We start from the raw sequence: 115,343 nt of genomic DNA on the forward strand, positions 1-115,343 counted from the left end.
TACATTTGCCGAAATGCGCGCAGTAGATGCCTGGAAACCAAACTGGAAACGCTGGGATTCTTTCGGAGTCTCTCGCAGTTCTGCCTTTGGTGTTGACGGACTGAAGAGCACTCGCCCAATTGAATTCCCTGTGCTCAGTCCGCAAGATGCTAACGGCATGTTTGATGTTTTGACCTATGAAAAAGGCGCATCTGTCTTGAGAATGCTTGAGCAGTATTTGGGCGCTGAAGTATTCCAAAAAGGCGTCAGCCTCTATTTGAACAAGCACCAATTCGACAATGCTGAAACAACAGATCTCTGGGACGGCATTGAAGAATCCTGCAAGCAGCCTGTAAGACAAATAATGGATTCCTGGATATTCCAACAGGGATTTCCTGTAATCACTGCTTCAGTTGATGAGTCGGGCACAAAGCTCAAGCTCAGCCAAGAGCGCTTCTTCTACCTGAAAGAAGCCGGCAACAAGCAGTTGTTCCATGTGCCTATTATGTTGAGAGCACAAACAGACAAAGGTGCATTCAACAAGAAATTCATTCTGTCCGAGAAGGAAACAGAAATTGAATTGCCCGGCAAAATTGAATGGGTTGTGATAAATGAAGGCGGTCACGGCTTCTATCGTGTTGCTTATTCGGATCAATTGATGAGCGCGCTGACAAGCAACCTAAAAGCTGATTCGCCAATTCGCCTGGCACCAATTGAACGCTTCAATTTAGTCAATGACACATGGGCTTTGACTGTGGCTGGACATATTTCAGTTAAGCAATACTTGAAGATGGTGAACATGTTCAAGGACGAAAATGATAAGAATGTCTGGGCCGTCATCATTGGCTCGCTTGGATATTTGAACCGAACAATTGCTGATGCCGATAGAGCAAAACTCGAGGCATTCAGTCGTCAATTACTGTCGACCATTGTCGGCAAACTTGGTTTCCAACCGAAATCAGGGGAAGATGAATTGACTAAGCAATTGCGCGGAATGGCCATTGGCGCTGCCGGGACTCTCGGTAACGACAAAGACATTCAAAAGCAAGCGCTTGAATGGTACGGCAAATATCAAAAAGACAAACAAGCCGTTGATCCAAACGTAGTGCCTGCGCTTGTTTCCATTCTTGCTTTTGCCGGTGACGAAAAGCGTTACGAAGAATTCTTCAATGAATTCAAGAACGCAAAAACACCACAAGATGAACAGCGCTACTTGTTTGCTCTTGTTACTTTCCAGAACAAGGACTTGCTTGTTAAGACTCTGCAAAAGACTCTCGGCAATGACATCAAGTCGCAAAACGCACCATACTTGGTGCAGTCAGCACTCGGTAATGTTGTCGGTCGCGGCGCAGCTTGGGATTTCGTCAAGTCCAACTGGAAAGACATCCTCAAGCGCTTCCCGGACAATGCAATTCCACGCATGGTCGAAGGAATAACCAGCCTTGTCTCTCATGAATGGGCCAAGGACACCCGCAAATTCTTCATTGATAATCCGGTGAAGCAGGGCGGCAAATCCATCGACCAGCACCTGGAAAAGCAAGATATTGCTGTTGCATTTAAAGACAGAGCCGACAAGTCCATAGCGGCTGATTTGTCTTAAACCACAGACAAGAAACTTAACTGAGGAAATGAACCAATATACCCAGGCAAAAGCCTGGGTATATTGCTGACGGCTACTCCATTCAATTAATCTCCTGTTCAAGGAAAGTAACAATGAACAAGATCCAGCGCAGATCTGTCACTTGGTTGGTGTTTGTTGCATTGGTCTGCGAGATAGCTGCACCTGCTAATAGCCAATCGTCGGCTAACACCGAAACGAAATTGTTGGGTCTTTGGCACAATGGAGACGGGTTCGAAATGGAATTCCGTCACGCCGGGCCAAATATTGTCGGGGTTCTAGTCAAAATACCCAGCGGCTTTACCGGGCGTCAAACGGTCGGCGCCAACCTCTTTTCCGGAGGAGTCGTTTCAGGACAACAGATTAAGGGACTCTGGCAACATTTCCCTTCACGTGAATACGGAAAATTGGCTACGTTACACGTACCTGCCACTATTTCATTCAAAGACGCAAAGACTCTCAACCTAGCTACATTTCGTGCTTACGTGGGCGCTCAGACACATGCGATAACAGGAGAACATAGAAATGTCCGGTGGCTACCGGATAGGGATCCCGTCACCTACAACTGGTTTCGGCTAGGTCCATCATCTGTTGGAGACGAATCGCTCGTTACCGCTGACGATTTCAAAAATCACGTACTCAGCGAAAAAAACGGCAAGAAGTCAGTCTTTGATCGCATCGACAAGGACGGCAATGGTTGTTTGAGTCAGTCCGAAGTTGCAGCTGCCGTCTCCAATCCGGAATTCAAAGGCAAAGATGCTGAAGCTGTGACGCTCATATACAACCATCCCGATATTTCCACCCTCTCACCAGCAAATGATGGCGTTAGGTGCACAGGAATTTCCAAAGATGACATTTCCTTGATCACAAAAAACGATGCTAACAAGAAAATGGTAATGGACAACCTGGAAACCATTCGGAAGTTTCAAGACAAATCAAAAGGAAATCTCTTTGGTCCGGGTGATTCGGTAAACGCCAATGGCGTCAAACAAGGTGAAGTTGGCGATTGTAATTTTCTCTCTCCTCTTTCTTCATGGGCCGACACTCCGGAGGGCAAGAAATCCATTCGCGAAATGATTAAGCCAGCAGGCAAAGACAAAGACGGCAACGATCAATACACAGTAACATTTCACGATCCTAAAAATCCCAGCAAAACATTTGATGTTACCGTCACCAAGCCATCGGAAAGCGAACTAATCAATTACGCCAAGGGCACGGAAAATGGCACATGGGCAGCAACAATTGAAAAGGCCTACGGTAAATATAGAGCAGATCATGATGAAAACGGCAATGTAATTAGCAGAACCATTGGCAGTGGCGAACCTATACAACTAGGAGCAGGCGGACACACAAGTGCCAAAAATGCCATCACCATACTCACAGGAAAGAAAGCTGAGAACATCGATATCAATTCCTTTGGACAATCACTAAGTGACCTCGATAAGGATCTAACAAAAGCATTTACCGGCAACAAACCAGTGATGACTGCCGCTATAGAAGGGCCCGGCGAAGGAGCGATGAAGAAACCCTGGTATGCAAAATGGCTCATGCAGCCAGCCGGTGGTCTCGATGGCGATAAATCCGCCACATCCGGACTAACAGCCGGTCACGAATACAGTGTGCTTGGTTACGATCCAAAATCACAACAAGTAACCATTCGTAATCCTTACGGCTCCAACGACGCCAAGGATCCGAATATGGTTAGCAAAAACGGCACATTCAAAATGTCTCTAACTGACTTCCAAAAGAACTTTAGCCACTATACCCTGGCTAAATAGTGATCCTAAGTATGAAGCGTCGCTTAGGTATTTCTTACGATTTGCTTGGCATAGCTTCATAGTCAGCCGGTAGCGCTTAGAATTGACTCCTAGGCTCAATAGCTGAGGAGATGAATGTGCTAAAGGCAGGTATTGTTGGACTTCCCAACGTAGGTAAATCAACGCTTTTCAATGCTTTGACGGCGTCGTATCAGGCGGAGAGCGCCAATTACCCATTTTGCACAATTGAACCAAACTCCGGGATAGTAAAGGTTCCAGATAAGCGTCTTTGGGAGCTGGAGAAGCTAGTTAAGCCGCAAAATGTCTTGCCGGCAGCTTTTGAATTTGTCGACATTGCCGGTCTTGTACGTGGCGCCAGCAAGGGCGAAGGTCTAGGCAATCAGTTTTTGGCGCACATTCGCGAAGTAGATGCCATTGTTCACGTAGTACGCTGCTTTGATGACGACAACATTACACACGTTGATGGTCCAGTTGATCCAATTCGTGACGTGGAGACAATTCACATTGAATTGGCCATGGCTGATGCCGGTTCCATTGATAAGCGCGTCGATCGTTTGCAAAAGCAAGTTAAGCAGGGCGATAAACGCGCGCAATTAGAAGTGCAAATGTTCAACAAGATTCGTCCATGTTTGGACAATGTTGAACCAATTGATTTGAAAATGTTCAATGACGAAGAACTCAAAGTTTTGCCGCAATTGCAAATGCTATCAAGCAAGCCAATGCTCTATGCAGCCAACGTCAAAGAAGAAGAGCTAGCAAATCCAGATGGCAACAGACACGTGCAAGCATTACGCGAGTTAGCCAAAAAAGAAAATCGCCCTGTCGTTATTATCTCCGCTCAGATTGAAGCAGAACTTGCCGCACTTACTCCTGAAGAGCGAGAAGGCTATTTGCAAAGTCTTGGTGTAAAAGATTCCGGTGTAAACAACTTGATTCGTGCAGCATTTGATCTTTTGGGACTGAAAACATATTTCACTGCCGGTGAAAAAGAAGTACGCGCCTGGCCTTTTCCTAGTGGCTTCACATCACCGCAGTGCGCAGGGATTATTCATACCGATTTCGAAAAAGGATTCATCCGCGCTGAAGTAATTGGTTATGACGATTACATTACATCCGGCTCTGAAAAGGGCGCCAAGGATAAGGGACTAATGCGCTTAGAAGGTAAGGAATACCTGATGAAAGACGGCGATATAGTCCACTTCCGATTTAACGTCTAAAGCCAAAATACAAGCCACTTGTTTCAGACTAGCTAAACATAAGGGTCTTGTCGTCTCCATATTCCAGAAAGACTGCATATAGACAGCATTTTCTACCTTATTTCAGGGCAGCTAAATATGCTGTCAAAATCTTTCCATATTTCACTTAGGTTAAATATGGGCTGGGTTCTTATTTTAATAATGAGCCGTATGTTAAAATAAGAGTAATTACAATTAAAGGTACAGAGGGAATGAGCGGAGAACGCGCTGGCAGACTGATAAAACAACCTACCGGTTACAGTGCATTCGTCCCTGCACCCTTGCCGCCAACTCCACCCATTGCGCTTACCGGCAGACTGATGCAAATGCTATCGGCAGCCGATATGGCGCTCGGCAGACTTGATGGAGCTGGAGCCATACTTCCCAATCCAGATCTCTTTGTGGCAATGTATGTTCGCCAAGAAGCTGTTTACAGTTCCCAAATCGAGGGAACTCAAAGCAGCTTAGAGGACATTCTCAAATTTGAAAGTGGTACCCAAAAGGAGCAGCCAAAAGACATTGAAGAAGTGGTCAATTATGTTAGGGCTATGAATTATGGATTGCAGAGGCTGCAGGAATTCCCACTTTCGCTCCGTTTAATTCGTGAGATTCACGAACGCCTCATGCAAGGTGTCCGTGGTGGCAATAAACAGCCTGGAGAATTTCGCACAAGTCAAAATTGGATTGGCAGCAGAGGTGCAACTCTAGCAAATGCCAGCTATGTTCCGCCGCCAGCGCATGAAATGAAAGTGGCACTCGCCAATTTAGAGGAGTTCATTCACTCAAATTCAGATCTGCCACCACTTATTCATTGCGGAGTCGTGCATGCACAATTTGAAACAATACATCCATTCCTGGATGGAAATGGAAGGGTCGGAAGACTACTCATAACATTCTTGCTTTGCCAGAAAGAAATTCTGCATCTACCCTTGCTATATCTCAGCCATTTTTTCAAACGCCATCGGGAACTATATTACGAGAAACTGATGAATGTGCGCCTAAATGGTGATTGGGAAGGATGGCTGGAATTCTTTCTGGAAGGAGTAAGTGAAGTTAGCAAAGAAGCCGCAGCAACGGCAAAACAAATCTTAGAGCTGCAGGAAGAACACCGAAGAAAAATTCGTAGTGAAATAAGTGGTGCCACTAATGGGATGGTGCTACTCGATTTCCTTTTCAAAAATCCAATAATTACAGTACGGATGGCCGAACAACATCTAAATTGTGCATACGTCACTGCAGGAAAGATTATCGAAAAATTCGTCGAGTTAGGTTTACTTAGGGAAACCACTGGCACACGGCGCAACCGAATCTTCCGGTACGAACCCTATCTCCAAATATTTGCAGAAGACTAAAAAAACGGGCGCAATGTGCGCCCGTTTTTTTGAAAATCTACCCCCAGGGGAATTCGAATCCCCGTTACCTCCGTGAAAGGGAGGTGTCCTAGGCCTCTAGACGATGAGGGCATCGAGAGTTAAGGTCAGAAATACTAACAAACAGGCTCTGAGTATGTCAATTGAGCTCATGGCAACAAGGGCAACCTGTAGTAAAATCAAAGCCTTCACACAAGCCCAAATAGGTACATGCAGCGCATGAGCCAGCTCTACAGGTCGTTCAATAATTACTTAAAAGAAATCTTTGGTACCCGCGTTTACCGGGTGCCGTTGGATGCCGGCTTCACTTGCCCAAACAGAGATGGGGTCCGAGCCTTCGGCGGGTGCACGTTTTGCGACGATCGCGGGTCGGGAGCTCCGACCATTAAGACTGACTTAGCTATGAAAGAACAATTGCTAAGCGGCATAGAAAGAATAAGACGTCGTTACAAAGCTGAGAAGTTTCTCGCCTATTTCCAGGCATTTTCCAACACTTACGCGCCTGAGGCAGTGTTGCAGAACCTTTACGAAAATTCCCTGGACCACCCGGATGTGGTCGGTCTGATGATTGGCACACGCCCGGATTGCGTCGCCGACAATGTGCTCGATATGATCGCCGATTTTGCCAAACAAACAACTGTCTGGCTGGAATTAGGACTGCAGTCGGCTAATAACAAGACTCTGGAAAACATCAATCGCGGTCACAGCGCAGAAGAATTTTTTGATGCTGTAAAACGCGCCAAAGCACGCGGTCTCAACGTGGCAACACACTTGATCTTCGGACTGCCTGGTGACGATGAAGAAGAAATGATGTCGACAGTGAAGCAAGTCGCAGTGTGTGGAGTCGATGCGATAAAGATTCACCAACTTGTAGTCTACAAAGGCACACCAATGGAAGCAGATTTAAAAGCTGGACGCTTGCCGTTGCTTGATGAAGATGTTTACGCCAGATTAGTAGCCAACTCGTTAGAGATGTTGCCACCGGAAATGATCGTCATGCGCCTTGTTGCAGAGGGCAGCCAGGACGAAGTGTTGGCACCGACATGGTCTTTCAACAAACATCAGACAATGGAAAAAATTGAAGCAATACTTACTGAGCGCGGTACGCGTCAGGGAAGTAAATTCAATGACCTAATTCTCGCGCACTAATAACGCCGAACCAATTACGCCTGCGTAATCGCCCAATTCCGCTTTGACTATTTCTATTTTCTTAGCCGGATGACGCAAAGCATGAGCTTTTGCTTTCTTCGCCGCCAATTGGAAATACAGATCGCAAGCTTCTATCAAACCGCCGCCCATTATGATGCGTTGTGGATTATAAAAGTTAATTACCGATGCAAGTCCTAAGCCCATAAATTCCGCGGCTTGCTTGATGCAAGCAATAGTCAAATCATCGCCTTCGGCAACCGCTTCTGCAATTGCTTTAGAACGCAAAATCCCTTTGTTCATATTGATTTTGTCGCGCACTGTGGAGTCCGCTCCGCGCGAAAGTTCAGCCACGATTGTTTTTGCTACAGCCGTGCGTGAAGCATACGCTTCCAAACAACCCAAAGCACCACAACCACAAAGGCGACCATACGGTTCAAATACCATATGACCAATTTCACCGGCTGTCCCTGTGTGCCCCCGGTAAAGCTTGCCATCGTTGACTATGCCGGAGCCAATTCCTGTTCCGACGAAAATGCAGACAAAGCTATCACTTTTGCGACCGGCACCAAATTTCAATTCACCCATGGTGGCAGCTTCAACATCATTGCCGATCACGCAATCTACATTGTATTGATTGCTCAACGGCTGGCAAATTGGCAAATCGGTCACGCCAATGTTGGCGGCATTTACCAAGACGCCTTTTTGTCTGTTTACCTGACCGGCTGCACCGACGCCAATCCCCTGCACTTGTTTGGCTTCCAACCTGGCTTCAACTAGAGCCAAATCAATTGCCGAGGTAATTCTTTTAATTACTTCGCCATTTTCAGCGCCGCCTGTTCTAGCCTTACTGGCTGAAACAAGCCTGCCGGTGTCCAGATTGACCACCCCGGCCAAAATTTTGGTACCACCGAAATCCACTCCAACGGCAAAACGCTCAGGCATATATACTCCCCGGGGAACGGCCATCATTGTACTAGCCGGACAGGTAAAACCAAAGATCCTCTTGTCAACCCTTAAGTTACTATAATCAGAGGATCTTTTATCGGCAATTAGATCTAAAATGACATCCGCTCTAAAGGAGGGCTGCATGTTCTTTGCCTCCTATTTTATGAATTCGCCCCTATCCGGTATCCAACTCGATCTCGGATTGGAGTTTTTGCCTAATCTCTTACTAGCTGTCATTTTGGGCGCCGCTTTGGGCTACGAGCGCAGACGCCGCCAAAAGGTTGCCGGCCTTCGTACCTTGATGGTAATAAGCTTGGCTTCATGCGTGCTGACGCTTTGCGGCGTCAAGGCCTCTGTCGGAGTCACTCATGCCGACCCAACTCGCGTGGCAGGACAAATTCTTTCCGGCATTGGATTTCTTGGAGCGGGCGTAATTCTACGCCAGGGCTTCATCACTTCAGGCGTAACAACTGCCGCCACTATTTTGTTAGTTACTGGCGTTGGCATGGCCTGCGGTTTCGGACAATATTCTTTGGCAATATCTGTAACGCTCGTTGATCTTTTGGCTCTGCTTATCACAACCAAATACATCAAGGGTTCCGGACAGCGCAGTGAATTGAGCAACGACAATTCGCCAATTAAGTTCTCCTGCCGACCCGAAGAATTTGCTGGGATTAGAGCATTGCTTGGTGACGATTACAAACTTATTTCAGTGATGCGCAAAGACGATTTGTTGAAAGTGACAGTCGGCACATCTCTTTCGCCAGAGCAAAGAGAAAAGGTGCTCGATCGTATTGTCAGCACACCAGAATTGCTTGCCCTAGAAACAACTATTCGAGACTAAGGTACAGCGATACCGTTGTAGTCAGTATTTTCAATTACGCGTCCGCTGGCAACAACGGGCAATTCGTTGTTGGACACTTGCTGGGCGGCAGCCGTCCATTTTTGTGTCGGGTCTTTGAATAAAGGCGAGCGGAAGTCTGTTAAATCCGATGTCGGCGAATAGGTATAGCCTGTGTAGCCGCCACTAAGTCTTGGTGCTTCGGAGAACATAACAGCCAATGAACTTGCTACATGTCTCTGGCTGGATGTGGCATTTCTAGTTACGGTAGCGCCATTTACGACCATTGTCGTTGAACCACCGCCATCAAGATTCATTGCTTCGACAGCACCCATCTGTTGCAAGAATTTAGCAACATCCCAAAGTGTATGTGGCCCTTCCACAGTCAACAACAAAAGATGATTGTCGTTGGTGACACCAACTGCGGTGCGCGCACGAATACTAGCGCCCGTCCAATTTCCACGGAAACGCTCGTCAGCAACATCCAAATATATTTGTCCGTTCTTTATTAAGGTTGGTCCGCCGCTAACTGCATAGACTACATCTTGCCAATCATTAGGAGTTGTCTTCCAAGAAATGTGTACATAATCGCCAAATTTCAATTTCGCGATATCGCCTGATTTGGTGTCAGTCAAAACATAACCACCCAAAGGAATGGTCAGCGAGCGCACGCCTTTACCGACAACTTCGCCGCGATTGTTGACGGCAACAAGACAACCGTCATAGGCCATCTGCACATAATTGCCCCAACGGCGAGTATAAACAATAAGATGAGCGCCTTTACGTCTTGGTTGATTTATGTTGTTCACCCATGCGCTCGGCACATTGGGATTGGATGACACCATGCGACCAAACAAATCAACTCTGTCGATACGTACATATCCGGCAGAATTGATTCCCAGCGAAACTCGATTATAAATTGGTCCGGCCACCCATTCGCCATCTACTATTAATGTGCCTAACGGTGTGCCGTCCTTTTTAAAATAATTTGCGTTGACCGCAGCAAGTGCTCGCGCGCGACGAGCATGGTGCTCGACACCTGCTAATTGATTGAACGAATCACCGGCCAAAACAGGACGCACCTTAACAGGAGCATGCGCCGTGTCCACATCAACCAGGTTGATGTTCAACGCACCACTATAAGATTTGTACAAAACACCCGGGGCTAACTCGCGAGTCGATAGCCTACCAATAAATGCTTGCGGCTGAATTGCCTGAACAGGAGCTGGTGCTTTTGCCTTCGCTACCTTATGTAATTTCTTTCGATAGATAGGATGCTTGTGAGCCGACACACCGCGTCCGGATCGCACAACCATGCGAGCCTTAAATGAGGAGTTCGGAATTGGAGTCATAACTGGTCCAATTGCCTGGGCTTGCGATACAACTCCCAGACCTGCCACTGAACCAACAAGCATCACGAGCGATAAACTCAAACAAGAAAAAAATACCCGCGGTGCCACCCTCATTTACAGTCTCCTAGCTAATTAAAATCCCGCCTGTCCGCCATATACCCAAATATTAGCGGCGGATAACAAATATGCAAGGGAAATCTTTTGGATACACTGCGAGAGATCCGGTTTCCAAGAGCTTTTCGGCAGTTTTTTGGTTTTACACCGGGGAATAACCAACTTATGTCAAAGGTTACTTTGGGCATGATTGGGCTTGGAACGGTCGGGCAAGGAGTTGTTCGGCTGCTTTGTGGCAACAAGAATTTGGTCTTGAAGAAAGTGGCTGTGGCCAATCTCGCAAAAGCCAGGCAAGTCGAGTTGCCTGGTTCGTGCGAACTAACAAGTGATGTTTCAGCGCTTTTGAACGACCCGGAAATTGAAATTCTTATCGAGGTGATGGGTGGTGAAACACCAGCTTTGGACTTCATGCTGCAAGCCATTGAAAAACGCAAACACATTATCACCGCTAACAAAGAAGTCTTAGCCAAACACGGTCCGACACTCTTTGAAAAAGCTCGCGCTAAAGGAGTGGACATTTTTTTTGAAGCAGCAGTTGCCGGCGGCTTGCCTTTGATTTCCACTATTCATAAGGGACTTGAAGCCAACGAAATATCTTCCGTTGTCGGAATAATGAACGGCACGACCAATTACATTCTGTCGCAGATGACAGAAAAAGGAATTGATTTTGATGTTGCTTTGGCCGATGCTCAGAAGCAAGGTTTTGCCGAGGCAGATCCAACTGCCGACGTCGACGGACACGATGTGTCCTATAAACTTTCAATTTTATCAGCATTAGCATATGGCCGCTTTGCAAAGCCATCTGAGATCTACAAAGAAAGCATTCGCAAAATCAATTTCGACGACATTAAAATTGCCGGCGATCTAGGTTATGCAATCAAACTAATCGGCATCACCAAAGAAATAGACGGACAGTTGAATGTGCTCGTCGCGCCGATGCTTGTTCCGGCAAGTCATGTTTTGGCAGCAGTCTCCTCAGCGAATAACGGCATTCTCGTTAACGGTTCAGCCGTCGGTGAAATCGTCATGGTTGGACCGGGTGCCGGACAAATGCCCACTGCTTCAGCAATTGTCGGAGACACAATAAATTTAGCCAATGCTCTTCAGTTGCCCGATTTCTCTAGCTATTTCCAACCGGAGATTGAAACGGATTGGGCTGCAGTAAAAGAAGCTTCAACCTGGCGATCGCCCTATTACTTGCGTTTGATTGTTGCTGACACACCAGGTGTCATCGGCCATCTCGGCACTATTTTCGGCGAGCACAACATAAGCATTCGCAGCTTGATTCAAAAGGACACCAAGAAAAACGAAGCATCAGTCGTTGTAATCACGCACGAAGCAAGCAAAGCCGACATGGACAAAGCCATCAAGAAATTGCAAGCGTCCGCATTTCTCAAAGAAGCAGCAGCAATCCTGCATATTTTCCAACCAGAGACTAATCATGCACAATAGCGCAGCACTAATTGACACATATCGCGATTACCTGCCGATGTCGGATACAACTCCGATAATAACTCTCGGCGAAGGCAACACGCCGCTTGTAAAAGCTGTAAATCTGCCACAACAATTGGGATTTCCCAATCTCAATCTCCACTTCAAACTTGAGGGACTTAACCCTACAGGCAGCTTCAAAGATCGCGGCATGACTCTGGCTATTTCAAAAGCAGTGGAAGAGGGTTGCCGTGGAGTGATTTGTGCTTCGACTGGAAACACAAGCGCTTCAGCAGCAGCTTTCGCTACCAAAGCAGGAATACCTTGCTTTGTTTTGCTGCCGGCAGGACATGTTGCCTTAGGCAAATTAGCGCAAGCAATTCTTTACGGAGCGAAACTCATATCAATTGACGGCAATTTTGATCAAGCGCTCAATCTTGTTCGCGAAGTAGCAGACGACTGCCACCTCACTATCGTCAATTCAATCAATAAGTACAGACTGGAAGGACAAAAGACAGCAGCCTTTGAAGTAATCGAGCAATTAGGCAAACCTCCTGATTATCTATTTATTCCAGTCGGCAATGCCGGCAATATTTCCGCATACTGGCGCGGTTTTAAACTCTGGAAGAATATGGGCAAAATTTCCTCGGCACCGCGAATGTGCGGCTTTGAAGCAGCAGGAGCGGCAGCCATTGTTTTAAAACGTTCAATTGCCGAGCCGGAAACAAAAGCTACGGCCATTCGCATAGGCAATCCAGCAAGCTGGAAAGAAGCGGAGAAAGCTGCAATTGAATCTGATGGCTGGATCGATTCTGTAACAGATGACGAGATTATGGATGCTTATAAGCTAATTGCTCGCTCAGAAGGTATTTTCTGCGAACCATCAAGTGCTGCCGGACTGGCAGGACTTATCAAACACCTCAAAGCCGGTGCCGTAATGACTAATGCGACTGTTGTTTCGGTACTGACCGGCAATGGCTTGAAAGATCCAAATGCAGCAATGAGCGCTATCAAAATTGATCTCAATCCAATTGAGGCGACCATGGAAAAAGTGAAACAAGCCATAGGCATATGAAGACAAAAGTGACAGTCAAAGTACCTGCCTCCACGGCCAATCTTGGTCCGGGCTTTGATTCACTTGCGCTTGCGCTTAGTCTGTACACGACAGTGTCAATTGAAATTCGAAATGACGCAACACAATCACATCCGATGCTGAAGCTCGTTGGACCAATTGCTCAGCAATTGCCTACAGGCTCGGACAATCTAGTCACTAAAGTTGTAAAACAAATGTGGCCGGTGGATGCCGAATTGCTCAATCGAGCCTTTATTACGATATCTTCGGAGATTCCACTTGCGCGTGGACTAGGATCAAGCGCAGCGGCAACAATCGCAGCAGCTTGGGCAGCTGCATCTTTTACCGACAAAAGACCTGTTCCACATATGATCTTAAAAGCAGCTTTGGAATACGAAGCACATCCGGACAACTTAGCAGCAAGCCTCATGGGAGGCTTTGTCGTCTCATCTACAGACGACGGCAATTGCCGCTATGAAAAACTTGCCTGGCCGGACAAATGGAAAATAATCAGTATCATTCCTCAACAATCTCTTTCAACAAACGAAGCTCGCGCAGTTTTACCAAAAGAAGTGAGCCTGCAAGATGCTGTCTTCAATTTGCAAAAGACAGCAATTTTAGTTGCCGCTGTTGCGCGCACTGATGATTTAGGATTGAAGCATGCCCTCACTGATAGACTGCATGAGCCTTACAGACAAGGACTAATTCCGCTTCTTGCCGAGACAAAGACTGCGCTCGGTGAACTACCCTACCTCGGTTGCGTGATTAGTGGCGCCGGTCCATCAGTTACAGTAATCGTGCATGCAAACGATTTTGAACCCGTGTTGGACACTCTCAAAAAATGGGCGGCAACCAACAAGGCTGTGTCAAAAGTGATGCCTTTGGCAGTCTGTCCAAAGGGGGTGCAAGCCACCTTTGAGTAATACGAATATCACTGTATTGAAATTCGGCGGCTCCTCTGTGAAAAGCATTGGGCGAATTCAACACGTTGGCGAAATAGTTCAGGAAAGATGCAAATCCGGCAAAGTACTGGTTGTCGTTTCAGCCATGGGTGACACGACTGATTACTTGATTAAACTGGCAAAGCAAGCAACAGAAAATCCCGATGCTCGCGAAATGGATCAGCTACTGGCAGTCGGTGAACAAATTTCAATTACTCTTCTGACAATGAGCCTGCACAGCTTGGGCATCAAGGCACGCTCCTTGACCGCTGCTCAGGTGGGAATTTTCACCGAGACTGTCCACAACAAGGCACGAATTGTTGATGTTAAGTCAGAAAGTCTTATGAACGCTTTGAAGACCAATGATGTTCTAGTTGTAGCCGGCTTCCAGGGAATCACCGAAACAGGTGACGTGACGACACTAGGTAGAGGCGGATCAGATACAACTGCCGTCGCATTGGCTGCGGCCGTGAATGCCGTTTGCTGCGACATTTACACAGATGTAGATGGCATTTACACAGCTGATCCAAATGTAATTACAGGTGCACGCCTGCTAAATCAAATCTCACACGAAGAAGTTTTGGAAATGTCCCGGATGGGTGCTCAGGTTATTCACCCTCGCGCAGTCGAGTTAGCTCGCCGGTATAAGGTCCCCCTGCGCGTGCGCAACACCTTTAAGCCGGACCATGGTGGTACATTAATTGATGGAGGAGACAATATGGAAATCTACCGCACGGTAAGCGGTGTGGCTATCGATAAAGACCAAGCCAGCGTAGCCATCCTTAATGTCCCAGATAAGCCGGGAATCGCCGGCACAATAATGCAAACACTGGCAGCACAAAACATCGTTATCGACATGATTATGCAAGCCTTTCATCCCACAATGGGCAAGAACAGCATCACATTTACCGTGCATCAAAATGACCTTGATCAAACAATCGCAGCGCTGAACCAAATTAAGTCAGACCTAGGCGCCAGTGAAGTCTTATCCGACCCCGACATCGCCAAAGTTAGCCTTATCGGCGCTGGACTGGCAGGACAACCCGGAGTTGCAGCCAGAGTCTTCAATACACTTGGGAAAAACAGCATAAATATAAAAATGATAGCTACAAGCGAGATGAAACTAACTTGCGTCGTAAGTCAAGCAGACACAGAAAAGGCAGCCCAGCTAATACATGATGCTTTTGAATTGAAACGAGCAGTGCAACATGAGCAAGCGTAATACAGACCCAATAGAATCTGAAAAAATATATCAAGCAATGCACGAGCTTGAGGCATTAACACGCAACTACATAGATGGCGTCCTCAAATCTCGCGATGCCGCTGCTGCTCATGCTCGTTTTTTGATGGCAATCTTAGATTCAATCGGCGATGGCTTGATTGTCGTGGACGCCAGCAAAAACATACTCTTGGCCAATCAAGCGGCAATTGCCATAGCCGGCTGGGAAATAGCCAATCTTTCCATGTCGGAATTACGCAGCCGCTACAAGCGCTTCAAGGAAGATGGACAGACACCACTTTTAGAGGATGAAGAACCCCTTTTTATAGCTCTTAATGAAGGCAGAGCTGTCGAGTCAATTGGTTTTGTTACCAGTCCACACTTACCGCCGGAAGGAATTTGGATACGAACAATTGCCTCACCTGTCAAAAATGAAAATGGTGAAGTTATTGGCGGCGTCACACTATTTCAGGACATAACAAAATCGGTAAAACTAAAAAAGCAAAGAGATGCGCTAGCAACGCTTATCACACACGATTTAAAAAACCATCTTATTGCCGAATCCGGCGTCTTGGAAGTTCTAGCAGACGAATTGTCCGATGAGGTCGATCCGGAAATCAAAGATATGCTGACAGAGCAAGTCGCCGGCAATTTCAAATATCTTGAACTTGCTTCAACACTTGTGGAATTATGTCGAACAGAAATGCTATCGACAAAAGATCACATGAGTTTAGTAGCTATACCTGACTTGCTAAATTCTGCAATTGATTTAAACAAGCAACATTTGACTAATACCGGCGTAGAAGTAATTCTAAATATGGAACCCAATTTGCCTTTCGTCAGAGGCATTTTCCCTGCATTGCAACAAGTTTTTCACAATCTCGTACAAAACGCCATTTTCGTAAGTGATGAAGGCGAAACAGTAACCATCAATGCTAAGAGAAAAGACGGCTTCATTGAAATTGAAATAGCAGATATGGGCCCAGGAATTCCAGAAGAGAAAATGAAAACTCTTTTCGATCCATCAACAGCTGCAACACATGTGCGCACCAGCAGCTCAACAGGAGTTGGACTACATCTTTGCCGACTATTACTTGATCTGCACGGCGGCAAACTAACTTGCGCCAGCGAAGTCGATCACGGCACCAGCTTCTTTGTTGACTTGCCGATCTAATTAGTTCTTTATCGTTAGATAACGTTCTTTATAGGTCTCAACAGCCTGTGCGCGTTCTGATTCCGGCATGAGCGGGAAGCCCAACTCAATACGTTGTTCTAAATAGAGTCTAGCAATTTTTTCTGACAGACGACGTATGCGCAAAATGTTTGCCATGCGCTCATCACGTCCTAAAACACCGCGGGCATCAAGCAGATTGAAAGTGTGTGAGCACTTAAGCACTTGCTCGTAAGCAGGCATAACAAGTTTCTTTTCAATGAGGCGTCTCGCTTCTTCTTCGTGCTTGGCAAAAAGCGTCGAGAGCATTTCCGGATTGCTTTCTTCAAAATTGAAAGTAGATTGCTCAACTTCGTTGCGGTGGTAGATTTCACCGTAAGTTACTTTATCATTCCACTTCAGTTCATAAACGCTTTCGACATTTTGCAAGTAGGTGCAAATGCGCTCAAGACCGTAAGTAATTTCAGCAGCAACCGGTTTTACTTCCAGACCGCCTGCTTGTTGGAAATAAGTGAATTGCGTTATTTCCATACCGTCTAGCCAAACTTCCCAACCTACGCCCCAGGCACCAAGTGTCGGTGACTCCCAATTGTCTTCAACAAAACGTACGTCATGTTTAAGCGGATCAATGCCTAGGACTTTGAGACTTTCCAGATACTTCTCTTGGACGTCATCTGGAGATGGCTTCAAGATGACCTGATACTGGAAATAATGTTGCATGCGGTTAGGATTTTCGCCGTAGCGCCCGTCTGTCGGTCTGCGGCAAGGGTCTGTAACGGCCATATTCCAAGGTTCAGGGCCCAGGACGCGCAGGAAGGTGCCGGGGCTCATTGTCGACGCCCCCTTTTCCAGGTCATAAGCCTGCATTATTACGCAACCCTGCTTGTCCCAGAACTCGTTAAGTTTGTGAATTACTTGCTGAAATGTAAGCGCCATCGCCCGTTCCCGTCTTTTAACAATCCGAGCCAACAGTCTAACACGACCTTAGATTGTAGCTATTTCATCTTTGTCTTATTTTGAGATTAATGACTATATAAACGGGCATAACCGCAATAGGGGTAGAGGCAGTTGCCATGGCGGCTATGACGGCTTTCTATCCAGGAGTGGCATGGTCACAGTGGAAACCTTACCTAAAAATCTCGATGCCAAACTGGCAGAGCTTGTGGCGAGCATCAATAGGGTTCTTGTCGGGCAGTCGCGTTCCATTCACCTTGCCGTCACAGCATTTCTAGCAGGGGGACACGTCCTTTTGGAGGACGTCCCGGGGGTTGGAAAGACCCTTTTGGCAAAGACTTTAGCCCGGTCTGTGGCAGCCAACTTTACCCGCGTACAGTGTACGCCAGACCTATTACCTTCGGACATTTCCGGCGTGAGCATCTATAGCCAGAAGGAAGGCACATTTAATTTCGTGCCTGGACCAATTTTTACGAACATTCTGCTGGCAGATGAAATCAACCGCGCCACTCCACGCACACAGTCAAGCTTGCTGGAAGCGATGGAAGAAAGGCAAGTGACGATAGACGGAGAAACGCGAGAATTACCTGAGTTGTTTTTCGTGATTGCCACGCAAAACCCGATTGAATATCACGGCACATTCCCGTTGCCTGAAGCGCAGATCGATAGATTCATGCTTTGCCTGTCGTTGGGATATCCTAAGCCCGATGAAGAAGTAACAATGCTTGAGAAGACATTGCAACCGGATGCTTTCTCAGCAACACCGGTATTAACACAAGAAGAAGTATTACAAGCCAGACGGTTAGTCAACAAAGTGTTTGTTGACGAGTCAATTCAACGCTATATCGTCGATCTTGTTAATGCCACCAGACACAATTCACACATCGTCCTTGGCGTAAGTCCTCGCGGCAGCCAATTGATGATGCGTGCGGCACAGGCAACGGCGCTGCTTAGCGGGCGCAACTTCGTCAAACCGGACGACGTCAAACTCTTAGCCCCATCAGTGTTAGGTCACCGCATCATTCCTCGGCAAAAAGACAACAAGGTTAGCCATGCTGAAATCATTGATCAAATCATTGAACAGGTTGCGGTCCCTATCTAGTCAGCCTTCAACCAAACCCGGCGATCGTTTAAGCTATCGTACTTCCGCACGTTTCTTCGTAATGATTATTCTGGCTTCCGCTCTGTTTTTCATAGCAGGAAACGTAGGTTGCGGCTGGATTTACCTGATGAGCGCATCAGTGCTTGCCTCAGTAATTCTCTCGTGCATATTGCCTTTGCTGATACTGACAGTTATATCTGTACACCAAACAGCCGGCAACAAAGCAACTGCCGGCCAAAATCTAGTAGTTACCATTCACCTAGGACTACATTCGGCAATTGCGCGGCGCATGCCTGTACAATGGTTGCGAGTTAAGTACTTATTTCCTGGTGGCAAGCTGATCAACAAGCCGCTCTTTATCGAGTCTTTGCTTAACAACGCCAACATTCCCTGGGTCATTCGAGATTTGAAACGGGGCGTGTTCAATTTGGGCACCGTGGAAATTGAGACTAGTTTCCCACTGGGATTTGTCTGGTTTAAACGTCTGGTGACACCGGCAAGCATACAAACCATTACTGTTTATCCACGCGTCGTGCCAATCGAGGGATTTTTCCTTTACAGATTGCCTCACTCGGCCGCCGGCGCTGCCGGCTCCTCACGTTCTAACAGATCAACAAGGGCATCAACTTTCACTCGCGGCATAAGAGAATATGTTCGCGGAGACAGCCCAAGACATGTTCACTGGCGCTCAAGCGCCAAACTCGGCCAATTGATGGTGCGCGAATACGAAACCGAAGGACTGCCAATATTCGATGTAGCAATCGACTTACAAGCACCGTGGCAATCAGAAGAGCAATTCGAGCTGGCAGTCACTGCCTGCGCGTCACTTTTGACGCTAGGAATGCAGTTAGGCACATCGCCACAACTAACGATACTACCCGAGCGTGCATACGAAGAATTGAATCTTCCGGCATTACCTGCAGGATTGAGCACACAAATGGAGGTTTTGGCACGGATAACGTCGATGAAACCAGCTACTCGTTCACAAGGACGTCATCCATTTGAAAGAACGGCCTTTGACAGCGAACGTACGCTAGTCTTAGTTAGTCCATCAGGCTTCGAAGAACAGCCACGCAACAATTTATATCTCATTGAAGTCGGTTCTATAACAACAGAAAACGGTCCTCACAAACCGGACCTCAGCACAACAATTTCAACTACAGTACTGCACCGCGCCAGTCGATCTTTGATATTCAACGCGGACGATCTCTCCAACCTATAGAGACAACATGAGCCAGCCACGATCACCAATTGAAGACTCCCTTAGTTTCAGAACTATTACTGCAGCTATGGCTATGGTTGGTATTTTGGCGGCCAGCCAATTGGCCAATACGCCACCGGGTCTGACCCTTTTTGGCATAGCAGGCACAATCATTGGCAGTTTTGTCAGCTATACAAGACGACACAAGCGCAACACCTGGATAAAGTGGGCAATTATTTTGGGCATTCTCATTGTCTTTGCCTCATTCATAGAAGAGATTCTCTATCGAATCAAACTAAACGTAGCCGATGCCAGAGAACCTCTGACAAACATGCTCATCGCCCTACAGGCACTGCACTGCTTCGACTTGCCAACAAGGCGAAGCTTGAATGTTTCGGCTCTTGTCGGACTGACACTGGTAACATCGGCTGCCACCTTAAGTCGAGATCTCACATTCGCCTTGTATGTGGTGGCATTTATGGCCTTCGGCACCTATATGTTTTATCTCGACTGCCTGTCCCGTTCGACAGAACACGCCATTCAAAGTCAATCGGTGAGTATGCTCGGCAAAGATACACTCTTTGGATTGTCGCTGCCAAACAAATACTCCAAAATCGCTATGCTCTCCACCATTCCGCTTTTGAGCATAGGGCTTTTCCTATGTATTCCTAAATTCAACCTCGGACTGATGCACAACATTCGATTGTCGTTGCCTTTTACACTCCGCTTACCAAGCGCAGACAGAATCTACAATCCACTGCTTACACACCATCGCCGAGCCGATGGCAGTCTCGAAGTAAATCCGCTTGCCTACTATGGCTTTTCACAGCAGCTCGATCTGAATTATCGCGGACTCCTCTCTGATCAGGTCGTCGTGCGCGTAGGCAGCCGTGCGGGACATTACTGGAGAGGAATGGCGTTTGACAGGTACGATGGTCACCGTTGGACCATGAGCAGACCAAATGCCACCATTACCAGAGTCGCGGGCGAAAGCTCGGCAATTGTGCTCTCGTCTCTGCCTTTCTTGTCTTTTCCGTCACGAACTCGTTCACAAGACACAGGACAAGTTTTCTATCTCGAATCAGATCAACCTAATCTAATTCTGGCTGCAGCCGTACCATATCAACTGTATTTCCCATCCGGCAACATAGCGGTTGACGAATACGGTTCATTGCGCAGTCCGTCGGTGATGGAACATGACACAATGTACACGGTATTTTCACTGGTGCCCAATTTCAACATAAGCCAATTGCGAAAAATGAGCGAGCTCAACGAAGAAGCCGCTCAGCGCATCAACAAAAGGTACTCAAACTATTTAAGACTGCCTGTCAATCTGCCGGACAAAGTCAGAGCACTAGCAGCAGAAGTAGTGGGCGAGTCAGGCAACAGCTTCGTCAAAGCGGAACGCATTAACTATTTCCTCCAGCGAACCTACAAATACAATCTGAAAATACCACCAACCGACGAGCAGAAAGACGTGGTCACCGACTTTTTATTCGACCAGAAAGAAGGTTACTGTGAACACTTTGCCTCCGCATTTGTTGTCCTTTGTCGCACTCAAGGAATTCCGGCCAGACTGGTAACGGGCTTTACACCAGGTGAGTACAATCCATTTACCGGACTATGGGAAGTGAAAATGTTGGATGCCCATGCTTGGGCGGAAGTCTTTATTCCTACTGTCGGCTGGATGCCCTTTGATCCTACACCAGGCGGTCCGTTGCCAGGCTTGCCGGAGGTAAAAAGCTCATCGCCAGGCAACTATTTATTGGATCAACTCGCATCGTTCACACAAAAGTTGATTGATTTACCACAGGTAAAAGCACTCCTCAACTCGATAGGTACGGCGTTATCGAAACTACTGGTACCAGTAGCAATTGCTTTCGGTCCTATCATTCACTGGTTGGCGAAGACTCTGTGGCCGGTTGCTTCGGCACTTTCGGTTGCCCTTATGGCTTCGCTTTTCTACCAAATGTATAAGCGTGGTCAGACGAACAAGCAGCTCAAGTCGGCAGCCAAATCTTCAGACTACCGTCTTGCCACTCGCGATTACCTGCAAGTATTGGGCGATCTGGAGAAATTAAAAGTTCGCCGCTCACCTTCCGACACAGCCGACGAACTATCAGATAAAGTTCGTGCGGCGCAACCTTTTGTTGCCGCTGAAGATCTACCGAAATTAATAGATGACTTTGCAAATGACTACTCAGAAAGCCGTTTCGGGACGCCTGATAACATGAAGGATTTAGCACCTCTGGCAGGCGAGATTCATCAACAAGTCGTGCAAAACCTAGCCCAACGGCGGTTCCTGGCATTATCAGCCAAAGGGAAAACGCCCTCAAAGCCAACAAATATGTCCAAAAATGATTAATACCTGCCATTTTCAGGTAAATAGAAAGCATGAGTACTCTCAGCTTCTAAACCAGGGACAAGGTTATGGTTCAACAGATAAGAACACAGCAACAGGAATTCGTTCCACCCTATCCAAATACTATTGAGGATACAGGGCTCAAACAAGGCTTTTTGGAAGAACTGCTGCTCAAGGACATTTACCTGGTCAACTACGCACTCGGGCGCGAAATTGCTGCCCGTACGATGTTGCCTTTCAAGCTCATCGAGGAGCTTTTGGAGTCACTCAAGAAGCAAATGCTCATTGAAGTACGCACCGCCGGTGGTTTGGCTGACTATGAATACACACCCACCGAAAAGGGACGCGACAGAGCACGTACTGCTTTTGACTACAACTCCTATGTTGGTGCTTGCCCTGTACCATGGAGCACCTACATCGAGTCAGTTAAAGCGCAAACAATTAGAAGAGAAGCGGTTACACCACGTGACTTGGAAGTAGCTTTCTCCGATATCATGATCAGCCGCAAGACAATTAACGCCATCGGTCCGGCCATCAACGCCGGTCGTGGTATGTTCCTCTTCGGTGAAGCCGGCAATGGAAAAACATCAATTGCTGAACGTATTGTACGCAGCTTTAAAGGTCACATCTTCATTCCACACGCTGTGGAAATTGATGGACAAATCATTCGTGTTTATGATGATCACAGCCACCAGGAAGTCTCACCGGGCAACTACCCGGCAGACTACGATCACCGCTGGGTAAGAATTCAACGTCCATGCGTAGTCGTCGGTGGTGAACTTACAATCGACATGCTTGAGTTACAGTACGACTACACAACCAAACTCTACGAAGCGCCAATTCAGCTCAAGTCCAATTGCGGCTTGCTCCTAATAGACGACTTTGGTCGACAGAGAATTGACCACAAATCACTACTCAACCGTTGGATTGTACCTCTGGAAAAACGCGTCGACTACTTGACCATGCACACAGGCAAGAAATTGGAAATTCCATTCGAGCAGTTGATTGTATTTTCAACAAACTTGAATCCGTCGGATCTCGTTGACGAGGCATTTCTAAGACGTATTCCGTACAAGATTCACATTACGAACCCTACAGAAGACGAATTCAAATGGATCTTCTTGCAGTACTGCCAGAAGACCGGCGTGCCATACAATGAAGAAGCCGTCAACTACTTAATCGAGACACAGTACAGAAGCGGCAAGCGCCAGATGCGCTGCTGTCACCCACGCGACGTGATCGACCAGGTAATCAACCTCTGCTCCTTCCTGCAAGCACCACCACGTCTTTCACGTGAATACCTAGACCACGCCTGCGCCGTCTACTTCGCGGCGATGGGCAAATAGCCAGCTTACAACGACAACGCAGAAAGAAGACTTGCCGCCGGCAGCGCGCCTGCACGTAGCACTCTAGGCTCTGTCCCGCTTACATCGATAATGGTCGATTCCGTGCCAGCCGGAGGCTCGCCGCAATCCGGCATCAGGTAATCTACCTTATCCGAAAGCGAAGCAATTACCTCAGCCATTACCTTCGGAGTGGGTGCACCCGACAAGTTGGCGCTTGTGCTGGCAACAGCGCCATTGGGCAGCAATGCCAACAACGCGCGCAAGGCGCCATGCTCAGGTACTCGCACGCCAACAGTAGTCCCGCCACTCATAATTTCCTTAGGCACGCCAACAGTAGTCCCGCCACTCATAATTTCCTTAGGCACGCGCGCAGACGCCTTTGCTACGATAGTCAGTGCCCCCGGCCAAAACTTCTCGCCAAGTGTCTGTACAACTTCTTGCGCTCCGTCAATAAACGGCAGTATCGACTTCGTATCACTAGCAAGAATAATCAGCGGCTTCGAGCGGTCGCGACCTTTCAATTCATAGATACGCTCAATACCATTGAGTCTGTCCAAGCGACAGACAAGTCCGTAAGTCGTATCCGTCGGAACGACAATAACGCCATTGTCTCGCGACAGACATTCAACTGCCATTGCTTCTTCAATTTCGTATTTGGATGGACCCATTTAAAGCCTCAAAAACCAAACTCTCGCCAGCGCGTTTGGCTATTTTAACGCAACTTGGCAGCTTTCTTGCCATTGCCAACTCTGCCTTTTTGCTAATGCCACGATCTAAAACGAGCCAAACCGTCTTGCAACGCTCAAGGCACCTACCAAATTGCTCATTTGCCAAAAGTCCATTTACAAGATAACTAAATCGCGCACCCTTGAGACAAACTATTAGCGAGTCAATTCCCTCATCTGTGAACTTTGCCTCTCCAACGTTATGTTCATCGATTCTTACAACAGTTGTTTTGCCCTGCGGAATAAATATCGATTCGCCTTTATCCGCGCAAAAAATTCGACAACCATGATAGAGCAGAAATCTTTTCAAGGACGGCAACTCTGTGTCTCCCAGCACATGCGCATTATGATCAGGCTCAAGTACAGCCACTGCATTTTTGAAAAGCACAATTACTACGCTGGAAGAAGCCGGGTGCCAGCCAAGCAGACCGATTGCCAGAATTACCATACACGTAGATTGTATACGCCAACGACCGATTTTAAGAGTGCAAAGAAAAAGCCCAAAAGCGAAATAGTAAAAGATGAGGCACGAAATGCTTGGCGCTCCCAAGACGAGCTTGGCTTGTTCAAACGACGCCATGTACTTGACACAAATCAGAATGGCCGTCAACGGAAACCAAATAATTTTGTCCATAATCCAAATAACACCACCAAGCCAACCTACTAGTTGATTGACTAAAACAAGCAACGACGAGGCAAATCCGCATAGCGTGACTAAATGCACCAGCGGAGCCACAAGGAGATTTGCCGGCAAGAAGAACAATCCCAAGCACCAAAAATAATACAGCTGCAAGGGCAGCACACCCATCTGAGCAATGATAATTACCGAGACAGCTTCAGCAATACCAAAATAATTTCTCGTCTGAAATAATGCACGTCGCAACGGCTCAACACCGCAAATAATTGCCGTCGTTGCAATATACGATAGTTGAAAACCCACGTCGGCAATACACATCGGATCAAGAACTATCGCAGCCACAATTGCCACCGACAAAGCAATCGGCATAGACGCCTGGCGACAGCATGAGCGATACAAAAGCAAAACACACAACATAAGCGCCGAACGCAAAACTGACGGTGACGGTCCAGCCATGACCACAAAAGACAGCATAGTAGCAAAGCAAGCAATATTTCCGAGCCATGTCGAATTTACCGCCAGTCGCACAAGAAACAACGTACAGCCTGTGACAATTGTCAGATTGAATCCGGAAGCAGCCAACACATGCGAAAGACCAACATCACGAAATTGTCTGGTCAATTCATTAGGCAAATTGACTGCCCGATCGCCAATGACCATTGAAGTAAGCAGCGCGCCTTCCGTATCGCCCAGATATTTACGATGAGTGGCAACCAAATTCTTGCGCGAATTCTCGACGGACTCTTTCAACTGATCCCACCAACTATGCTCAGAATTAACCACGCGCAAATCGTTAGCAAGCCAGCCACTTTGCTGAGCACCGTACTTACGCAAATATGTCGTTCGATTAAAATCCCAAGGCTGGCAAGATTGCGGCCTGTCCAAAAGCACCTTTGCTTCAATACTGTCGCCGACATGCAAATTGAATTTACCGGAAAAACGTATCAAATATCGCCCAGTCGAACTGCTAACCACAATCTGCGAACAATTGGCTGACTCTGCAGGCGGCTCTTCTACAACTCCTCGAACGAATACGCAACTACTGTCCACGTGAGGCTTTACTTGTCGCACATTTGCATACGACCAAAACAGCAGAGGAATTGATCCAAGAATAATCGCCGCCTTCCAACTGCGACACAAAAGCCCCAGGGCAGCACCTGTCAAGATAGCAATCGCCACAAAGAAAAATGGCGCTGCCAAACTAGAAAGTGCGGCTCCGGCGACCGCCAGAAGCGCCATGAGCACGACTAGTTGCCTATAGACTAATTGTCTAACGTCAGGCATAAAAACCCCCCACTATAAATACGTAAAAGTGGGAAATTAGTTCAATTCAGAAGTTGTCAGTGTCAGCTACCAACTATTGCTGGTCAGGTGTGCCCTGGTGAATTACCGGCACAGGTTCCTGTGGAGCAAGCTGTGGATGGGGCTGACTCGGATTTACACCTGGACGGTTATACATTTTGAAATTGGTGGACGATAAGCCTTGCGCTAGATCTCTCATTTCAGCAACAGACGGACGTCTACCGTTGGCTGAGATGAACTGCCGTACTCGCGCGTCCATTTCCGCTCTAGGGTCAAGCATTGTTTGGCTTGCTTGCGGTTGACTGTATTGTGGTTGAGCTTGTTGAACCGGCGCAGCAGCTGTCGGCTGCTGAGCTGGAGCTTGACTGGAAGTATTTGGATCAACTGCATCAAGTTTCAATTGTCCAGTTTTCACCAAATAGTCAAATTGATCAACTAAAGAGTCATATATGCCATCTATTTCTGCAGCAGTCGGAACTCTGCCTGTAGTTTTGAATTTGGCAATCTCTTCTTGAATGTGTGAACGAGCATAAGCATCTCTGCGGTTTGCGTAGTCAATTTCTGCTTGCTGCATCTGATTGTTCTGGTCGCCTAGTTGCGAAGCTTGTTGATCAGCAGCCTGTTGTTCGCGCTGAGTCTCAGCAGCAGCAGCCTGGTCTCTTTGTCTATCGGCATCTGTTTGTTGCGGTGGATTTTCGTACTCGCGCAACTCATCGGCTATTGGATTGCGTCCATTTCTAATGGCTGCACGGTTGGCGGCATCGCTTGTGTAATCCGGACCAATGTCGTAAAGTTTGCCGTCGAGAAAATCTTGCAAATGGTGTCCCATTACGGCTGTTTCGGGTAGTCCTGCTTGTTTGACTTTCTGATACAAAGCGTATGCTCTATCAGCTATGCGCTTCAAGTCGGCTTGAGCAGGATCATCGGCAGTCATCTTAGTTCTAGCCCAAGTCAAAGCGGCCATCGTTTCGCCAAAGTAGACTTCAATTGGTTTCATTTCCGAAGTTAGAAATGCTACTTGTTTTGCACTTTCACCTGTAGCGCTTGAATTGAACTTCAATTTGCTCTCGATATGGAGTTCGGCATATGCCAGATCCATCAGGGCTAGATCACGACACAGCTTTGCTTGCAATCTTGGTGTTAGCTCATGTTTAAGCTTTGGATATTTGGCTCTTTCTTTAACATCAGCTCTTAGTTCGTTTACCGCGTCAACGTGACCGGTCCAAAGACGATTTTTAACGTCATCAATGACTTGATCCAACTTTTCGTGCGGTCCAAACACTTCGCTCATAGCGTGATCAACACGATCACCCAAAGCGGTGAGCATTTTCACTTCTTCAGCCGCATTTATCGGCTTGCCATCAGGTTCACCTTCTGGAATTTGTCCATCATGCTTTTGGGCATAGTCGATGCACTGATCAATTTCACGTCTAGCATTTATGAATTTTCGTAGCGCTTCGCCACCCAAATCCACTTGTGTATCTTGTCCGACTGAATCGCCAAGCAACTTCTCGACGCCTATAGCTCCCCATTTCAAGGATCTTTCGCCTGCTGCAAAGTTTACTGCAGCATGAGCGACCGTACCTGAATAACCAGGTTTGCAATGTTGGGAGTCACCATAGACATTTGCCAGAAGTGAAAGTTCGGGCGCTGTTGATACGTTGTTAACTCTAAGCTTAGTGCGACCGACAAATTGGTCATGAAGATTGCCTGGAATCTCCCAAGGATGTTGCAAATCCCAAGGATTCTTCAATACATCTGTTCTGCCGAAGTTACCAAATTCTTTCAACTGGCTGACGGCTTCTTCCATCGCTTCTGTGCTTCTTGTTTTTTGCAAAGCATCAAGAGACACAAGCGACTTGTCGAATTGATTGGCAGGAGTTGGATGCGGGCTCCATTCATTCGCCTTGCGAGCTGCGAACCATGCAGCGATGCCAACGCCACCACCCACCAATAGATTTCTATTGCTTAAAAGATAGGCACCACCACCCGCCAGAGCCACAGCAGCGGAATCCAATCCCCCTTGCTGACACCAGGTAGCATAAGTTGGATTTCTATCCTCAGTCTTAAAGGCTTTATCCATACCATTACCGACAAGCGAAGCTAAACCACCCAAAGCCATAGGTAGACCAATACCGATCGCGGTATCTTTCGAGAGCAGTTTCCCTGATCCAAGTACTAGTCGTTGAATCGGTTTGCTTTTTGCTGCAACGGTGTAAGTTAATGGAACAAGCACACCATCCGTAAACCATTTAAACTCGCCGCCGTGCTTGGACCAAAAACCATCCCCGAAATCGTTGAATCCAAACTGCATAGCGCCTGTTGCTGCGGCACCATAGCCGAAGCCCATAACCATGCGAGCAAGTGTTTCAGGAACATTTTTTCCACGACTGCAAAGCAATACGGCGGTGGCAAAGCCAAGTCCACCCATCCAGTCATTGCCGACTACGTTGGGTGCCCAATCGGTGTATTCTCTGATGCGCTTTTCCTGTTGGATAGCGTTAAATCTGTTTTCTGCTCTTTTACGTTCAATATCATCAGGCGTTGGACCTGCCGGAGCATTACCTCTACGTGCACGTTCTTCAGCAGCACGCGCATTGTCTTCCATGGTCTGGCTTTGATCCGTAGCCATCGGAGCAGGCAACTGCCAGTGTGGGCGTCCATGCACTTTGCGAACGCGACCAGTGCTATCTACTTCTTCCCAAACACGACCTTTGGTATCGGGTACTAATGGATTTTGTTCGCCTTCCATAAACTTCATGGGTGGCTTTGTATAAGGTTGTTGATTCTGTATACCAGAGCGTCCGTAAAGACTGTCTACTTCGGATTGTGCAGGAGTGCCTTGAGCTTGATGAACATCATCGGCTGATCCGGGCCAACGTAATTCGCCAGGGCGCTTGTTGCCTCTGCTCTCGTTGCCTTGGAGTTCCCCTTCACCCATTTGCTGACCTCTCGGAACCACGGTTTACTGGTGTTAGGCAAGTTTAAAGGTGTGCGGACGCCCGGTAAATTCGTGAATTCCCCCAGTAAGGGGGAGAATTCCCATGGATCAGATTAAATCAAAGCGGGCGCATGCAATGCGCTCCTACAATGACAAACGAAAAAGAGATTTTACTTCTTATTCAAGAAATAGAGGCTGTGGGCGGCGATGGACTGACCGTTGTACTTCGCGCCTGGTTTTTCGTTGTAGGCGACCTTACAAGGAGCCGTACGCGTAAAGACCATTTGACCAATAGGCATGCCGGCATGCAGACGCACTGGTCTATTGCCTACGTTGACTATTTCCAAAGTAATTGTTGCCGGTGGATGGCTAAAGCCGGCGTCGATAAATCCGGCGGTGACGTGCACCATAACACCGAGCCTGGCAAGACTGGATTTGCCTGTAATTTGTCCAACAACGTCACGCGGCAAAGTGAAGCGCTCGAGTGTTGCGCCAAGCACAAAGCCTTGTGGTTTCAAAACAATACTTTCTTGAGCAACGTGAACGAGGCCTTCACTGACTGTTTTTGAATCGAAAGGATCAATAACCGTCTCTGATTCGTCATAGAAAGAAAAACGATCGGCTAAGCGAACGTCATAGGAGTTCGGCTGGACAAGATTGTCTTCGTACGGCTCAATTACAAGACGTCCTTCAGCAACTTCTCGTCTTATCTCAAAATCAACAAGTATAGACATGTTGTACTCCCCTTGATGAAACCAGTACTAGCGGAACAAAGGATTGCGACAGAGCAATCCGCTGTGGAGCGTCGGTTGCTGGCTAGCGGCGAAGGCGCTGGCTCGGCAGTGCCGGAGCATAGATATTATACATCGCACTCTTCGCCAGGGGCGCAAAAACGCTTGTTTCCATGGGGAAGACTGGAGCCTAAGCCAAGGTTCAAAACCTGCGCCGGACGGCTCTGGTCGCGGTATACCGTAACTCCCTTAAGTCCGAGATCCCAAGACTTTAGATATGCCTCACGCACATTATCATTTGTTGCATGATGAGCGAAGTTTATAGTCTTTGAAACTCCACTATCGGTGTATTTCTGAAAGGCCGCCTGCATTTTCAAATGCCAGGAATAATCGATGTCGTGCGAACAAACAAAAAGACGTTTCACATCGTCGGGCACTCCTTGCACATTTTCCAGCGTGCCGGTTGCGGCGATTTGACGCATCAAATCTTCGCTATAGAATCCACGCTTGCGCGCGATTGCTTCAAACAATTCATTCACTTCAATAAGTTCTTCACCACCGAGAACACGGCGAATAAAACAGACAGCAAATAGAGGTTCTATACCGGATGATGTTCCGGCAATTATGGAAATGGTACCAGTCGGCGCAATTGCCGTGACTGTAGCATTACGCATCGGTACATTCATCTTGTGCCATTTGCTGTGCGCCCAGTTAGGGAAATTTCCGCGTTCGACAGCTAGCCTGCCGGAAGCTTCATGAGCGTGACGTTGGATGAAAGACATCAACTCCTCAGCCTTGCGAATGGCCGTTTCTGAGTCGTAAACGATATTCATTTTAATTAGCGCTTCCGCCAATCCCATTACACCGACGCCGATACGACGATTGCCTTTTGCCGCCTTTTCTATGAAAGGCATTGGATAGTGATTGGCTTCAATTACGTCGTCGAGGAAACGAACAGCAATTTGCACCATATGCGCAAGTTCTGTCCAATTGAAGTCACTGCCATTCTCATCGACAAATTCGCTGACATTGATAGAACCAAGATTACAGGCATCGCCCGGCCCAAGTGGTTGTTCACCGCAAGGATTAGTTGCTTCAATGTCTTCCGTGCCAGGCAGCACTTGCCCATTTTCATCAAGCGCTTGAAATAGCGGATCCAGCGCGTTTATGCGATCTATGAAAACAATTCCCGGCTCGCCCGTGGCGTGAGCATTTTCCACTATCAGGTCGAACAGATGCTTTGCCTTCACAGTGCGTACAACTTCGCCTGTACCGGGATGCACCAGATCAAAATCACCATCACTACTTACCGCTTGCATAAACTCGTCAGTTACAGCAACTGAAATGTTGAAATTGTTTAGTCTGCTTGTCTCTCTTTTACAGGTAATGAATTGCTCAATGTCTGGATGATCAATGCGTAAAATACCCATATTGGCACCACGCCTGGTACCACCCTGACGAATAGCTTCGGTGGCGGCATCGTACACGGTCATAAAACTAACCGGTCCGGAAGCAACACCAACCGAACTTGAAACTGGATCATTTAAAGGACGCAAGCGACTGAAGGCAAATCCGGTGCCGCCGCCTGTTTTGTGAATGAGGGCAGCGTTTTTACAGGTGTCGAAAATGCCTTCCAATGAATCCGGCACAGGCAAGACAAAACAGGCTGATAATTGTCCGCACTTTTTACCGGCGTTCATCAACGTCGGCGAATTAGGCAGAAATTTATGTTCGTTCATAACCCGGAAAAACTCCTCTTCCAGGTCGGCAATTTCCACTGCATCCATGCCAAAACGGCTTTCTATCGAGGACAGAGCCTTCGCCACGCGACGGAAAAGCCCCTCGGCAGTTTCCACAACTTTACCTAATTCATCGGTCAGCAAATAGCGCTTCTCCAAGACCCTGAGAGCGTTCTTGGATAGTTCTTTTGTAGATGTGCGGCGGTCGTCCATCATTAAAAACCCTTCGTTTATATCTCAGCATAGCAAAATCCTGGGCATTATTAGGCTAGGATGGTTATAAGGGACTTAATGGAATAAGCAATGCGCAATGGTCTCTACATAGTTGATTTTCACACTCATATAGTCAGCCAAGCCGACTTCGAGTCCTATTTTGCCGAAGACTGCCAGCACCACTTCATTAAGCAACATGGTCCTTTCGTGGAGCGGCTTTTGCGCTTAAGCGATCCGCACTTCAGTGACTTCATGCGACACGTCTCTTTCAATTTTCGTCATGAGCTAGCTAGATCTGTCTACAATTTTTGTGGACATCTAGGATTGGTTGAAGCGATTCGCATTTTCAAAACCCACGACTTCAACTATCTGCTCAAAAGCATGGATGCACAAGGTATTGATCACGCAATTATTTCATCGCTGGAGCCTTTAACCGTAACGGAAAACTTGATCAAACTTGTTGCCAATCACAAAGATAGATTCTCCATTTTTGCCTCCGTACATCGCAACCAGGAAGATCCTGCCGGATACTTCCAACAACTGCTTGAATCCGGTGCGGTGCGTGGACTTAAGTTGCATCCACTGGTTGGAGGTTATAACTGCGGCGAACTCCTGGACAAGACTAGAGATGTCCTGAAAGTTGCTTCAGCACATAACTTGCCCGTGTTCATCCACACCGGCCACATTCCAACTGGCGCGCTTGCCGGACTAAACGGATGCAACGACGCCAAAGCAGTCGAACCTCTTCTAGCAGAATTTCCTGAGATCAATTTCGTGCTAGCTCACATCGGCTGGGAGTCTTGGCGGACCATGCTTAAGTTGGCGCGCAAGTACCCCAAAGTCTACGTAGAGACGTCCTGGCAGCCGTCTACCATCATCCGGCGAGCTGTGGACACACTTGGATCGCATCGAGTGATATTCGGCTCTGATTTTCCACTGTTCAAACAAGGACTGGCGCTCAAGCAAGTCGAGCAAGCGCTAACTCCCTACGAGTTAGCCGCAGTCGCCTCAGCAAACGCCGCGCGACTTTTGAATCTACCAGCGAAGAAGCTGAGTCCTGCCGCTTAGATGCTCAAGTTGAGATTGGAGCTGTGTCCCGGGAAGGCTTTCGCTGTCGGGTTGATGTATGTGCAGGCGAAGTTGATGCCGGTGGCAGCTTCAGCAGCGCCTGTGGCAATTAGTTTCAACTTGGCAGTGTGCGCACAAATGTCACCAGCAGCATAGACGCCGGCAATGTTTGTTTCCATCTTCTCGTTGACAATGATGGCGTTGCCTTCCATGATCATGCCCCAGCTCTTCAGGAAGTCCAGGTTGATAACGAAGCCTATGTTGACGATGATGGCATCGCAATCAATTGTCTCTTCTTTGCCTGTGCGGTTGTCGAACAACACGGCTTTTTCGAGAGTCTGTTTGCCATTGCAAACTATTTGCTTCATTTCATGGAAAGTTCTTACTTCCACTTTGTTGCGGTACATTTCTTCTACGGATGTTTGCACTGCACGGAATTGATCACGTCTGTGAATCAAGGTCACCTTGTTGGCCAATTGAGAAAATTCATTGGCCCAGTCAACGGCAGAGTCTCCACCACCGATGATCAAAACATTTTTGCCACGGAACTTTTCTTTGTTCTTAACGGCGTAATAAACCGAGTTACCTTCCAAGCTGTGGTCGTAATCGATATCCAGCTTCTTCGGTACGCAAGCGCCAGCACCTAGAGCGAGCAAAACTGTCTTGGTGTAATGTTCCTGACCGTTGTCTGTTTTTAGCTTGAGAATATTGCCGTCAATGCGCTCAAAGCCAATGACTTTCTCGCCCAATGCTATTGATGGTTTGAAGAGTCCTGCTTGAACGGCAAGGTTCTTGGCTAAGTCTTTGGCCAAAATCTTCGGGTGTCCAGCTACGTCGTACACGTACTTCTCAGGATAGAGAGCAGTTAGCTGTCCGCCTAATTCGGAAAGGACATCAATAGTTTTGGTCTTCAGACCTCTGAGTCCTGCATAAAACGTGGCGAATAGACCTGTCGGTCCGCCACCAATAATCGTTACGTCGAAAACATCCATTTGCTGAACCACGAGACTCCCTATTACTCAATCGGCTATTTTAATACACTTGCAGCCCTCATGTCTGGCTTTTCAAGTGTTTACCCGCAATTGTAAATGCACGCAGGTACCGATTTCTTGTCGATCCTACTATTGGATAACGCCCAAAAGAGAAACTTCTTTTATCAATGTAATAACTTAATATTTACGCTCCGGTTCCGGTTCGAGGACACATTTAGTGTCCTCTCATTGCCTCCACCTTCGCTTGCCCCGACGAGACATTTAGTCTCGTCTCCTTGGCATATCCATCTGCGCTTCGATCCGAGGACACATTTAGTGTCCTCTCCTTGACCGGCTCCTCGCCGCTCTTGCTCAGCTTCTACAACTATAGTCGCGAAGCTCTCAAATCAATTTCTAGCGGTTGACAATAGTCTTGAGTCTTGTGCCGTCCGGCGATTGTACGTGGACGTTATAAGAGCGTACTTCTTGGTAGTTCTGGTAGGTCGGATTGATGGCGTAAGGCACTGGTACGGCTTGAGCCATAACGGGAGCTTGGCTCAAAGGTCTAGCTTCAATAGCTCCCGGCAGCGCACTTATCATCGTATTGTCCTGGATTGGCGCAGGCGTCACAGCAGAAGCACCGGCTGGTGAATATTGGGCGTAGTTCTGGCGTTGCGGCATCGGCATGGCGTTGCGCATACCGGCTAAAAGTACCTGATCAGCCTGAGTGCCTTGGGTTTTGACCACCTTGTCGTTGGTATTGTGGCTGAGGAAGTAAACGACCCCTAACCAAAGGACCATACCACCAAAGAGAGTAGCAAAGAGCATTGATGGTGTAACAGGCAAGCCTGTAAAAAATTGTCCCCACTTGGAGCCGACCATAGTGTCAGTTGTCTGCACATGGGCCGGGTTAGTCGAGCCGGCATGATTATGGTGGCTGTGGTTTTCGCCGCCCTCGTGCTGGTGGCTGTCATTGCCGAGGAAATGGTTGAGAACGCCCATTATCCCTTGACCACCCTGCCCGGTGCCACCTTGATGAGCGCCGTAATGGCCGCTTAAATGGTGAGCTCCGGCGTCGTGATGGCTACCGCCAAGATCATAATGATCGCCAATGTCATGAAAATCGCTCATGCAGAATCCCCGAAGGCAACTGACAACTGTTCGGTAGATTCTACTACCGGAACCTCATAAGTAAATCGTAAAACCCGCACAGAGTGGGGATTACCACATTTTTTTAATAGTTGTTCTCAAGAACTTGGCGAAATCTATTCGATTTCAACGCCTTCCAGGTAGGCGACTTTAGCGCGCAAATCTTCAACGAGCTTAGGCAACGTAAAGACAACCGGCAGCTTTTCTTCGATGGCTGTTATGTGCCTTGTTAGTTCAATGGATTTTTCCATCAAACGAATGAGAATTTGCTGAGTGGCGATCAATTGACGTTGATTGTCGATCAATTGATTGGTAATTTTTGCGGTTTCAACTCTTTGGTCAACACTCAATCCAACTAAGTCGGTCAATTGACCGGTGAGTTTTTCCAAAACTGCTTCCATGACGTGAACACCATCAACGGTGGCATCAACGATCCGGGATGCGCTGGAAGGCTGTCCCTGATCGAAAAACTGATCCATACCCTCCAAATCCAACCCAGCTTCCGGCTCTTCGGCCGGCTTCCGCATACGTTCGGGCATTACAAAATCCCTCTTTAGTAAGAGTCGTGCATCGCTTCTATTTAAAACGACGGGCCCCCATCCGTGGTGGCACCGATACAAATTATAACGAATGAGATCAAATAAACAATATGTTTTTTCGACAATTCAAAAAAATAGTGCTACCAAACATCATGATCATCTTCTTTGGCGAGGATATAAGTAACTACTCCCAAGATGACTGAAAATGATCCGGCAGCCAAAGTTGCCATCGAAACGATCTTGTTAATCGCCCAGTGCTCGTTCATTTGCTGTCCCAAAACGAATGAAGCGATCAAAAGAAAAACGCCAAGGGCAAAAAACATAATCGGCATAAATTCTTTCATTAGCCGATCTCCTTATTCTCAAAAACAATTTTGCCGCGCTTGATTGTTGATGCCACCGGATTTGATGCAAGGTTATACGGGACTTCAGAAATTGAATTCAGATCAAAAATTACTAAATCAGCCTGATAGCCTTCTCTAATTTGACCTACTTTATCGCCCAAACCGATCGCCTGCGCTGCGTTTGCGGTCATTGCAGTCAATGCTTCTTCGGACGTCATTTTCAATTTAAGACAAGCAAGACCCCATATAAAAGGCAGCGAGTAGATATGACACGATCCTGGATTGAAATCCGAGCCCAAAGCAACTGCAACGCCTGAATCGATCATCCGGCGAGCTCTTGCGTGATCATTCAAGTTCAAAAAGAATGAGGTGCCCGGCAAAAGTACAGCCACTGTATTTGATTTTGCAAGTAAATCAATTTCCGCATCACTTACATTCAATAAATGATCTGCGCTTTGCGCTTTTAAATTAACTGCCAACGTGGTGGCACCCAAATTAGCGAATTCATCGGAATGAACTTTCGGCGTTAACCCATGTCTCACACCAGCTTCGAGAATTTTCTTGGTTTCATCGAGAGTGAAATATCCTTCGTCACAGAAGACATCATTAAAGACGGTGGCTCTACCATTGGCGGAGCTTCGCGATACCCGTTCTGATACCAAAGGCAACATGCGTTCAGTGATATCTTCGATATATTTTTCGCGGTTTTGATCAGCTGGAAAAGCATGAGCGGCCATGAAAGTCGGCACCAACTCAACCGGCTGAATCTCATTGAGCTTCAGAATTGCCTCGAACATTCTCAATTCGGAATCAACGGACAAACCATAGCCAGTTTTGACTTCACATGACGTCGTGCCGGATTCGACCATGCGCTTTAATCGCTCTTTGCCCAAAGATACCAATTCATCTACTGATGCATTTCTAGTGGCCCGCATACTGGCCACTATGCCACCACCAGCTTCGGCAATCTCCTTATATGTCTTGCCCTGACAACGAAGTCCAAATTCATCGGCCCTGTTGCCGGCAAAGATCAAATGCGTGTGCGGATCAACTAACCCTGGTGTAACCAGTCTGCCTTCAGCGTCAATTTTTTTTGTTGAGTCGGTGATACTGCATTTTGCCAGTACTTCCTTTTCAGATCCGCAAGCGACGATTTTGCCATCGGCAATTGCCACCGCTGCATTTTTTACGCGGTTAATCTTGCCCATCGCACTTCCATGTGCCGGCACGTTTTCCAAGTGAGGTGTTGCCAGCTCACCAATGGAATGAATAAGTAAATCGACAGCCAAGTTAGTTCCTTATATATAAGTACGCAGCCAACACGTGGTCAGGGCGAATTATAGATACTTGGCTTCCGTCGCGCTTATGCCGTCTTGGATATTGGTCTTATTTGCTGACGACCTTGTGAAAATTTAGCCTCCAAGAAATTACAGCGCTTGCAAGTTTGACGCGCGCAATCATAATGCTCAGGCTCTTTCATTTCAGAAAGTGTTTTCAAAAGATCCGGCCAGTGAAGACGGAAAGTCGACTCTTCCATTGGAATAGTTACCGTCTGTCTTTCCGGACTACCAATTTGCACAAAAGTCATTGAGACTTTGTCGAACGGCCAACGACAACGCAGCTTTTCAGCAAGGTACTGCTTCACCAACATTGATGATGACGGCCAAGCCGGATCAAATGGCTTCAGTGGTTTTAAATGGAAGTCAACAAGCTCAAGACGTCTTTGACTTGGATAGTAGAGAATCAAATCAAAAGTATCTTCCAGATAAACACGCAAACTGCCAATGCGTGCTCTTACCTTTAAATTGATACCAACGATTTGTGCGCCGGCAGGCTTATATCCATTTAGAAGATATTGAGACAAAGTCTTGTGAGTATAGAGAAACGCTTTGGCTGCTCTGTCGTTGCTCATCTCATCTGCTGGCCAATGTTGTCCCATGAACTTCAACAATTGATGCATATTGGCAACCTTGCCGCGATTTATTTCAGCAATTGCCCGCAAGAGAAAACTCTTGACAGTTTTGTCGCCACTTGCCACTTTACGACCAGTAATGAGGCTCTCATACGCCATCCAGTAAGCCTTTCGGCATACTTTGAACGTTTCGATCATGGCAGGTGTAAACAAGGTTCTTTCCATTGGAACCCCCTTTCGAGTTGACTACCTTACTTTTGTATGTCATACCAATATATAGGTGTCCTTAAACCAGCGTCAACTTAAATGTGGCGGATCCGGGATAATTAATCGAAAGGCAAAAAGAGATGAGCGTACCGCAACCCCAATTCGGACAACTCAACCCTGTACTTACCGTTTCGGAATTTACAGGTTTAATTAAAGACGTCCTGGAAGAGACCTTCGACGCCGTAGCCATCGTTGGCGAAATAAGCAACGCCAAACTCTACCCATCCGGCCACTGGTACTTCTCTTTAAAGGATAAGGACGCAACTATTTCCTGCGTCTGTTTTAGAAATGCCGCTCAATATTTGAAATTTGAATTAGAAGATGGCTTGCAAGTTGTCGCCAAAGGCAAGATTTCTGTCTATCCACCACGCGGCAACTATCAAATAGTAGTCACCGGACTTGAGCCTGTCGGCATCGGTCAATGGCAATTAGCTTTTGAACAACTGCGCGAAAAATTAGATAAAGAAGGATTGTTGGATCCTGAACGCAAAAGACCAATTCCGGCAACGCCACGTTGCGTCGGTGTCGTCACCAGTATTGCCGGTGCTGCGCTGCGCGACATCTTGAGCGTTTTCAAAAGACGCAATCCGGGACTGCGCGTAATCATCAGTCCATCAAAAGTACAAGGCGAAGGCAGCGCAGAAGAAATTGCTCAGGCTATTGAAAGCCTCAACGAAGTGCCTGGAGTTGATGCCATCATTGTCGCCCGCGGTGGCGGCTCAATTGAAGATCTCTGGTCATTCAATACAGAAATTGTTGCGCGTGCTGTTGCCGCATCGGGCGTGCCTACTATTTCCGGTGTCGGTCACGAAACAGACGTGACTATCTGCGACCTGGTTGCCGACTTGCGCGCGCCGACGCCAACAGCTGCGGCCGAACTTGTCTCACGCGGTCACATGGAAATGGCCAGCGCCTGGACCAACTTGCACAGACGCTTGCTCGACAGAATTACAGAAAAGCTAGCGACAGCAAGATATAGATTTGAAAAAGCCGATCCGTGGCCGGAACTTCTGCGCTATGCCGATCGCTTGCAGCATTTGCATCTAAAGCTGCAGAATCTGCGCCATAAATTATTGAATACCAGCGAAACCTTGCTTGCAGAAAACAAACATCGCTGGACTATGGCATATGAGAAGTTGATGGTCTTAGGACCCCTGAATGTCTTACAACGCGGCTTCGCCGTCATTCGAAATAAAGATGGTGAAATCATCACCAAAGCACACAAGGTAAAAGAAGGAGACACAGTAGAAGCATTGTTGGCCAAGGGCAAACTAAAACTCAAAGTCATCGAATGCGAATCTGACTGGTACTAGAAAGGAGCAACTAATGTCTAAAGAAAAAGATTTTGAATCAACATTGAAAGACCTCGAGAAAATCGTCGGTAAACTAGACGGTGAGATAAAACTCGAAGAAGCACTTGAGCTTTTTGAAGAAGGCATCAAGCTAAGCTCCGACTGCGAAAAATTCCTCACTACCGCCGAACAAAAGGTCGAGCTGCTAAAGCGCCAAGCTGACGGAACAGCAACGCTTGAAATGTTCGTCGAAGTCGCTGCGGAATAAATCAGTTCATATTACAAACAAAAAGACCTTGCAAAAAGCAAGGTCTTTTTTAATTATGCGTAGATGCGCATTGCATGCGCGCACCAATTACTCAGCGTGCACTTCAACCATGATTTCAGCTTGCACTTCCGGTGCGAGCTTTACTGTTGCCGGGAAGTTGCCGAGGAAGCTGATATCGTCAGCGGTCTTTACTGTGCGCTTGTCGATTTCAGTGTTCAATTCTTTGGACAACACTTGAGCAATTTCTTTGTTGGTTATCTTGCCGTAAAGCTTGCCGCCTTCGCCAGCTTTTGCTGCGAGTTTGACGGTACCAACTTCTTTGATCTTCTCAGCGAGATCAAGAAATGCCTGGTGCTGAATGTCTGCTTTCTTACGCAGAGCAGCCAAATCTTCTTCGCGTTTTTTCAATGTGCCGTCGGTTGCTACGACAGCCAAGTTTCTTGGTTGCAAAAAATTGCGGAAGTAACCGTCGCTTGATTCAACGACATCTCCAGCTTTGCCTAATTTGGCGACGTTTTGTTGCAGAATTATTTTCATGACTTCTCCGGAGGTAACGGCTCAAAAGCCAGCGAGTAGATAAGGTCTCGCGCCTGAACCAATTGACAATTATAAGACTTTACCATGAAGGCGCGGCAGATTTGCGGTCTATAAGCCTTCGTTCATGATCCTTTATGAACGCTCACGAAACATGGCTCGAATGCCCGAGGGGTCGGAGTTGAAGCCAAGGCGCTTGTAGAAGCCGTCCCGACCTGGGTCGGCATAGAGCGTAATCAGGGAAATCGGGTACTGGTCTAGCTGATTGATAATTTCTCGCATGATGCGCTTGCCCAGTCCCAAACGCTGGTAACTTGGGCGTACAGCCACGTCCCAGATAGTTGCATTAAAAACTTTATCGCCTGTGGCGCGGGCAAAACCAACCAACAAATCGCCATCCCAGGCACTGACAACAGCGAGGCTGTTAGCTAAAGCGCGGTTAATCAAATCGGGGTCGCGTCGAGCCCAACCCACAGATGCGCATAAGTCCTGCAGCGCTTCCGGCACTAACGTCTTCTCAGTGCTAATAACTACGCTGGCAAGACGACTTTGCTTGTCGGTATCCAGTTTTCTGAAAAAGCCTGTGAAAACCATTTCTGCCCTCGCGGCGGCCGTTATGACTGGCGCTCAATTGTGGTTACGCTTTCAACGTGATAGGTCTGAGGAAACATATCCACTGGTTGAACCCGTTTAGTTTTATACCCATTTTGCTCAATTATCTTCAGATCGCGAGCTAATGTCGCCGGATTGCAACTTACATAGATAATTCGCTTCGGGTTTAGGGCAAAAACTGCGTTCAACGCATCAGGGCTGCAACCCTTGCGCGGCGGATCAAGAAGCACAACATCAGCATTACCGTGAATGCGCTCTGTTACTTCCGGCAGCATTTTCTCGACTGTACCCAAGCAAAACTCTACATTTGCCACGCCATTCAGTTCGAGATTTGTCCGGCCATCTTCAACAGCCGGCTCAATTTCTTCAATGGCAATAACTTTCTCTGCAAAAGGCGACAACCAAATGGACATCGTGCCCACGCCGGCATAAGCATCTACAAGTGTTTTGGGTTTACTGCCGAATTCCAACAACGCATCGGCAACAGCTTCCAAAAGCTTGCCTGCCTGCTCTGTGTTTATTTGGAAAAAGCTCGCCGGAGATAGGCGGAATTTTATGCCGCGAGTAAGCAATTCCGGAAAATCCGAGCGCGTGCTTTTCAATTCTTCGGTAATAAATGATTCGCCTGCCAGGCAAATTGTCGTGCCGCCAAGAATTCTGTTGCCTCTATCCGGATTGAGATTAATGCAAACGCCTACTGCCTGCGGCAACTCGCTCATCAGATCTTCGGCAATTCTTTCCAACATCTCCGGTTGTAGCCTACCCGGAATAATTTTTTTGCCGTGCGCGCTTCCGAATCTAGGCTTCTCGCGTTTCGGCTCAACACTTGTCGGATCACCTTCCTCATCTTCATCGGAAGTCTCAAATGATTGAACCGATTGCAACAATTCCTCGCTAAATCCGCTTGAGCGCAAATGTTCAACACTGGAATTCAACACCAGCGTAATCAGCAATTTATTGTTGGCAAAACTAAAGCGCCCTAGTATGTGACGCAAGAGTCCTTTATGCGAACGCTCATCATAGGCTGTCATCGCATGACGCTCGCAAACAGCTTTTACCGATTCAAGCATTTCATCCAAAGCTTGTGGTTGTACAGGACAAAACTTGACGTTGATTAGCTTGTGACTGCCTTGCCCATAATAACCGGCAAGAATGCGCGTCGAATCATGGGGATGCCTTACAGGAAATTGCGCCTTATTACGATAGTGGAGATTGTTTTGAGCACCGATGGCAGTCTGAACCAAATCCGGACTTAGTCCGCCTATATGTTTAATGGCTTGCCTGACGATATCCTCTTTTGCTTTTAGTTGATAGTCATAGCTAATGTGCTGCCACTGACAGCCGCCGCAAACTTTGAATATTTTGCAGGGTGGTTCTTGCCTTTGAGCTGAAGGCTCAACTACTGATTCAACTATTCCGCGAGCAAAATTCTTGCGAACATCGACAAGTTGTACTTCCACAACATCTTCGGGCGCCACGCGCGATACAAATACAGGAATGCCTTCATGCCGGCTGACACCGTCGCCGCCGGGCGCCAAGGACTGGATGTTTAGCCGGACTATTTGTCCGCGGCTAAGTTGATGAGTGCGTTCGTTTACCAATGTCTTTCTCCGCCGGGACCCATATCAGGAGGACCGTCAAATGGTTGTGCTCTGTCCATTCGCTTGGGGTTGTTTTGTTGTCTCGCCTGCACGACGTCTTCTATCTTATCGTTAAGAGGTTCCATTTTCCTCGCCACATCATCAGCACTGCCGTGACGGGCAATGTAATCGACATCGCGATATGACCGCATCAGACGATCAACTTCGTCTTCCGGTACAACGAATTTCTGCATTTGCTTGATGCGCTTCACTGCTCGCGCTCTCTCCATCAGCATTGGCCCTGGGCTCGGCGCGTCGCTTCCCAATTCATTTCGCAAAGAATCAATCATTTGTTGTTGCTTGCGAGCGAAGTCAGGATGCTCTTGCATTTTTGCTGGTGTCATAGCTTCCGGTTTGGCGAAATTACCCGCGCGCGGTTGTGCAGTCATGCCGCCAGCTTGCGCGATTCTATCCTTCAATAAATTTATTTGTTGCCCTAGCCCATCACGCTGGTTGTAGCGAGCTAAATCTTCAATCAAAACAAAATTTTCAGACAAAGTTTGCAGAAGTCTTTTGTCTACCTTCGTCCCATTAAGCTGCCTTATCTGATTGAGCAGTTGCGCTCTCTCAGAAGCCATCGGCCCTGCTACGACATCCGAGCGCTGCAAGATTTGTGTGTAACTTTGCTGCCTAAATTGTCCCAACGGATTTGCTTGCGCCTTAATTTGTCCTTTTGTGACATTAACGGAAGCCATCAATTGCGTCTGACTTATCTTGCCGGAGCCAAAGCGATTTATGTCGTCGGCTGTCACCAGCATCTTGGTGTACTGCGTTGGATTCTTCGTTTCGTAAAAATAGACTTCCACTGTCTTGAATTTTTGTGGGTCTAGGGCAATTATCTTGCGGGTGATAAGGACGGCATCAACCTTGCAGTCTTTGTCCGAAGCCTGAGGGTTGCGAAAGCTGGTAATTAACGCCGAATCATTTGTCAGCACTGGCTTGATGTCATAGCCGGGCGTCAAAATGTGCGCATCTTTCAGCGTCTTTGTGATTTCTTCAGGGGTCACAGCCCAAACAGGCAAGGTTAGGACAGCAGACAAGAGCCAAGGACTCAGCCGGGTTAAATTCATCAAGCGAAAGAGCATCGTTCACCCCTTTCCTCAATTTTAGCTCCATATTTGAACAAGGCGATACAATATCCACATGACTATTAACGTCATTCATGTCTCCGACATCCACCTTGGCTCCGGCGAAGGTCATGGGCGCGTAAATCCGCAAACAGGATTAAATTCGCGTTTTGAGGATTTCGTGCGGGCGCTGACGCAAGTTGTTGACTACACAATTGCTAACAAGGCGGATATTTTTCTCTTTTCCGGAGACGCCTATCGGACCTCATCGCCAGAGCCCATCTACCAAAAGGTTTTTGCCAAAGAATTAAAACGTTTATCCGACGCATCGATTCAGACTATTCTTTTGACCGGCAATCATGATCTAATTTTGCGATCGACAGCCAGTCACTCGATGTCGGTTTTTCAAAGTCTTGAAGTGCCAAATGTCACTGTCATTGACAAACCAAAAGTTTTTACGCTTGATACCGCTCATGGTGCATGCCAGATTGTAGGCTTGCCTTATGTGACGCGTCACCATTTGATGTCGTCGGAAGAGTTTTCCTCTATGGGACAAGTGCAAATTGACAAAGCAATTGTGGAAAAAGTATCAGCGGTGATGCGTGGACTTTATGACGAATTAGATGACAAAATTCCCACGCTCGTTACGGCACACATGACTTTAGACAAGGCAATTGCCGGTATAGAAAAAGAATTGCTTGTCGGCTACACGCAGACTTTTCCATCGGATATTTTTGTTGATCCGCGTATTGATTTTGTCGCCTTGGGGCACGTGCACAAGCATCAAGTCATTCGAGACAATACACCACCAATTGTTTACGCAGGCAGCCTCGATCGCATTGACTTCGGGGAAGAGAAAGAAGACAAAGGATTTCTGCACATTGAATTAAATCGCGGCTCAAGCAAATTTGAGTTTCACTCAATCTCGCCACGCCCTTTTGTCACAGTCGACTGCGACGTAACAAATTCTGAGGATCCGACAAAACAACTTTTGCAGGCGATAAAAGAAAAGATAAAAGAAGGTTGTGTCTTGCGTGTTCGCTACAAGATAAAGCAAGAACAAACAGCAAAGTTGAATGTGCAAGAGCTGGAAGATTGCTTGAAGCAGGCAATGTCGGCACGTCTTATTCCTGAGATAGTTTTTGGACAACGCCTCGGACGCATACCCGAGTTAAATGAAACATCCGTTTCAACGCCTCTGTCGGCACTTGAGTCGTACTTGGATCAAGTTGCTCCCGAACGCAAAGAAAAGCTCCTGGAGCGCGCTAAACAGCTCTTGGATGACTAGAATTTCATGCCACAGCCTGTAACAACTCACCCCTTGTAAACTCATTTGGGTTAGACTGACGGCACGTATTACTAAATGACTTTTAGTAATCGCTAAAACTTTGCGGGGAAAACACAATGTTCAACTGGAAAAAGCAATACAAGAATTTGTCACTCATCGCTCTGGCAGCCATTTCGTGCGCCACGATGACGACCGCATGCTCCTCCAACAAGGAAACTGCCGCAGTGCCAACTCCTCAAGGAACAATTGCCCTTGATGCAGTGCGTGTAGGCATGCCTGAAACAACTTTCAAAGATGCAATCTTGACCTTCGTACAAGATCCAAACGGCAGCGTAGCCGGCAAGGTGCAATACCTGAGCCGCGGTCGCGATGCCAACGGTGGTCAGTATATGGTCCAGTGCAAAGACGGCAGATGCTTTGGTCTTCTTGTTTATCAACAAGAGCAACCACTGAGCAAAGAGCAGGCTCTTGCCACATTGGAAAAGCTTTTCCCAACCGATAAGCCAACCCAATCCAAAGTGGATGACCAGCAGGTAAAAGCCGGCAATGTAGGCACACCAACAGAAACCATCTTCTTCGGTGACGACTATAAAGGTGAATTAATTTACACTGACAAGTCGGCTTCCAAAGTCAAAATAATCGCAGCCTGGGCACAAAAACTGCCTAGCTAAGAAGCTGTTGATTCTTCCTCCCCAAGAGGCTGTAGCGTGTTATCATCTTGTGAACCCGGCTGGGACGCGGATGATTCTGCCGACAGCCTCTTTGAACTTCTATAGGGAACCGCGCTGGTTAACATGTCTGTTCAACTCGGACAACCGAAAACAGTAGAGACAGCACGTGAGTCACGTGGTGTTTCAAGCTACTACAACCTGACACCCAAAGCAGGTATGCGCGGGCTCTGGCAGTTGCGCCCACTTATTGAACTTATGGTTCGCCGTGATTTGCAAGGAAGATTTCGCGGTTCTGTGATGGGCACATTCTGGTCGGTTATCAATCCGCTCGGGCACATGCTGCTTTATACGTTCGTGTTTTCCATCGTGCTCAAAGTAAGACTGGGTACTGATGCATCAACAGGCAGTTTTGCCATGTTCCTGATGGCCGGACTATTGCCCTGGCAGTCATTATCCGAATCCTGCTTGCGTGCCACCACAACAATTTTGGAAAATCCCAATCTCGTTAAAAGAGTTGTTTTCCCGTTAGAAATTTTGCCTCTGGTATCAGTACTCTCATCAATGGTTACTGAGGTTATCGCACTAACCGTGCTGATAGTAATTGCCGGCATTTCAATGCACGCTGTTCACTGGACGCTCGTCTATATTCCACTGCTTCTACTTTCACAATTCTTATTTGTCGGTGGAATCGCCTGGTTGCTTTCCAGCATGGGAGTATTCCTGCAAGACATCCGTCACGCCATTTCGCTTTTCCTGTCCGCGTGGATGTATTCGACACCAATTGTTTATCCGGCATCGCAGCTTCCTGAATCATTGAAGTTCCTCTTGTGGATAAACCCCATGGCAGGACTTATCGGTGACTTCCGCCGCTGCATGCTTGAAGGGTTGCCACCGGATTGGAATTCTTATTTCTCTTATACAGCAATCGGCTTAATCCTCTGGTTTGCCGGCTATTACTTCTTCTACAAAATCAAGAAATCCTTCGCGGATGTTATGTAGGTTCCTAAGACATGATCGCAGTTGAACTAAAAGGAATATCAAAGCATTACTCGATCTACGATCGTCCAGTCGATCGTTTGAAGGAAATACTTTGGCGTAATACGCGTTGCTTCCATAAAGAATTCTGGGCACTCAAAGACATCGACCTTACATTCGAGTTCGGCACAACTACAGCTCTGCTCGGTCCAAACGGCTCCGGCAAATCAACAATGCTGCAGATTATTGCCAATGTGCTGCAACCGACAGATGGCACCATCACCATCAACGGTCGCCTGACAGCTATTTTGGAACTGGGGGCAGGTTTCCAGCCTGACTATACCGGTCGCGAAAATGTCCTATTAAACGGCATGATCTTGGGCATTCCAAAAGAGGAAATGCTGAAAAAGATGGATGAAATTGCCGACTTTGCCGAGATTGGTGATTTCTTCGATCAGCCGGTCAAAACATATTCAAGTGGCATGACTGTTCGTTTGGCATTTGCATCAGCGATAAGCGTTGATCCGCAAGTATTGCTCGTCGACGAAGCACTTGCTGTCGGCGACCACCGCTTCCAGCAAAAGTGTGTCGGCAAAATTGAGCAAATGCAGCAAGCAGGCAAGACAATTATCTTTGTCTCTCACGATATCCCGGCAGTTGAGCGTTTCTGCGACAAAGCAGTATTGCTTAATGGCGGACAAATAGTGGCAACGGGAAATTCCGCCGACGTGATACCACAATTCAAACAAATGATGGATGAAGGGACAGTCGCTCCGAAGATTATCTCGCAAGCCACAGTATCCTAAAAGTTATGACAACAACAAGCAACCCAGTCACAAAGTCGCAAGACAAGAAACAATCACGCCTACCCTTCATCAACGATGGGCTGATTGCTTTGGCGGCATTTCTTCTATTGGAATTTCTGTGTTTCGGACTCATCCTAAATAGAATCGGCTTCTATATGGACGATTGGAGCATGTACTCCAATTTGCACTTTGGTCCAAAACCCTGGTGGGATTTGACCCTGGAATGCCTCAAGGATCCCAAAGTGATAATCAGACCTTTGGAAGGTCCATATTTTGCGGCGCTCTTTACTTGGTTCGGTGGCAGTCCCTTCGGACATCACCTGGTCAATGCCTTATTTGAAGCGTTTGGCGCCTGGTTCCTTTATTTAGGACTAGCTCGAGTTTCACACAACAAGAGACTGTCGTTTTTGGCTTCGGCACTATTTCTCATGTATCCAAATCATGATGCAACGCATTATTGGATAACAGCGAGTTCTGCCACAGTCAGCTTGACGCTCTACACATTATCTTTCTGGCAGGCAGTTAAAGGCTTCCAGGAAAAACGTATTGGACTTGTCTTCCTTTCCGCATTTTCATTCCTGTTGAGCGTATTCAATTACGAGTCCTTTTTACCGCTTTTCCCATTTACTTTTGTTTGTTGTCTCTTCATTGCCCTTGAAGGACACACCCAAAAGGCTAAAGCGGCTCTGCAAACAGCATTGTACTTTTCTCCCTATGTAGCAATCACTGTCATCACTTGGTGGTACAGACGCGTTTACTTACCCAAAGTCCTTCCGGAGTCCTGGACACCGGCGGCTGGTTTTGATATCAACCACATAATCACCGTCTACAAAGAGGGCTTCAACGATAACCTTTTGGCACCAGCAGCGCTGTTCTTTATTGAACAAGCTAATAAGGCGCTCGCCACCGGTGTTACACCGATTGAATGGTTGTTCTTCGCAATAGCTGCAATTGCAGTTGCGACAACACCGTTTTTATTGGCAAAGTCAGAGTCGGAAATCGAACCGGCAACCTTTGCTAAATTATTAGCGGCTGGATTTATCACAATTCTTTCCTCGTACTCGATTTACGGACTAGCACTCACCTATGTGCCGCGTCTCGATACGATTATCAACCGCATCAATGCCGGAGCATCAATAGGATCAGCAATTATAATTACCTGCGCAATTTTCTTTATCGCGCAGGCAATTAACAAGCGCGCAACTGTAATTCCTGTTTTGCTTGGCACACTACTTGTCGGTCTATTTATTCTCTCCAATTGGGGCTTATCCAAGCCGTGGATAGCTTCGTGGGGTGTGCAAAAACATATTCGCACCATAATTGAAAAAAATCGAGATACATTCAAATCAGGCGATTCAATATTGCTCGCTAACGCGCCTCGTTACGTCATGTGGGCACCTTTATTTGACGGCGTCTGGGATTTCCAAACAATGGTGCGCTGGTGCCTAGACAATAAACATATCAATGCCGGAGTTGTCTCCGAGCGAATTGTGCTTTCCAAAGACGATGCTCGCGATGTATCTCGCGGCTACCTCTGTGGCACTTACCCTTATAAAACCATGCATCTTTTGACCCCTGGTCCTGAGACCTGGTACGCGGTGCCCAACGGCGAAACTTTTATTGCCATTATCGAAAAGAACGGCATGGCATTCGGATTGGACAAGTCTATGCCCGCCCAATGGCGCGCCCAGCTTGGCATTCAGAAATAATCTAACCGGTAGTTTTAATAATACATTTTTCGGGTAAATGCTATTCAGACAGCCGGAGGCAATGCTATGACGACACCGCACGCGTTTGATGGGGCAATGCAAAAGGCAAAAGCCGGCGACGTAATCACAAACGCCGTTGAACATGCTGTTGTACACGCACTTCTTCAAGAATTTATGGGTGGAGGCAAAGTAGCTTTTGAACTGGAGAAGCTGATTGATGATCAATTGTTGACGCCTCAGCTAAATGACTCGCTAAATGTCTGCAAAGCTATCGAAAGCGTAAGCAATGATCCTGCCGCAAGTCAGGATTTCCTAGAGGCGACTGTCGGCAAAAGCAAAATTCCGCAAGACTTCAGCACTTATGATCAGAAGCAACGCGCGGATTGTATGATTGCTCTGCTTGAAGCCAACAATACAAACTTAGACAGCCAAGAAATGAGTTCTCTTGTCGACGCAACATCAAACGGTGGAGCACCGAAGATTCAGCAAATTTGCAATGACATGAAAAAGAATCATCCTATCGCCTGAGATCAAAATTGATTGAGATCAATACCGACGATTCTGCTCCCAATTCCAAGCAGTTTCAATAGTCTTTCTTAGATCATATTTCGGTTGCCAGCCAAGTAACTCTTTCGCCTTGCTGCAATTTGCAACAAGCTTAGCTACATCACCTGGTCTACGCTTGGAATACTTCACCTTAATGTCTTTGCCGGTTACTTCTTTGCTTAGATCAATTACTCGTTTTACCGAGGCACCATCGGCGGTACCAAGATTAATCGCTTCAACACAAGTCTTCTTATTCAACAAATCCAAAGCGCGAATATGAGCATCGGCTAAATCATTGACGTGCACGTAGTCACGTATGCATGTGCCGTCGTCAGTTTCATAATCATCGCCAAAGACTTCCAAATGATCTATTTCGCCTTTAGCCGCTTTCAAAGCACGTGGTATCAAATGCGTTTCCGGCTCGTGACTCTCACCGATGAGTCCTGATTCGTCCGCTCCTGCTGCGTTGAAATACCTGAGACATACTGTCGACCAGTTTTTGGTTCTACCGTAAGACCAGAGTGCCTGTTCGATTAAGTACTTGGTTAAACCATAGACACTGACGGGGTTTTGCGGGTGCAACTCATCCAAAGGCGCATACTGGGGATCACCATAGGTGGCACAGCTGGATGAAAAGACAAGTTTCTTTACGCCTAGAGCATCCATCACCTTAAATAATTTGAGACTACCGGCAACGTTGTTTTCGAAGTAGCGCGAGGGCTCAGCCTCTGAGTCTCCAACGTAGCAGAAGCCGGCAAAGTGCATTACCGAATCCACGTAATAACGCTCCATAGCGTCAGCTACGGTACGCTCGTCTGCGATGTCAGCCTCTATGAGGTGAATTCGCTTAGTCAATTCATCACCAAGTGAATGCAGCGCTCGGCGATGTCCCTCAATCAAGTTGTCAACAACAACCACTTCCGAGCCCGGCTTGGACAAGTAATTCTTGACAAAGTGGCTACCAATATAGCCAGCGCCACCGGTTACTAATAGCATTAAGTACCATCCCAACAGGGGTTTGAAGAGTATCAATAACTAGTTTAGCTAAGCTGCTTTAGGGAGAACGACAGCAGCGAACAAATACTCGATGAGTCTTTGCTAAGAAAGCCTCAAAGGCTCGCCAGACGCAGCTCCAGATAAAAATATTCCTTTGACCGGCCTTGTCATTCCCTGCTATCTTTTTTAGATGGTGAAAGCTCATTCCAGGAGTAACCAGTGTCCACAGTCAAAGAAATGCCCAACACCGTGCGCGAGGGAAATCTCACTATTTCCACTCTGCCTATTGTTGAGCCGGAAACACCACCATCAAATATTTTGAGAAAGCTATGTCTTTTTCTCTCAAACGCCATTCTGCAATTTCCATTAATGTTTGAATTGCAACAGAAAGCGCTAGATCAACCAACACTTCTGCGTGCTGAAGTTGAACAAGAGTTGCAACCATTAGGTGATGACTTTATGGTCATCGATTACGGCTGCGGCTCGGGAACTTACACAGGGCTTTTCAATTCAAAAAACTATTTGGGCATTGACTGCAATTTGCCAATGCTGGAAAGAGCAGCGGCAAAACATCCGCAACATTCTTTTGTTCAAGCAAGCGACCTCACCGGCATCAAGTCCAAAATTGGTTCTGTTGGGCAAATTCTTTTAGTCGGTGTTATTCACCATTTGCCCGAAGAATTGCTTGTATCAATTTTGCAAAGCCTCCCTAAGGGCGAGCCAATAAAAATGCTGGCTATCGATACTCTCAAATGTACCTATGGTCCGGGCTGGTTTGTTCAATTGTTTGAACGCGGTGAATTCTTGCGCACTGAAATCGATCACAAGCGCTTATTAGATCGCGTGTCCATTGAAACAAGTTACAAGAAAGTGCCATATGGTCGCTTCTTTGAACTCGCCGTCTACCGCGGTGTAATTCGCCAAGATATTAAATAACGGTTCTGTGCTTAATTGAAGCATCGAACGGGCGCATTGCATGCGCCCGTTCTAAAATATTGCGTTTACCTTGCCCGAGAAGGTCTTGCGATAATTTGCTGTGAAGTTAACAGACAAGTCCTTCAGTAGCGTTTGTCCATATGAGCCGACAACTCCGTATTCCGACACTTGTTCCCAGGGTCCCGGGTAAACTCCAAGCTGCAATTTTGTAACTGCACCTTGCATCGCAGCTATTGGAATTTCTTCGACAATTGCAAAGTCTTGCCAGTCCGTTGTTGCACTGATACTAGACGGAGCATGTGGCAGAACCATGGTGAAGGCATTGTTTTTGCCACCGACAACTACGGGCAAAAGACTAAAGTGGGATTTTTTGTTACCCAAAGACTTCATCTTGCCACTGATATTTACAATAAGATGACTACCTTGAGTTACGTGCTGCGGCACGCTGACCTCAACCGTATTTCTAGCCACGCACTGAAATTGTGCCTTGCTTATGCCAATAACATTGGCGCCTTCACTTGGTACGCGCAACAAAGGATCAAAATCAGATGGGCGCAGGTCTCTAGTACAGGAAGCTCCTCTGCCGGCATCACCGCCAGTTGCACTCGGATTGAACAAAGCAGCCAAGTAAATGTGATACTCGCCTGTCTGTTTGCCTTCTGCCGGTGACAGATCGTCATAGTTACCAAAACCACCAGCTTCCAAACTCGATACAGAAGGCACAAAACGCTTGCTTATCGGTTGTTGCAATCTACCATCCAACAGTTCACCATCATTGCAGAACAATCCGGCACTGAAGCGATCCAAATCCTTGGGATATTGCCCTTCATGTCCGCGCGAATATTCACCATAGACAGTCAGAGGCTCCTTTTCGGCAGAGACAACAATTACGTTGCCGCCCGATAGATGCAGGCAAGATACAGGAACAGACACCGCATACCACTGCTTCCAGTCGTCGAACTTGAACCCCATAGTTCCGGCATATTTGCGCATGGTGTCCAACACCCAATAGGACTGCGGTCGAAACTGTTGAATAATTACCGGCTTATCGGAAAGAACTTGACCGTTAACAGTCACCTTAGCACCGGCCGTTGAACTATCGCCATCAATTAAAACAAGCGCACCACCCAAAGGCTGTCTCAAGGATTTCAATTGTGCATTGTCCAGATCAAGAGTGCGGCAAGCCGACTGACCAGACTGAAGGCGGCACGACCAGGTTAATGGTTCCGCGTCAAAGGCGAACCCGGACAGAACCGCACCGGAGACCATACAAGTAAGCACAGTAAGCAAAATTACAGTTGCGTGTTGTTTCTTCGGCGTCAGAGGCGCCGTGAGGCTAAACGCAGCAAGAATCAGCCAACAAGCTACAAGCCAGGTGGCAAACAACTCAAGTGAATGAGCTGTACTTGCATCACAACCAAACGCAACAAGACGCGACACGTAGTCATTTTTAATCAGATAGCAAAACGCAATTGCCGGAATTGCCAGTTTGATAATTGCTTGCGGTAATTTCCTCATTCTCACAAGCGCATGGGCAAAATATACAGCCAGCAAAACCATAAACGGCATCGCTGTAAAACCATAGCGATTGATAGTTTCAAAAGGCAAATAAATCAAATGCGCTGAGACTAGTGCCAAACTGGCATAGCCGACAAAATTGACTGTTCTGTTTATCGGTTTTGGTGCGGTTAAAAGAACAAAAGCGCCACCCAAGGACAAGAAGCAGAAAAGCCAATGCCAGGCTCGTTGCACATCCATGGATAAGCCCAAAGGATGTTGGCGAAAATCATTCCAAGGCCAAGACCAAATACGAGTTACTTTACGTAGTGCCAGGTTCAACGACTCTTGAGGACGCGTTGTCCAAACTCCGGAAATAGCAGCCATCGGCGATGCTTCATGAGCGAATATCTCTGTCAGAGGGGCGCTTGGTTGAGCGGACCAACCATCGACTTCAACATCGCAGCCCTTAGCCGTGTTGTAAGAAGGAACTCGCGACGGCAATAGTTGAAACGCACCGTTGACGACTTTTGTCGTGATAAGCCAGGGAATGAATGCAGCGACAATGCCGGCAATCACAAGCGCCGGCAATGCAACACGCTTTTTCCAGTTGCAGGCGAACCAGGCAATCAAATGCGCCAAGCCCCAGATAGGCAAAAGCACCGGCTTGAGAAGAAGCAAAAGTCCATCAACCATGCCCAAGAACAATCCCGTCATACGGTCTGTTGTGTTTTGCTTGATGAATTTATCAAGCAACCAAATGCCGGCAAGTAATAAAGTCACAGCAGGCGTTTCGGTGAGAAAGCGGCTGGACGCAACTATGGCAGTCGGATAGAGAGCCCAGCTCAAGCCGGCAGCCAATCCCCAATTTGCACTATTGAGCCATCTTTTCGCAAGAAGGCAGACAAGCAACGAACTTGTCGCATGCATAAGGCTAAGAACAACAATAAGAACGCGCCAATCTGTCGGTTGCGGCACTTTGCCAATGGCGGCAAAAACAATTGCTGCAGTTGTCGGCAATACTGGGCCGTCTAGAATGAGATACTCGCCAAACCATTTTTGCGAACTGACCAAATTATTCAGTGCTGCAAACATATCCCCTTTAGCCAAAGATTCCTGCCACCAGAGGACCATAAGACGAGCAGACTCAAGGTAATGTCTGGAATCAAATATCAAAACAATTTTCGACTCGGAGCTGAGGAGATTGTTTACCAGAGAGACAGCAAGGGCCACAAGAAAGCAAAGAGCAGGCACAATCATAGGCAAAAGCCACGCTTGACTGCTGAGTCGCGTTGCAACAGTAGTTGCGCTACTAGATGTAGCTACCTCACTTACTGCCAACTCTTCTAATTGCTCTTGTACGACCATCTTCAGATTCCTAATAGATTCCCATCCAATGCTTATTCAATGTTGGTTTATTCACCGAACTGACTGCTAACTTCAAATTATGCAAGAGAAGCTTGCCGCCCGTCACATATTGCCGTGGAACATACATCTGCAGGCAAAGCTTACCGATACCACCTTCCACCGCCTCTGACGGCAATATTTCACGCACATTGAGCGGCGCCCAAGCCTTGTTTACATAAAGCACTTTTGGTGTACCCGGCAAAATAATCGGTGCCTTTTTGTCAATCGCTTCAGCGATAAGTACGGCTGTCGTTGGACAGGCTGTGCCTTCAGTCATGATGTCGCCTGTCAAATCAACTTGAATATGGCTCGAATTCGAAACCGTCTGAGGAATGTCCAAGCTTAATTCCTTCATTCCACCGGCATCTAGATCATTAGCTCCAATTGCCAATTGATCTACATACATATCCGCCACGTGCGTTTTCTTAGCCACATGATCGGCGGCAGTATCGCGACAGCGCCCAAGCGCAATGAATAGGCGATAGTCGCCAACCTGCACGCCGGACGATGGTGACAAATCATCGACTTTACCCACGCCGTATTTTGTAAGAGTGTTACGGCTCCTAACTTCCGCGCGAGCAAAAGGCGAAACGATTCGTCCCTCCAGACTATCTACAGAATTCCACAATTTGCCGTGGCTGAAAACTTCAAATGACGGCAAATAGCTTCTTTCGCCGTCTATTGCCGGATAGTCACCATAAAGTGTGGCTTGCTGTCCGGCAGCCGGCTTTACGGTCAGGGTATTTTTACCATCGAGATTGAGCCATTCAACAGGCACCGGCACTGCTCGCCATTGACGCAATTGTTCGGGCTTAATACCAAAAGTCACAGCCTGCAATTGAATTACATTTATCAATTGGTACTTTCTTGGATAAAACTGATAGAGCGATTCGAGCTTCTCAGTCACTTTGTGTCCGTTGACGGCAATCTGAGCTGAAGACAGATTAGTATCACCATCAACAAGAACAAGTGCCCAAGCCGGTTTTGTCTTAGGTTGATTGGCCAGCCACAATTCCCTGGTTGCCACCATGCCGTCTTTCAAAACAGTTTTCCATTCACGCACGGCAGCGCGATGGAATTGCTGGCTGAATAAAATCACACCGGATATTGCAATAAATGCCGCCAAACAAACGGCCAAACGAATCCGTGCCGGCTTTTCCGGCACCATGCGATGCGTTATTCGCCATAGAAGCCAAATAGTCCAACCAATAATTAGCCAACGACCAATAAGTCCCAACCAAAGGGCATTGCTTATATCACCGGTAAGCATCATGGTGTAGGCGATCACATCCGCATCAATTGATATAAGAATCATCAATAGAGAGACGCCTAGTATTGCTACTTCTTTCCACATAGTTTGTCTAGCAAAAATGCCATGCAAAAAATAAACAGCCAAGATCATGACGAAAGGCATGGCTGTAAACCCATAGCGAGGAATTGCTTCAAAAGCCAAATAAGCCAGGTGCCCTAAAATCACCAAACTGCACGCCTCGCCAACAAATAAATTCTGTTTATCGACCTTCGTGCCGATTCTTGATTGAGCCTTAATGCCCGCACAAACGGCAAGGAATCCTAAAAGAGCAAAAAGCCAGATCAGGCGATGAGCTAGTGCTTGCACAGTTGCCGGCACTCCAAACACTTTTGTGCGATAGTCATTCCATGGCAATGAAAACAATCTAGTCGCCTTACGCACGCACAAGCTAGCCAGTTCTACTGGCTTAGCCGAAACAATTGCAGAATAAATATTGAGGACGCCGTCAGCTTCCGTGTACATGTTGCAAGTAATGGTGTACGGGAAACCTCCAACACCGTCGGCTTCAATATCACAACCTTTGACAACATTTAAAACGGGCAAACGCTGCGGGGTCAAGTAGACCTGTCCAACACAAGTCTTGGTGAATATCATCCAGGGAAGAACAGCCAACACCGTACCTAATCCAATAGCCAATAAGGCAAGGATGCGCTTGCGATTACCTTGGAGCTTGAATACGCCCAACAAATCAACAACACCGGAAGCAGGAAATAAAGCTGGTTTGGTTAAAAGTATCAACCCACTAACAAAACCTGCTCCGATAGTTGCACCAATTTGCTTAGCCGCATGACTTCCTGCAACTAGCCGACAAAGCAAATAGACTTGTAAAAGCATGAGCACAATATTTGTTGTCTCGGACATCAGTGTGCGCGTAGCCAAAATAGCTGCCGGATAAAGCCCCCAGGAAAGCCCGGCCACAAAGGACCATCTTTTACTGCCGACAAGCTCGTGAGCAAGCATTGCCACCAGCGCAGCAGCGCAGCCCTGAAGAGCACATTGCAAACCGGAGAAAAGCCACCAGTCACCGGCACCAGGCATTTGACCAAAGCACAAGAAAGTAAAGCTGGCAATAATCGGCAAAACTGGACCATCAAGCATGATGTATTCAATTAACTTGTTCAGGTTACAAGTTGTCGGCGCACCAGTTAATCCATGAAAGAAGAGCACCAGCTGCCTGCATGTCTCCATGTAGTGTCCGGAATCATAGAGCTGTTCGATGGCTGTGCGCTGTCCAATATTTCCAGTTATCCAGCAAACTACAGCAGTTATTAGGAAACATGCCAAAGGGGCAATGGCCGAAGATGGAAAGAAAAACTTCTTTTGATTCTCTAGTTGCTTTAGCTTTGTTACGTTAGCTTGTGATTTAACTTCTGCCATCGTTACCTCTTAGTGACTCCTCAGTTTCTGGAGGCGGAGTAACCAGTTTGTGTTTTTCCGGGTCGATAAACGGTTTATCCGGCACAACGCGCTTAAGAATCAAAATAGACCGGTTGCTGAAGGTCAGCCCGCTAAAGTATTCCTTACGGTTAATTTCCAAATAGCCGGGCACCGGCGAGAAACTAACAATGTACTGATCACCGTCTACACGCCACCAACGCCAGTAATCGCGCATTGACTTGCGCAAATCATTGCGCCAGGTTTGCAAAGCAAGGTCAGGGTTGTATGAAAATACATATTCCGGACCACCATCAATTTGTTTGGGGTTTATGCCTTGCGCTTCCAATTCAGTAATACCTTGCCAGCGCGCGCGGTTCCAACTCATGTAGTCTTGTGTTGCCAGTGTTGAATAAAGAGCAATTACAGCTAAAAGCAAGCATGAAACAATACCTGGTCTGCCCACTTTCCAAAAGCGGCTGATCATTGCTAAAGCAATTAGACAAGGAGCAAAGGCGATTAGGTAGTGCCTATCGGCATCCATAATTATCGTCTCCATGCTCACGCAACCAAGAGATAACAATGCTGCAACAACAACGAAAGAAACCAATATGGCCCGCTTACGAGCAAAAGAATTATGTCCAGCCTTTCTAATTAGGACAATTGCCCGCTCCAATCCGGAAGTAATGATTGTCAGAAAAAGAAAAGCAAAAACACCAGATAAATGTGTCAGCCAAATGCGTGGCGACTTGGAAAGCGTCGGCAGATTGATACCCATCAAATTATGGGCGCCCACTTCCGGCACACGTAAAACATTCATACTAAAAGGCATGAGCCTTCCATCGGCAGCCACCAATTTTGTCAGCGTAGTGGCCATTGCCGCAGCGCTTATAGAAGTCCAAGCTACAAACAACGTCATGCGCTGTTGAGCAAAAGCGAAAAGCTTCGGCACGAAGAGAAGCAATAGAGGCAAACAAAAGATGGCGAAATAGCAAGATATTTGACCAAGCGCCACAGTCATTGAAAAAATCCACTTTGCCGGCGAATGCAGCAAATCACTGACAAATTTCAGATGTGCCTGTTTGAAAGTAGTGTACTCAGCACATTTAGTGGCACCATGCTCCAAAACGGACTCGAGACCAACCGTCCAGGCAACAGGCAAGACAATTAAGAGCAGAAATAAAAGAACTGTCTTTCCGATATTGCCCTTGCGCAGAGACAAACCAATAATGACTAAATTTGCCACTACATATAAAAGAGCACCTTGCCTTACTCCTGCTGCGGCAACGAGCATCACTGAAGAAAGCAGGTAATTCAGTGACGAATCCCGGCGAATACCGCGGAATAGAAAAAGCAAATATAGATTAGTAAAGGCAAACGACGGAATGTCGCTCATGAAGGAGAAGCACAAATTGACAATTAGCGGATTAGAGGCAAATAAAAAGGTTGTAAACCCGGCGATGCTCCGTTTAACTTGAACTTCTCTAAGCGCTAAATAGAGAGCCGCTACAGCGACAATGCCAAGAATTGTCGTAGACCAGTGCAAGACCGTGTAGGAAAAACCAAAAAGCTTACACGCCAGCGCACCGATTCCCACATGGACAAAGGCTGTGGAAAAACTTGTGGGCATTTCAATTTTTCCGTGTTCAATAAGCGAGCGAACGCCATAGCCATATACCCAATCATCATTCAATGAGAAATTGCCGTTAGGTGAAATGACCAAAAGATTCAAAGCTAAATAAGCGGCGATAACAGCCACCCAGGAAAGCATGCCTACTTTCGACGGTCCTTTGACAGTCGTCTTTTCAATTCTTTTTACGGCAGCAACTTGCACCTACCCGACCTCACGAATGAAACGTTTGCCAACGGTCACCATTAACAACAGAAATGCAATTGCACCTATTGCCAAAAGGATTCCCAGAATAAAAGAAAATGGTTGATATACGAATTTAACAACATGCTCTCCGGAAGGAACAACAACACCACGGAAAAGATAATTTGCTCTCAGGACTTCTGTTTCTTCTCCGTCGAGAAGAGCTTTCCACCCTGGGTAATACGTATCAGTCAGTACAAGAATGCCGCCGTGATCCGAGCCTGTCTTTATGGTTACGGAATTTACGTTGTCTCTTTTAACCGATGTCTTATCTTCAACACCGGCAGCACCCACAAAGGATAACTGTGGTGACGGCGACTCCAATACCACCTTGTGATTGTAGTCAAATCCCGCATCGGAAATTAGATCAAGGGCTTTCTGAGAAGAATCAGCGAGCACGTAGTCGTGCACGATGTACGCTTTTGGCAGGGCTGTCGCATTCTCGTAGAGTTTGAACGAGGGATTTTCCCTAATCACTTGAAGTGACTGCCGGCTTTCTGTTTGCAAAGGTAACTGTGTAAGAACGTACTTGACCGATGCCATATCAACCAAGTGATTCAATGACGAGTCAAATACTTCCGTAAACATCTCAAGCTTGGCTCCTGCTGCCTTAGCAAACTGCAAATAACGCTTGGGGAAAAGCACATTGAAGTCACGCAAATCAGGAATGCCATAAACAGTATTGGTGTTGGCACGCAGCAAATGCGGTCCGATACTTATCATTCTGTCGTTCTGGGCTTTCAGGTAAGCCAGAGGCTCAACTTGAGGATAGTTAAACTTGTTTTCGATAGGCAACGATGTGCGAGCTAGAGCCGCCAATCCGACAAAGGCAAGAGTCAAAACAATTACAGATACAACTACGCGATAGCGATCTTTCAATCTATTGCCGATAAGAAGTACAGCTATAAGAGAAATTCCCAACAGACAATCGCGGATCCAATTTATTTTGTCAAAGTACATGTGAGGCAAAATCAAATCAAAGTCGCCACTTCTCAAAGGAACATTGCAGATATTGAGGGCAAATGGAATTAAGAGCGCTGCGGCGACGCAAACACTCACGAATGCTACTGACTTGTTGACACCGAATTTGTTTTCGCTATCACCAGCCAGCACTTTATCCAAGCCAATACCGGCCATGACGGATAAAGAAAGCAAATAAAGAGGCAAGCAGTAGACGGTGACCAACCACAACATCGGCGGATGTTGCAAGACAAAGTCCATTGGTCCCACGCGGCTCATTAGTACAAAAGCAACAAGAGCAACTAGTCCCAAACACTTGGCTATAAGTCCCTTCTTGCCGTTAACAAACAAAGACAAAGGCCAAAGACATGTTGCCACCAATCCCAAGTAGGGGCTGGCTGCTCCAAACCCTGGCTGTAGTAAGTGATAGGTCACACACTGCCAGGGCACATATGCCGATATGCCGACTCCGTATTTGTAGCAATCTGAATTTAGCAAGAATTCAGCAAAGGGCAAAAGCACAGGAGCTGAAAGCAGGAATGTAATTATTCCGGCAAAAGTCAAACCAAAAGCAAAAGCCGTCAGACGTTTATTTACAGTCTCTATTACGCCGTAGCGCGTAGCCGCACCGGAGACGATAAGTCCGCCCATGAGCAAACTGGCAAAGAAAATACCAAAGAAGGAAAGTTCCGGATGCCCGGAAATAATCAGGAGTGTTGAAATAAGTCCGCATCCGACAAAGCTGGAAAATGTTTTGCGCTGTGCGGCATGCACAAAGGCGAAAAATGTCAGAGGGAAAAGACAATATGATGGTCCAGACAATAGTTCCAAATAGAACAATTGATACGGACAAAGCGCATATGCCATGGCGGCAAGTGCTGCAGCCCAACGGCTCAAGCCCAGCTTTCTCGACAGGGCGAAAGTGAAAGCAGCGGCGCCGACGACCAGCAATACCATAGATAAGTTATATGTATACATGGATGGGAAGAACGTAAACAACAGACGCATGGGTGAAAACACACATGCTTGAATATCGCCAATTAAAGGCGCACCACAAGCGCTGTAAGGATTCCACAAAGGCAGGTTGCCGCTTTTCCACATTTGCGCTACGAGAAAATAATGCGGGATGAGCAAGTGAATGATTGAAGGATCACAAAGTGCGCTCTTGCCTGTTGCATACGCACTATAGATAGAATCCCATTCGGCCATCCGGCAAATCTTCGATATGGGCAAGCCGAGAAAAACCGTGCGAAAGAAAAAGAAAAGAACTGTAAGACTAATGCCTAAGTAAGACAAAGCCTCAGCGAAGCTGCCTCTTGTCTTTCCGGAACCGATGGCGGTGCCGGAATAAGACGTCTTCTCCTGCCGAGCAGTTGAAGATACGGTCTTACTTGACTGCGACAGAACTTCTTTCATAAGAGCCAAAACCCGTCCAGCTGTTGCGGTTGTGCCAACGCATTACAGGATGAGCAATTCCTACTTTCTTAAACCAGGATTCCACTTCTTCCCGCTTCAGGTATTCAGCAACTGGAGCTACCAGGTGATCAAAAACAATGTTATGGATTTCCTGGAAATCAAATTGAGAAATGTAGCTCATATAGTCTTCGTAGAATACTCGCGGCAACCACTCAGCGTTTTCACGCAAAGCATGCCACGGGCGAGCAATAAGCTTGGAGTAGAAAACCACAGCCACGGTCAAAAGCGCCGTTATCGTTTTCAAAACGTATGTCGGCAACTTAGAAGTCACTGCCGTTCTAAATGGGGTTACGATATTTCTAATCCACCAGTTGTTTTCATAGCCATAAACCCAAACGCAGATGCTGCCGTCCGGCTTAACTTTACTGGCTAGTGACTTAAAACCACCTTCCGGTGAATCCATATGGTGCAAAACGCCAACCGAATAACCGAAATCAAACACGGGGCGCAAAGGCATATTGGCGATATCAGCTTGCACGATATGTACATTGGGCATTTTGCCAACTTGGGCGTAGGCAATTTCAATGGCATCGCCGATATCTACAGCCACAACATTTTTGGCCATTGACTCAGCGACAACGCGCGTATGGCGTCCCTTACCACAACCGCATTCAAGAACTGTTTTGTTTCTCAGGAATGCAGGAGTAACGGGATTCACCCAATCAAAAAATTGGTTGCGATATTTTTCGTTTTCGCGGCTGAACTGCTGCCATGAAATACCGAATTTGTGACCACTTAAAATGTCTTTCCCGCTGCTCAAGTCCGACAAGACAAAGCGTGGAATGCCACGAACGATGGGATAGCGTTGCGGGCAAGACTTGCAGACAACTTCTCCGGTAATAATTTCAGGCTCGTAAGCGCCGGCGATGTCTTCGGCTTCTTTGACAATCAGCTCAAGGCTCGACTCACATTTGAGACACATCAAAAATTGCAACGCCGAGTGCTTCATGACACCGCCTATATAATGCCGGGGCGCTCTTTACAACTAGCATATTTGTTATAAGCGTAAAGAGACTTGCATATTATAGCTCGGTCCACTTGGCAAAATAGCGGTATGAGAGGCACCTAACATCAAGCAACTCTCAGGTTCAAAATTCAGGAATTCATAGCAACTTTGGGCTACTATCTAACTTTGCCCCGGAAGAGGGGCAGGATTGTGAGCAATGACTCAAGTACTGGACAAATCGGCGCCTGATATTGAACACGCGATTGCCCAAGGGCACTTCGCGTATGATGCCGTATCGAAAATAGATAGACTTCATTTCTGGTACGTAGCTCGCAACGAACGAATTTTTCGCCTGTTCAAAGAGTCGTTTCCTGACTGGCAAAACAAGTCATTTTTAGAAATCGGCTCCGGTGCCTGCAATGTGCTTGGTTATCTCTACGAGCACGGCGTCAAAGACGCTACCGGCTGTGAACAAAACAAATATGGAATTAAAAAAAGCAAGGAACGTTATCCGCAAATACCTGTCTATCCTTGCGATTTGCTCAGCTTAAAAGACAAAACCAGCAAGCGCTTTGACGCCATAGGACTTTTCGATTGCGTCGAGCATATTGATGATGACAAAGAAGCGCTCATACAAGTACGCGAATATTTAAATCCCGGCGGCAAAATTTTTATAACAGTGCCGGCACATAGTTGGCTCTGGTCGCGCATGGATGAAATGTATGGTCATTACAGGCGTTACACGCGCGAGTCATTGACCGACGTGTTGATCGAAGCCGGTTTTAAAAACCCGCAAGTTACGTATTTTTTCGCTCCACTTTTGCCTCTACTCCTGCTACGCATGTTAATGACTTCAGGAATTCCTCAAAACTTGACGGCAACAGAAGCAGCACAGATCTTGTCTGATGAGGTCAAGCTGCCGCCCATGCTGCTCAATCAAATACTTCTAGTAGCGGTGCGCTTAGAACACAACCTTCTGCAAGATCACGACCTGAATTTCGGCGGATCTATCGTCGCTGTTGCGAGTACCTAATTCGTTATTTGACTAAATGTCCGGACTTTGGCTGCACGACTGCTGCAGTTGTTTCTTCCACTGCATCTTGCGCAAATGGCTCACCAAGCCGTTCAGCGACCAAGTAAGTTGGGCGCGCACGAACTTCATCCAGCACTTTGCCCAAGTAAACGGCAACGATACCCGAACACAAAATTTGCAATCCGGCAAAAGTCATAAGAGCCAATGTGACAAAAGCAGGATCCAGGACAGCGCTCTTAGTCATCCCCGCCAAGGCCAACCAGAGCACTAAACCTAGAAAACCAATACCTAATATGACAGCGCCAATCATCGACACCAGATATAGTGGTGCGGACGAGAAGGACAAAATGCCGTCCATGGCCAATATCAAAAGCTTTTTGATGGTGTAGGTACTTTCACCAACTTCACGCGCGTCGCGATCGATAGGAATGCCGACTTGTTTAAAGCCAAGCCAAGGAATCATGCCGCGCAAAAAGCGTGTTCTTTCCGGCATGGATTTAAGAGCGTCCACAACTTTGCGATCAAGCAAACGAAAATCGCCTGTGTCCCACGGAATATCCACGCTGGACATAGCACCAAGAAGACGATAGAAAAGAAATGCGGGAAGACGCTTGCCGAAACGATCGCGTCTTGTCGAGCGTGTAGCGTAGACAACATCAAAGCCTTCACGCCACTTTTGCAGCATCTGTGGAATTAGTTCCGGCGGGTCTTGCAAGTCAGAATCAATGTTGACCACAGCTTGACCAACAGCATGATCAAAGCCGGCAGTAATTGCAGCTTGCTGCCCGAAATTACGCGACAGCATAACCAACTTCACGTAATCAACTTCGCCGGCAATCTGCTTCAATGCAGCAGATGTTTTTACGCCGCTGCCGTCGTTTACAAAAACAACTTCATAGGACATGCCTGTAGGCGAAATAGCCTTCCAGAGTCGTTCCAACAAATGCAGCAAATTGCGTGGATCTTCGTTGTAGACCGCGACAACAATTGACAGTTCAGCAGGCGTGGCAGGCATAGAAATGAATTGTTTCCCTAACACCGGATCACCTTTCTTACTTCCAGCAACGCAAAATTGTCCACCGTTGGGATATTCCTGGTCAACGTTACTCGTGTAAGCTTTGCATACTACTTTAGAACAAGAATAGTTCTAAAACATTAGGAGTAGTCAAGGATAGGTTGGGAATTCCAAACTATACTTGCCTGGACATAAGAGTAAAGCCCAGCCGTGCCTATCGCAACAGCCAAATTAAAACCATCCAAGCCCAAGCAATTGAAGCCCTGGCACTACATCGGCTCGAGCGTCCTTGTTTGGCTCTTGATTGCCTTATTGACTATTGACTATGCCATCTACACACTGCGCCCCTTAAAACATGTTAAGGCAACCCAATATTTACCGCTCGACCAAAATCCTGTCGTAAGCAAAATCCCAGAATTCTTTGAGTCCTCCATAAAACCCGATGCACTGGTTTTGGGATCCTCTTTGCCGATGACAGCCATCGCCTATTGCGATTATCAATACAAAGGCGAACCGGATGCCACCAAAATTGGGCAAGTACGCGTCTACACAAAAGCGCGTTATTTGCAGGACAACTTAACGAGAATCATTGAGCCGCTGAATATTTTCAATCTTAGTTGTTACGGCTGCATGGCATCAGAAGCTTATTTACTCTTGTCGCGCGCCATTGATGACGGACGCAAACCCAAGTATGTTTTTTATGGGATTGCCCCGCGCGACTTTGTCGACAATACGGTTCCTGCAGTTGGAAAGACTCCTGTTTACGAAGTCCTGTCCGACTGGCGTTGCGTCAACGACATTTTCACACGCAACCTGCAATTACCGCAGATTGGCGATTTATTTGCAGGCTACATCTGGTACTACTATCGCGTAAAAGCGGATTACAGAACATTTTTAACGGCCGCCTCGTGTGATTTCTTCAACCGTCCGGCAACTTTATTTGAAGCAACCACACGAAAGGCAGCGCCCAAAGAAGAAATTGCTACGCCAATTCCAACCAAAGAGAATGGTTCCATTTGCACTGCGCTTGAGTCCCAAGTGTCTGCCGCAAAACCGAAATGGGACGACAACTCCGCTGAGTACAAAAGCCGCTACAATCCAGCTAATTTCCAGCGTTACGCGCAAGAACTTTCTTACTTTGAAAGACTGGCAAAGTTGTGCCAAGAAAAACAAATAAAGCTGGTTGTGTTCAACATGCCTCTAATGGATAAGAACAAAAACTTGCTCGACAAAAAACTCTACGACAATTATCTCACCGACACGCGCAACTTCACGCAAAAGTCCGGTGGAACGTATTTGAATTTGGACACACCTGGCACTTACAGCCAGAGCGATTATTTGGATTCCGCCCACTTAAATGCCGTAGGCGGTAAAAAGCTTCAAGACAATTTGATATCCGGACTTGGCGAACTAAACAAGACTAAGTGAGTTTACCCACTTCCAACTGCGTCTCAGTCCTTCTTTGAGATCCATTTCCGGCGCCCACTTGAGACATTTCTTGGCTCTTTCAATATCGAGCACATTGGCCGGCACATCGACTGCACGCGCAGGTGTATAAACAACTTCAACAGGCTTATCGACGACTTCCTTCAACGCATCAATTAGTTGATTGAGTGAGCAGCCTTTTCCTTCGCCAATATTAAACACGCGGTGATCGTTTGGTCCAGGATTGTACTTTGCGCAGGCAATAAGAGCCTTGGTCACATCACCAATGTAAATATAGTCACGCACAACAGAGCCGTCGCCCCAGATTGTTATGGGCTTACCCTGCTGAATATTACCGAGGAAGACGCCTACTGCGCCTTGCTTGGAATTTGGATTTTGCTGTTCGCCATAGGGATTAGACAGACGGGCAACAACATACTCTAGTCCCCACAAATGGTGGAACAATTTCAAGTATTTCTCGATAGCCAACTTGCTTATGCCATAGGAGCAAATCGGTTCTGTTGGATGTTCTTCCGGAATTGGTGTTTGTTGAGGTACACCATATATGGTGCCACCAGACGAGATGAATATTACTTTCTTGACGTTGGCAGCTCGACACTCTTGCAAAAGTTGCACCGTGTCTGCAATGTTTGATCGAACGTCATAAACAGGATCGTCATTAGATGTTTGCGGCAAAGTCGTGTAAGCCAGATGAAAAACTTGATCGACGCCTTTCACAGCGGCAATGACATCGCCATGATTGCCCAGGTCACCAACTACATACTCGACGCCGGCAAATGGCTCGCGATAGCGGCTGGGATAACGGTCTAAAACGCGCACCTGATAACCATCAGCAAGCAGACCCTCAACGAGGTTCGTGCCAATAAAACCGTTGCCACCGATAACAAGTGCTTTCATCAGTCCGCCACTATAGCATATTTAGACTTTTCGCTTTGAGCAGCGGAAGCCTCGTATATCCGCTCAATATCATCGACCATATCGCTAACTGTGCGCTCTGGAGCAATGTTGTCACGGAATGTTTTCAACTTCATTGGGTCAGTTATCACTGACTCTAATTTCTCTTTGAGTGAATGCATGTTGTTAAGGTCAAAAAGCAGACCATTTTGTTCATGTTTAATGAGTTCAGACATACCGCCCAAATCAGTGGCAATTAAAGGTGTTTTAGTGGCAAGCGCCGACTGTATAACAAGCGGAGTATTTTCATACCACCGTGAAGGCACAACCAATGCGTCAATATTGCTCAACACTTGTCCTAATTCAGAGTTCGGGAATGTTCCAGCCAATGTAATTTTGCCGGCATTGACGCCTGACTTAGCCTTTTGCTCAATGACTTTCCCGTATTCGGGAAATTGCTTAAGGTCGCCGTAAATAGTGAGAGTTGCAGCCACATCGGAAGGCAAAGCTTGAAACGCATCAACCAATAAATCAACACCTTTGTGTTCAAAAATTGTGCCGATATAACCAATGCGCACAACATCGCTAGGTGTCTTGTTCACATATGGTGTCAAAAGTTTGGTATCAATACCAAACGGCACCAAATGCAGTCTATCTTTGCTAATACCGTTTTCCGCAAAGATGTCCGCCATGAGTTTTGTCGGCACCATAATTGCTTGCAATTTGTTGGCGGCTTCAATAAGCGCGCCACTTCGCTGGCAAGTCGACAAAGCGGCCGGTACTGCCTTGCCGGAGAGATAAAGCGCATAGAGAGCGGAAAAACCAAGATCATCCAGACCTTTAGGAATAAGTCCCTCTAGTACCGGATATTTCTGCAGTACCGCTTCCTTAAATTCACTGACTGGGGGAAACAATTTCGGCGTATAGCAAGTTAAGCAATTGGCACCTGGTGATTTTGGTCCACGACAAACCTCACCGTCTTGTCTTTTCAATTGAACAAGCGGGCAGACAAACCAAAAGTCTGTTGTCGACGCAATAACTGGAATATTTCTTGCTCTGGCTTTATCAATAATGCTCGCTGACAAATTCTGCGCATGAAAAATATGCACAAGATCGGGAGCGAAGCATTCAAGAATGCCGTCAAAATGCTCAGCGATATGAGGATGATTGAACTCGAAAGAAAATTCGTAGTCCTTCAGGCGCAATGGTTCTTCAATAACATGAACAGGCACACCGTCGTGGACATAGTCACTTACTGCCGAACTGACTTTGGCAGCCGCGCGATTATTAGCGTCCAAATCCGGCGGATTGGCAGTAACGACAAGTACTTCATAGCCGCGCCGCTGTAATTCCTGAGCAGCCTTGAGCGTCAGCACTTCAGTGCCGGCCCGGTGCTCCGGGAAAAACTTGTGAACGGTAAGTAAAACTTTTTTCACGCCAAAGCGCTCCCAAAGCTTTCAACGGAATCCAATCCGGTCACTAATAATACCCCATTTCTCACCCGGCCACTTTGCAGCCAAGCCGGTCTTAGGTACTTTTCACCCGCCCCTCGCACTGCAGGGGCGCATTGCATGCGCCCGTTCCCGGAAACAACCGCCTATAAGAAAGCTTTCAAATAGATTACAAGTAGTACTTGGTAAAATACTGCCAATTATGTTCTCCGGGCAACAGTACAAGACGCCACGCGCCGATCAAGCGGCCGGTCAAGTCACATCCAAGCCTCCGGCAAAGCCGACAGGTTATTTCAATTCGCCTGCTATCTGGGTGACTATCTACGTTCTGGCATTAACCATTCGCTTCTGGTTCAACTTTGATGCACCTCATATGAACGCCTATGGCGCCTGCGACGCATCCGAATATTTACGCAATGCCATTGTCTTGCACTCACTCAAAGATCTTCCCGCTTCTTTCTGGCAGGACGCATTTGCCTGCCTCACGGGACAAGCAAATGAAGCCACGCAACATTCAGTGCAAACAACGCTAAGTTACTTGAACGAACTAAAAATATCCAGTCCCGTCTTCCCTACATTTCTAATTGCCGGTTTCTTGTTAACAGGCACAGAGTTTGATACCAGCAACTGGATGCTGATGTTGGGACTGCAGTCTTTTATTAGCGCATTCACAGCTGTGCTAATTGCTCACACAGCCTATTTAGTTTGGAATCGCAAAGTTGGTTATGCCGCCGGCATTTTAACCGCCATCTATCCAGGATTCATCATCAACAGCGGACGTCTTTATTCCGAAACATTCGCCGTATTTCTCATGAGCCTTTTGGTTTGGCTTGTCGTTAAGGATTTCATGGCAGCCAATAAAGAAACCCCGCAAAACAAATTCGGCTGGGTAGTTTCACAATTACTCAAAGGCTTTACTGCCATTTGTTTGCAATTGACTCGCTCAATAATGGTTGCGATGACTGCCGCACTTGTGCCGATTACAGTACTCACTTATTGGCACAATAAATCCAAAGCGAAAATAATTACGTCTATTGCTTTAATGACAATCGGCTATCTAGCTGTGGCAATGCCCTGGATTGCCTTGCAAAAAGTAGCCTTTGGCACGAGCACACTACTTGTAGATAGAGTTGGGCACTACAACTTCTTCGTCGGCAACAATGCAGAAACTCAAGGTTGGCTTTCGGTACCTTATCCTGACGGACGCGGCATCGAGAACAGAAGTCTTCTCACCTTGTGGCAAGCAGAAGTGAAGAAAAGCCCATCTGCCTGGATGCGGCTAATGCAAGACAAACTGCCTCGCCTGCTTAAGTTCCCCTGGAACGATTTTAGAACTCCAATCGGGCTTCTAGGCGTCTGCCAACAAATAACCATTCACCAAATGATTCTCTTGCTGGGAGTTGTAGGGATTGCACTCAGCCTTTTCGGCAATGTGTTGCAGAGATCGAATAGATCTCAACTGTTTTGCCGACTGATGATCTTCTCCATCGCTGCTTTCCAACTCGTCTATTGCTTCTTCATTACCGTGCCGCGCTATAACATAGGCATCATGCCCTTCATTATCATGTTTGCAGCAGCAGGCATAATTAGCCTTTGGCGCATGGTCAAAAACGGGCGTTCAAACAAAACAGCTATCGCCGTTGTAGCGATAGCAACAGCGCTCTTTTCTATTAGCCGCTTAGACTCTGCTTCTTTGTTAGTTCCGCAACTGATCGTCTTGTTGTCTAAAGCAATCGTGCTATTGGCACTGGCGGTGGCATTATGGCAAGCAAGTAATTATCTTGATGGCAACAAAAAGAAAACAAGAATACTAATTCTTGCATTGCTTGCGCTTGTCTTTGTACCGTTCGCCATGCCGGTTAGAGCACATGGGCGCGCTAACGAGTGGCAACAAACAATAAGCAATAATTCAATCACGCAAACAATTGCCCTAAGTGATCAGCAGTTGTCGCGCGCACGACAAAAGAATTCGTATCTATTAATAGACGCTGAAAGTCAGACTGCACTAGCCAATGATGTTGTAGTTACCGTGAACGGACAACAACTTTCAGGACCTTTTATCCCGAGCCTTTCTTTCGCCAATGATCTAAGCCACGTGGTCCCTATAAGCAAAGGCGCGGTTGCCTTTGAGCAGGAATACATTTTTGATTGTCTGACACAAGATGCCGCCACATCAAATGCCGACTTACGTCAATGGTATCTTTTGCCGATTCCAAAAGAAGCGCTAAGCTCAAATACACTCATTAGGGTTACGGCAAAAGAGAAGCCCTTCACTGTTTTCGGCACAAGCTCCAGTGAGAAGAACCTGATTATTCCTAGCTTAACGCGCTACTCGTGGGAAAAATCTTTTTACGGTGTGGAAAACACACATGGACTAACAGACACCCGTTATGACCAGAGAGTAAAATTGGAAAAGCCGACAGGTAAAGTACCGAATGTTTTCGTCCTTGCTGACGATACGGAAAGTCCAACCGACAAACTGGTCACGATTGTTTCTGCTACAAGTGACAATAACGAATGTGCTTTAGACCTGCCGGAATACGATAATGAGGAGACCTGGCTTATTCGCCTGACTGGTCAAGCACGTGGCGAAAATGCCTTAGCCGGCACCAAACTTTCAATAACCTGCCGGGACAATAAAAAGCAAACTGAATACCAATCACCATGGTGCCAAAAGTCCATTGCCACTGACACACCTTGGCGCAACTTCGATTGTGCATTTCCTCTTAAGCCTTCAACATTACCCGGCACGGCGCTCAATCTGAGAGCACAGTTTTTGCCTGTAAGTGAACTCTCCAATCACAGGAACAACCACAAGCAAGCATTGCCGCCTGCGGCAGTGCGCAATCTAAAAGTTGAAGTCATGCATTTACCGGCAGTACCATTTACCGGCAACTATCAGCTTTACCTTGGGCAGGGCCAAAAATGACGACGCAAGAACTTCTTAAACCAAAGACAATGCCTATCTCTAACAAACCGCAGAGCAAACTTATTGATGTGCTCTGCCTTGTCGCCTTGCTTACTCTTGTAGCACTTACTTTTGGACGCACACTCGAGAGCTTTTTCATCGCTGACGATTTTGGCGAAGTGAGCTATGTGCACAAGATATTCAATGGCGAGCCTAATTTATTTTGGTCAAACTTTACGGGCAACTATATGCAGATACCATCCATGGCTGTCTGGCGTCCGTGGCTTTTAGCCACACTTGTTTTTGACTACGCCATCTGGAAAGCCAATGCATTTGGTTATTACCTAACCAACATCCTATATTACGCCGGCAACTCAATTCTTCTATATGCGCTCTTGCGAAAGCTGACCAAGTCTTTTGCGACCTGGCGCAGTCAGGCTATAAGCTTTTTCACTGCAGCACTTTTCACTGTCAGCCCGCTCCATTGTGAAAGTGTCACGTGGGTAGTTGGGCGCGTAGACATAGCTTGCTGCTTCTACTATCTCTTGAGCTTCTATTTGCTTTTGAACAACGGCAAATGGCAAAAGCTAACTACAACAATAGCTACAATTTCCTTCTGGCTTGCCCTCTGGACCAAAGAAATGGCGATTGGTTTACCCGTGATGATAACGGCCGCCAGCTTCCTTCTTGCAGACGATCAACTAAAGCCAATAGCCAGACTTAAGCAGGCCGTTTTGAAAGCATCACCTTTATGGCTTTCTACGCTTATCTACTTCCCACTGCGTTACGCCTTCCTCGGCACTTTAACCGGAGGCTACACAGGTTCAATTGGCGCGTCACAATTTGCCGGACTCATTAAACGCTGGCTTGATCCCGATACACTTCATCGAATTGCCTACCCGCTGAATTACACGCTCTTTCAAGACCAAAGCATTTACGGGCCCATTTTATTTGCGGTGTATTTAATTGCCGGTGCAATTGCCGTGACTCGTTTGTTCAATCGTGAATTGTCACTCAAGTGGTTGGCTTTCTTACTTCTCTGGACAGCCACCTGCGCAGCCCCTATTTATCAACTCTGGGGCTTAGGCTATGACCTAGAAGGCAGCCGCTTCTATTACTTCTTGACCATGCCTCTAAGCTTCGCTTTGCCACTATTGCTCTTTTTGCCTTCAGCATCGACTTCCGGCAGCACGAGAAAATGGCCAATTGCTCTTTCCGTTGCAAACCTTACCTTGCTGGTTTTTGCCTATGGCAAAATCGCCTATGCCACCAATATGACATGGGTGCATGCCGGCAAAGAAGCAAAAGCGGTATTTAATGAAAGCAAAACATTGGCTCAAACTTCGAATAAACAATTCATCGTCCTGGCATTGCCCAAGCGCAATAGCGCCGCGCACATAATCTTAAACGGCGAAACATTCCGCCTCATGCTCAAGCCGCCTTTCACAACGAGCAATATCGGCAATCGATTCAATACATTTGAACCTATTCTTTTCGGACCGGCAGAATTCATAAACACATCTCGGTTCAAAGATACGCTTGCTGCGGCAAAGCCACTTGTCTGGGACAGAACCGACAAGCACTTCAAACAATTGCAACTGAATGTGTCCTCCTCTGCAAAACCCTTGCCGCTGCCTACATCGCAGACAGCTCAAAGCAATTACAATTTTTCGGATTTGAACATCAATCCGCTAGCTTATGATTTCCTTGCATTTGATATCCAGACAAATAATCCCCAAGAAATTAGAGCAACCTGGAATACCAATTCCCCATTTAAAGGCGAGGCATCGATCACAACCGTCTCCGGACAACAGACTGTCTACATTCCATTATCACGCCATTGGCGCTGGTTTACCGAAACAAAAGTGAGCGATGTAAATCTAACTCTGCCCGAAGCTCAAAAACTTTCCACTGTGCGTTTGCTGCCGGCATCAGCCGTCGCTCCACAATTAAAGCTTCTTGGACAAACCGACAATACAGGCGTGCACAATTGCAATTCTGCCGACAGACTAGACTTTGTCCTCACACGGCCAAGCCAATTCAATCAAAATCAAGTCACAATTCAAATAGGTAAGGCGGACTTCTTTTTCGAAAACTTTCTCCCACAGGAACAGTCAACAGTTGTAGGTAAGAGCCTACCGTTGTCCACCAAAGAGAACTCCTTTACACTGGATAAGTCCAATTTCGACAAGCCTGGCTTCTATCAAATCCGCGCGGTAATGGCAAGCAAGGATAGCTTCGTTACATCCGATGCGATAACAATTCAACGCCTGCCGTAGCCTAGTTCTCCAGTTCCACTAAATCACCAATCTCCGTCTTCGAAGAAGTAATTGTTCCAGCAGGCAGTTCAATACAACCTTTGGCTGATTTAAAAAATGGCGAAAGAGCAAATGGCTTAACCGACTCTGCCAGACCAACAACGACATTGTCCTTGTCGATGAACACACAGTCGATTGCATAGACCATGCCCATCATATGAATAGCCTGGCAGGGAGTAATGTACAGTCCATGTCCCTGCGACAGGCTTGCCGTGAACAAAAGTCCTTTTAAGCGCAACAGGAAGTTGTCGGCAATGCGAAGCTTATCGGCCAGCATCGTACTTCTTGTGCGATTGAATGCCTTAGCCACAGCCAGCACGCCTTATTTGGCGCCACCCATGAATGGTCCCATTGCCGACATGATTGTGATGATGGCTGGTCCAAGTAGTGGACAGAGAATAAGTGGCATAACAAAGACTACAATGACAGGCACCATTTTTACAGGCACTTTGGCTGCTTCTTCTTCCTTCTTACGCTTCAAGCGATCACGCAGGGCTTCGGCTTGCTGTCTTAATGGGTAACTTATGTCAGAACCTTTCGCTTCAGCGGCAATAAGTGAGCTGACAATACCGTTTATTTCTTCACTGCCGCAACGATTAGCCATGTCCTGCAAAGCGTTGGTGGTTGCCTTGGCGAAGATTTTTACGTCATTCATCATCTGCTGCAATTCAGACGCTAATACAGGGCAGCTATCGGCAGACTCTTTAGCAACCTTTTCAATACACATGAGCAAACCAAGACCGGCTTGCGCACAGACAATCAAAAGATCAACGACTGTTGGGAGTTCGCGTAAGATTTCCGCCTTGCGCTTTTTCACTCGACCAATGAGCGTAAAGTTCGGGAAAATCCAGGCCATTGGTGCGGCAATAAGCGCCACAAAAATAAGTCCTGGGTTGGTTGTAGCCATCAGGAGTAAAAAGCCTGATACGACAATTACACAGAGAGTTTTGCAGCCAATGAAAATTGCCAGGTGTTCAGGAGTTCTGTAATTGGCTTCAATAAGGTTTTGAATGCTGCTTTTATCGGCAAGCGCAGGCAACATGCTCAAGACAAGTTCACCGAGTGTTTTACACAAAAGAAGGATTTGGCTGTCCTTAGGAGCCTCGGGAGCGGAGCTGCCGGTCTTTTCCTTAAGAGGTTTCGTGCGCAAATAGTAGTCGTGCGTGTATTGAGTGATGACCGGACGCAAAATTATATACGCCGTCAGGATGACGATTATCGGAATGAAGATAGCTATAGCAAATGTCGTCATGCTATCCCTATACCTCGAACGTCGTCAGTTTCATGAGTATCCAGAAGCCGATAAGCTCCCAACAAATCATGCCACCCATAACAATTCTCGCCCAGAAATTATTGAAGAAGCCTGTCAGATAGGCAGGGCTTATCGCATAAATCAAACCGGTGATCACAAATGGCAGACTGCCAATAAAAAGCGCCGTCATTTTTCCTTGTGCGGTCAAGCTGTTTAAGTAGTCGCGCAATTTGAATCTTTCACGAATAGCTTCTGAGATAGTCGCCACAACATCAGCTAAGTTGCCCCCTACGTCCTGGCTGATAAAAATAGCCTGGGTGAGAAGACGAAAGTCCGGCGTACGGATACGACCGCACATCTCGTTTAAAACATCTCGGAAAGACTTGCCTAATTGCAGTGATACCAGCGCGCGTTTAAATTCACCGCGAATTGGCTCAGGCGCCGTATCGGAAAGTGTCTTGAACACTTCCAAAATTGGCGAGCCTGATTTTAGCGAGCTAACCATAGTTTCAAGCACAGGCGGCAATTGCTCGGTGAGTTTCTTCTGCCGTTGCGAGACTTTTAGTTTAAGGAATTGGACGAAGCCTACAGCACCGGCTGCTGCTCCGAAAATTGCACCGACAATGGCAAACTCGGGACCGACCGTGAGTGCTCCAGCACCTAACAGCACGGCACCACCAACGCCCCACATTATCCATTGTGTGCGCATTTCCTGATAGCGAGCTTCAAGTCCGGCAAGGGCTAATATTTGGCCCAAGTAGTCTTGTTGTTGCTCCAAGAATATATTGCCGTCTTGTGAAGACAGCGGCTCATTCTCGAGCAACTTGCGTTGATGCTTGGATAAGCGGTATCGCTCGGCTTCGTGCTCACGACGCATGTAGGCATAAACCATGAGCCCGGCCATGAGTACGACAAGCAGAACAAGCGCGCCTATAAAGGTAGTCATTTAGCCTGTCCTTTCCTTGCTAACGCTCAGATTACCGCAACCATTCGAGTTTGAACGGTACAGCTTCTTGTTCCAACTGCTCGAGGAACTTCGGCGGCAATCCGGAACCAACGTGTTTACATTTGAAGAATCCGCGAGCATCACGACCTTCACGCTCAAGGTGAAAGAGTGTGTTAATAGCAATAACATCACCTTCCATACCTGTTATCTCAGCTACTTCAGTTACTCGACGCGTACCATCTTCCAAACGGCGAATCTGCACGATCATTTGCAGAGCGCCTGATACCAGTTCGCGCACCGCTTTAGCCGGCATATCAACGCCGCCCATCATGACCATGTTCTCCAGACGTTTTGTACAGTCACGCGGTGAGTTCGCGTGGATTGTGGTCATGGATCCACCGTGACCGGTGTTCATGGCTTGCAACATGTCGAACGCCTCTTCACCACGGCACTCCCCGAGGATTATTCGGTCAGGACGCATACGGAGAGCGTTGATAACAAGCATGCGCTGTGTTATTTGACCTTTGCCTTCCACGTTGGGCGGGCGAGTTTCCATGCGCACCCAGTGGTCGTGCTGTAAGCGCAATTCAGCCGCGTCCTCAATCGTAATGATGCGTTCGCGGTGACCGATGTGCGCAGACAAAGCATTCAGCAAAGTTGTTTTACCGGAACCTGTACCACCGGAGATGATTGTGTTGATTCTTCCTTTAACGGTAGCTTTCAGCACTTCAGCCATCTGCACGGACATGGCGCCTTTTTCCACCAGCTGACCCAGCGACATAATTGTGGTGCCAAAACAACGAATTGTTAGTGTCGGACCGTCGATGGATACCGGAGGAATGGTGGCATTAACACGAGAACCGTTAGGCAAACGTGCATCCACCATTGGCGAAGAATCATCGAGACGTCTTCCCAGAGGCTGAATGATCTTGTCGATCGTTTGTCTCAAGTGACGCTCATTCTCAAATACAATTGGAGTTTTTTCCAACTTACCGTGACGTTCTACATATACCGAAAATGGTCCATTGACGCAGATATCACCTACGCCCGGATCTCTCAGTAGTGGACCAAGAGGTCCAAAACCAAAGACTTCGTCCAAGACGTTCTGCAGCAAATTGCCCTTTTCCATCATTGTCAATGGAGCAGGATCTGAATTGACCATTTCTCTAATGCGGTTACGCACTTGAGCTTGCGTGTCTTCACTAATTTGCGTCAAACGAGAAGTATCAAGTTCACGTCTCAGTTGATCAATGATGACCTTTTCGCGTTCTCTGATTAGGGCTTGGTTAGCGCTGACTTTAGCATCACCAACCGGAGCAGCTTCTTGAATTTGTCCAGTGTAATCAGCTTCGGGACGATCGATGCGCTCGATATCAGCTCGTGTCGGCTGCTGGCTGACGCCACTACCAGCGGCACCACCTGCAACCCCACTACCTGCCTGTCCGGATGCTACGCCTGTTCCGCCACCAGGAGCAGCGGGAGCGCCACCTTGTTGCGCGGTCGAAGCCAACTCACCGGAAGCCTGACGTTGCCTTACCAGTTGTCCCATTAAAGAGGACGCTGGACGGGCCGGCAAATTTTCATCTTTTTTCTCTTCAGACATTTAAGTCACCACCTTAGTTACTTGCGCTTGGCAAAAATGCCCGGCAATTTGAAGCCGGCTGCTTTGTCACCTTCAGCAGTAAGCAACAGCTTTTCTGCTCCGGCAAAGCGCCGTGCAATAGTATCCATAGCTTTACCAAGAGCTGTGTGTCCGGGTGCAATTTGCCCCTGGTTGTTAACCCACTTAGCAGTTTTGGCATCGCTCGGAATTTCGGCAAAAACAGGATAGTTCAAGTTAGCTCTACACTCACTTAGTACATCGTGAGGCAACCATTCCGCACGGTTGATAACGAGCAACAATTTTTCCTGATTGTAGTGCGCCTTGAATGTATCAAGACACTTACGAGCATTCAAAATCGCCGACCAATTGTATTCGGTCAGCACGATTACGTGATCAGCGAAGTCAAGGCTGGCAATTGCTCTTTCATCCAGCAAGTTTTTCGGCAAATCAACAACAACATACTTGAATTCGCTCTTGGCAGTATTCAGTATTTCTTGAATCTGAGCAGCATAGATATCACCAATGTCTTCCAGTTCCGGGGGTGCTGCCAGAATCGACAACTTATCATCGTACTTGGTCATCAAGTTGCGCAGATAAGTAGCATCGAAGTTAGTATGCGAAAAATCGATTGTGCTTAAACTGAATGACGGCTCAAGATTCAGATAATGTGCGACCATACCAAATTGCAAGTCGAGGTCGACAATAGCTGTTTCGCCATGTTTAGACAGATAACCTGCAAGGTTTGTCGTAATAGTTGTTGCGCCGATGCCACCTGTTGGGCTGAAGACAGCTATTACTTTACCTTGAGCGACTGATACTGATTCAGACTGGTGCTTCAGCATAATGCTCTGGACAGCTGCCGGCAGGTCAGTACGCCAGCGCTCGGCATCCAAAAAGTCCGAAGCCCCAAGTCGATACGCGGTGCGAATCAACTCAGGGTCTGGAACTTCGTAGCTCACGAAGAAGTAGAGCTGCGGGTAGGCTTCTCTCAGTTCGGCTAATAAGGACAGACCACGTACAGGAGCTGGGGAAAGCTCAATCCAGACAAGCTTGGGGTGCAAGCTGGCTATCTGTTCACGTGCCATTCCGCCGGCGACCGTCCCAATTAGGGCCAGGTTGTTTTGGCTATGGATAAGATCCTCAATGGTTTGACGCTTATCCAGACCGGCATCACAAACGAGCAGGGTGGTCAGTTTCATATGAGTTTTAGCCTCCTAGGCACCGCAGATACAAGAGTTCTTATCTATTTGTACCCAGGCAGGCATATATCCTCACAAACCTTAATTTCTCGGAACGGAGATGACCTCCTTCTTGCTGCCACTCCAGGACTCGATTTCATGTTCAGCCGGGGCCAAGGTCGAACCACCCATATCGCCACCCATTGGAGGAGGCGGTGCAAGCGGCGCCGGCGGCGGCGGCAAGGATGCCATATCGGAATGATCCATTGGCTTTTCAAACATTGATGTAACGTCAACAACCGCTACAGGGGTATGGTCTTTGTCGTTTCTCAGAGTCAGATAAAGCTTACCGGCCATTACAGCTTTGATTAGTTTCGCGGCATCAGCTGGTGGTACTTCAACAGTCACGGAGTTAGCTTGAATTGCTCCAGCCGAACTCGAGCGCTGATAAGTGGTACCAACTGCGATGACTTTCACATCCGACAATATCGGATTAGCTTTTGTCTCACGACCGGAGCCAACCGAGCCGATAATATCAACGTGACTATCAGGACCAACAAATCCGGACACTCCGGAGTTGCTATCGATAGCGAATGTTACCGCACGCATGCCGGCTTTGATTTTGGATTCAAATCCGACTGATATTCCTTCTGGTACCAGATCGTGTGAACCAACTATTTGACCGGCCGGAATTGTTGCTTTTGCAATTCTGCCGACTGCCAAACTTTGCGATGTTAAAGCATCGATTGGTGCGCGACCCGATTCAACTTCTTTTTCTTCTAAACCATCAGAAGCAATTGTTGCTCCCTCCGGGATGTCCTTGGTGGCAAAAACCACCATGACTTTTTGTTCGTACTTAGCCTTTAAGGCCGCTTCCTGTTCTTTTGCTTTCTTCTCGGACTCGCCTAACTGACCCATAACCATCATGGTGACAACAACTGCCAAACCAAGGATGATTATCAGCATTACAGCCGGATGCATCCGCGAAAGACTTAGAAATAACGCACGTAATGGATTCATTACGGTTCCCCCTTCAGAGCCGAGAAAGATTAACCATTTACTATTAACGCATATTAATGCCGCAAGGACAATGTTTTTTTCACTGGACTTTATCCCTTGATGACCGAATAACTGATCACAAGCAACAGCGAGAACGAAGCGTTGCGGGTAGCGAAATAGCGACGAAGGCGCTATGGAGCGGACTTGTGAGAATCAAATGCGGAGTGGAGCGTGGCATGGCAGCTGCCTAGCGAAGGCGAAACGAAGTGCAGCCGGAGCGTTACATATATAAAATTCAACGCTGTCCCATGAAGATTGGCTCCAATACTGACTATTTATCAGACTGGAATTGTCCTTCGAGCAACTTTTTTACGTCGAAACTGCGTTCAACTGAGTGGCCATTTCGTTATAGGCCTTGTTGATTGCTTGCTGCAAGGCGGTGCTTTGTGTAAACGCCACGGCAATGAGCAGGGCCACAAAGGCCAATATGGCGCCGTACTCAGTAATGCCTTGGCCGGACTCGTCGTAAATAAACTGGTTTGCAATCTTCATATTCATAGTACCCCTTGCTCGCATCTAAGCAGAGGGGAGGGTAAAAATTTACCCTCCCCTTCAAAAATTGGCTCTTGTACTGACTGTTTATCAGACGAGCCGCAATTTGTTTTATCAGCTTGCTCTATGTGCTGATAGCGTTGAGCTGAGTAACTACAGCTGTAAATGCTTTGTTGATAGCGCCGTTGAGAGCACTCTGTTGAGTAAAGAGCATGGCGATTAGCAACGCAACGAAGGCCAAGATCGCACCATATTCTGTAATGCCTTGTCCGGACTCATCGTTGATAAATTGGTTCATTGTATTCATAGTAAACCTCCTGATAGCACCTACAGCAGTTCATCTAGAAGCGTATGCTTTTAGACGAGCGTGTGCTCGTGAGCTCTGTGGTGCTAGCAATAAAAATAGTTAGTTAACCTAGTAAAAAAATCAAAAGTCGAATTTGCTAGCTATGTTGGGCATGGGTAACGGATTTAGCTTTTCACCTCCAGATTTACCCAGTAGTCTACATCAGGATAATGCCCAGTCTAGTCTTATAAGTAACGGGTACCCGGCTTTATTAATGTTAAGCTACCAATGTTCAGTGCTAACGAAAACCCGGAATCAAGCCAGGGGCATAACTTACCAACATGCTTACCTCGAACACCAATGCCGCGAGCCTTAAACGGGCGGAATCTTTTTTACTAAAACACCGGCAGCCTTATTGGCCGTACAGACCCGGTGGCGACGCTTCATTAGAATCCACCGCTTGGTGTGCAATTGCCCTCCGCTCCCACAAGGAAATTGCTGAGCAAACCTGGCAATACTTTCAAAAGTGCCAATTAGCCGATGGTGGTTGGGCAACCGGTATAAATGATAAGCAGTCTGATTGGACATCCAATTTGGTGGTTCTATCCCTCAAGCTAATGGCTGAAAAGATGGAACTCGATAGCCGGAAGCAGGCTTTTCTACATAGCGGCTATGAATACCTAATTAATAGTCGCCGGCAAGCCTATATTGAATTCCTGCGTTGGATTTTTTGGCTGCTCAAACTGCCATCCAATTTTCCAGCCGGGCGTGGATGGCCATTCTTACCGGGTACGGTTATGTTGGTTGAGCCGACGACGTATGCGCTGATGGCAATCAAAAGCACAAAGCGAACAAATGAAGAACCTCTAAAGTCGGTAATTTCTTTGGCCGAAGAATATCTTTATAGTAGGTATTGCAAACGTGGTGGTTGGAATTACGGAGAAAATGTCCGCCTAACTGAACAACTTCCTGCTTATGCGGTCACTACCGCACAGGCAGTTATTGCATTGCAAGACAGACCAGATGATGAGCGCGTAAAGACCGGTCTAAATTTTCTAACGCAAACCTCCAAGGAAAACAATACGACCATGGCACTTGCTTGGGCGGCGCTGGCTCGCAATTGCTTTGGTCACGACGCAAAAGAAGAGTTGCAAATGCTTGCCCAGCATCAAAATGGCGACGGATCATTTGGTGGCAGCATTTACCTTACAGCAATTGCTGCCTGTGCTTTGCAGATAGAAGAAGAAAATCCATTGAAGTTCCCCATGCCGGTAAAGCTCGATATCAAGCTGCCAAACAAATGAAAAAAGACGATTCAAAACGAGTTTCGCGAAGAAAATTCCTGCAAGCCGGCATTGCAGCTTCTACCCTGTCCGGCTGCACAAGTAATGAACCACCAAAAGATCCGGAACCAAATGCTGAGCAAATTTCCAGACGTAGAGTCGACCCTTCGACGGTAGCTATAATTCCATGTCCATCCTATGAACATGATCCGCTGCCTGAATTGAAAAAATATGCCGGTGAACTCGGACTCCCGGATCTCAAAAACAAGAGTGTCCTGTTGAAGCCTAATATGGTGGAATACAGAGACGGCAAACCATTAACGACAGAGCCTGCCATTATCAAAGTTGCCGTTGAGCTTTTAAGTTTTCTAGGCGCGAAGAAAGTTGTAGTTGCCGACGGACCGGCAGAATTTCGCGATACAGAATATCTCTTGAAAGCGACAGGCATTGGCCCTATGTGCGCCAAACTGGGAGTGCCATTTGTCGATCTAAATATGGATTCCCTGGTGAGTGTCGATAATACACATGGATTCACACCAATCAAAACATTCTTGATGCCCAAGTCTGTCATGGAAGCAGATTGTGTTGTCAGTTTGCCAAAGCTAAAAACGCATCAATGGGCAGGGATGACTTGCTCAATGAAGAATCTATTTGGCACCGTGCCGGGACGCAAGTACGGCTGGCCGAAAAATATTTTGCATACGACAGGTGTTGACATTTGCATCATGGATATTATTCATATGGTGAAGCCTAGATTTGCCCTTGTGGATGCCGTCGTGTCCATGGAGGGCAACGGCCCATTAAGCGGTTACGCCAAGGAAACTGGCTTTATCGTCGCGGGCTCAGACGTCGCGGCGGTGGATGCAACGTGCGCAAGAACAATGGAATTCGATCCGCAGAAGATGCTCTACATGCGTCTGGCAAACAAAATAGTCGGCAATACAAATATAGAGAGCATCAAGATTCTTGGTGCACCAATTCAACAAGTTGCACAGAAGTTTGTAATGGCTGACACTTGGAAATCAGGCAAATTCAGCTTAACCGGTCTCGGCGAAGGGACTTAATTTAGCGCTCCGGAAGAGCCCGACGAGACATTTAGTCTCGTCTCCTTGCCTTCGCTTAGCCGTCCGGCATTGCGATGAGCGCTTCGCTAACGCACGGCTCATCGCCGCGCTTGCTCAGCTTCGAGTTCCTTAGCCAGGCTTGGCTTCGCTCGATCTGCTTCTACGATCCGATTTACTCCCACTCGATGGTGGCTGGTGGTTTAGATGTGATGTCGTAGACAACGCGGTTGATGCCGGGGACTTCGTTGACTATGCGGCGGCTTATGACTTCTAGAAGATCGTAAGGCAGACGGGCCCAGTCGGCGGTCATGCCGTCTTCGGATGTTACTGCACGTATAACGATTTGGTTTTGATAGGTTCGTTGGTCGCCCATAACGCCAACAGATTTTGTCGGCAAAAGCACACCGAACACTTGCCAGATTTGGCGATATAGACCATGAGCTTTTACTTCTTCGCGAATAATCCAATCTGCCTCGCGCAGCGTTTTCAATCTTTCTTTGGTTACTTCACCGAGAACACGGATGGCCAGACCAGGACCTGGAAACGGGTGGCGGACGCGTATGCCTTCAGGGACGTCTAGTTCCATTGCCACTTTGCGCACTTCGTCTTTAAACAGTTTGGCAAATGGTTCAATAAGCTTGAATTGCAAGTCTTCCGGCAATCCACCCACGTTGTGATGGGATTTGATCTTTACGGCCACGCGTTCGCCTGTCTTGGGATCTATCTTTGTGCCGGCTGATTCAATCACGTCCGGGTAAAGAGTTCCTTGAGCCAAATAATCAAATGGTCCAAGCTTTCTCGATTCCGATTCAAATACGCGAATAAATTCAGCACCAATGGCTTTACGCTTTGCCTCCGGATCAGTTACGCCCTCTAGCTTTTCCAAAAAGCGATCGCGAGCCTTGATGAAATGAACGTGAATTTTGAAATCGCGCTCAAAAGTTTCCACCAACCATTCCGGCTCATTTTTACGCATAAAGCCCTGGTCGATAAACATACAGGTCAAATTATCGCCAATAGCCTTATGCAGGAGAAACGCCAGGGTAGAGCTGTCTACACCGCCGGATAAAGCAAGCAAGACCTTCTTGTCGCCGGCTTTTTCACGAACATCAGCAATAGCCTCATCAATGAATTTCTTCATCGTCCAGCTACCTTTGACTTTGCAGACACCAACAACAAAATTACGAATGATGTCTTGTCCGCCAATTGTATGCACTACTTCCGGGTGGAATTGCACACCGTAAAAATATCTTTCTTCGTCAGCAATGGCTGCCACAGGCGTTGCCATCGTACGTCCTGTAATTTCAAAGCCTGCCGGCAGTTTAGTTACGCTGTCACCGTGACTCATCCAGCTTTCAACTGTCGAATCCATGTCTTTGAACAAATTGCCATGATGGACAACCGTCAAAGTAGCTCGTCCAAATTCTTTCACTTCAGCAGGCTTAACAGTGCCACCTAATTGATGCGCCATAAGCTGCATACCGTAGCAAACACCTAACACGGGCACGCCCAATTTCCAGATATTGGGATCACAGAGCGGAGCTCCTTCTTCATAAACACTATTGGGACCGCCCGAGAGGATTATTCCTTTCGGATTCAGTCGTTTCAGTTCTTCAGCAGTTATGTGGAAAGGTAAAAGTTCAGAATAAGTATTCAGTTCGCGGACTCTTCGTGCTATCAATTGCGAATATTGTGAGCCAAAGTCCAGAATAGCGATGCTGTCAGTCAGCACATTGTCCTTCAGTTGATCCATTGACCTTGCCGCTTGTGTGCTCACAGGCTGTCTCCTTCTGAAGTATGAATATGTGTAGCACATTACGTTAGAGACGCATGAATGTCAATGAAATGTAACCGTTTCATTCGCATCACTCTTGCGCCAGACTAATAGCCACATGACCAAACCGTAGACAAACAAGATCATGGTTCTTACAGTTATGGGCACCGGCAAGAAAAGAACAAGCCAACCAAATATAGGATAAAAGCGAAGCAGCAAAAGGCTCAACCGCTGTCCAACAGGCAGTATTAGAATAGATGGCAAGTCCGCTGGCTCAAGCATTAATACGGCCGGCAAAGCCAAAAGAACCCACTCATACAAATGAGTATGCAAGCTAAACAGCAAAGCGCTCAGCACGCTAAGTACTATCAAATTATTTGAGCCGGCATCAGATTTAGCACTGTTTCTAGCCCGCAAATAGCTGACCGCCAAAACAGCCAACATCACAGCGGCGCTTAGATATAGTGCCGGCGTAGTGGGCAGTATATTGCTGAGCAAACCTCGAAGGTTTACCATTTCCCCAGGGAATACACCGTCTACGCCTACATTGTTCTCGGCTCCGTGCAGCACTCCTAAATAACCAACGATGTTCGGCCAACCCAACACAATACCGGCTACAGCAAGCATTAGACACTCGGCAAGAACAAACGATAGTAGAGTTTTCTTGCGAAAGCCAACCAATGCCGGAATAAGCAAGAACGGAGTGTACTGGAACTTAATAGTGCTCAAAGCCAGTGCAATGCCTTCGGCAATTTGATTCTTTTTCAAAAGAGACCAACACCACAAACAAACTATAGACAAATACAACCAACTGGTTTGCCCCAAACACATAGTGCGAAATCCACACAATGAAGCAATCATAGAAAAAACCACCAGCGCAAAGACCATGCCGGACAACTTGTTTGTTTTCAACCAAACTACCCTGAGCGCAACTATCGACAGCAAAAGCCCACCAAAATTCCATATAAGGTAAGCAATATTGAGAGAAAACAATGGCAGCCACGTAAGCATGACCATAAAATGCGGTGGATATTGAGAATAGCTTACGCTGTCCACATGCATCGGCTCAATTAGCGCATTGTAGAAGTCCAACTGAACACTTGGGCTGTAGATGCCACTGGTTTGACCGGCCCAAATAATTTTGCCCAACACATAATATTTGACGAAATCGATAAAGAACGTTCCGTGAGCGCGGACTTGCTCAAAAAACTCCGCGCTTAATGCAAGTTTGAAGACATACAGAATAAGTCCGACTGACCAGACTATGGCAAGGGCAGCATAAAGGATATCTAGAGACTTAAGTACTTTGAGCCGCATCAAACCCTCTTCCTCGATCCCAGCCGATTGACAAGCAGCAACTGTGCCTATAGAGTCAGAACTAGGTATCGCCTTACTATTTTACGCTTTTGTTTTCATGATTTTCTTCTTTGTCCTTCTTCTCTCTTTTATAGCCGGCTGCTTCGTAGCCGGCGTTTCCCTGCATGACCCTGATACATGTTGGCAGTTGGCTCTGGGCAAACTCATTTTTGAAACAGGCGCAATTGTGCGCAGTGATCCTTTTTCTTACACCTTCAATGCAACTCAAGCAGGACATGGCTTTGTCATGTATCAGTGGCTGTCAAATCTTATCTTCTATGCGACTTATAAAACTGGCGGCATATTTGCGTTGCTTTGCCTAACAGCAGAAGTTCTATCGCTGGCATTCATTGTCTTGCCCATCTGCCGCGCGTACTTCTTAGGCAAATTATCCTGGCTGTCCTATGTTTCCGTACTACTTGCTACCCTCGCCGCAAGTTTCCATTTTCTTGCGCGCCCGGAAATCTGGTCGTACTTGTTTATGTCCATGTATTTGGCAATCTCCTTTGATGTTGCCGCGCTCAACAAATCAACCATCAGCCGTAAACACGTGCTGGCTATATTCTTGCTTATGGTTTTGTGGTGCAATTTGCACAGCGGATTTGTTTTAGGCATTGTACTCTTATTAGTACAGGCAATTTGCATTGCCATTTCTCTGCCAAAATCTGCACCCAATCAAGCTGCCCCTACCGTGTTCACATGCTTGGCGGCATCTATTATGGCCAGTCTTGTTAATCCGTATGGTGTCAATCTGTGGCGCTATCTACCCGATTTATTCTTCCCTAACTTCAACAAACACATAGTAGAGTTGCAACCGCTAACCATTTCCGAACTAGCGACACCAACATTTTTACCTTACATAGCACTTGCCGTACTAGGCATATTTGCACTTGCACAGTCAATGAAAACCGACAAGAGAGCTATAGGTGTTTTCCCAGTTGCCTTGTTTGTTCTGTCCGTCGCTGCCGGTATTTTTTGCCGCAGACTCATACCGTTTTCAGCAATCATTGAATGCATGACGATTATTCAGTTTTTTGCAAGCACAAAACCAATCAAATCGACAGTAAATTTCCTCGTTTACACAATGTTGATGATCTTAAGTGTGGTAGCAGGAGTCTATTGGACAAGCACACGAGACACAATAAAAATCGCCATCCCCCAGCGAAGTGCCGCCTTTCATCCACCAATGAAAGCCCTAGATTATTTACAATCAAATCTACCAGCAGGCAATCTGCTCAATGACCCACAATTCGGCAATGTAATGATTCTGCACATGAATCCGGCTCCGAAAGTGTTCATTGATACACGATTCGATATGTATGGCAGTAAGCTGGTCGACGAATACTATCGACTAGCAAAATGTGAAAACGATTTTGCAAACAAGCTAAATGAGAGAAACATCGGTTGGGTATTCATGCGCCCCCAGGAAAAACTGGTCGCCCAACTGAGACAAGATCCACACTGGAAAGTCGTCTTTGAAGATGACCACTCTGTCATTCTCGTGCGCCAGTAGACACAGTCGATTCGCAGAGCTGCGCTAGAGCCTCGGAACTGTCATATAGCCCGGCTTTGCAGCGACGTCTGCTAGAGGAATTTCCTATAACCTAGGGCGAAATACCTGTAATTTACCTATGTCAATTTGCTACTTTGGACATAGATATTCATATCACCACTAGCAATTGAAATAGCTCAAAAGCGGCACTAATCAACGACTACAAGAAAAACCCCGGAGGCGCGAAGCCTTTGGGATTTTTCTCGTTGCAATTTGGAATCTTAGTCCTACTGGAGGTCATTATGCACTCTTCATCCAATTTCAAGAAAGACCTGTTGATATTTTTTGGTCTCCTCGGTCTCCTTTTTTACCTAAACTCAATACCAATAGAGCCGACCATGACTCCGGCACAATTGCAAATGGCCACCGATGGACTTGAGCCTGGCTCCAGTCTCCTGGACAACCACGACAACCTTCTGGCGCTCAAACGCCCCGACGGACAATTGTGGGAATTCGGTTACACAAGAAAAGAAACCGGGGTAATTTGGAAAAGCTATTACTTCATCATGAGCAAAGTTGTTGAACCACAAGGAAAGACATGGACTCTCACTGATGAGAAAAAGCATCAATGGACAGCCTCAACAGGTGAAACATGGACAGGCGATTACGATCTAGCCAAGGATATTTACGGAGACTATCGCTTTGAGACAGTACTCAAACGACTTCGTGACGACACCATTGTCATGCTCATTCATCCGTCGGGCTATGTTGTCTACGCAAATAATAACGGCTCGGTTAGCCAAATTAGCACAGCTACCGGCGAAAGCTGGAAATTCAGTTACGACAAAAGTGATGCAAACAAAACAGGTGGTCCTCATAAGCACAAGCCCATCGCTTTGACCGATCCTTCAGGCAGAAATTGGCAGAAGGGATCAGACGGCTGGACATCGGATGACGGCAAAGAATTCAAAGGTGATTACTCGTTTACAGAATACGAGATCAACTCCGGCTTAAACTTTGCCACAATCAAGCGTTCAGCAAACGAAGCAAATCTTTCCGATGCAGTCAGTCCAACCAACAATACGGTCACTTACGACACCAAGGCACATAAGGCATTGATATCTGAACGACCGAATAACTCACTCAGCCAATTCGATTACAGCTACTCCAACTTCCGGTCATCGTTAAAATGGTGCCAAGAGCCAACCGGTCAGGAATATAGAAAAGACGGCGACAATTGGGTCACTTCAGACAACCAAAAGACCGACGCCAAATTCTACGACTACTCTGAACTTTCCTCATCAGTAGGTTATGGCGCTCTTGAGAAAGAACAAGCCAAGGTGAGTTACATCTGGCACGCTACCGGCTGTGACCTTGAATGTGGCAGCGACGCGACTGTCACAGCGATACATTATTCGAACGGCACATCGCGCAGGTTTTGGTATCAGAAAGACGACAGCCCGTTTACTGATGACAAACTTGTTAAAGTGCTGGACCGCGATGGCACGCTCTGGTTGCGCGAATCAGATAAGTCCTGGAAATCGGACAAAGGGGAAACTTTCAACGGTGACTTCTTTGTCGACTCCGATCTATCGCACAACGTCTGGGGGTTCGGTACCTTCAAGAAGATATCCGGTTCCAATACGGAAATTACTTTCTCCGGTTGCCCATCTCACGTCGTCAGGCGAGAATGCCGTAACGGAGGAGGTCCGCGAGGCGGAGGACAACAATGCGAAGACAAGTATTACGTCGTGCCGTAAACAAATCAATCAGATGGCTTAGGCGAAGGACTTTGTCTTTCGTCTTAAGCCACCTGCATGTTTTTTGAAACAGGTTTAACTATACCTTTTAGTATTTTGTGGACATTTTCCACGAATGGCAGAGTCGATTATCTTAAGGGAAAAATTTCTTGCGAGCTGGAAGTTCTTTTTTTGACGCCAAAAGCTTCGCCTCTTGCTCGGAGTCTGCCTTGGCGAATAAGCCATACTGATCGTCTTCGTATACTAAATGCCAATTCGGATATAGCCTCATCAAATTAAAAACAGCTGCGTCTTTTCCGGCAAGCACCAAATCTGTTGGATAGCCTGTCAACAAAACGTCCCATTGACCAATTCCCTCTTGAAACGCTAAGTTTTCCAAATATACTTTGTCCGGATAAACCGTTTCCCGTCTTCCATCCAGCGAAACTTTGCATTTGGGTCCCAAGTGAAAAATTATGTATTCGCCGTCATTGTAGCCAGTGGCAATATTGCCTCGGATATTGGCCTTTTTAATAAGCTCAACTGCTATTTGAGGGTATACCGGAGGTATTTCTATTGATCCTCTAGTAACTGTTTTGACGACACAATAACTAGCGGCACCAAGAAACATTAGTATCAGGACGGTCTTGAATTTGCTGGAATAAGAAGGATAGCCGCTTTGCGCAAATGTTGGGTCATGCTGTCGAAACCAATTTGCAATTTGCTGCGGAAGAAATACAAATGTGGCGATCACAAACAGCGGCAAATGCCTACTGGCGATCACTGGAGCGATAACAGTGATTACCCAGATCAATGAGAGTGGCGGACTCGCTTTTACTTTGCTGAAAATCACACTCAGAGCTGTAATGATCACTGTTGCCAGGTAAAACAATCCAGAAACACTTGCGATTTTGATAGGCACCCACTCAACGATTTCAGGTCGTTGCGTGGTGGCAGTTTTAAGCAAAAACGTAATTAGCTCATAGCCATAGGGATTGACCAGGACGGCGGCTATACATAAAAGCACCGATGTAAGTATCAGAAAAATCTGTTTTCTACTTAATTGCCTGTAGTTCAAGGACAGGTGTGCAAAACTCCAAGCAAAGAATATTGCCAATCCAGCAAGAAAACCACCATGCATGTTTACCCAAACAGCAAAAATTGGCGGCAGAAAAAATAGATATCCATACTTACGCCCCTCAGACTGTTTAAGAATCAAGCAAGTCAGGGTAAAAAATATATATGTCGACAATTGCGGGCGTACCGTTTGCAAATAAGGCAACATCATAGTTACAGCAAACGTTAACGCAATTAGTGCGTGCAACATACGAAAGCCATGCTGTTTCAAGCAAAGATAGAAAATAGAAAGAATCACTAGGGCAACAGACAACTTAATACTAATCAGCCCAAACCCACCAAACTGGTTAAACATAAATCCCATAAGCGTTTCGTATAACCATTCATGATTTATCCACTTGAAGCCTGCATTGACATACGAGTAGGGATCTATTTCCGTCAGCCTGCCGAGCCGCAGCACATCTTGTCCGAAGCGCACGTGTCCCCACAAATCCGGATCGGCCTCGGTCCAAGACAGGCGGAAAATGAGGACGCTTAGAGCAAGCACCAAAATACTGGCGTTTAGCCAACGGTCAAGGCATGACTGTGAGACGGCGTTTTTTTCTTTGCTTACCGAGTCCACTTTGTTGTTTTTACCCTAGTCAAAGCTAGTAACCGCGCAGGATCATCGCCTTAGCCACACGTTCAATAGCGACAATGTAGGATGCCTCGCGCATAGTCAACTGGCGCTCTTTAGCCACAGCTGACACCTGGTTGTATGCTGCCACCATAATTCTTTCCAATTCAGTACGCACTTCGTCCACCGACCAGTAGTGATTGTTGAGATTTTGCACCCATTCGAAATAGGACACAATTACACCGCCAGCGTTCGCCAAGATATCCGGCACAACAAAAACTCCACGCTTTGCAAGAATGTCATCGGCTGCAGCGTCCGTACAATCATTTGCACCTTCAACAACAATTTGTGCTTTTATTTGTTTGGCATTTTTGAGAGTAATGGCATTGCCCAAAGCAGCCGGAATCAAAATGTCACACTCTTGCTCTAGTAATTCTTCGTTGGTCATCCACTGAACTTCAGCAAAACCTTTCAAGCCGCGATTTTGTCTGTAATGAGCTTCTGCACTGAGCAAATCAAACCCACGCGGGCTGTAAATTGCGCCTTGCGACGTAGAGACGCCGATGATTTTTGCGCCCAATTCTTGTTCAATTAAACGTGCGCCATAAGAGGCTACATTGCCGAAACCTTGAAAAACAACGCGGCACTTGGTTAAATCCAGTCCTTTTTCACGCGCAGCCTCACGTACCGCGTACATGACACCGCGCCCTGTTGCTTCGTCACGTCCTAGCGAGCCGCCTATTTCCAATGGCTTGCCTGTTACAACGCCCCAGGATTGCCCATGCGTTTTTGAGTATTCATCAACAATCCAAGCCATCACCTGCGAATTTGTGTTCACGTCAGGTGCAGGAATATCGATACGTGGTCCGATATTTTCACCGAGCAAATTAGTAAAATTGCGCGTCAATCTTTCCAATTCGCGAGGGCTCAATTGCTTAGGATCGCAAGCAATTCCGCCTTTGCCGCCACCGAATGGAATGTTTACTACAGCTGTTTTTAACGTCATCAAATGCGCCAGTGTTCGCGCCTCGAGCATATCCACATCCGGGTGATATCTCAATCCACCCTTAAACGGGCCACGCGCATCGTTGTGCTGCACACGATAACCCTGAAACGTGACAAACTTGCCGCTGTCCAGTCGTAATGGAATTTCGACAACAATCACCCGTTTGGGTCTATTTATTGCCTGCAAAACATCCGGATCTATCAGCTTGTTGAGTCCACTTAATTGTTCAATTGCCGATAACGAAAACGTGGTAACCGCGTCGTGAGCAATGGTGGTACTCATAGACAATCTCCGGTTAGGGATTCCATATTGCAAACACTATCTAGTAGCCAGTATAGCGATTTCTGATAGTGCCTGACAAAAATATTCCACGTCGGCGACTGTATTGAACCAACCAAAACTTACCCGCACCAAACCGGCATCAATTGTCCCCAATGTCCGATGCGCCGCTGCAGCGCAATGCAAGCCAGGACGGACGGCAATGCCGTAGCGACTGTCTAAAATATCTGCCACTTTATCGGGCGTCATGCCGTCCATAGAAAAAGAAACTACCGCCAGTCTGCCGGTAATAGATTTCGGTCCATATATTCGGTCCATATATATGGATATGCGGTTGCGTCTCAGCCCAATCTAGGAATTTTGCGGCTAGCCTCAGTTCATGCTCGGCAATTTTGGCAATGCCACTATCTGCCAAAAACTTAACGCCGGCAGCTAATCCAAGAATTGCCGGTCCCGGAAGCGTTCCTGCCTCCAAGTGATCCGGATAATCCGAAGGCATAGCGAAGTTTTCAGAATTCGAACCGGTACCGCCGGAAATCAAAGGCTCAATTTCAATAGATGATTTGACATACAACAAACCAACGCCGGGCGGCCCCATTAGTCCTTTATGTCCGGATGCGCACCAGATGCTAATTCCTAAATCGTCAATATTTTGCTCAATGACACCGGCAGATTGCGCTGCATCAACGAGCAATGGAACTCTGTGTTGCGCGCACAATTGAGCTACATCGGCCAAATTTACCGTTTCGCCAGTTACATTGCTTGCAGCACTTATCGCACAGAGTCGAATCTTGTTACTAGAGAGCGCACTTCGTAAATCATCAGCACTAATAACGTTAGACTTCGCATACGGCAATTGAACAACATCAACACCTTGGTTTTTTAGTTGTTCAAGCGGGCGCATCATCGCATTGTGCTCAAGCGCCGATGTCAAGACAGCGTCTCCCGGCTGCCAGGATAAGCCTTTGAGAGCCATGTTTAACGATTGTGTGCAGCCGCCTGTAAACACCAATCGGCGAGCATCTCGTATACCAAGAAACTCGGAAACTGCCAGCCTAGAATCAAAAATTTGCCTTTCAGCATTAAGAGCAAATTGATGCGCACCCCGCCCAGGATTTGCCGCTGAACGCAAAAATGCATCCTGCGCCCGATAAACTTCCTCGGGCTTCGGGTAAGTAGTAGATGCGTTGTCGAAATATCTCATGACAGCGCGGTCACATTACCTTCTAATTACTATTTCCCTATGCTAGCATCTTTACCAGCAAAACTTAACTTCGGGCAGTACATGCTGGCAATAAAGAGAATCATGGCATCAGCTTCCATGGTGGCAATTTTTTCCACCGGTTGCGCCGCGTCGTCTGACTCATCAACAACGCCTCCACAATTAACCGACGTCTTAGCTCAACAAAAAACACTTTCCAAAGAAGAGTTTCGCAATCAACTCGAATCGATATATAACTTCCACGGCACTCCGGAGCAAACCAAACAAGAAGCAGGTTATGTGTTGGCACGCTTGCTTGAGACAAGTGCCAACAAAGAAGATCAACAACGAGCAATTGAATTATTTGAAAAATCGAGCAATCACGAAGGACTCTGGCAACGCAGTCAATGGCACATCTCCGAATGTGCAGCGACATTGGGACTGGAAAACATAGTTCGCAAATCCCTTGATGCCATCAAACAAAAAAGTGACAGCGCAGAAGTGCAAGCCAATGCCGACTACAATTTGGCTCAGTCTTATTTACGCGCAAGCGAACAACAAAAAGCTAAAGAAGCATTCGAGTATGTAAACAAGCATTTTAGCCAGACGCAATTCGCGCTTGGTGCAACATATTACTTAGGCGAAATGCTCATTGATTCGTCAATTACTCGCGATCAAGGACTTGCCTTATTCCGCTACTATCTAAAAGAAAGTCCCAACGGAAAATTCGCCATAACGATCATTAACAGATTGCAAGCTCTGCCTGACTATACGGCAACTGAAGCTGATCATGATCTATTTGGACTCGTTTATTACAAAGCAGCCAATTGGAACAAGGCTCTAGCTGAATGGAAAGACTCCGATACGCGCTGGTTTGAAAAAGACAACTGTCTCTATAGACTAGGACGCAAAGCTGAAGCTGCCGAGGCATTAAAAGCCGACATAATGAAACATGCAACCTCCACTCATGTGCCGGATGCTGCCACTTTGCTTTGCCAGATGCAGACGAAACAAGAAGCAATCGGAACATGGCAAATGGTGCTTGGTCTCAACGATCGCTTTGCCGATGCTGCGCAATGGAATTTGGCGCTTCGAGCAGCAACTCCAGATATTGCCGACGGATATTACAAACAAATCCTAGCAACACATCCCACTTCAGCCTTTGCACCCGAATCATCTTGGTGGCTCATGTGGCACCAAGCAAAAGCAGGGAAAACTGCTGCAGCACTGGCATCTGCTCATGCTGCCATAACTAAATATCCACAGGCCAAGTCGGCGCCAAGACTTTCCTTCTGGATAGGCAAACTCAATGAGCGCCTCAAACAGAACACGCAAGCGATTGCAGCTTACAAAGCAACACATGAACAGTATGCGTCCAACTACTATGGCTACAGAGCCAGCCAGCGCCTGGCGGCTCTAAGCGGTTCACATGATCGTGGCTGGACTACACAACCGGGACGCAAACATCCCAATGAACAATGGTCTTGGCCGGAGCCACCACAACTAATAAGCTATACGGATATCGCCAAAAACTTTGGTCTTACAATATCTATCTTGTCACACTTGCGTCAATTCCAAGAATGTATTGATCTCTTGCCGCCGGCAACACCTCAAGCCAAGACAGCGCATGCAAAATTGCAGTCTTGGTTATTGTCAGCTGTAAACTTGCCTCTTGAAGCAATCAACACAGCCAGTCGTGCACTGGTCGGCAAACCACAGGCATCTGGACTGTGGCTGCTTTCATATCCACTGCTTCATGCCAAAGCAATTGCTTCTGAAGCAAAAGCAAAAGATGTTGATCCTCTTCTTGTCCATGCTCTCGTCAGAGAAGAATCCAGATACAACCACATGGCTATTAGTCGCTCGCACGCTCTTGGTCTGATGCAATTACTGCCAGGAACCGCATACGGAGTTGCCAAACGCTTGGGCGTACCGATATCAGCCGAAAGTGATATTCATTTACCGCAAAACAATATCAAACTCGGCACCGATTATTTGTCATACGTCATCCATCGCTTTGACGGCAATGCACTCTGCGGTGTTGCAAGTTATAACGGCGGACCAAACGCCTTGAAGACTCTCTTCAATAAATTCCGTGACTCCGGGCAAACAGACTTTGATGTATTCGTCGAAGATATTCCCATGACAGAGACTCGCGACTATGTGCGTAAAGTCTTCGGAAGCTTCTGGAACTACGAGTCCATCTACGGCAAAGCAGGATCCTGAACCAGCTTAGAACGACTGCCTCGGCAAACGGTGTCGTTATGCTACATGCACTAGTAGACTGTTAACAACAAAAAAAGGACAGTGCAAATTTCAAGCACTGTCCTTGAATCTAGTGTCTGTCTACGCACCGTCTGACTTCGGAGTTGCGTTTTTATCGCATCCGCCTCGCTCACGCCAGGCGGCTATTTTCTTCTTGATGCCATCTACCTTCTGTTGCAAGTCCGCAAGCTCCTGTTCAGCCTTTTGCTTGCCTTCCAAGAGTGCTACATGTTCGAAGTCGATCCATCTTGGAACCAGCTCTATTACTGCGCCATCCTTCAGTGTCGCTTCGCCTGTACAGAGCATAGGACCGTATGCCTTAGTTGCGATTCGCAAATTGGGCGCCTCGACTTTCAGCACCTTATCACCGAACATCGGCCCAAGGAAAAATCTTGCTTCAACGACTTCCTCAAGGCTATTGCGTTTCGGATTTGCCGAAAGTTGTATTGCAATATCGTAAAACCTGGTGCCGTCACGTTCGGACGAGCCGGTAATTTGGTGGGTGATAAAGAGCCCTGCTTGCTCCTTATAGATGTTGTTTCGTCCGTCGTTGGTCAGCAACGATATTTTCGTCGCTTCACTCCGAATCGCTTTCTTGCGTGTTTTTCTCGTTGTCATTTTCATCTCTCCAATTCAATGCATCCTTCAACTGATCGCGTTCACGGTCGTCGGCGATCAAGTCGTTTACAGATGGCTCAGAAAACCGCTTGTGTCCAGAACAAAGACCACAACGAGGCTTACCGCAGTCTTGCGGATGGAGCTTACGAAAACGATTAGGAGTCATTTCCTTGCTGCGAACGATTGTTCCGATTTCGATATCTTTATCGCGCTGTTCCTTCCAGAACTTAAAACGCTTTTTCATCTTGCTTATCTCTTTGGGTCTACGTTTCATTGAGTTCTCCTAAAACTGCTTTTGTACGAGTAAATAGAAAGAGAGGCACGCGTTATGCGTACCTCTCTTTCTTTCGAACTACGTGTTGATCCTATTTGTTGTCCACGTCTCCCACGTGATAGCCTTGCTTAAATCGGGTCTCTTTGACATAAGTCAGTTTCAGTTCACCGCCGCCTTTCTTAGTGCGAGCAGGTACCTTAACTGTCGTCGAAACCCGTTTGCCCGATTCTTCGGACTTGAAGGATGACGGCTTGAGAATGCTTTGTCCGAGACCCAGAACTTCCCTAACTGCAACCAACACCTGCTCATCTTTGAAGTTTTTGATGGAAACTTCAAAAGTTTCGCTCCGAACTATATTTTGCTGAACGATTCTTCGATTAGTCTGCGAAGCTTGAGCCCTTTGGAATTTTTCCAAAGCTTCTTTAGTTAGAGGCTTGCCATTGTCATCAACAAACTTGTCCTCCTGACTCGTCACTCGTCGAGTCGCCTTGATATCAGCTACATCTCCAAGCTCAAGAGGGACGGGTTCACCAACAGAAACATCAGGCATTTGTAATTGCTTGTGCGTCAGCTGTAAGTTACCGGCCTTATCCCTTTGATACAACTTTATGGAGCCGGCCGCAATTGGCTTGCCCATTCCGGTTGACTTGTCGCAAGCGAGGTTCTTAAAGGTGATCTTTTGTTGGGCAGGCAAATTATCATACTCCCCTACATTCAGGTAGTATTCACACAAAGTGGGTACGTCTGTCGCCAGGTTTGATTGAATCAGCTTGCTATCGCCATTCTTGAGATTTATACCAGGGGGAAGTTCTAGGAGTTTCCTTTCACCCACAGACTCAACTTCTGCACCGCCGGCGGATTCAAGCGAGTATGAATCAGCAGCAAAGGACGCAGCGGCCATCATGGGACGCATCGATCTGGCACTTCCACCGAGTCCATCCTCTTCTTGCTGTCCTGTCATTACCTTCATCGTCACATCCGACCAGTCACAACCACTGTTATTCGACAGCAAAACGTTGCTTTCCAAGCTCGTTATGACTTTGTTTTTGTCATCGAAAATTATATTGTGAGAAATAGGACATTGCAGCGACTGATGCGCATGGAAAAGGATTGCGATATCTACTTCTTGATCTTCGCTGGACTCAATCTCAAATTCCAATGCGGGCATCTCCCTTACATCACGAAGCGTCTTAGTGGCACTAATTGCCTCCGGTCGCTTAGCGATCATAGTTACACCGTTGGGACGGGCGAGAACAAGTTCCTCACTGTTACCGGCAACAACGATACCGTTATAAGTTTGCAGCTTGAATGGCGTCGTGTAATGAACCAACACCTCACAGCCTTTCAATTCATCCAAGGCTCTCTGCGCCGTCATTCTTTCTGCTGGACGGAAGGACTTCGATTTGATGGTGCCTTGTTTAGCCGAGCGCGTAAGACACATAATGGATGATTTATCTACGTTGTTGGGCACGCCTTCTGCCTGGATAATGTTGCACCCTTTCTTGAGTTGAACAATACGTACTTCTTGCACGACCATCATGCTGCCGTCAACAGTGATTTGACGATTTTGTGCGTCGCCGGCTTTGGTGTTATTCGGTTGAGATTTTTGTTCTTGATTTTCTGACATATTCTTATCTCCTAAGATAGGTAAATAGCAGCCAGCGCTAAACAACACCGGCTGCCACGTTCAATTCGCTGTAAGTGACTGGCTTACTTCAGTCCACCGACGCGAATTTCTCGATCCTTAATCTTCTTCATGGTGATGAAGCAGAATGGCTGAGTAAAAGATTGGATTGTAAGACCTTCCGGTCCTGTCGTCTTTGTGTAGATGAGCAGGTCATAACCTGTATCTTCGATGCGGTCAACTTCTATGCTGTATCCGCCTGTGCGCTGTTGTCCAAGAAAAATGCCTACGACTAGATTTCTTCTGAAATCGACTTTAGGTGCGTCTTGGCGGTTGAGAGAATGTCGTTCCCAGAATTTTTGCCAGTCGGCTTTGTTGCGAATGGTGTGTGCACCCGTCTCCGTAATCTGACTGCGAGAACCTTGTTGAAGGTTGGAGAAGCTAACTTCTTTGTTGTTCATGGTTGTATTCCTCAATGGGAGTTAATAGCAGCTCAGCAGTTGACAGAGATCTCTATCACCTCGCCTCTCTTCGTTCGCCTGCATGGCGAACTTTTATCGTTTGAGTCTGGCGCGTACTTTGGTAGAAACGGATCTCTTTGCTGAACTTAGGTCAAATGGAAATTCAACCTACAAAATTTGCTTCTACTAAATCAATAAAGTTCTATTGGATATTTATGACTTATAGAAATTCTGAATCATCGCTTGCGCTAACCGCTCGAGAGGCAACCGAACGACAACAAACACTTGCCAAGGGGCACTAGCTTCGCTAGGTTTCAAAAAGCCCTGAAAGCCAGTCTGTACTAGCTTGCGCAGGCTTTCAAAGAGGACTTTACTTGTAATTAACCAGTCTGTAGAAGCTTTATTTGAAATTACCCTTTTTGTTACTGTGAAATTAGATTGAAACATAGTTTCTTTTATTCAGGTATTTCAAACCAGAAAACCTCATCTAATGAGTATTTCTAATTCCCACTAGGAGCTTTAGCGCTCTGCAGGTGGTGCCAGTTTTCTTCAGCCGACTCCCCGTGAGTCGGCATTTTTGTTTTGGAGTCAAATCATGATTAACAACAACCACGACGGAGGTAAGAGCAGGTATCAACACAACATGGCTCTACTTTCGGAACTGCATAGCATATGCAGAAACATGACCTTTTACGTAAAACACGAAGCTCGTCCTGAAAGTGCCGACGAACTTGACCCGCAAATAATTCGTTTCACTTTCCGAATCGAGAAAAACAAACGCCAGAGATTTCACACAATTCTGGAAGACCTGCAAAACAACGGCGTCTCTTTCGGAATGGGTGTCCGTGAAATCGACCAGGATGAACTCAAAACGAAATGGGTTCAACAATTGACCGGCGACGGTCTTGAATCTTCAAGCCCAATGTGGCGCAAAGAATTCTATAATCACTTACGCAGAGCAACCAGAGACTCAAGCGCTCGCCTGGAGTTCACACCACCAAATCGTGAAAATGAGGCAGGTCAAATAAATCTCGTGGTAATTCTCAATCCCGGACTTCTGGAAAAATTCGAATATGCAATCGACGCATTATCGACTCTAGGAGCAAGCGGTAGCGTAAAAATCGTCGAACAGTCCAATTAATTAAGAGGCATCTCATTATGACCAGCGTGGCATATCTAGGACTCGGAATTATGGGTGGTGCAATGGCGGCCAATTTGGCTACCAAAGGACACTCTGTTTTCGGCTGGAATCGAACACCCGGTAGACCCGGAGCGAGAGTAGCATCAGAAGCAGGCGCCAATATAATCGGCTCGGCTTCTGATGCAGTCAGCCAAGCTGATGTTGTTTTTCTTTGTCTCTCGGATGTTAGCGATATTGAGGAAATGCTGCTTGGCGCAAATGCTGTGACCAAAGCAGCAAAGAAAGGCACGCTGTTTATAGACATGAGCACGACTGGTCCTCAATGCGCACAACATCTGGCTCAAGAATTGGACAAGCTCGGCATGCGCTTTCTTGATGCGCCGGTATCAGGTGGTGATATCGGCGCTCAAAATGGCACACTGACCATCATGGTTGGTGGAGCTGAATCCGACTTTGAAAAAGCCAAACCACTCTTTGCATGCATTGGCAAAAGCATCACCTACTGCGGTCCAACAGGATCCGGACAAGCAGTCAAACTCTGCAATCAAATTCTCTGCGCAGTCAACATGGTTGCCGTCACAGAAGCAATTCGATTTGCCGAATTAACAGGTATTGATTCGCAACTGGTAATTGATGTGTGCAGCACCGGAGCCGGCGGCTCCTGGGCGCTGAGCAATCTTGGACCGAAAATTCTTAAGGGAGATTTCGCTCCAGGATTCAAGATAACAGACATGCGAAAAGATCTACGCCTTGTCGGACAGTCTTTGTCTGACGCAAATCACGGTCTTACAGGAACCACACTAGCTGCAGAAAACTTTCAGCAGACAGCAGCATTAGAAAGCGGCGACACTCAGGGCACACAAGCCATGATTCGAATCTACCGCTAACAAATCGCCTTGAAACCACACGAAATGACACTGCCTTAAGCAGTGTTGTTTTCGCGTATCCAGGAGCCTATTTATGAGTAACAAACCATCAGCAAGAATACTGACAAAGTGCAACGACAAGCTGCAAACAGCCCTCATCACTCTCTCGGCAAACGAAGAGCTCACAATAATAGCGACACTAAGGGTAACTGGCCCTGAACCGACTATGCCAGACCCCAAAGATTACCCAACACGAGTTGAATATCGAAAAGCCTGTATCGAGCTACGAAAGGAATTCATCAAGCGCGAGACAGAAGCAACAATCACCGCACTCGGGAAATTGTCATTGAATGTAAGTCAGCCCGAAGTCAGTCGAGTGATAGTAATCTCCGGAGCGAAAAAGCACATTCTTAAAGCTCTCCGACTAGACGGCATCGAACATGCCTCACTCAATGAACAACTAACTCTACTTTCGTCCGACAAATAGATGGAGCTAAGTCCATGAACAAACAAAAACAACTTTCGCTAGCCGCAATTGCTGATCAATTCAGCATAACCGCTGCGGACTCAGTGCAAAATCAAGAGTTGACCAAAGCCTACTACAAGCTTAGCAACCGACTCAAAAGACTGCTGCCTATAGAAAAAGCATTTGAATATGATCTTCAAGAAAAGTTAGCCGACATGCGAACTGATGTTGCCGATTGTAATTTCCCTCGAATCGACATGACGTTCCTCAGCATGCGACGCCAACAAGACCTGACTTTTCCCAGACGACAGAAGTGGAGTCCCGGCAGAAACATGTGGGTAGAAGACGACGCGCAGAACACCTACAAAGCGCTTGTTCCAAGATTCGCCATCTTTACACCGGATACCGACACTTGCAGCTTCAAGACACAGCTTAAATACGAATATTGGCCGTATGGCGGCGGACCTTTTATGAAGTTCGATGTTTCAGGCCAATGCATCGACTATGTTCTCAACTACCAGCTGGTGGAAAAATTGATGAACAAAAAACCATTTTCACAGAAAGAAGGAGTTTTGTTTAATTCCTCCAACGTAAAATTCTGTGTCAAAGTGCCTGAAGATTTCGAGAAAGTGAAACGATCTCTGAAGAAGGGTGGCACTGATTTTCTTCACGCCGTAATGCTTGAAGTCAACTACCTACACGAATATCATCAGCACCAAATGAGTTGCATTTGCGAGCCTGAATTCACGTTTTCAACACAGTTCACAGGCGTACTTCCAGACGACATTCTGGACAATCTGCCTCAATGGCAACAGCTCTTTCACGAAGTATTCTTTGTCGCCGAAGCCGCCGATTGGGCCGTCAGCGCTCCGCCCCTGCCGCAGTTCAATGCAGATCCTTTGGTAATCGGCAGAATTGGTCTCGACTTCTGGCTGCTAAGCCGATTCGATCTGACATCGGCGGAAGAATACGTCTCACGAGAGTGGACAACTAAGTAATCACATCAATACAGAACAGACAGCACCGCTCAGTGAAGTGGTGCTGCTGTTCACAACTTTTTGGAGGGCAACCTTATGCCTCAATTCGTAGTCGTATTAGCCGTTGTGGCATTGGTTCTTGTAGTTGAATCAGTTTTGAGAGCCCGCAACTACAACGGCAAGAAGCACAACGTCATCTTTATGGGTGCTCCCGGTTCGGGCAAAGGCACCCAAGCAAGTCATCTGGCAAAAGACTTGAACATCCCGCACTTGTCATCAGGTGACTTACTGCGTAAAGCAGTCATGGAGGGATCTCCAACCGGCGAAGAGATAAAGTCCTACATCGAAAAAGGCCAATTGGCCCCCGATGACCTTATCAACAAGATGATCGCCCAAGAACTCTCAAAGCCCGATTACAAAAACGGTTTTATCCTTGACGGATATCCGCGAACAGTCGAGCAAGCAGAATTCCTCGATAATTATCTCGATGAAGACAATCGCTACATCACAGCTGTAATCGAACTCCAAGTAGATGAAGAAGTACTCGTCGAAAGAATCGCCGGCAGACGTATATGTGGCAACGGACAGTGCAACGCTTCTTATCACCTCAAGTTCAAACCACCACTAGTTCCTGGCACTTGCGACCTATGTCGTCGACCTCTTATTCAAAGAGCCGATGACACTGAAGCTGTTCTAAGAGAACGCATCGAACGCCACGAGCAGCGCATCGTGCCGTTGCTTCAGCACTATCACCATCAAGGCACTCTCAAAGAAATGAAAGGCGAAGGTCCTCTAGAGGAAATCTACGACGACATTCTACTTTCACTCGGCATTTAGAAGAGGAAATCTCATGAGTACAACAAACGGATATGTTCTTCAATGGACATGTCCGTTTTACCATAGGAAACATATTATGAAAAATACAATAGTCAACGTCACAAAATACGTGCTGACTGCACTCAATCAAGACAAGTACGTACTCGCTGGACTCGCACTCACATTATTTGTGCTTAGCTCAGCATTCCCTGCTTCAATTCACTTGGGTGCTAATACTCTTGTCTCAGCCCTTATAGCAGCAGTATTTGTTCATATCAGCTTGATAGTTGCAGTGCCGATTACGTTTGCTTTGTTTGATTACACCAAGGTGGGCGAATACAAGCTCTCCCTCAAACAATTGTCACTGAAAGAAAAACTCTTCATCGCCACACTAACCTTCGGTTTGGGGGCGATAGGACTGCAAGTACTGTCTTCGCTTTTCTCCTCGGTAATTTCACTGTCAAGCAGCATGGTTGCCGTCCTTGTCATATTCGCTTGCGAAATTGTGGCACTCGGCATAGACAGATTTGAGGAAGTTTTGAAAGACCGTGACGACGACGAGGGGATGACACGTCAAGGCAAACGCAAACCCACTCAATCAAAACGCAAACCCTCTAAACCAAAAGGAAAATAAGTCTATGAAACTAATGACCGCATTAGCTTTACTTGGAGTCTTATGCCTGCAGGTTGGAGCCACACCAGTGTCCGCGCAGAGCTGCAAAACGGAGAAGGAATGTCAGCGTCAGATGCGACAATTTTTCGACGTGCAAAAGTCGATTAGCCTCAATGTCTCCAGCGGGTCGGCACTTGTCGAACCGGACGGCAGACAATTCACGGTAAAAAAGAGCTCCAAATTCAAATTTGTCGGATTTCTCAAGCTAACCGTAAATGGCTCCGGCACTATCAGAAAGTCATTTCCGAATGGCGAGCAGGGGGGCACCGTCACCTTTGATGGAGTAGGCACCATCGAATACAACGATAGCGGGCAAGTGGTGTTTGAGAGCAGCAAAGAACACAAACTGAGTGTGACTGCTGTCGACGTAACACATGTGGTGCTATTAGATAACACCACAGGCGTTGTTAAACAGTGCAAATTCGTTGATGCCTATAGAAATTCCGAGGTATATGCCTTGGCTTGCGATCAAGTTTCTGCATACACTGAGGCTACTGCAATGGTCTGGCGCTGCAAAACATCCAAAGCGCACGACAACGCAAAGGTGACCGAGGTCAAATCAATAGCTCAATAGCCTTTGTCATTCTGAGCGAAGCGAAGAATCTCACGTCTTGAACACGCGAGATTCTTCGGCTGGCGCCTCAGAATGACAAATTGAACAAGGAGACCGTAATCATGGTTACAAGAAAAATCACATCGACATTGATGTCCCTGATTTTCTTGAGCGGAGTTTCCATCAGCAGCGCATTCTGTGCTCCTGACTCATCACTGCGTTCAACAAAACCGGCGATATCTTCTACCAAACCTCAACTCAAAGGCAAAATCACACAAGATGCCTGCGACTTGAAGACCCAACAACCAAAAGTGGATTCAACCCCACCACTGACAGGCAAAATCAAGAGGCACGCTCTTTGGGATGCATACGAAATCGTTCTCAGCAAAACTGATGATTTGGGACGCGTGCCTAAATGCTTCCTCCACATTCAAACTATCTTCGAAGTGCTAAAAAATCCGAAGGTAGACGACAACACCAAGCGCTTTCTGTCATTTCTCGTCAAAAACTGGGGCACCTTCACTACCAATGAAGATCCGCCTCCGCTTAACCTGGAAGTATTGGGAGAGTGCATTTGGGCAGTCGCCGAGCAAAGCATACCGCTTAATGGTCGCGAGGACTCATCCGGAACACCCACTAAGATAACGTACTTCGTCGTCGATGCCGATCACGACAACATGCTCACGCGAGAAGAATTGGAGACAGCCATCAGAACTCTTGATGCCGTACCAATTGCTCAGAAGCGCAAAGAAGGTCACTTCAACTACTTCCGCATGAGGGCAACGCTTAGTCTGCTTCTGGAAAGCTTCGACATGTTCGATGCACAGACTAATAAAGAAGCGTACAAATACTTGTAACCCTCTCTTTCCGTCACCCTGAGCAAATGCGAAGGGTCTCGCACGTTAAGGCGTGAGATTCTTCGCTGTCGCTCAGAATGACAGATGCTCAAAACACATACATGCCACCAAAGGAGGTGAAAACAAATGAACAGATACGCTGATATCATCGCTCTACTTAAAGCCGGTAAAACGGTTACTTTCAGAGGCAAGGGAAATTCAATGGTGCCAATTATCTACTCCGGACAGGAGGAGACACTGGAACCAATTACCGATCCGTCCACCATTCGAAGAGGTGACGCTGTCTTTTGCAAAGTACGTGGCAACGTATTTACGCACAAGGTAACGGGCATCCGTAAGAATGGCGAGAAATTGGAATTTCAAATTTCCAATAACCACGGACATGTAAATGGCTGGACACCTCAAGAGCATCTCTATGGCAGACTAATTGCCATAGACGGTAAGCCTTATCGAACAAGACGCTGACCGGTTTAGTTTAAAAGCGCACTGTCTTGATCTTGAGAATCATCTTTGGGCTGCTCTTGTTCGCCAACACCAAACAAGGTTGCCCAAAAGCCTTGTGGTTTTGTGTTTGACGGGCTTATTACGACTGTACTGCGCCCGGCTAACTCGGCTCCGCCTTGATACACAGGCATGACATAGCCGCAAGTCGAACAGAGATGTTTGTTCGCCGGCACTTTAAACTTGCATCTAGGACAAAGTACGTATTGCATAAGTGATTTCAGTATAACATGTAGCAACTTAACTCCTGCCAGCAGCATGGCAATGTCAAGCTATATATGCCTAGACTGATACTCACCTTCAAAACCATGTTCGACGTGCTGGCAGCCGACAAGTTGTTGCGAGAGAAATTCGCTTGCCGCCCCACTCCTACACCTCCGGGACTGCCGACATCAATATGCGGCATGTCACTGGAATTACTAAGTTCGGAAGATCAGGATGCAGTAATTGAAACCCTGAAAACCGGACAACTCAGTCCTTCTGGAATCCATCAGATCGACTGATAGACCAACCTAAGTCTAAGCTCCACCTCCATTTCAAGAGGTCGAGCACCATATTTCACAAATGCGCGCAGCTTTTGCTGGGCGCCATATCGCCACGAGGATACAACGATGAACTACCTTGATGGATTCAAATCCTGTCCACTGTGCAGCGGAGCTTTAGAGCAAAAACAAATAGAAGAAGACAAATCACGTCCAGTTTGTGCACACTGCGGATGGATTCACTGGGGAAATCCAGTTCCAACAGCTTCCGCTGTAATTCCATTCAATGGCGGCGTGATATTGGCTAAACGCAAGAAGCCACCGCAAGAAGGTTTTTGGGCGCTCGCCGGTGGACACGTCGAGAATGGCGAAAGTCCAAAGGACACTGTTGTAAGAGAAATAAAAGAAGAAACCAATCTCGACGTGAAAGTCATCTGCGAGATAGGTGATGCATTCACAACGGACAGCAATCACTTAGTTTTCTTCTATCTGGTCGAAGTACTCGGCGGAGAAATGCAAGCCGGAGATGATGCCGATGAATTAGCAGTCTTCACTCTTGATACCCTACCTGAAAACATTGCTTGGACTCATCACCGGGAAGCAATTGAGAGTTTCTATGCAGGACGTAATTTACGCCCTAGCAACCCTCAGCTACCTTCGCCACAAAGCGATTCAAATAGTCAAAGAGATAAGCACTGCCAGTTAAATGACGCGGACCAATACTACCATCCGTCTCCAGCGATAGTTTTCTGGGGCTGTGTCATTTATACGGCGCTCTATCTCGGACTCTGTCTTCTCATTCGCTTCGGACACTAATCAAATCATTCATCAATTTCATAACCATCATTGTCAGACGAGGTATCTGTCATGTTTAACTCGGAAAAAATGCGCAAAGCCATGGTCGTAGTTATGTTTATCGAATTGCTTATTTTGCTTGGACTTCTAGCCAACGATCACATCCAAGCCGAGAATCAATTGCGACAGCAAGTGCACAAACTTACCGCGCAAATTGCAACACTTACGCAAGAACAACAAAAGACAGTTTCTGAACTGACAACTGTAAAACATCAAGTTCAAACACTGTCGAATGAAAACGCCGTTCTCAAAGAAGAGAACAAAGCAGTCAAGTCTCAAACGGCCACTCTTCAAACAGACGTACAAAAGCTGAAGAAGTGCTGCTCAGAAAAGACATCGTGCAAATCGAAATGCAAGTCCAGATGTAAATCAGACCCCGGCAAATCAAAATGCAAAGAGAAGTCCGGCTGCGGCAACGCATGCAAATGTCCGCAAGACAACCCAACCAAGAAACCTGAATGCGGCAACGACAACGGCACCACAAGTCCTCCTGCCATGCATCAGGTCGAAGTGTATTATGGCGCTGAGAAAGTAATCATCGCTGTGCCCAGTCAATAGCACCCTCTTAGTCATTTGCTTTGTAGGGGCGCATTGCATGCGTCCTTGCCGACGAATGACCAGCCCACACAGGAGGAAACAGTCATGTCCAATTCTTCCAAGGAGATGCTCACTTTCACAAAAGAGCAAGCAAGACTCACCGTTATGTCCATCGCTCCCACTGGGCGGCTGATACGGCTTGATGAGTTTATGGACGACCTGGACGCTCGCATTTGCGGTGCCATCCGTCGCGAAAACTACATACCGACCGTTGCAGAAATGTCCGAAGAACAAAGTCGTACTATCGTGCAGGGCATTCTCTTCGGACAAGACCTAGACAATCTCACGGCATGTCCGTGCGGCAGCCCGTGCTCGTTCGGACAGCAGCTGACGACTCTGTGGGAGGAACCGCATTCGGTTCATGCCGCGGAAATAGTTGAGCACTACCTCAAGCAGGCTGCCTACTTGGAGCAGATGGCTATAGCCAACCGCATCATCATCACTTAACGCGCAGGTATTTCATCATGAATGACCAAGAACCTGAACCAATCACCTATAGCGAAAAGACCCCCTTCTACAAAACAGCTTTGCCGGCGCCAGTTATGCCTGAGGGACTTACAACGATCCTCTGGGCTCACTACATCGAGAGCATCGGCATACTTTACCTGGCTATGTCGAATTTTCCCGAGCCGCTCCAGACGATTTGCACGGCTCTCAATGTCGATTTCGATGATCTCAAACAAGCGATTACGGATCGCTTGTCAGCGAAATTTCTGACAGAGGCAAATGCAAGTCGTGAAGAATACGCGCTCATTCTCAATCCACAGATGCAGAAGCTTACTCGCTACTCTGAATACTGCGATTTGTTCGCCGTGCCGGGCGTCATTGGATTACGCGAATACGAGCATGTGACCAACGGTAAATCGTTGGCTGTCTACATAAGTTTGTCCAGATCGGATGCCCGGACAGCTTTGTTGTTACCCGCAGTCCATCCAAAGACTGGGCTACCCGTCGATTTGATCCACGAGCACTGACCACCATGCGGTCGTGCCCGTTCTTAGTTATATAAGGAGCACACCATGTCACGCACTTCCCTTTTGAACAGACTGGCATCATTTGCAAACACGTTAAAACAATTCGTTCGCAAAATAGTGCCTATCTGCCCAGTCAAACTCTTAGGTAGTTTGTTTAAACACCAAGCAAAGTCACATCCACTTGAATCAGTTCTCAATGCAAAGACTCCTCCATCAGAGGACAATCCCCTTTTACAAGATTTGCTCGACGACCTGCAGGCAAATATCCTCACTGGTCACGGACGTACCTTTGCCCGTCACATCTTCTTGCGCTTCAAGCCAGGCAGTCAGCTAGACGCCAGAATTTGGATTGCCGAACTAGCCAAGCACAACCTGACGAGCGCCAAGCAACAGTCACAACAAGCACGATCGTACAGGTCGCTTGGATTTGATGGCGGCATTTTTGCTCATCTTGCACTATCCAACGACGGTTACGAATATCTCGGCGTGCCGACTGAAAAGAGACCGGTACCGTCTAATCCACAAAAGAGAGGCGACGAAATTGGCTACACCAACGTCTTTGCCGATGGCATGAAGTCGCGACAGGACGACTTGCTTGATCCGCCAGTCGATACTTGGGACAGCGGATACCAACAAGCAATTCATGCTATGGTAATTCTGGCATCCAACAATGAACGATCTCTTGATCGCGCTGAAGGCAACCTCATACAGTCGGTAGAGCCGATTGCGGAAGTCTGTGCTCGCGAAGTGGGCAAGGTTTTGTATCGTGAATTCCAACTGGAAGGCGGTAACCAGACACTACCCGTTGAACACTTCGGCAACGTCGATGGACTCAGCCAGCCATGCTTTTTTGCTGAACAACTCGAACGCGGCAATCGCAACTTTGACAGCGCAGCACATCTGTCGCTAGTACTTGTTCAAGATCCAATGGGAAATGACCAGAACAGCTTCGGCAGTTTTCTGGCATTCCGCAAGCTTGAACAAAACGTCAAAGGTTTTGACGCAACTCTCGAAGCATTAGCTAATGAAATTTGCATGAGCAAGTCGCTTGTAAGCGCCATGGCAATTGGTCGATTCCAGGACGGCACACCTGTTGTAGAAAGTGACAAGGCGGGCAAAGGTCCTGGAAACAACGCCTTCGATTTCAACGACGATCGAAGCGGACTGCGCTGTCCATTTCAGTCGCATATTCGCAAGACAAACCCCCGTGGTGAGTCTGTTAGCGATAACGCCGGACTGGACAAAACACTCGAACAAGAGCGCGGTCACCGTATAGCCAGACGCGGCATTACTTACGGCGGCAACCTCTCCGACTTCAACAACCCGGACTCACTTCCGGAAAAAGGCGTCGGACTTTTGTTCATGTGCTACCAGAGTGACCCCGTTGAGCAATTCGAATTCATTCAGAGACGCTGGAGTAACAATCCCTACTTCGTCAAACCGATGTTGGAAAAGGACTCAAACTACGACGTTACAGGACTCGATCCACTTGTCGGACAAAAGCACCCGACGGCCAAAGGCGCGGCTAAAGCTCCCGCCAATTGGCCAATCGCCTGGGATCGTCCAACACGCAAGGTCAAAACTGAACTGAGCGGCTTCATAACCATGAAAGGCGGTGAGTATTTCTTCTCACCAAGCCTGAGCGGTTTGAGAAGCCTGTCCAACACAAACACATAACCAGAGGTAATCGAATGGACGAAAACTCACAACGCGTAATCATCCAGATAGAAAAACGCGGGATGAATTTCTCTCATCGCGATGCACTTGAAGTTCTCAAAACAATCGAGACTTTCATTCCGGACAAGCCAGTCAAATCCGTTGGCGGATACTGCAACTTCTCCTTTCGAGGAGTTGCAACGGGTGACATCCAACTCCAAGAAGGCGTGCGCATCTACGACAACGAAGATATCGATCTAACCGATCCGACAAACTTCGCCCGTATAGTTCAAGAGGAATTGACCACACGTAAATCCGGGTTGTTACTCACAAGTAAAACACGGGAAGAAATCGACGATCAATTCTTTTTCGAGAAAATGGCGCGAATCAAAGCCAAGGCAATAAAAGAAGGCAAAAGCCATGTCACGATCGCCGGCATCGGTAATTGGGAAATGATTTATAAAGCGTACGGCAAGAAAGCTTCATGGGTAGAACGCTTGCTAGCACACCACTTTGAGGAAGCTCGAGTGCATCTCATCGCCAACTATGCACTCAACGATTGGCACAAGTCACTCCGTCGCTACTTCAGAAAGGCAGGCGAACACTTCGTGCCGCAGTATACAGAAGAAACATTTCTAGCCGATTACGGACACAAGCAAGAGGAAATTACCTTGGTAGGTTATTCGCTGGTGTTGAAATTCTAGTAGTTCAATTGATTTAGCCAGGAGGCTAACATGAAAAGTTCATATGCATTCATCGAGACCAGTCCAGACGTAGAAGCGGCTTGGACTGTCATTAACCAATCAAACGGAAACGCGGTAGAAAGGCTAGAAGGAATGACGGCTCTTGTAAGAAACAACCTCGGATTAGCTGAGCTAAAAAACCAAACAGCTCAGCTAACGTTCATTGCATTGCGAGAGTTAAACGAGATGAAGACCACTGCAGGAGTTCAGACTGATGGGACAAACAAGATCAACGAAACATTCGACAAGAAAGTCTCAGAGTTGTTTGCTCTCATCGACCTAGAAATTAGCTATTGCGATAAGAACATCAAGTTCGCCTCGGATGAGCTTGAGTTACCGGCAGCCAACCAATACAACCGATGGCGCCTATCGCGCGTGCAATTGTTTGCTACACAGGCTCTGTCCTACAGCAAGTCTTGGTCAACCAAGCAGGGACAAATGTACAAAGGCAGATTGCTCGCCCTTCAGAAAATCACCGAATCCTTAGTTCGTTTTGACACTGCGCAAAAAACATTTCTCAAGTCACTGGAAGCGGACACAAAAGCTGTGACCAAGAAGTCTTTAGCCCAAAAGCCAAAAGTGGTTAAACGCAGAGTCACTCCAGACTAAAAATTACACACTGCAGGAAGATTTGTGCCCGACTGCATGTCTGGCGCAGATCTTCCTGCGCACATAAAAGGAGGTAACAGCTATGTTAGCCCCCGGCAGCACCGCATTCGTCGATACGAACGTGTTAGTTGAAGCGCTGCTTGTGAAAACCATGTCAGCGCTTGCCATTATGGATTTAGCCGCTTCAGAACAACTCGTCTTGGTCACATGTGAAATGGTCAGGCATGAATTCGACAAGGAAATTTTGAAGCGTGCATCACGTGATGGCGAAACCCTGGACGCATTGCTCACAGCCCGACAAGAGCTTGTGACGAGAGTTGGACTTAAAGTACATCCAAATGCACCAGATGACATGGTTTTGGCCGCTTGGCGCATGCTGTTACCGACAGTCCGCCATGCCGCTGACATTCCAGTCATTGCAGCAGCAATAGAAGTAAGACCTCATCTGATTCTTTCAGGTAACAGGAAACACTTCAATAACAGAGCAGCGATAAAAATTGGCATCCCAATCTTCTCTTGCGGCGAATTGCTCGATCGCATGACTCCACAGGGAATCAAATTGAAATCGCTCTTTGAAGACGACAAACCATGAAACTCAAAGAGAGGTAACAACCATGAGAGTCATTCCCTTAAATTCAGACAACTTCGACGAGAAGATAATAAACAGCGACACATTAGCAATTGTGACATTCTATGCCGATTGGTGTGGTCCCTGTGGAGGCTTTAAGCCGAAGCTGTATTCACTTGCCCAAGAACTGGGTGATGCCGCAGTCGTCGGAAAAGTCGATGTGGATGCCGAGCCGCAGCTATCGAAACGCTTCGATGTTAACGGCGTCCCTAACACGGTAATCTTCGCGTCGGGCAAAGTGATTCATCGTATCACCGGCAATGTGCCATACGACCACTTGAAGGCGACGATTCTAAAGCATGTACCCAGCGACCGTAACATCGGCTTGCGACAATCGCCGGCTCCTGAAACCAAAGAAGAAAAGGCATCAGTGCTTTCTAGCTTATTGAAGACACTACGAAATGGACTGAAATCCGTCTTCTCCCTCTTTCGCAAGAACAAATGACGAATAACAAACCGCACAAAGAAAGGTCAGACTCGCTTCGAGATTTGACCTTTCCTTTTTCAACGATTCTACTATCCCATTTAGGACGTCCTTCTGAGTGACGATACCGGGCTAGTTAAGACGCGATCGCTTTGCGTAACAGTAAGTCTAAACGCTCTGACGCTTCTTTGGCGGCGCGCAAGACTTCTTCGTGTCCTTCCAATACAACATCGTCGGTCCAGACATTCGTAATGACAGATACGGCTGCTGCTTCTGTTTTAGTACCTTTGACAGTCTGCAATTCTGGCACAGTCGACATACCAACAGCATCACAATTCAATTTACGCAGCATTTTGATTTCTGCAATTGTCTCATAAGTTGGTCCGAGCAATCCGGCATATGTGCCTTTACGCATCTGGCGAAATTTGCCGTTTTGCGACGCAAGCTCATCGCCGATTTGTTGCAACTTCGAGGAAATGGTCGACTTGTGTTCCTGTGAAGGCTGCGAAACAGCAGGCATCAGACCTGTTTCTGATAGTTTCGGATTGAGGTGATCGCGATAGGAAGTTATATGCATCAAGTCACCAACACGAAATTCCGTATTGATTCCACCAGCTGCATTGGTCAAGATAAGAGTCGGTACTCCCCATTCAATCATTGCGCGTGCCGGCAATGTGACTGTTTCCCAATCATGTCCTTCGTATAAGTGAAAGCGACCACGCATGACGGCAACAACTTTGCCATCTACTTTGCCGATAGTTACAGAGCCACTGTGTCCAGCGACAGATGGCGATACGCCAAAGACTTCCTGAAAAGGATATGACTTTTCATCGTCCAAATTCTCGAGGACATTGACACCGGAACCAAGCACAATTGCAACTGAAGGTGTCACCAGAGATGCGTTACGCAGGTGAGCTACTACTTCTGTCGAAGACTTTGGTTTATGCGCGGACATAAATTCTCCTTTTTAACCTAATTTTGCCGCAATTGGTGCAGCGTCAACGCCATCCGGCACCACAAGGCCAACGACGCGCTTGTGGCTATGTGCGGCAATAATCATTGCCGGCACCAGGTTGTAGCAACAAACTTCACATCCAAAAGTGCGCAATAGTTCAAGGTCTTTGGCAGACGGTGCATAACCTGGCTTTAGTCCGGCGGCAATTCCCACAGAAATACCATTCGCTTTGTCGGTCATGTAAATATCTTGAACAGCAGGAAAACGCTCACCGCAAGGATCATTAGGCCCAACAAGCGGATTGCCACCCGTGAGGTTGATGTGATCGCTGACTATAAACGGCTCACTCTTTTGGAAACCCGTGCCTTTGTCGACTATGACAAAGACTTTCTCATCACTATTGCGAATGAGTTTCACAACCTCATCGCTAAATTTGTCGAATTGCTTAGAACCAGGAACGGTTCCGCTGAAGTCAATAATCACGTACCCTCCTAATTGTTTTTTGCAGTTGCTAATTCCGGAACAAATGATTTACCTAGGCCTGTCCACTTGAGTCCGTACCAAGCGGCAAGACTGGCGGCCACGTCAAAGAAACCATCACGGATGCCGATTTCTTTCTTGTCTTTGCTCAAATTCTCGAGACTTGGCGAATAAGCAACTAGTGGCACAAACTCACGTGTGTGATCGGTGCCTACAGCTGTTGGATCATTTCCATGGTCAGATGTAATCAACAAAAGATCATTTGGCTGCATGGCAGAAATAATTTTGCCGAGCCATTCGTCAATTTCTACCAACGCTTCAGCATAGCCTTTGACGTTTCTTCTGTGTCCATAAAGCATGTCAGTATCAACGAGATTGGTGAAGATGAGCGAAACATCTGCAGGTGGATTATTCGAGATTGCCAACGGCTTCAGATCAACAGAACCCGTCACAGCATCCAGAGTTAATTCCAGTCCTTCTTTGTTGGTGCCTGTATGTTTAGCATGCGTCAGACCCTGCTTAACGAAAATGTCTTCAATTTTGCCTATACCAAACACGCCGTGACCAGCCGCGTGCAATTGATCCAGCAAAGTTTTTCCAGGCGGTGGCACTGAATAGTCTCTGCGATCTCCGCCTAGACGTTCATACTTGCCGGGCTCGCCCGCAAATGGTCTGGCAATTACGCGACCAACTCTATGTTCGTTCTGCAACATTTCTCTGGCAATTTCGCACCAACGATAAAGAGTAGCCAATGGAACTGTTTCAATGTGCGTAGCAATTTGGAAAACACTGTCGCCGCTGGTGTAAACAATTGGAAATCCCGTGCGTTGATGTTCTTCGCCCAGGTCAACTAATACATCCGTACCGGAAGCCGGCTTGTTGCACAAAATTCCCTTGCAACCAGTTTCAGCAATAAATCTGTCTATGACGTCCTTGGGAAATCCTTCAGGATAAACAGGAAACGCAGTCTTACTAACAAGACCCATCAACTCCCAGTGTCCTGTTTGCGTGTCTTTGCCGTTGGAGACTTCCTGCAGTTTGCCGCATAGTGCAGCTGGGTTGGCGACCTTTTCCACACCCTGAATATCAGAGATGCAGCCTAAGCCCAAACGCGCCAAGTTAGGCAACTTAAGTCCGCCGACTGCTTTAGCGGTGTTGGCCAACGAATGCACTGTCGGCGCATCGCCGAATTCACGCACGTCCGGGGCGGCACCAATTCCACAGCCATCGATGATGACAATGATTGCTCGACGAGTGTCAGAGATGGACATACCAAGCTCCTGATTTCGATGTGTATTTACTAAGCATTAGGATATCGAGTTAGTGACACTTACAGCTAGTTCAAATTGTTTATTCTGTTTCACTATTGTGGGCATCATCCCACTCACAACGCCTACGGTTTCCAAGGATGCCAAATTGCCGGAGAAAACCGGCTTGCCAACTGGTTCGCGAACTAGGCCAACAGACATTTCCAATTATTGTTGAAGTAGCGTTCGTCATTCTGCCAGTATGGGGATGACTTTTGATCTATCAATACGTCAGGAAATTTCTCCAGAACACAGCATTCAACGCAAACTTCGACTATCTGTTTAACCGTTAAGCGGTAAGGTTGTTTGACGACTGCTCATCTGGTTGGAATTTTTGTCCGAGGACTTGAAGGAAACGTTACTTCGAGTCAATTTTCTGCACACGCAGAGGAGAAACGAATGAAAAAATTCCTCCTCATCGCAGCCATGATAATTGGGCTGTTGACCATAAACCTATCATCGCCGGCTGAAGCTCGCTGCAACGGTCGCGGTGGTAACGGATTCCATTTCGGACTTGGTGGCTACGGTACTCCCGGCTTCAATTTCGGATGGGGACGTGGTGGCGGAACCTACGTGAATATCAATCCAGGCTATGGATATTATTCCGGCGGTTACGGCTATGGTGGCGGCTACGGTTACGGTGGTGCATACGGTGGCGCTTATGGTGGTGCTTACGGTGGTGTTTATGGCGGTGGTTATTATCCGTACGGATACAACAACTGCTACCCATACAACAACTACTATCAGTATCGTCAGTGCTATCCGTATCAGTACTACCAGTATCCGCAGTACAACTATGGCTATCCGAACTACGGCTATGGATACCCGAATTATGGTTACGGCTACCCGCAGCAGCGCTGCAGGTAGAGA

At 47.1% G+C, this 115,343-nt stretch carries 104 protein-coding genes and 1 tRNA gene (1 of these 105 running past the window's edge); 54 read left to right on the plus strand and 51 right to left on the minus strand.

Features of this window, described 5'->3' with window-relative positions:
• From K2Y22_05490 to K2Y22_05505, 4 genes are all read left to right on the plus strand, one after another.
• On the plus strand, positions 1 to 1,579 hold the 3' portion of the coding sequence (locus K2Y22_05490; protein ID MBX9877893.1) for a M1 family metallopeptidase. It extends 1,016 nt beyond the left edge of the window; only the last 1,579 of its 2,595 coding nucleotides appear in the window; its start codon lies off the left edge, out of view; it ends in the stop codon at positions 1,577 to 1,579.
• A gap of 113 nt (positions 1,580 to 1,692) precedes the next feature.
• Positions 1,693 to 3,375 (plus strand): hypothetical protein, encoded by a 1,683-nt coding sequence (locus K2Y22_05495; GenBank protein ID MBX9877894.1) that lies wholly within the window; start codon positions 1,693 to 1,695, stop codon positions 3,373 to 3,375.
• 110 nt (positions 3,376 to 3,485) lie between these two features.
• Complete coding sequence (gene ychF / locus K2Y22_05500) at positions 3,486 to 4,592, plus strand: redox-regulated ATPase YchF (protein ID MBX9877895.1); 1,107 nt, start codon at positions 3,486 to 3,488, stop codon at positions 4,590 to 4,592.
• Positions 4,593 to 4,822: 230 nt separating this feature from the next.
• The gene (locus tag K2Y22_05505; protein MBX9877896.1) at positions 4,823 to 5,962 is read left to right on the plus strand and encodes a Fic family protein; all 1,140 of its coding nucleotides are present in this window, start codon (positions 4,823 to 4,825) and stop codon (positions 5,960 to 5,962) included.
• Between the two features lie 38 nt (positions 5,963 to 6,000).
• On the opposite strand, the gene K2Y22_05510 is transcribed toward K2Y22_05505, so the two are convergent.
• Positions 6,001 to 6,073, minus strand: a tRNA-Glu gene (locus tag K2Y22_05510).
• A gap of 126 nt (positions 6,074 to 6,199) precedes the next feature.
• Here K2Y22_05510 and K2Y22_05515 point away from each other — a divergent pair.
• Positions 6,200 to 7,129: a TIGR01212 family radical SAM protein gene (locus tag K2Y22_05515; protein MBX9877897.1), complete on the plus strand. Its 930-nt coding sequence runs from the start codon at positions 6,200 to 6,202 to the stop codon at positions 7,127 to 7,129.
• Here K2Y22_05515 and K2Y22_05520 read toward each other — a convergent pair.
• Positions 7,112 to 8,071 (minus strand): ROK family protein, encoded by a 960-nt coding sequence (locus K2Y22_05520; protein ID MBX9877898.1) that lies wholly within the window; start codon positions 8,069 to 8,071, stop codon positions 7,112 to 7,114. The genes K2Y22_05515 and K2Y22_05520 overlap by 18 nt on opposite strands.
• 145 nt (positions 8,072 to 8,216) lie before the next feature.
• Between K2Y22_05520 and K2Y22_05525 the strand changes: the two genes are divergently transcribed.
• Entirely contained in the window at positions 8,217 to 8,918 is a 702-nt protein-coding gene (locus K2Y22_05525; GenBank protein MBX9877899.1) for an MgtC/SapB family protein, read from the plus strand.
• Here the strand turns inward: K2Y22_05525 and K2Y22_05530 are convergent.
• Positions 8,915 to 10,381, minus strand: coding sequence for a phosphodiester glycosidase family protein (locus tag K2Y22_05530; GenBank protein MBX9877900.1), 1,467 nt, complete (start codon positions 10,379 to 10,381; stop codon positions 8,915 to 8,917). The two genes, K2Y22_05525 and K2Y22_05530, sit on opposite strands and share 4 nt — an antisense overlap.
• A gap of 165 nt (positions 10,382 to 10,546) precedes the next feature.
• Here K2Y22_05530 and K2Y22_05535 point away from each other — a divergent pair, with 165 nt between their 5' ends.
• Genes K2Y22_05535 through K2Y22_05555 form a run of 5 tightly spaced genes read left to right on the plus strand, consistent with a single transcriptional unit; the run spans position 10,547 to position 16,218 of the window.
• Complete coding sequence (locus tag K2Y22_05535) at positions 10,547 to 11,833, plus strand: homoserine dehydrogenase (GenBank protein ID MBX9877901.1); 1,287 nt, start codon at positions 10,547 to 10,549, stop codon at positions 11,831 to 11,833.
• The gene (gene thrC / locus K2Y22_05540) at positions 11,823 to 12,887 is read left to right on the plus strand and encodes a threonine synthase (GenBank protein ID MBX9877902.1); all 1,065 of its coding nucleotides are present in this window, start codon (positions 11,823 to 11,825) and stop codon (positions 12,885 to 12,887) included. Before K2Y22_05535 ends, thrC begins: the two co-directional genes overlap by 11 nt.
• Entirely contained in the window at positions 12,884 to 13,807 is a 924-nt protein-coding gene (gene thrB, locus K2Y22_05545) for a homoserine kinase (protein ID MBX9877903.1), read from the plus strand. Before thrC ends, thrB begins: the two co-directional genes overlap by 4 nt.
• Positions 13,800 to 15,047 carry an aspartate kinase gene (locus K2Y22_05550; protein ID MBX9877904.1) on the plus strand — a complete coding sequence of 416 codons (1,248 nt, stop codon included), beginning with the start codon at positions 13,800 to 13,802 and terminating at the stop codon, positions 15,045 to 15,047. Before thrB ends, K2Y22_05550 begins: the two co-directional genes overlap by 8 nt.
• Positions 15,034 to 16,218, plus strand: a complete 1,185-nt coding sequence (locus K2Y22_05555) for a PAS domain-containing protein (protein MBX9877905.1) — start codon at positions 15,034 to 15,036, stop codon at positions 16,216 to 16,218. The genes K2Y22_05550 and K2Y22_05555 overlap by 14 nt, the downstream gene beginning before the upstream one ends.
• Here the strand turns inward: K2Y22_05555 and glyQ are convergent, their stop codons facing one another.
• Positions 16,219 to 17,151 carry a glycine--tRNA ligase subunit alpha gene (gene glyQ, locus K2Y22_05560; protein ID MBX9877906.1) on the minus strand — a complete coding sequence of 311 codons (933 nt, stop codon included), beginning with the start codon at positions 17,149 to 17,151 and terminating at the stop codon, positions 16,219 to 16,221.
• 172 nt (positions 17,152 to 17,323) lie between these two features.
• Here glyQ and K2Y22_05565 point away from each other — a divergent pair, with 172 nt between their 5' ends.
• The 4 genes from K2Y22_05565 (at position 17,324) to K2Y22_05580 (ending at position 23,180) form a co-directional block, all read left to right on the plus strand.
• On the plus strand, positions 17,324 to 18,271 hold the full coding sequence (locus tag K2Y22_05565; protein ID MBX9877907.1) for a MoxR family ATPase: 948 nt from the start codon (positions 17,324 to 17,326) through the stop codon (positions 18,269 to 18,271).
• A gap of 127 nt (positions 18,272 to 18,398) precedes the next feature.
• Positions 18,399 to 19,493, plus strand: a complete 1,095-nt coding sequence (locus K2Y22_05570) for a DUF58 domain-containing protein (GenBank protein MBX9877908.1) — start codon at positions 18,399 to 18,401, stop codon at positions 19,491 to 19,493.
• A gap of 7 nt (positions 19,494 to 19,500) precedes the next feature.
• On the plus strand, positions 19,501 to 21,837 hold the full coding sequence (locus K2Y22_05575; protein MBX9877909.1) for a transglutaminaseTgpA domain-containing protein: 2,337 nt from the start codon (positions 19,501 to 19,503) through the stop codon (positions 21,835 to 21,837).
• Between the two features lie 65 nt (positions 21,838 to 21,902).
• Positions 21,903 to 23,180, plus strand: coding sequence for a hypothetical protein (locus K2Y22_05580; GenBank protein ID MBX9877910.1), 1,278 nt, complete (start codon positions 21,903 to 21,905; stop codon positions 23,178 to 23,180).
• Between the two features lie 5 nt (positions 23,181 to 23,185).
• On the opposite strand, the gene K2Y22_05585 is transcribed toward K2Y22_05580, so the two are convergent.
• The 5 genes from K2Y22_05585 to K2Y22_05605 form a co-directional block, all read right to left on the minus strand.
• Positions 23,186 to 23,848 (minus strand): threonylcarbamoyl-AMP synthase, encoded by a 663-nt coding sequence (locus tag K2Y22_05585; protein MBX9877911.1) that lies wholly within the window; start codon positions 23,846 to 23,848, stop codon positions 23,186 to 23,188.
• A complete protein-coding gene (locus tag K2Y22_05590; GenBank protein ID MBX9877912.1) occupies positions 23,823 to 25,826 on the minus strand; it encodes a ComEC/Rec2 family competence protein in 2,004 nt (667 codons plus the stop codon). Before K2Y22_05590 ends, K2Y22_05585 begins: the two co-directional genes overlap by 26 nt.
• 73 nt (positions 25,827 to 25,899) lie before the next feature.
• A complete protein-coding gene (locus K2Y22_05595) occupies positions 25,900 to 28,785 on the minus strand; it encodes a hypothetical protein (GenBank protein ID MBX9877913.1) in 2,886 nt (961 codons plus the stop codon).
• A gap of 170 nt (positions 28,786 to 28,955) precedes the next feature.
• Positions 28,956 to 29,519 (minus strand): dCTP deaminase, encoded by a 564-nt coding sequence (dcd, locus tag K2Y22_05600; protein MBX9877914.1) that lies wholly within the window; start codon positions 29,517 to 29,519, stop codon positions 28,956 to 28,958.
• A gap of 125 nt (positions 29,520 to 29,644) precedes the next feature.
• On the minus strand, positions 29,645 to 31,471 hold the full coding sequence (locus tag K2Y22_05605) for an adenosylcobalamin-dependent ribonucleoside-diphosphate reductase (GenBank protein ID MBX9877915.1): 1,827 nt from the start codon (positions 31,469 to 31,471) through the stop codon (positions 29,645 to 29,647).
• An 87-nt stretch (positions 31,472 to 31,558) separates the two neighbouring features.
• Here K2Y22_05605 and K2Y22_05610 point away from each other — a divergent pair, with 87 nt between their 5' ends.
• Complete coding sequence (locus K2Y22_05610) at positions 31,559 to 32,536, plus strand: amidohydrolase family protein (GenBank protein ID MBX9877916.1); 978 nt, start codon at positions 31,559 to 31,561, stop codon at positions 32,534 to 32,536.
• Here the strand turns inward: K2Y22_05610 and K2Y22_05615 are convergent.
• The 6 genes from K2Y22_05615 to K2Y22_05640 all read right to left on the minus strand — a co-directional run bounded on the left by K2Y22_05615 (position 32,533) and on the right by K2Y22_05640 (position 37,676).
• Complete coding sequence (locus K2Y22_05615) at positions 32,533 to 33,540, minus strand: NAD(P)/FAD-dependent oxidoreductase (protein ID MBX9877917.1); 1,008 nt, start codon at positions 33,538 to 33,540, stop codon at positions 32,533 to 32,535. The genes K2Y22_05610 and K2Y22_05615 overlap by 4 nt on opposite strands.
• A gap of 381 nt (positions 33,541 to 33,921) precedes the next feature.
• A complete protein-coding gene (locus K2Y22_05620; GenBank protein ID MBX9877918.1) occupies positions 33,922 to 34,638 on the minus strand; it encodes a hypothetical protein in 717 nt (238 codons plus the stop codon).
• Positions 34,639 to 34,772: 134 nt separating this feature from the next.
• The gene (locus K2Y22_05625) at positions 34,773 to 35,195 is read right to left on the minus strand and encodes a hypothetical protein (GenBank protein ID MBX9877919.1); all 423 of its coding nucleotides are present in this window, start codon (positions 35,193 to 35,195) and stop codon (positions 34,773 to 34,775) included.
• 140 nt (positions 35,196 to 35,335) lie between these two features.
• The gene (locus K2Y22_05630) at positions 35,336 to 35,539 is read right to left on the minus strand and encodes a hypothetical protein (GenBank protein ID MBX9877920.1); all 204 of its coding nucleotides are present in this window, start codon (positions 35,537 to 35,539) and stop codon (positions 35,336 to 35,338) included.
• Positions 35,539 to 36,828, minus strand: a complete 1,290-nt coding sequence (hutI, locus tag K2Y22_05635; GenBank protein MBX9877921.1) for an imidazolonepropionase — start codon at positions 36,826 to 36,828, stop codon at positions 35,539 to 35,541. The genes K2Y22_05630 and hutI overlap by 1 nt, the downstream gene beginning before the upstream one ends.
• A 74-nt stretch (positions 36,829 to 36,902) precedes the next feature.
• Positions 36,903 to 37,676: a hypothetical protein gene (locus K2Y22_05640; protein MBX9877922.1), complete on the minus strand. Its 774-nt coding sequence runs from the start codon at positions 37,674 to 37,676 to the stop codon at positions 36,903 to 36,905.
• 122 nt (positions 37,677 to 37,798) lie between these two features.
• Here K2Y22_05640 and xseA point away from each other — a divergent pair, with 122 nt between their 5' ends.
• Positions 37,799 to 39,031, plus strand: coding sequence for an exodeoxyribonuclease VII large subunit (xseA, locus tag K2Y22_05645; GenBank protein ID MBX9877923.1), 1,233 nt, complete (start codon positions 37,799 to 37,801; stop codon positions 39,029 to 39,031).
• 13 nt (positions 39,032 to 39,044) lie between these two features.
• Complete coding sequence (gene xseB, locus K2Y22_05650; GenBank protein MBX9877924.1) at positions 39,045 to 39,278, plus strand: exodeoxyribonuclease VII small subunit; 234 nt, start codon at positions 39,045 to 39,047, stop codon at positions 39,276 to 39,278.
• An 87-nt stretch (positions 39,279 to 39,365) separates the two neighbouring features.
• On the opposite strand, the gene rplI is transcribed toward xseB, so the two are convergent.
• The 4 genes from rplI to K2Y22_05670 all read right to left on the minus strand — a co-directional run bounded on the left by rplI (position 39,366) and on the right by K2Y22_05670 (position 43,149).
• On the minus strand, positions 39,366 to 39,815 hold the full coding sequence (gene rplI / locus K2Y22_05655) for a 50S ribosomal protein L9 (GenBank protein ID MBX9877925.1): 450 nt from the start codon (positions 39,813 to 39,815) through the stop codon (positions 39,366 to 39,368).
• Between the two features lie 132 nt (positions 39,816 to 39,947).
• Positions 39,948 to 40,406, minus strand: coding sequence for a GNAT family N-acetyltransferase (locus tag K2Y22_05660; GenBank protein MBX9877926.1), 459 nt, complete (start codon positions 40,404 to 40,406; stop codon positions 39,948 to 39,950).
• 20 nt (positions 40,407 to 40,426) lie between these two features.
• On the minus strand, positions 40,427 to 42,025 hold the full coding sequence (gene rlmD / locus K2Y22_05665) for a 23S rRNA (uracil(1939)-C(5))-methyltransferase RlmD (GenBank protein ID MBX9877927.1): 1,599 nt from the start codon (positions 42,023 to 42,025) through the stop codon (positions 40,427 to 40,429).
• A complete protein-coding gene (locus tag K2Y22_05670; protein ID MBX9877928.1) occupies positions 42,019 to 43,149 on the minus strand; it encodes a hypothetical protein in 1,131 nt (376 codons plus the stop codon). Before K2Y22_05670 ends, rlmD begins: the two co-directional genes overlap by 7 nt.
• Before the next feature lie 58 nt (positions 43,150 to 43,207).
• Here K2Y22_05670 and K2Y22_05675 point away from each other — a divergent pair, with 58 nt between their 5' ends.
• From K2Y22_05675 to K2Y22_05700, 6 genes are all read left to right on the plus strand, one after another.
• On the plus strand, positions 43,208 to 44,419 hold the full coding sequence (locus K2Y22_05675; protein MBX9877929.1) for an exonuclease SbcCD subunit D: 1,212 nt from the start codon (positions 43,208 to 43,210) through the stop codon (positions 44,417 to 44,419).
• Between the two features lie 116 nt (positions 44,420 to 44,535).
• Positions 44,536 to 45,090, plus strand: a complete 555-nt coding sequence (locus K2Y22_05680; GenBank protein ID MBX9877930.1) for a hypothetical protein — start codon at positions 44,536 to 44,538, stop codon at positions 45,088 to 45,090.
• A gap of 123 nt (positions 45,091 to 45,213) precedes the next feature.
• Positions 45,214 to 46,089 (plus strand): ABC transporter permease, encoded by an 876-nt coding sequence (locus tag K2Y22_05685; protein MBX9877931.1) that lies wholly within the window; start codon positions 45,214 to 45,216, stop codon positions 46,087 to 46,089.
• 11 nt (positions 46,090 to 46,100) lie between these two features.
• Positions 46,101 to 46,871, plus strand: coding sequence for an ABC transporter ATP-binding protein (locus K2Y22_05690; GenBank protein MBX9877932.1), 771 nt, complete (start codon positions 46,101 to 46,103; stop codon positions 46,869 to 46,871).
• A 5-nt stretch (positions 46,872 to 46,876) separates the two neighbouring features.
• Positions 46,877 to 48,580 (plus strand): glucosyltransferase domain-containing protein, encoded by a 1,704-nt coding sequence (locus K2Y22_05695; protein ID MBX9877933.1) that lies wholly within the window; start codon positions 46,877 to 46,879, stop codon positions 48,578 to 48,580.
• A 66-nt stretch (positions 48,581 to 48,646) separates the two neighbouring features.
• Positions 48,647 to 49,108: a hypothetical protein gene (locus K2Y22_05700; GenBank protein ID MBX9877934.1), complete on the plus strand. Its 462-nt coding sequence runs from the start codon at positions 48,647 to 48,649 to the stop codon at positions 49,106 to 49,108.
• Between the two features lie 18 nt (positions 49,109 to 49,126).
• Here K2Y22_05700 and galE read toward each other — a convergent pair whose 3' ends face one another.
• Positions 49,127 to 50,122, minus strand: coding sequence for a UDP-glucose 4-epimerase GalE (gene galE, locus K2Y22_05705; GenBank protein ID MBX9877935.1), 996 nt, complete (start codon positions 50,120 to 50,122; stop codon positions 49,127 to 49,129).
• Between the two features lie 219 nt (positions 50,123 to 50,341).
• On the opposite strand from galE, the gene K2Y22_05710 reads away from it, so the two are divergent.
• Positions 50,342 to 51,058, plus strand: a complete 717-nt coding sequence (locus K2Y22_05710; protein MBX9877936.1) for a class I SAM-dependent methyltransferase — start codon at positions 50,342 to 50,344, stop codon at positions 51,056 to 51,058.
• 51 nt (positions 51,059 to 51,109) lie between these two features.
• On the opposite strand, the gene K2Y22_05715 is transcribed toward K2Y22_05710, so the two are convergent.
• From K2Y22_05715 to K2Y22_05735, 5 genes are read right to left on the minus strand one after another with little or no spacing between them, the layout of a single operon-like run.
• A complete protein-coding gene (locus K2Y22_05715; GenBank protein ID MBX9877937.1) occupies positions 51,110 to 53,923 on the minus strand; it encodes a hypothetical protein in 2,814 nt (937 codons plus the stop codon).
• A 10-nt stretch (positions 53,924 to 53,933) separates the two neighbouring features.
• Entirely contained in the window at positions 53,934 to 56,651 is a 2,718-nt protein-coding gene (locus K2Y22_05720) for a hypothetical protein (GenBank protein ID MBX9877938.1), read from the minus strand.
• Positions 56,638 to 58,482, minus strand: a complete 1,845-nt coding sequence (locus K2Y22_05725) for a glycosyltransferase family 39 protein (protein MBX9877939.1) — start codon at positions 58,480 to 58,482, stop codon at positions 56,638 to 56,640. Before K2Y22_05725 ends, K2Y22_05720 begins: the two co-directional genes overlap by 14 nt.
• On the minus strand, positions 58,483 to 60,897 hold the full coding sequence (locus tag K2Y22_05730) for a YfhO family protein (protein MBX9877940.1): 2,415 nt from the start codon (positions 60,895 to 60,897) through the stop codon (positions 58,483 to 58,485).
• Positions 60,869 to 61,906: a methyltransferase domain-containing protein gene (locus tag K2Y22_05735; protein ID MBX9877941.1), complete on the minus strand. Its 1,038-nt coding sequence runs from the start codon at positions 61,904 to 61,906 to the stop codon at positions 60,869 to 60,871. The genes K2Y22_05730 and K2Y22_05735 overlap by 29 nt, the downstream gene beginning before the upstream one ends.
• A 214-nt stretch (positions 61,907 to 62,120) precedes the next feature.
• Here K2Y22_05735 and K2Y22_05740 point away from each other — a divergent pair, with 214 nt between their 5' ends.
• Positions 62,121 to 62,936, plus strand: a complete 816-nt coding sequence (locus K2Y22_05740; GenBank protein MBX9877942.1) for a class I SAM-dependent methyltransferase — start codon at positions 62,121 to 62,123, stop codon at positions 62,934 to 62,936.
• A 4-nt stretch (positions 62,937 to 62,940) separates the two neighbouring features.
• Here the strand turns inward: K2Y22_05740 and K2Y22_05745 are convergent, their stop codons facing one another.
• Positions 62,941 to 63,975: a glycosyltransferase family 2 protein gene (locus K2Y22_05745; GenBank protein ID MBX9877943.1), complete on the minus strand. Its 1,035-nt coding sequence runs from the start codon at positions 63,973 to 63,975 to the stop codon at positions 62,941 to 62,943.
• A 186-nt stretch (positions 63,976 to 64,161) separates the two neighbouring features.
• Here K2Y22_05745 and K2Y22_05750 point away from each other — a divergent pair, with 186 nt between their 5' ends.
• Positions 64,162 to 65,379 (plus strand): DUF1574 domain-containing protein, encoded by a 1,218-nt coding sequence (locus K2Y22_05750; GenBank protein ID MBX9877944.1) that lies wholly within the window; start codon positions 64,162 to 64,164, stop codon positions 65,377 to 65,379.
• Here K2Y22_05750 and K2Y22_05755 read toward each other — a convergent pair.
• Positions 65,362 to 66,294, minus strand: coding sequence for an NAD-dependent epimerase/dehydratase family protein (locus tag K2Y22_05755; GenBank protein ID MBX9877945.1), 933 nt, complete (start codon positions 66,292 to 66,294; stop codon positions 65,362 to 65,364). The genes K2Y22_05750 and K2Y22_05755 overlap by 18 nt on opposite strands.
• Positions 66,294 to 67,727, minus strand: a complete 1,434-nt coding sequence (locus K2Y22_05760) for a glycosyltransferase (GenBank protein MBX9877946.1) — start codon at positions 67,725 to 67,727, stop codon at positions 66,294 to 66,296. Before K2Y22_05760 ends, K2Y22_05755 begins: the two co-directional genes overlap by 1 nt.
• A 217-nt stretch (positions 67,728 to 67,944) precedes the next feature.
• Between K2Y22_05760 and K2Y22_05765 the strand changes: the two genes are divergently transcribed.
• Both K2Y22_05765 and K2Y22_05770 read left to right on the plus strand, forming a co-directional pair.
• Positions 67,945 to 70,671, plus strand: a complete 2,727-nt coding sequence (locus K2Y22_05765) for a hypothetical protein (protein MBX9877947.1) — start codon at positions 67,945 to 67,947, stop codon at positions 70,669 to 70,671.
• Positions 70,668 to 72,929: a hypothetical protein gene (locus tag K2Y22_05770; protein ID MBX9877948.1), complete on the plus strand. Its 2,262-nt coding sequence runs from the start codon at positions 70,668 to 70,670 to the stop codon at positions 72,927 to 72,929. Before K2Y22_05765 ends, K2Y22_05770 begins: the two co-directional genes overlap by 4 nt.
• A 1-nt stretch (position 72,930) precedes the next feature.
• Here K2Y22_05770 and K2Y22_05775 read toward each other — a convergent pair whose 3' ends face one another.
• From K2Y22_05775 to K2Y22_05810, 8 genes are all read right to left on the minus strand, one after another.
• A complete protein-coding gene (locus K2Y22_05775) occupies positions 72,931 to 73,278 on the minus strand; it encodes a DUF192 domain-containing protein (GenBank protein ID MBX9877949.1) in 348 nt (115 codons plus the stop codon).
• A 12-nt stretch (positions 73,279 to 73,290) separates the two neighbouring features.
• The gene (locus K2Y22_05780; protein MBX9877950.1) at positions 73,291 to 74,220 is read right to left on the minus strand and encodes a type II secretion system F family protein; all 930 of its coding nucleotides are present in this window, start codon (positions 74,218 to 74,220) and stop codon (positions 73,291 to 73,293) included.
• A gap of 7 nt (positions 74,221 to 74,227) precedes the next feature.
• Complete coding sequence (locus K2Y22_05785) at positions 74,228 to 75,166, minus strand: type II secretion system F family protein (protein MBX9877951.1); 939 nt, start codon at positions 75,164 to 75,166, stop codon at positions 74,228 to 74,230.
• Between the two features lie 31 nt (positions 75,167 to 75,197).
• Complete coding sequence (locus K2Y22_05790) at positions 75,198 to 76,769, minus strand: CpaF family protein (protein MBX9877952.1); 1,572 nt, start codon at positions 76,767 to 76,769, stop codon at positions 75,198 to 75,200.
• 17 nt (positions 76,770 to 76,786) lie between these two features.
• Positions 76,787 to 77,968: an AAA family ATPase gene (locus K2Y22_05795; GenBank protein MBX9877953.1), complete on the minus strand. Its 1,182-nt coding sequence runs from the start codon at positions 77,966 to 77,968 to the stop codon at positions 76,787 to 76,789.
• Between the two features lie 81 nt (positions 77,969 to 78,049).
• Complete coding sequence (cpaB, locus tag K2Y22_05800; GenBank protein MBX9877954.1) at positions 78,050 to 78,967, minus strand: Flp pilus assembly protein CpaB; 918 nt, start codon at positions 78,965 to 78,967, stop codon at positions 78,050 to 78,052.
• Between the two features lie 348 nt (positions 78,968 to 79,315).
• Complete coding sequence (locus K2Y22_05805; protein ID MBX9877955.1) at positions 79,316 to 79,504, minus strand: hypothetical protein; 189 nt, start codon at positions 79,502 to 79,504, stop codon at positions 79,316 to 79,318.
• A 118-nt stretch (positions 79,505 to 79,622) separates the two neighbouring features.
• Positions 79,623 to 79,805 carry a hypothetical protein gene (locus K2Y22_05810; GenBank protein MBX9877956.1) on the minus strand — a complete coding sequence of 61 codons (183 nt, stop codon included), beginning with the start codon at positions 79,803 to 79,805 and terminating at the stop codon, positions 79,623 to 79,625.
• Between the two features lie 320 nt (positions 79,806 to 80,125).
• Between K2Y22_05810 and K2Y22_05815 the strand changes: the two genes are divergently transcribed.
• Both K2Y22_05815 and K2Y22_05820 read left to right on the plus strand, forming a co-directional pair.
• Positions 80,126 to 81,088, plus strand: a complete 963-nt coding sequence (locus K2Y22_05815; GenBank protein MBX9877957.1) for a terpene cyclase/mutase family protein — start codon at positions 80,126 to 80,128, stop codon at positions 81,086 to 81,088.
• Positions 81,085 to 82,131, plus strand: coding sequence for a DUF362 domain-containing protein (locus tag K2Y22_05820; protein MBX9877958.1), 1,047 nt, complete (start codon positions 81,085 to 81,087; stop codon positions 82,129 to 82,131). The genes K2Y22_05815 and K2Y22_05820 overlap by 4 nt, the downstream gene beginning before the upstream one ends.
• A 172-nt stretch (positions 82,132 to 82,303) precedes the next feature.
• Here the strand turns inward: K2Y22_05820 and guaA are convergent, their stop codons facing one another.
• Positions 82,304 to 83,884: a glutamine-hydrolyzing GMP synthase gene (gene guaA / locus K2Y22_05825; protein MBX9877959.1), complete on the minus strand. Its 1,581-nt coding sequence runs from the start codon at positions 83,882 to 83,884 to the stop codon at positions 82,304 to 82,306.
• 84 nt (positions 83,885 to 83,968) lie between these two features.
• Positions 83,969 to 85,222: a DUF2029 domain-containing protein gene (locus K2Y22_05830; protein MBX9877960.1), complete on the minus strand. Its 1,254-nt coding sequence runs from the start codon at positions 85,220 to 85,222 to the stop codon at positions 83,969 to 83,971.
• A gap of 43 nt (positions 85,223 to 85,265) precedes the next feature.
• Here K2Y22_05830 and K2Y22_05835 point away from each other — a divergent pair, with 43 nt between their 5' ends.
• Both K2Y22_05835 and K2Y22_05840 read left to right on the plus strand, forming a co-directional pair.
• Complete coding sequence (locus tag K2Y22_05835; GenBank protein MBX9877961.1) at positions 85,266 to 86,774, plus strand: hypothetical protein; 1,509 nt, start codon at positions 85,266 to 85,268, stop codon at positions 86,772 to 86,774.
• Positions 86,775 to 87,151: 377 nt separating this feature from the next.
• Positions 87,152 to 88,513: a hypothetical protein gene (locus tag K2Y22_05840; GenBank protein ID MBX9877962.1), complete on the plus strand. Its 1,362-nt coding sequence runs from the start codon at positions 87,152 to 87,154 to the stop codon at positions 88,511 to 88,513.
• Between the two features lie 133 nt (positions 88,514 to 88,646).
• On the opposite strand, the gene K2Y22_05845 is transcribed toward K2Y22_05840, so the two are convergent.
• From K2Y22_05845 to K2Y22_05860, 4 genes are read right to left on the minus strand one after another with little or no spacing between them, the layout of a single operon-like run.
• Positions 88,647 to 90,191 (minus strand): hypothetical protein, encoded by a 1,545-nt coding sequence (locus K2Y22_05845; protein MBX9877963.1) that lies wholly within the window; start codon positions 90,189 to 90,191, stop codon positions 88,647 to 88,649.
• Between the two features lie 25 nt (positions 90,192 to 90,216).
• Complete coding sequence (locus K2Y22_05850) at positions 90,217 to 91,473, minus strand: Glu/Leu/Phe/Val dehydrogenase (protein MBX9877964.1); 1,257 nt, start codon at positions 91,471 to 91,473, stop codon at positions 90,217 to 90,219.
• 36 nt (positions 91,474 to 91,509) lie between these two features.
• Complete coding sequence (locus K2Y22_05855) at positions 91,510 to 91,788, minus strand: aminotransferase class V-fold PLP-dependent enzyme (GenBank protein ID MBX9877965.1); 279 nt, start codon at positions 91,786 to 91,788, stop codon at positions 91,510 to 91,512.
• Entirely contained in the window at positions 91,706 to 92,674 is a 969-nt protein-coding gene (locus K2Y22_05860) for an aminotransferase class V-fold PLP-dependent enzyme (GenBank protein ID MBX9877966.1), read from the minus strand. The genes K2Y22_05855 and K2Y22_05860 overlap by 83 nt, the downstream gene beginning before the upstream one ends.
• Before the next feature lie 102 nt (positions 92,675 to 92,776).
• Between K2Y22_05860 and K2Y22_05865 the strand changes: the two genes are divergently transcribed.
• Positions 92,777 to 94,897, plus strand: coding sequence for a transglycosylase SLT domain-containing protein (locus K2Y22_05865; protein MBX9877967.1), 2,121 nt, complete (start codon positions 92,777 to 92,779; stop codon positions 94,895 to 94,897).
• 120 nt (positions 94,898 to 95,017) lie between these two features.
• Here the strand turns inward: K2Y22_05865 and K2Y22_05870 are convergent, their stop codons facing one another.
• From K2Y22_05870 to K2Y22_05885, 4 genes are all read right to left on the minus strand, one after another.
• Positions 95,018 to 95,554: a hypothetical protein gene (locus K2Y22_05870; protein MBX9877968.1), complete on the minus strand. Its 537-nt coding sequence runs from the start codon at positions 95,552 to 95,554 to the stop codon at positions 95,018 to 95,020.
• Positions 95,514 to 95,828: a hypothetical protein gene (locus K2Y22_05875; protein ID MBX9877969.1), complete on the minus strand. Its 315-nt coding sequence runs from the start codon at positions 95,826 to 95,828 to the stop codon at positions 95,514 to 95,516. Before K2Y22_05875 ends, K2Y22_05870 begins: the two co-directional genes overlap by 41 nt.
• A 91-nt stretch (positions 95,829 to 95,919) precedes the next feature.
• Positions 95,920 to 97,455: a hypothetical protein gene (locus K2Y22_05880; protein ID MBX9877970.1), complete on the minus strand. Its 1,536-nt coding sequence runs from the start codon at positions 97,453 to 97,455 to the stop codon at positions 95,920 to 95,922.
• An 83-nt stretch (positions 97,456 to 97,538) separates the two neighbouring features.
• A complete protein-coding gene (locus K2Y22_05885) occupies positions 97,539 to 97,913 on the minus strand; it encodes a protease complex subunit PrcB family protein (GenBank protein MBX9877971.1) in 375 nt (124 codons plus the stop codon).
• 595 nt (positions 97,914 to 98,508) lie between these two features.
• Here K2Y22_05885 and K2Y22_05890 point away from each other — a divergent pair.
• From K2Y22_05890 to K2Y22_05930, 9 genes are all read left to right on the plus strand, one after another.
• A complete protein-coding gene (locus K2Y22_05890; GenBank protein MBX9877972.1) occupies positions 98,509 to 99,054 on the plus strand; it encodes a hypothetical protein in 546 nt (181 codons plus the stop codon).
• Positions 99,055 to 99,071: 17 nt separating this feature from the next.
• Positions 99,072 to 99,941 carry an NAD(P)-dependent oxidoreductase gene (locus tag K2Y22_05895; protein ID MBX9877973.1) on the plus strand — a complete coding sequence of 290 codons (870 nt, stop codon included), beginning with the start codon at positions 99,072 to 99,074 and terminating at the stop codon, positions 99,939 to 99,941.
• Positions 99,942 to 100,014: 73 nt separating this feature from the next.
• Complete coding sequence (locus K2Y22_05900; protein MBX9877974.1) at positions 100,015 to 100,407, plus strand: hypothetical protein; 393 nt, start codon at positions 100,015 to 100,017, stop codon at positions 100,405 to 100,407.
• Positions 100,408 to 100,421: 14 nt separating this feature from the next.
• On the plus strand, positions 100,422 to 101,384 hold the full coding sequence (locus K2Y22_05905; GenBank protein ID MBX9877975.1) for a hypothetical protein: 963 nt from the start codon (positions 100,422 to 100,424) through the stop codon (positions 101,382 to 101,384).
• A gap of 75 nt (positions 101,385 to 101,459) precedes the next feature.
• Complete coding sequence (locus tag K2Y22_05910; GenBank protein ID MBX9877976.1) at positions 101,460 to 102,200, plus strand: adenylate kinase; 741 nt, start codon at positions 101,460 to 101,462, stop codon at positions 102,198 to 102,200.
• A 76-nt stretch (positions 102,201 to 102,276) separates the two neighbouring features.
• Positions 102,277 to 102,813, plus strand: a complete 537-nt coding sequence (locus K2Y22_05915; protein MBX9877977.1) for a hypothetical protein — start codon at positions 102,277 to 102,279, stop codon at positions 102,811 to 102,813.
• A 4-nt stretch (positions 102,814 to 102,817) separates the two neighbouring features.
• Positions 102,818 to 103,426, plus strand: a complete 609-nt coding sequence (locus tag K2Y22_05920; GenBank protein ID MBX9877978.1) for a hypothetical protein — start codon at positions 102,818 to 102,820, stop codon at positions 103,424 to 103,426.
• Positions 103,427 to 103,527: 101 nt separating this feature from the next.
• On the plus strand, positions 103,528 to 104,262 hold the full coding sequence (locus K2Y22_05925) for a hypothetical protein (protein MBX9877979.1): 735 nt from the start codon (positions 103,528 to 103,530) through the stop codon (positions 104,260 to 104,262).
• Positions 104,263 to 104,388: 126 nt separating this feature from the next.
• Positions 104,389 to 104,727, plus strand: coding sequence for a hypothetical protein (locus tag K2Y22_05930; protein ID MBX9877980.1), 339 nt, complete (start codon positions 104,389 to 104,391; stop codon positions 104,725 to 104,727).
• A gap of 5 nt (positions 104,728 to 104,732) precedes the next feature.
• On the opposite strand, the gene K2Y22_05935 is transcribed toward K2Y22_05930, so the two are convergent.
• A complete protein-coding gene (locus K2Y22_05935) occupies positions 104,733 to 104,939 on the minus strand; it encodes a hypothetical protein (GenBank protein ID MBX9877981.1) in 207 nt (68 codons plus the stop codon).
• 102 nt (positions 104,940 to 105,041) lie between these two features.
• Here K2Y22_05935 and K2Y22_05940 point away from each other — a divergent pair, with 102 nt between their 5' ends.
• The 10 genes from K2Y22_05940 to K2Y22_05985 all read left to right on the plus strand — a co-directional run bounded on the left by K2Y22_05940 (position 105,042) and on the right by K2Y22_05985 (position 111,752).
• Positions 105,042 to 105,266: a DUF3343 domain-containing protein gene (locus K2Y22_05940; protein ID MBX9877982.1), complete on the plus strand. Its 225-nt coding sequence runs from the start codon at positions 105,042 to 105,044 to the stop codon at positions 105,264 to 105,266.
• Between the two features lie 108 nt (positions 105,267 to 105,374).
• Complete coding sequence (locus K2Y22_05945) at positions 105,375 to 106,061, plus strand: NUDIX hydrolase (protein MBX9877983.1); 687 nt, start codon at positions 105,375 to 105,377, stop codon at positions 106,059 to 106,061.
• Positions 106,062 to 106,112: 51 nt separating this feature from the next.
• Entirely contained in the window at positions 106,113 to 106,658 is a 546-nt protein-coding gene (locus K2Y22_05950) for an ELKS/Rab6-interacting/CAST family protein (protein ID MBX9877984.1), read from the plus strand.
• Between the two features lie 84 nt (positions 106,659 to 106,742).
• Entirely contained in the window at positions 106,743 to 107,144 is a 402-nt protein-coding gene (locus K2Y22_05955; GenBank protein ID MBX9877985.1) for a hypothetical protein, read from the plus strand.
• Between the two features lie 17 nt (positions 107,145 to 107,161).
• Entirely contained in the window at positions 107,162 to 107,671 is a 510-nt protein-coding gene (locus K2Y22_05960) for a hypothetical protein (GenBank protein ID MBX9877986.1), read from the plus strand.
• Positions 107,672 to 107,716: 45 nt separating this feature from the next.
• Positions 107,717 to 109,348: a hypothetical protein gene (locus K2Y22_05965; GenBank protein ID MBX9877987.1), complete on the plus strand. Its 1,632-nt coding sequence runs from the start codon at positions 107,717 to 107,719 to the stop codon at positions 109,346 to 109,348.
• A gap of 14 nt (positions 109,349 to 109,362) precedes the next feature.
• The gene (locus K2Y22_05970) at positions 109,363 to 110,031 is read left to right on the plus strand and encodes a hypothetical protein (GenBank protein ID MBX9877988.1); all 669 of its coding nucleotides are present in this window, start codon (positions 109,363 to 109,365) and stop codon (positions 110,029 to 110,031) included.
• A 30-nt stretch (positions 110,032 to 110,061) separates the two neighbouring features.
• Complete coding sequence (locus tag K2Y22_05975) at positions 110,062 to 110,679, plus strand: hypothetical protein (protein ID MBX9877989.1); 618 nt, start codon at positions 110,062 to 110,064, stop codon at positions 110,677 to 110,679.
• Between the two features lie 82 nt (positions 110,680 to 110,761).
• Positions 110,762 to 111,271, plus strand: a complete 510-nt coding sequence (locus K2Y22_05980) for a PIN domain-containing protein (protein ID MBX9877990.1) — start codon at positions 110,762 to 110,764, stop codon at positions 111,269 to 111,271.
• Positions 111,272 to 111,293: 22 nt separating this feature from the next.
• A complete protein-coding gene (locus K2Y22_05985; GenBank protein MBX9877991.1) occupies positions 111,294 to 111,752 on the plus strand; it encodes a hypothetical protein in 459 nt (152 codons plus the stop codon).
• 115 nt (positions 111,753 to 111,867) lie between these two features.
• Here K2Y22_05985 and K2Y22_05990 read toward each other — a convergent pair whose 3' ends face one another.
• Genes K2Y22_05990 through K2Y22_06005 form a run of 4 tightly spaced genes read right to left on the minus strand, consistent with a single transcriptional unit; the run spans position 111,868 to position 114,635 of the window.
• Positions 111,868 to 112,686 (minus strand): purine-nucleoside phosphorylase, encoded by an 819-nt coding sequence (locus K2Y22_05990; GenBank protein ID MBX9877992.1) that lies wholly within the window; start codon positions 112,684 to 112,686, stop codon positions 111,868 to 111,870.
• 12 nt (positions 112,687 to 112,698) lie between these two features.
• Positions 112,699 to 113,169: a hypothetical protein gene (locus K2Y22_05995; protein ID MBX9877993.1), complete on the minus strand. Its 471-nt coding sequence runs from the start codon at positions 113,167 to 113,169 to the stop codon at positions 112,699 to 112,701.
• Positions 113,170 to 113,177: 8 nt separating this feature from the next.
• Complete coding sequence (locus tag K2Y22_06000) at positions 113,178 to 114,437, minus strand: phosphopentomutase (GenBank protein MBX9877994.1); 1,260 nt, start codon at positions 114,435 to 114,437, stop codon at positions 113,178 to 113,180.
• 36 nt (positions 114,438 to 114,473) lie between these two features.
• Complete coding sequence (locus K2Y22_06005; protein ID MBX9877995.1) at positions 114,474 to 114,635, minus strand: hypothetical protein; 162 nt, start codon at positions 114,633 to 114,635, stop codon at positions 114,474 to 114,476.
• Between the two features lie 237 nt (positions 114,636 to 114,872).
• Between K2Y22_06005 and K2Y22_06010 the strand changes: the two genes are divergently transcribed.
• Positions 114,873 to 115,340: a hypothetical protein gene (locus K2Y22_06010; protein MBX9877996.1), complete on the plus strand. Its 468-nt coding sequence runs from the start codon at positions 114,873 to 114,875 to the stop codon at positions 115,338 to 115,340.
• Positions 115,341 to 115,343 lie beyond the last annotated feature (3 nt).

The sequence above is a fragment of the Candidatus Obscuribacterales bacterium genome (assembly GCA_019744775.1).
Taxonomy (GTDB): Bacteria; Cyanobacteriota; Vampirovibrionia; order Obscuribacterales; family Obscuribacteraceae; genus SBAT01.

Excerpts from the sequence above, each read along its gene's own strand:
- K2Y22_05495 (MBX9877894.1), top strand. The coding sequence starts at position 1,693 with ATGAACAAGATCCAGCGCAGATCTGTCACTTGGTTGGTGTTTGTTGCA.
- ychF (MBX9877895.1), top strand. The coding sequence starts at position 3,486 with ATGAATGTGCTAAAGGCAGGTATTGTTGGACTTCCCAACGTAGGTAAA.
- K2Y22_05505 (MBX9877896.1), top strand. The coding sequence starts at position 4,823 with ATGAGCGGAGAACGCGCTGGCAGACTGATAAAACAACCTACCGGTTAC.
- K2Y22_05515 (MBX9877897.1), top strand. The coding sequence starts at position 6,200 with ATGAGCCAGCTCTACAGGTCGTTCAATAATTACTTAAAAGAAATCTTT.
- K2Y22_05520 (MBX9877898.1), bottom strand. The coding sequence starts at position 8,071 with ATGCCTGAGCGTTTTGCCGTTGGAGTGGATTTCGGTGGTACCAAAATT.
- K2Y22_05525 (MBX9877899.1), top strand. The coding sequence starts at position 8,217 with ATGTTCTTTGCCTCCTATTTTATGAATTCGCCCCTATCCGGTATCCAA.
- K2Y22_05530 (MBX9877900.1), bottom strand. The coding sequence starts at position 10,381 with ATGAGGGTGGCACCGCGGGTATTTTTTTCTTGTTTGAGTTTATCGCTC.
- K2Y22_05535 (MBX9877901.1), top strand. The coding sequence starts at position 10,547 with ATGTCAAAGGTTACTTTGGGCATGATTGGGCTTGGAACGGTCGGGCAA.
- thrC (MBX9877902.1), top strand. The coding sequence starts at position 11,823 with ATGCACAATAGCGCAGCACTAATTGACACATATCGCGATTACCTGCCG.
- thrB (MBX9877903.1), top strand. The coding sequence starts at position 12,884 with ATGAAGACAAAAGTGACAGTCAAAGTACCTGCCTCCACGGCCAATCTT.
- K2Y22_05555 (MBX9877905.1), top strand. The coding sequence starts at position 15,034 with ATGAGCAAGCGTAATACAGACCCAATAGAATCTGAAAAAATATATCAA.
- glyQ (MBX9877906.1), bottom strand. The coding sequence starts at position 17,151 with ATGGCGCTTACATTTCAGCAAGTAATTCACAAACTTAACGAGTTCTGG.
- K2Y22_05565 (MBX9877907.1), top strand. The coding sequence starts at position 17,324 with ATGGTCACAGTGGAAACCTTACCTAAAAATCTCGATGCCAAACTGGCA.
- K2Y22_05570 (MBX9877908.1), top strand. The coding sequence starts at position 18,399 with ATGAGCGCATCAGTGCTTGCCTCAGTAATTCTCTCGTGCATATTGCCT.
- K2Y22_05575 (MBX9877909.1), top strand. The coding sequence starts at position 19,501 with ATGAGCCAGCCACGATCACCAATTGAAGACTCCCTTAGTTTCAGAACT.
- K2Y22_05580 (MBX9877910.1), top strand. The coding sequence starts at position 21,903 with ATGGTTCAACAGATAAGAACACAGCAACAGGAATTCGTTCCACCCTAT.
- K2Y22_05585 (MBX9877911.1), bottom strand. The coding sequence starts at position 23,848 with ATGGGTCCATCCAAATACGAAATTGAAGAAGCAATGGCAGTTGAATGT.
- K2Y22_05590 (MBX9877912.1), bottom strand. The coding sequence starts at position 25,826 with ATGCCTGACGTTAGACAATTAGTCTATAGGCAACTAGTCGTGCTCATG.
- K2Y22_05595 (MBX9877913.1), bottom strand. The coding sequence starts at position 28,785 with ATGGGTGAAGGGGAACTCCAAGGCAACGAGAGCAGAGGCAACAAGCGC.
- dcd (MBX9877914.1), bottom strand. The coding sequence starts at position 29,519 with ATGTCTATACTTGTTGATTTTGAGATAAGACGAGAAGTTGCTGAAGGA.
- K2Y22_05605 (MBX9877915.1), bottom strand. The coding sequence starts at position 31,471 with ATGATGGACGACCGCCGCACATCTACAAAAGAACTATCCAAGAACGCT.
- K2Y22_05610 (MBX9877916.1), top strand. The coding sequence starts at position 31,559 with ATGCGCAATGGTCTCTACATAGTTGATTTTCACACTCATATAGTCAGC.
- K2Y22_05620 (MBX9877918.1), bottom strand. The coding sequence starts at position 34,638 with ATGAGCGATTTTCATGACATTGGCGATCATTATGATCTTGGCGGTAGC.
- K2Y22_05625 (MBX9877919.1), bottom strand. The coding sequence starts at position 35,195 with ATGCCCGAACGTATGCGGAAGCCGGCCGAAGAGCCGGAAGCTGGGTTG.
- K2Y22_05630 (MBX9877920.1), bottom strand. The coding sequence starts at position 35,539 with ATGAAAGAATTTATGCCGATTATGTTTTTTGCCCTTGGCGTTTTTCTT.
- K2Y22_05640 (MBX9877922.1), bottom strand. The coding sequence starts at position 37,676 with ATGGAAAGAACCTTGTTTACACCTGCCATGATCGAAACGTTCAAAGTA.
- xseA (MBX9877923.1), top strand. The coding sequence starts at position 37,799 with ATGAGCGTACCGCAACCCCAATTCGGACAACTCAACCCTGTACTTACC.
- xseB (MBX9877924.1), top strand. The coding sequence starts at position 39,045 with ATGTCTAAAGAAAAAGATTTTGAATCAACATTGAAAGACCTCGAGAAA.
- rplI (MBX9877925.1), bottom strand. The coding sequence starts at position 39,815 with ATGAAAATAATTCTGCAACAAAACGTCGCCAAATTAGGCAAAGCTGGA.
- K2Y22_05660 (MBX9877926.1), bottom strand. The coding sequence starts at position 40,406 with ATGGTTTTCACAGGCTTTTTCAGAAAACTGGATACCGACAAGCAAAGT.
- K2Y22_05670 (MBX9877928.1), bottom strand. The coding sequence starts at position 43,149 with ATGCTCTTTCGCTTGATGAATTTAACCCGGCTGAGTCCTTGGCTCTTG.
- K2Y22_05675 (MBX9877929.1), top strand. The coding sequence starts at position 43,208 with ATGACTATTAACGTCATTCATGTCTCCGACATCCACCTTGGCTCCGGC.
- K2Y22_05680 (MBX9877930.1), top strand. The coding sequence starts at position 44,536 with ATGTTCAACTGGAAAAAGCAATACAAGAATTTGTCACTCATCGCTCTG.
- K2Y22_05685 (MBX9877931.1), top strand. The coding sequence starts at position 45,214 with ATGTCTGTTCAACTCGGACAACCGAAAACAGTAGAGACAGCACGTGAG.
- K2Y22_05690 (MBX9877932.1), top strand. The coding sequence starts at position 46,101 with ATGATCGCAGTTGAACTAAAAGGAATATCAAAGCATTACTCGATCTAC.
- K2Y22_05695 (MBX9877933.1), top strand. The coding sequence starts at position 46,877 with ATGACAACAACAAGCAACCCAGTCACAAAGTCGCAAGACAAGAAACAA.
- K2Y22_05700 (MBX9877934.1), top strand. The coding sequence starts at position 48,647 with ATGACGACACCGCACGCGTTTGATGGGGCAATGCAAAAGGCAAAAGCC.
- galE (MBX9877935.1), bottom strand. The coding sequence starts at position 50,122 with ATGCTATTAGTAACCGGTGGCGCTGGCTATATTGGTAGCCACTTTGTC.
- K2Y22_05715 (MBX9877937.1), bottom strand. The coding sequence starts at position 53,923 with ATGGTCGTACAAGAGCAATTAGAAGAGTTGGCAGTAAGTGAGGTAGCT.
- K2Y22_05720 (MBX9877938.1), bottom strand. The coding sequence starts at position 56,651 with ATGGCAGAAGTTAAATCACAAGCTAACGTAACAAAGCTAAAGCAACTA.
- K2Y22_05730 (MBX9877940.1), bottom strand. The coding sequence starts at position 60,897 with ATGAAAGAAGTTCTGTCGCAGTCAAGTAAGACCGTATCTTCAACTGCT.
- K2Y22_05735 (MBX9877941.1), bottom strand. The coding sequence starts at position 61,906 with ATGAAGCACTCGGCGTTGCAATTTTTGATGTGTCTCAAATGTGAGTCG.
- K2Y22_05740 (MBX9877942.1), top strand. The coding sequence starts at position 62,121 with ATGACTCAAGTACTGGACAAATCGGCGCCTGATATTGAACACGCGATT.
- K2Y22_05755 (MBX9877945.1), bottom strand. The coding sequence starts at position 66,294 with ATGAAAGCACTTGTTATCGGTGGCAACGGTTTTATTGGCACGAACCTC.
- K2Y22_05765 (MBX9877947.1), top strand. The coding sequence starts at position 67,945 with ATGTTCTCCGGGCAACAGTACAAGACGCCACGCGCCGATCAAGCGGCC.
- K2Y22_05770 (MBX9877948.1), top strand. The coding sequence starts at position 70,668 with ATGACGACGCAAGAACTTCTTAAACCAAAGACAATGCCTATCTCTAAC.
- K2Y22_05780 (MBX9877950.1), bottom strand. The coding sequence starts at position 74,220 with ATGACGACATTTGCTATAGCTATCTTCATTCCGATAATCGTCATCCTG.
- K2Y22_05785 (MBX9877951.1), bottom strand. The coding sequence starts at position 75,166 with ATGACTACCTTTATAGGCGCGCTTGTTCTGCTTGTCGTACTCATGGCC.
- K2Y22_05790 (MBX9877952.1), bottom strand. The coding sequence starts at position 76,769 with ATGTCTGAAGAGAAAAAAGATGAAAATTTGCCGGCCCGTCCAGCGTCC.
- K2Y22_05795 (MBX9877953.1), bottom strand. The coding sequence starts at position 77,968 with ATGAAACTGACCACCCTGCTCGTTTGTGATGCCGGTCTGGATAAGCGT.
- cpaB (MBX9877954.1), bottom strand. The coding sequence starts at position 78,967 with ATGAATCCATTACGTGCGTTATTTCTAAGTCTTTCGCGGATGCATCCG.
- K2Y22_05805 (MBX9877955.1), bottom strand. The coding sequence starts at position 79,504 with ATGAATATGAAGATTGCAAACCAGTTTATTTACGACGAGTCCGGCCAA.
- K2Y22_05810 (MBX9877956.1), bottom strand. The coding sequence starts at position 79,805 with ATGAATACAATGAACCAATTTATCAACGATGAGTCCGGACAAGGCATT.
- K2Y22_05815 (MBX9877957.1), top strand. The coding sequence starts at position 80,126 with ATGCTTACCTCGAACACCAATGCCGCGAGCCTTAAACGGGCGGAATCT.
- K2Y22_05820 (MBX9877958.1), top strand. The coding sequence starts at position 81,085 with ATGAAAAAAGACGATTCAAAACGAGTTTCGCGAAGAAAATTCCTGCAA.
- guaA (MBX9877959.1), bottom strand. The coding sequence starts at position 83,884 with ATGGATCAACTGAAGGACAATGTGCTGACTGACAGCATCGCTATTCTG.
- K2Y22_05830 (MBX9877960.1), bottom strand. The coding sequence starts at position 85,222 with ATGCGGCTCAAAGTACTTAAGTCTCTAGATATCCTTTATGCTGCCCTT.
- K2Y22_05840 (MBX9877962.1), top strand. The coding sequence starts at position 87,152 with ATGACTCCGGCACAATTGCAAATGGCCACCGATGGACTTGAGCCTGGC.
- K2Y22_05850 (MBX9877964.1), bottom strand. The coding sequence starts at position 91,473 with ATGAGTACCACCATTGCTCACGACGCGGTTACCACGTTTTCGTTATCG.
- K2Y22_05855 (MBX9877965.1), bottom strand. The coding sequence starts at position 91,788 with ATGGACCGAATATATGGACCGAAATCTATTACCGGCAGACTGGCGGTA.
- K2Y22_05860 (MBX9877966.1), bottom strand. The coding sequence starts at position 92,674 with ATGAGATATTTCGACAACGCATCTACTACTTACCCGAAGCCCGAGGAA.
- K2Y22_05865 (MBX9877967.1), top strand. The coding sequence starts at position 92,777 with ATGGCATCAGCTTCCATGGTGGCAATTTTTTCCACCGGTTGCGCCGCG.
- K2Y22_05870 (MBX9877968.1), bottom strand. The coding sequence starts at position 95,554 with ATGACAACGAGAAAAACACGCAAGAAAGCGATTCGGAGTGAAGCGACG.
- K2Y22_05875 (MBX9877969.1), bottom strand. The coding sequence starts at position 95,828 with ATGAAACGTAGACCCAAAGAGATAAGCAAGATGAAAAAGCGTTTTAAG.
- K2Y22_05880 (MBX9877970.1), bottom strand. The coding sequence starts at position 97,455 with ATGTCAGAAAATCAAGAACAAAAATCTCAACCGAATAACACCAAAGCC.
- K2Y22_05885 (MBX9877971.1), bottom strand. The coding sequence starts at position 97,913 with ATGAACAACAAAGAAGTTAGCTTCTCCAACCTTCAACAAGGTTCTCGC.
- K2Y22_05890 (MBX9877972.1), top strand. The coding sequence starts at position 98,509 with ATGATTAACAACAACCACGACGGAGGTAAGAGCAGGTATCAACACAAC.
- K2Y22_05895 (MBX9877973.1), top strand. The coding sequence starts at position 99,072 with ATGACCAGCGTGGCATATCTAGGACTCGGAATTATGGGTGGTGCAATG.
- K2Y22_05900 (MBX9877974.1), top strand. The coding sequence starts at position 100,015 with ATGAGTAACAAACCATCAGCAAGAATACTGACAAAGTGCAACGACAAG.
- K2Y22_05905 (MBX9877975.1), top strand. The coding sequence starts at position 100,422 with ATGAACAAACAAAAACAACTTTCGCTAGCCGCAATTGCTGATCAATTC.
- K2Y22_05910 (MBX9877976.1), top strand. The coding sequence starts at position 101,460 with ATGCCTCAATTCGTAGTCGTATTAGCCGTTGTGGCATTGGTTCTTGTA.
- K2Y22_05915 (MBX9877977.1), top strand. The coding sequence starts at position 102,277 with ATGAAAAATACAATAGTCAACGTCACAAAATACGTGCTGACTGCACTC.
- K2Y22_05920 (MBX9877978.1), top strand. The coding sequence starts at position 102,818 with ATGAAACTAATGACCGCATTAGCTTTACTTGGAGTCTTATGCCTGCAG.
- K2Y22_05925 (MBX9877979.1), top strand. The coding sequence starts at position 103,528 with ATGGTTACAAGAAAAATCACATCGACATTGATGTCCCTGATTTTCTTG.
- K2Y22_05930 (MBX9877980.1), top strand. The coding sequence starts at position 104,389 with ATGAACAGATACGCTGATATCATCGCTCTACTTAAAGCCGGTAAAACG.
- K2Y22_05940 (MBX9877982.1), top strand. The coding sequence starts at position 105,042 with ATGCCTAGACTGATACTCACCTTCAAAACCATGTTCGACGTGCTGGCA.
- K2Y22_05945 (MBX9877983.1), top strand. The coding sequence starts at position 105,375 with ATGAACTACCTTGATGGATTCAAATCCTGTCCACTGTGCAGCGGAGCT.
- K2Y22_05950 (MBX9877984.1), top strand. The coding sequence starts at position 106,113 with ATGTTTAACTCGGAAAAAATGCGCAAAGCCATGGTCGTAGTTATGTTT.
- K2Y22_05955 (MBX9877985.1), top strand. The coding sequence starts at position 106,743 with ATGTCCAATTCTTCCAAGGAGATGCTCACTTTCACAAAAGAGCAAGCA.
- K2Y22_05960 (MBX9877986.1), top strand. The coding sequence starts at position 107,162 with ATGAATGACCAAGAACCTGAACCAATCACCTATAGCGAAAAGACCCCC.
- K2Y22_05965 (MBX9877987.1), top strand. The coding sequence starts at position 107,717 with ATGTCACGCACTTCCCTTTTGAACAGACTGGCATCATTTGCAAACACG.
- K2Y22_05970 (MBX9877988.1), top strand. The coding sequence starts at position 109,363 with ATGGACGAAAACTCACAACGCGTAATCATCCAGATAGAAAAACGCGGG.
- K2Y22_05975 (MBX9877989.1), top strand. The coding sequence starts at position 110,062 with ATGAAAAGTTCATATGCATTCATCGAGACCAGTCCAGACGTAGAAGCG.
- K2Y22_05980 (MBX9877990.1), top strand. The coding sequence starts at position 110,762 with ATGTTAGCCCCCGGCAGCACCGCATTCGTCGATACGAACGTGTTAGTT.
- K2Y22_05985 (MBX9877991.1), top strand. The coding sequence starts at position 111,294 with ATGAGAGTCATTCCCTTAAATTCAGACAACTTCGACGAGAAGATAATA.
- K2Y22_05990 (MBX9877992.1), bottom strand. The coding sequence starts at position 112,686 with ATGTCCGCGCATAAACCAAAGTCTTCGACAGAAGTAGTAGCTCACCTG.
- K2Y22_06000 (MBX9877994.1), bottom strand. The coding sequence starts at position 114,437 with ATGTCCATCTCTGACACTCGTCGAGCAATCATTGTCATCATCGATGGC.
- K2Y22_06005 (MBX9877995.1), bottom strand. The coding sequence starts at position 114,635 with ATGTCTGTTGGCCTAGTTCGCGAACCAGTTGGCAAGCCGGTTTTCTCC.
- K2Y22_06010 (MBX9877996.1), top strand. The coding sequence starts at position 114,873 with ATGAAAAAATTCCTCCTCATCGCAGCCATGATAATTGGGCTGTTGACC.